The following is an 81,629-nucleotide window of genomic DNA, read 5'->3' on the forward strand; positions in this document are numbered from 1 at the left end:
TCTGTCTACTAAATCCCGTTCGACTTGCATGTGTTAAGCACGCCGCCAGCGTTCGTCCTGAGCCAGGATCAAACTCTCAATTTAATGTTTGTTTGAAGCTAGCTTTTCAGCTGACTTTTGCTTTTTTTATTCTCACCGAATTATTGTTTGGTTTGTACTTCTCTCAAAGTATTTACTTTATTTAATTTATTAAGGTTCTATACTCACGAAATATATTTTAAAACGTGATTTTCAAAGTTTATTTGAAGTTCGCGTTTTGTGAGCTAACTATTACATTATACTCTTGTATTTCTTTATTGTCAAGTGTTTTTTTAATTTTTATTTAATTAAAAAATTCACCGAACAACTGAGTGCTTATATATATTATCAAGTTTGCACTATAATGTCAAGTGAATTTTAAAAATTTTTTACTTTTATTTTACTTTAATAAACTATTACTGCTATGTTTTCTCCTACATCATAATATATGCTTTCTAACAGGTTGGGACTTACTTGTATGTCAGAGTTTTGTTCTGTAGATATTGTGTGTCTGTAAAATCCCAGCGTGTAGTTTTTGGAGTATCCTTTAATTTTGTTATCTATGTTGTAGATTCCTTTTGGGATTGGTTGTGTAATTTTGATGGGGATACTTTTGTTGATTTTGTAGTTATTAATGTAGTAGAGTGTATTGTTTTGTTGATCGATTTCAATGTATTCGTCTTGTATGTCATTTTTTAGTCTTGACTTCGCTTTTTTTGAATACACTGGTTCTATTGTTTTATCTTCTGCATCATCTAGTGTGAGTTTTATGAGTTCTGCTGTTTTGTGTTCGTCGATTTCCCAGCCGTAGTCTGTTGCGTTTAGTGTGAGTGTTTTGTTTTCTGCTGTTTTTATTGTGTGTGGTTTGTTGTATGTGTCGGTTTCTTTTTTCAAATCGTCTACATAGCGTTCGATTTCACCGTCTTTATATACGAATCCATCTCTTTCGTCAAAGTCCATCATGTCGCGAAGTTGTGCGCCTTTTAGTTTATGAATTGTGTCGTTGAAATCAAAGCTTATTTCGATGTCTTTGAGTTTGTTGAGTTTGTTTTTGGCACGTATGATATTCCAGTCGTTTGCGTAGACTTTTGGTTTGATGTATTCGTTTTTGAGGGTGACGATCTCTTTTTGTTCTAGTAGTGATTTTTTGATTGTGTCTTTTATTTTATTTGTGTCTATTTCATTTCCGATTTCTTCTGGTATTATTGTGTATTCATCATCCAAGTAACTGATGTATGCGTTGTACGATTTCTTGGCGTTTTTGTTGAGCTGTGCTTGGTAGATTTTCTTGTTTAGTTTGTCTTCGTCAATTGTGTAATCGAAATTGATGTTGTATTTTTTGGTGTCAAAAAACGACAACGGCCAAGAGAATGGGTTTTGTTCGATTTTGAAATCTTCTGGTATTTTCAGGTTGAAATCCACTTCTTTTGCATCTATTACAAGTTTACGGTTATCAGTAGCATTAATTGTGAGTGTTCTGATGTCTGCATTTCTGTCAACTATTTTGGATTTTTCGACATAGCTCATGTTGTAACCATTGACGTATGTGTTGGGTAGTGCGTAAAATGTGAAGAATGTTGTTGCACTAAAATACACTAGGAATAAGAACAGTATTGTGGTTATGAGTACTCGTTTTTTCATTTGTTTTTCCTTTTCTTTTATGATTAATATTATTGTACTTTTAATTTGAGGATATATCAATGTTTGCAAATAAAAAAAGCGAGTATAATTACTCGCCTTTTGATTATCTTGAGTACAACTCAACTACTAATGAGTCTGTAATTTCGATTGGAATTTCTTGTCTTTCAGGAAGTCTTGTCAATGTTACTTTGAAGTTTTCTTCCTTGTCAATGTAAGGTAATGATTGTGCAAAGTTTGTTTCGTAGTTTTCTTTGAACAATTCATTTGATCTTGATTTTTCTTTCAATTCGATTACAGATCCTTCAGCTACTTGGTAAGAAGGGATATCTACTTTTTTACCGTTTACTCTGATTAAACCGTGAGATACCATTTGTCTTGCTTGTCTGATTGATGATGCAAATGAAGCTCTTAGTACTAGGTTGTCTAATCTAGTTTCTAATTGTCTTACCATTACATCCCCAGTTGTAAGACCTTCTTTGTTGTTAAGGGCTTTTTCGAAGTATTTGTGCATTTGTTTTTCGTTTACTCCGTAATATGCTCTTAATCTTTGTTTTTCAAGAAGTTGCATACCATATTCAGTTAACTTCTTGTCGTTTCTTCCAAGTCCTTTACCCATTCTTTTGTTAGCTTTTGGGTGACCGCATACGTTAAGACCTAATCTTCTAGATTGTTTAAATCTAGGTCCCATCATTCTTGCCATTAATATTCATCTCCATTAAAAAATTATTTGCCGCGATAATTTTTTAAGCCAACGCTATTATATCACCTACTGGTTTGTTTTTCAACAATTTTTGTGTTAATTTTGTTGTAAATTTTCGATGAATTTAATGTATTGTTTTGCAAGTTCGTTGTCTTTGCTAAGTGTCGCTCCTTTTTCAGTGATTGCATCGTCTATTACGACTTCATCTTTTTCAATATTTACAGATACTGCTACTTTTGTTTTTCCATTAGCTCCTACTAATGTAAAGTAGTTATCAAATATGCTCTTTAATCTTTCACCTTTAACATATTTTTCGTGTTCATTCATTAATTTTGCTAATTCGTTAGCTTCTGCATTAGTAAGTTCTCTTGTAACTTTCTTGCCATCTTTTGTGTATGTGAATTTAACAGATGTTGCAACTTCTTGGTTGTTTTTGGCTAATTCTTGTTGAATTTGTTTGGATACTGTCTTTTCTCCACCTATTATAGCTATTAGAAGGAATGTAAATGATAGTACCAGTAAGATTTTTTTATTCATAGGTTCCTCCCAATAATTTTTTTGAATATTTTATTATTTGCTAACAAATTATTCTTAATTTTATTATAATCCTATGATTTTGCTTTTGCAATTGGGCAAAAAAAAAAAATAACTAAGCTAATGCTTAGTTATTTTCTATTTGTCAGCTTTCACTGTTTCTTTTTCTTCTGAGGATTCTTTTTTAGTGTAATCTACTAATTCAAGTATACACATTTCAGAACCGTCTCCTCTACGAGGTCCTAATTTTAAGATTCTAGTGTATCCACCTTGTCTGTCAGCATAAACTGGTGCGATTTCTTCAAACAATGTGTTTACAACGTCTTTTTTGTATATATATTTAAGAGCTTCTCTTCTAGAGCTCAAATCACCTTTTTTACCAAGTGTAATCATCTTTTCAGCTTCTCTTCTAACTTCTTTTGCACGAGTAACTGTTGTTTCGATTTTTCCATTTTCGAACAATGATTGAACTAGGTTTCTTAACATTGCTGTTCTGTGATCAGTTCTTCTACCTAATTTTCTTAAGTTAGCCAATGTCTATCCTCCTTTATTCGTCTTTTATTTCTTCTTTAAATGCAAGGCCCATTTCTTGAAGTTTTTCTTCAACTTCGTCTAAGGATTTTTTACCAAAGTTCTTTATCTTCATCATTTCTGCTTTTGTATGAGATACGATATCTCCTACAGTATTGATATTAGCTCTTTTCAAACAGTTGAATGATCTTAATGAGAAATCTAATTCTTCGATATTGATGCCCATTTGAGTTTCTTTATCTTTTTGATTGTCTTCGTCGTCACTGTTTGTATTACACTCGTAGTTAGGTAATTCACTGAATAATTCCAGGCAATTGATTAGGATGTTGCTTCCTTCGCTTAAGGCATCTTGTGGTCTAATTGTTCCATTAGTCCACACTTCTATTGTAAGCTTATCGTAATCAATTACTTGGCCAACTCTGGCATTATCTACTGTGAAATTAACCTTTTTCACAGGGCTAAACAGTGAGTCAATGGCGATATCTCCTATAATATCTTCTTCTGTTTTGTTAAATTCAGATATTTTGTAGCCTTTTCCGTTGATAACTGTGATTTGCATTTCTAATGAAGCATCTTCATTTAGTGTTGCAATGTAGTGATCTGGGTTTTTAACTTCCAAATCAGTATCAACTAAAATATCCTTAGCTGTTAGAACACATGGACCTTTTATGTCTACATTTAATGATATAGGTTCTTCATTGTATTTCTTTACAGCGATACCTTTTAAATTCAAAATTATTTCAGGTACGTCTTCTTTGACACCTTTAATCGTAGACATTTCATGAGCTACACCTTGGATATTTATTTTTGATATAGCAGCTCCTGGTAATGATGATAATAAAACTCTTCTTAGAGAGTTTCCTAGAGTAGTTCCATATCCTCTTTCCAGTGGCATTATGACAAATTTACCGTAATTATTTTGTTCATCTAATTCAACGATTTTTATTTTAGTATCTAATTGTTCAGTCATAAATACAGCCTCCTTCGACAAGTCCCATCAGGAAATCCTGAATTAAGCCTATGTGTTATACTCTTCTCTTCTTTGGTGGTCTACAACCGTTGTGAGGGATTGGAGTTACATCTTTAATAGAGCTAACTTCAAGTCCAGAAGCTTGCAAACTTCTAATTGCAGATTCTCTTCCTGAACCTGGTCCTTTTACATAAACTTCAACAGTTTTTAATCCGTGTTCCATTGCTTTTTTAGCAGCTTCTTCAGCAGCTTGTTGTGCAGCGTATGGAGTTGATTTTCTAGATCCTCTGAATCCTAATTGTCCAGCAGAAGCCCAGCTTAATACGTTACCGTTAAGGTCAGTTAAACATACCATAGTGTTGTTGAATGTAGAAGAAATGTGTGCTTGACCTTTTTCAATATTCTTTTTTACTCTTTTTTTACCGCGAACGTTACGTTTTGCGCCTTTAGTTTTTAGTGCCAATTAATTTCCCCCTCTCTATGCTTGTTTTCTAGGACCCTTACGAGTTCTTGCGTTGTTCTTTGTATGTTGTCCTCTTACTGGAAGGCCTTTTTTGTGTCTTGATCCTCTGTAGCAGTTGATTTCTTTTAATCTTTTGATGTTCATTGCTACATCACGACGTAAATCCCCTTCAGTAAGATAGTTGTCTAATTCATTTCTGATATCAGATAATTCAGATTCTGTTAAATCTTTTACTCTTGTGTCAGGATTGATTCCTAATTTAGCTAAGATTTTATTTGATGATTGTCTACCTATTCCATAAATTGCAGTTAGTCCAATTTCTACACGTTTGTCATTTGGTAAGTCGACACCTTGAATTCTTGCCATTTATACCTCCTACTAACCTTGTCTTTGTTTGTGTTTAGGGTTATCGCAAATAACCATAACACGACCTTTTCTTTTTATAATCTTGCACTTTTCGCACATTTTTTTAACTGATGGTCTTACTTTCATTGCTTAACCTCCGTTTATTTCTTTCTCCATGTTATTCTTCCACGATCCAAATCGTATGGTGATAGTTCAACCGTTACTTTGTCTCCTGGAAGAATTCTTATATAATTCATTCTTAATTTGCCTGAAATATGAGCTGTTATTACATGGCCATTTTGAAGTTCTACCTTAAATACCGTATTAGGAAGAGCATCTACTACTGTTCCTTCTAATTCAATAACTTCTTTGGACATCCTTGTCTTGATCCTCCTTTTTTAAATTGTTTAACATATATCTTAGTTTCTTATCTGTTAAATTCTCTAATTGCAACTTTTTGTTGTATTTTTGAAGATGTTTTATCTTCTTTTTCTTTGGTTTTTCGATTTTACGTTGTTTTCCATCTACTACCAATACATAAGAATCGTCAAGAATTTCCAAAACCATTTGTAGTTTGCCCACATCACGACCACAAGTACTTAAAACAACTTGTCCTGTTTCAAGTTTGTTGTATTGGCTCATTAATTCTAACCTTTTTTTAATTCTGTTACTAACTTATTAGTGATTTCATCTATTGGAAGAGTTCCGTCAACTGTGAATACTAAATCTTGTTTGTTGTAGAAGTCTACTAAAGGTTTAGTTTGTGAATCGTAAACTTTGATTCTGTCTAGTACAGTTTGTTCTTTGTCATCTTCCCTTTGGATTACTGGAGTTTGGCATACATCACAAATTCCTTCAACTTTTGGAGGGTTGTTATCAATGTGATAGCTTGCACCACAGTTTGGACATACACGTCTTCCTGAAAGTCTTTTTACAAGAGAATCTTTGTCAACGTCTATGTTTAATACGCGGTCTAGTTTCAATCCTCTTTTAGCTAGTCCTTCATCAAGTGCTTCGGCTTGAGGGATTGTTCTTGGGAATCCGTCAAGTAAGAAGCCATTTTTGCAATCTTCTTGATCTAATCTATCCCAAACTATTTCTATTGTTAATTCATCAGGTACAAGTTTTCCTTCTGCAAGTAAGCCTTCAACTTTTTGACCTAGTTCTGTCTTTTCTTTTATATTTTTTCTGAAAATATCTCCTGTTGAAATATGAGGAATATCAAATTCTTCAATTACTCTTTTAGCTTGAGTTCCTTTACCTGCTCCCGGAGGTCCTAATAATATTAATCTCATTATAAACTCCTTATTTCAAAAATCCTTTATAGTGTTTCATTGTTAGCATACTTTCCATTTGTTTTACAGTATCTAATACTACCCCTACTACGATGATGATTGATGTACCACCGAATAGGATTTGTATTCCTATAGCTTTTGATATTAGCATTGGTGCTGATGCTACTAACGCTAATATGATTGCGCCTATAAATGTTACTCTATCAGAAATTTTCTTTAGATACATGCCTGTTGGTTTACCAGGTCTAATTCCCATAATGAATCCGCCATATTGTTGCAAGTTTTTAGCGTATTCAACAGTGTTGAACTGAATTGCTGAGTAGAAGAATGCGAATATTATAATCAATAACATATTTACTATTGAGAAGATAACTAACCCTGATGTTGTTTGTACTGTGAATATGTGGGCTAACCATCCTGGCATGTCTTTGCCGAATAATAATGCTATTGTTTGTGGTAATTGTAATATTGCTGATGCAAAGATTACTGGCATTACACCACCCATATTAACTTTGATTGGAATATGAGTTGATTGACCACCATACATTTTTCTTCCTACTACTCTTTTAGCGTATTGTACAGGAATTCTTCTTTCACCTTGATTAATTAATACCACTACTACTAATATTATAATCGCTATTAGTACGAAAAGTAATATTTTCCACCAAGATAACATTCCTTGTCTAGATTGATAAATCATTGTACCGATTTGTCTTGGCATATTTGAAATGATACCTAAGAAAATCAAGATTGAAATTCCGTTACCGATACCTCTTTCAGTAATCATTTCTCCTAGCCATACTAGAAACATTGATCCTGCTACCAAGCTTATTAGTATAACAAATCCTGTTAAAAAGCTTTTGTCTACGATTGCTCTGTTAAATAAACCATTAACTGTAGCATATCCTTGAATGAATGCCAAAATTATACTACAGATTTTAGTGTATTTACCCATTCTCTTCTTTCCTTCTTCACCTTCACGTGTAAGTTCTCCTAATCTAGGAAATGCTACTGTTAAAAGTTGAAGAATGATTGAAGCGGTAATGTAAGGGTATATCGAAAGAGCGAATATGCTCATTTGTCTCAATGATCCCCCACTTAATAGGTTCAATAAAGAAACTATTCCGCCTTCTTGACCGCTCATTATTTGTTTGATAATGGCCTTATCCATAAAAGGAACCGGTATTGCATTACCTAATCTAAAAACTACAACCATTAGTAGAGTAAAGCCGATTCTTTTACGAATGTCTAAAACCTTCCATGCGTCTTTTAAGGTTTTAAGCATCTTAAATCACCTCTACCTTTCCTCCGGCTTTTGTAATTTTTTCTTCAGCTGATTTAGTAAATTTATTAGCTTTTATAGTTAATTTCTTAGTTAATTCTCCGTCACCTAAAATCTTAACGCCGTCTTTTGCCTTAACTGGCTTAAAGAATCCTGCGTTTGCTAGGATTTCTGGTGTTATTTCGTCTCCATCTTCAAAACAATTTAAGTCTCTGATGTTGATTTCAGCGTATTGTTTTGCGAAGTGGTTTTTGAAGCCTCTCTTAGGAAGTCTTCTGAATAAAGGCATTTGACCCCCTTCAAATCCTGGTCTTACGCCTCCGCCTGATCTTGAGTTTTGTCCGTCTCTACCACGTCCAGCATTGTGTCCTAATCCTGAACCGTAACCTCTACCAACTCTTTTTCTTGCTTTTACTTCTCCACCTTTAGCAGGTCTTAAGTTGTGTAATTTCACTATAACACCTCCTACTTAACTTCTTCTACGTCAACCATGAATGCAATGTGTCTAATCATTCCACGTACTGCATCATTGTCTTCTTTGATTACTGATTGTCCGATTTTATGAAGTCCAAGGGCTTCACAAGTTCTAATGTGTTTTTCAATTCTACCGATTTTGCTCTTTTTAAGAGTGATCTTTAATTTACTCACTTAAAAGCCCTCCTTATTTTAAAATTTCTTCTACAGACTTTCCTCTTAATTTAGCTACTTGTTCAGCTGTCTTAAGTGATTTAAGTCCTTCTACAGTTGCATTAACAATGTTTTGAGGGTTTGATGTTCCCAATGATTTAGAACGAACGTCTTTGATACCTGCTAATTCACATACCGCACGAACAGGTCCTCCGGCGATAACTCCAGTACCTTCTCCAGCTGGTTTTAATAATACTCTACCAGCTCCAAATATTCCTGTTACTTGGTGAGGAATAGTTGTGTTTACGATAGGAACTGTGAAGATGTGTTTTTTAGCATCTTGGCTAGCTTTTCTGATGGCTTCTGGTACTTCTTGTGCTTTACCAATACCAACACCAACATGTCCGTTTTTATCTCCAACTACTACAAGGGCTGCGAATCTAAAGTTTCTACCACCCTTAACAACCTTAGCTACACGGTTAATATTTACAACTCTTTCTTCTAATTCTAAACCTTCTATTTCTTTATTTAAAAGTTCCAATACTAAATACCTCCCTTGCACTAAAATTTAAGTCCGGCGCTTCTAGCACCTTCAGCTAATTCTTTAACTTTTCCGTGATATAAATATCCAGATCTGTCAAATACGCATTGTTCAATGCCTTTGTCGATAGCTTTCTTACCGATTAATTCACCAACAAGTTTTGCAGTTTCCATGTTAGATTTTGATTCACCTTTGTAATCTTTATCTAATGTAGATGCAGCTACTAATGTGTTGTGGTTAACATCATCGATTAATTGTGCATAGATGTTAGTATTAGACTTGAATACGCATAATCTTGGTTTTTCAGAAGTTCCTGTAAGGTTCTTACGAATACGTAGATGTCTTTTAACTCTATTTGCGTTTTTATCAATTTTCTTAAACATACCTTACTCCTTTCTTACTTACCTGTTTTACCGACTTTACGTCTAATATGTTCATTTTCATATCTGATACCTTTACCTTTGTATGGTTCAGGTCCTCTTAGGTCTCTGATTTTTGCAGAGTAGTTACCAACTTGTTGTTTGTCGTTACCACTTACAATGATTGTGTGTTGTTCTGGTACTTCAACTGTGATTCCTTCTGGATCTTCTTTTTCAATTGTGTGTGAATATCCCAAGTTTAACACTAATTTTTTACCTTGTTTTGCTGCTCTGTAACCAGTACCTTCTATAATTAAAGTTTTCTTATATCCTTCAGTAACACCTTCAATCATGTTAAAAACAAGAGTTCTTGTTAAACCATGAAGTGATTTGTGTCTTTTAATGTCTGAAGGTCTTGAAACTGTGATTGTATTATCTTCTACTTTGATAATCATTTCCTTTGGCATTTGTTGAACTAATTCACCTTTTGGTCCCTTTACAGTACACAAATTGTCTTCAGTTATTTTTACTTCAACGCCATTAGGAATTTCAATTGGTTTTAATCCAATTCTTGACATGGTCAAACCTCCTTATAATGTTTGTGTTACCATACGTAACAAATTACTTCTCCACCAATACCTTCTTTTCTAGCAACTTTATCAGTTACAAGGCCTTTTGATGTAGAGACAATAGCAATACCAAGTCCGCCTAAAACCTTAGGAACTTCATTTGCTCTGGCATAGACACGAAGTCCAGGTTTAGATATTCTCTTGATACCTGAAATTACTTTTTCTTCGTTAGGACCATATTTTAAATCTATTGTAATGATTCCTTGTTTACCGTCATCAGTAACATTGAAACCATCGATAAATCCTTCATCTAATAAAATTTGTGCTATTGATTTTTTGATATTAGATGCAGGAACTTCAACAACTTTATGTTTCGCATTAACTGCGTTTCTTATTCTTGTTAGCATATCTGCTATAGGATCAGTCATCATAAAAGCTTCCTCCTTCCTTTCTTACCAGCTTGCTTTTCTTACGCCAGGGATTTCGCCTTTATAAGCCAATTCTCTAAAGCATATACGGCAGATGCCATATTTCTTTAAATATCCGTGAGGTCTACCACAAATTTTGCATCTGTTATATTCTCTTGTGCTAAACTTTGCAGGTCTTTTTTGTTTTGCGATCATTGATTTTTTAGCCACTAAAACTCCTCCTTATTTCTTAAATGGCATTCCCATTTTGTCTAATAATTCCTTAGCTTCTTCGTCAGTGTTTGCAGTAGTAACGACCACAATATCCATACCTCTAATTTGATCTACCATATCGTATTCAATTTCAGGGAATATTAATTGTTCTTTGATACCTACAGCATAGTTTCCTCTACCATCGAATGATTTAGAAGAAATACCTCTAAAGTCTCTTACACGTGGAAGAGAAATGTTCATAAATTTATCTAAGAAATCATACATTTTTTCACCACGTAATGTAACTTTAACACCAACATTCATTCCTTCTCTAAGTTTGAAGTTAGCGATAGATTTTCTTGCTTTTGTTACAATTGGGTGTTGTCCTGTAATTGTTTCTAATTCTTTAACTGCGCTTTCGATAGCTTTAGGATTTTCTTTTGAAGAACCTAAACCCATGTTAAGCACGATTTTTTCCAATCTTGGAACTTGCATGATGTTTTCATATTTGAAACGTTCAACCAAGAAAGGAACAACTTCATTTGTATATTTTTCTTTTAATCTGGAAGTCAAGTTTATACCCTCCTTATGTTACTTAATAGTTTCGTTGTTAGATTTCATAAATCTAACCTTCTTACCGTCTTCAAACTTGTAACCTAATCTTGTGCCTTTCTTGTTTTTAGCATCATAATACATTACGTTTGAAACATCAATAGGAGCTTCTTTTTTGATTAGTCCACTTTCAACACCACGTCCGTTAGCTTTTTGATGTTTAGTAACTATGTTAACTCCTTCTACTACCACTTTATTTTGTTTGGCTAATACTTCAATAACATTTCCAGTCTTTCCTTTGTCCTTACCAGAAATAACTATTACAGTATCTCCATTTTTAATCTTCATATCTCTTTACACCTCCAATTATAATACTTCAGGTGCCAATGAGATTATTTTCATGAAGTTATTGGCTCTCAATTCACGAGTTACTGAACCAAAAATTCTTGTTCCCACTGGATTTTTATCATCTTTTATAATTACAGCTGCGTTATCGTCAAATCTGATGTAACTTCCATCAGCTCTTCCCAATGGTTTAGTTGTTCTTACGATAACAGCTTTTACTACATCACCTTTTTTAACCATACCGCCCGGTTGTGCAGATTTAACTGAGCAAACTACGATGTCTCCGATAGCTGCGTACTTTCTTTTAGTACCACCTAAAACTCTTATTACTAGTAGTTCTTTTGCACCAGAGTTATCTGCAACTCTCAAACGACTTTCTTGTTGAATCATAAAATTCTCCTTTCGTAATAAGAATTACTTAGCTTTTTCTATAACTTCTACAAGTCTCCAGTTCTTTGTCTTAGAAAGAGGTCTTGTTTCCATTATTTTAACTTTATCGCCGATACCAGCAATGTTTTCTTCATCGTGTGCTTTAAATTTAGTTGTTTTTCTTAATTGTTTACCGTATTTAGGATCTTTAACAAGTGTCTTAACTTCTACAACAATTGACTTATCCATTTTATCTGAAACAACTATACCAACTATGGTTTTTCTCATATTTCTTTCCATAATTGTTAAGCCTCCTTACCAATGTTTAGCTCACGTTCTCTAATAATAGTCTTAATGCGAGCTATATCTTTTTTTACAAGTCCTATCATCATAGGGTTTTCTAATTGCCCAGTAGCTAATTGAAAACGTAGATTAAACAATTCACTTTTAGATTGTTCTAATTGTTTTTGTAAATCTTGATCTGATAGATTACGAATTTCTTTAGTTTTCATCAGCTTCACCGTCCTTTTCTCCGAACTCTTCACGAGCTATAAATTTAGTTTTGATAGGTAGTTTGTGTTGAGCAAGTCTCATAGCTTCACGTGCTACGTCTTCAGGAACACCTGCCATTTCAAATAATACTCTACCTGGTTTAATTACTGCTACCCAATATTCTGGAGCTCCTTTACCTGAACCCATACGAATACCGATAGGCTTCTTTGACACTGGCTTATCTGGGAAAACTTTAATCCAGATGTTACCGCCTCTTTTTATATATCTTGTCATAGCACGACGTGCTGCTTCTATTTGATTAGCTGTTAACCAACAAGAACCTAACGCTTGTATACCATAATCACCGTAAGTTAAAGTATTGCCTTTTAATGCTTTACCTTTCATTCTGCCTCTGTGAACTCTACGGTATTTTACTCTTTTAGGCATTAACATAGAATATTTCCTCCTCTCGAATTAGTTTTTAGCTGCTTGGGATTTACCTTTTCTGTTATTGTTTCTTCTTTTTCTGTTTTTGTCGTTCTTTTTGTTTTTGTAAACAGGTAAATCTTCTTCTGTCATACCAGGTAACATTTCACCTTTGTATAACCAAACTTTAACACCAAGCTTACCATAAGTTGTGTCTGCTTCTGCAAATCCATAGTCGATTGCAGCTCTTAGAGTTTGAAGAGGAATAGTTCCTTCGCTGTATCCTTCGCTTCTTGCCATATCAGCTCCACCAAGTCTACCAGAAACCATAGTCTTAATACCCAAAGCTCCTGCTCTCATGCTTCTTTGCATTGTTTGTTTCATTGCACGTCTGAAAGAAATACGTCTTTCTAATTGTGATGCAATGTTTTCTGCAACTAATTGTGCATCTAAGTCTTGGAACTTAACTTCTTCTACATTTATGATTAATTTCTTACCTGTTAATTTTTCTAATTTATTTTTTAATTCTTCAACGCCAGCACCTTGACGGCCAATAACCATACCAGGTTTAGCTGTGTTGATAGTTACTTTAATTTTGTTTGATGCTCTTTCGATGGCTATACTGCTAATACCAGCGCTGAAAGATTCTTTCTTGATTAGTTCACGAATTTTGTGATCTTCTACTAAATAATCACTAAAATCTTTTTTATCTGCAAACCATCTTGAATCCCAGTCTTTGATAACACCAACTCTTAATCCTTTAGGATTAACTTTTTGACCCATCAGACTCCTCCTTATAATTCTCTTTCTTCTACAACTACGCCAACATGACTTGATCTTTTAAGGATTGGATAAGCCATTCCTTTAGCTTTTGGTCTCCATCTTTTCATTACTGGAGCATTATTAGCGTATGCTTGTGATACAAAAAGATCTTCTCTGTTTAATCCAAAATTGTGTTCTGCGTTTGCAATTGCTGAATTTAGCACTTTTTCTAAAATTCTAGCACCTTTTTTAGGAGTGAATTTCAATATAGCAAGGGCTTCATCAACTTGTTTACCTCTAATTTCTTTGCATATAAAGTTAACTTTTAGAGGAGAAATACGTACATATTTCGCTATAGCTTTAGCTTGCATTGTCATACCTCCTTATATTAATTACGAACCTTACTCGTTTTTTCGTTTTTAATGTGACCTTTGTATGTTCTTGTAGGAACAAATTCTCCTAATTTATGACCAACCATATCGTCAGTAATATAAACAGGTACATGCTTTCTTCCATCGTGAACTGCAATTGTGTGACCTACGAAGTTAGGGAATATTGTAGAACGACGAGACCAAGTTTTAATAATCTTCTTTTCATCGTTTTTGTTAAGTTCTTCCACTTTCTTCATTAAGTGTTCATCGCAGAAAGGTCCTTTTTTAAGTGATCTACTCATTCTATCCCTCCGTTATTTCTTTCTTCTTCTTACAATGTACTTATTAGACTTTTTGTTTTTCTTACGAGTCTTAAGTCCAAGTGCTGGTTTACCCCATGGAGTTGAAGGAGCTGGTCTACCGATTGGTGCTCTACCTTCACCACCACCGTGAGGGTGATCTACTGGGTTCATTGCTGAACCTCTTACGTAAGGTCTCTTACCTAAGTGTCTGTTACGTCCAGCCTTACCAATTGTAACCAATTCGTGAGAGATATTTCCAACTTGTCCTACAGTAGCTCTGCAGTCAAGGTGAATTAATCTATATTCTCCTGATGGTAATCTTAATTGTGCAAATTTGCCTTCTTTAGCCATAAGTTGTGCTTCAGCACCAGCTGTTCTAACTAATTGAGCTCCTTTGCCAACTTTCATTTCAATGTTGTGAACTGTAGTACCAACTGGAATGTTTCTCAATGGAAGAGCATTACCAGGAATAATATCTACGTCCGCACCACTTTCAACTACATCTCCAACTTTTAGACCTTGTGGTTGGATGATGTATCTCTTTTCACCATCTTCGTATTGTAACAAAGCGATGTTTGCTGTTCTGTTTGGATCGTATTCGATTGATTTAACAACAGCTTTAATACCATCTTTGTTTCTTTTAAAATCTATAATTCTATATTTTCTCTTAGCTCCGCCGCCTCTGTGACGAGTAGTTACTCTACCATAAGAGTTTCTTCCGCCAGATTTGTTTAAGCTAACAGTTAATGATTTTTCAGGAGTAGTTTTTGTGATTTCATCAAATGATAAAACACTCATACCACGTACGCCGGCAGAAGTCGGTTTATATTTTTTTATTGCCATGTTTTTACCCCCTTAATTACATTCCTTCGAAAAATTCAATTTCTTTTGAATCTTCTGTTAATGCAACTATAGCTTTCTTCCAATCAGATCTCTTACCACTGTGAGCGCCCATTCTTTTAACTTTTCCTTTAACGTTCATAGTGTTAACAGATTTTACTTTAACATCAAAAATCTTTTCGATAGCGTTTCTGATTTCTATTTTATTCGCATTTTTATCTACTTTGAATACATATTTCTTGTCTTCCATTTTTTCCATAGAATCTTCAGAAATAATTGGTTTCAAAATAATATCATATGGTGATTTCATTATTGAAACACCTCCTCAAGAATTTTAACAGCATCAGTTGTAATAACTAATGAGTTGTATTTCAAACAATCATATACATTGATTAATCTAGCTTCACAAATAGCTACATTTTCAATGTTTCTAAATGATCTGTAAAGTGTATCATCATTTTTATCAACAACTACTAAAGCTTTCTTGTCTGCTTTAATATTCTTTAATACTTCAACAGCTTTTTTAGTGCTAATAGCATCTAAGCTTAATTTATCTAAAACGATCATTTCATTGTCATTAACTTTGTCAGTTAATACTGATTTGATTGCAAGTCTTCTAACTTTCTTAGGAACAGCGTAGCTGTAATCTCTAGGTTTTGGAGCGAATACTACCCCACCACCTCTCCATTGTGGAGATCTGATAGATCCTTGTCTTGCTCTACCTGTACCTTTTTGTCTCCAAGGCTTCTTTCCTCCACCTCTTACCTCACTACGAGTTTTAGCAGATTGTGTGCCTTGTCTTTTATTAGCAAGTTGATTTCTAACTACTTCGTAAACAACGTGCTCATTAACATCAACGCCGAAAATGGCTTCATTTAATTCTAATTCTCCAACATTTTCTCCTTGTTGGTTTAAAATTTGAACTTTAGGCATGTTTCATCCTCCTTCCTATTTTGACTTAATAGCTTCTCTAACAGTAACTACTCCACCTTTGTTTCCTGGAACAGCTCCCTTAATAAGAAGTAAGTTTCTTTCATTGTCAACTTTAACAATTTTCAAGTTTTGAACAGTTACACGGTCGTGACCCATCTTTCCAGAACCTTTACGTCCTTTGAAAACTCTTGCTGGATAAGATCCCGCACTTCTTGCACCTGCAACTCTGTGTGATTTAGAACCGTGTCCCATAGGTCCTCTTGAATAGTTGTGTCTAACTATTGAACCTTGAGTTCCCTTACCTTTTGAAATACCGATAACATCCACAACGTCTCCGTCTTGGAATATATCTAATTTGATTTCATCGCCAAGGTTAAATTGTTCATCTTCACCAATTTTAAACTCTTGTAAGTGTTTCTTGAATGAAACGCCTGCTTTGCCAAAATGACCTCTCATTGGTTGGTTTACATGTTTTTCTTTCTTTTCAATGTAACCAACTTGAATTGCGTTATATCCTTCTTTTTCTTTAGTTTTGATTTGTGTAACAACCATTGGACCCGCTTCAATGACAGTTACTGGAACAACACTACCATCTTCGTTGAAGATTTGAGTCATTCCGATTTTTTTACCTAAAATACTCTTCATTGAGTACACCTCCTATAGTGTGATATCCACATTAAAAATTTACTTACAGCGGATTGCTTTACAATCATACTAAGATTAAAGTTTAATTTCGATATCTACGCCGGCAGGAAGGTTAAGCTTTTTAAGCGCTTCCAATGTCTTTGCGTTAGGATTAATGATATCGATTAATCTCTTATGTGTTCTTTGTTCGAACTGTTCTCTTGAGTCTTTGTATTTGTGAACAGCTCTTAAGATTGTAATAACTTCTTTTTCTGTTGGCAACGGAATAGGACCTGAAACTTTAACGTCAGTTCTCTTAGCTGCCTCAACGATTTTTTGAGCTGATTGATCGATTAATTCGTGATCATAAGCTCTTAGTCTGATTCTGATTTTTTGATTTGCCATTTAGGCACCTCCTCTATATTTTTGAAGAAGCGTCTTGCTGGGTTATGTTCATACACCCTCCCGGGTGTACAGTGACCTAAAATTTAAAAAACTTTTTTAAAAAGTTTAACCCATCGCCCTAATCGTGTAGGACTTCTCGGTGAAAATTACCTCGGAAGATTAATCACGTTTCCCGAGCAACCTTCCACTTCTACGCTTACTAACTTTAGGCACAACTGGTATTATACATTGTCTATACAACAATGTCAACACCTTTTTGAAGTTTTTTTGTAAAATTTCAATATTTTTACGAAAAATTTGTTTCCTTCCTTATTATATAATAAAAGGGCGTATGATAAAAGTTGTTTTACTTGCAAAACATATCTCAAAAAACAAAAATAATTTAGCACGAATATCTGTCTCCAAAAATAAACAAATTCAAAGCTTGTGACCCTAAAATCTCAAGTGCGAGCTTCGCTCTGGCACGAGTGAGATTTCTTAACGGTTCACTTCGCTAGAATTTGTAGTTATTTTTTACGAATGATATTCTTAGCTAAAACAATTTTTGTTTTTATTGCTAACAAGAGGCGTGAAGATGTCTTTCGCTACAAGAAAAATTTTCATATAGTCGATTAATATAGACAACCAACCATACCCGATTATCTATCCTCCAAAATTATTAATTTCTAAACTTTAAAGCCCGAACATCTCACACGAAATTTCGCTTATCACGATTGAGATTTTTAAACGGTTCAATTCGCTAGAATTTGTGGTTATTTTTTACGAATGATATTCTTAGCTAAAACAATTTTTGTTTTTATTGCTAACAAGAGGCGTGATAAGTTTTGTGCTAGACATTTTTTCTTTAACTTGCGACAAATGTCGCAATCAAAAAATCGCCCCATGAGGCGACTTTTATCCATTTATATTTTAATGTTGACCCATTTCCCTTGTCTAAATCTGATTGAGTTGAACATGTATCTGGAGAATTGGTCGGAGAAGATTCCTAGCCATATTCCCACGATTCCCATGTTAAACACAGATACAAGGATGTATGTTACTGCTGTTCTTATGATTGTTACACTTATGATTGACGAGATTAATGTGTATTTTACATCTCCTGCTGATCTCAAACATCCTCCGTAGATGATTTGTGAGATTTGTAGAAGGACTATTACAGTGATAAATCTTGCGATGATTTCTCCAGTTTCTATGATGGATAATTTGTCGAAGAACAAATGGAATATCCCTTTTCCAAATAACAACAATATCACAGATAATACCAAAGATATCATAAGCCCGATTCGTTGACAGACCTTGCCGTAAATCTTCGCGTTTTCTTTCTTACCAGCGCCAAGGCTTGATCCTGTTAGAACGACTGCTGCAACTTGCATTCCATCTGCAAACGCAAAACAAATGCTCAAAAGATTCATTCCTACGTTGTGTGCTGCAAATGTGTCCGTTCCAAGTCCTGCTGCCATCAATGCCGTTGTCAAGAAACCAATTCTCATGGCTATATTTTCTACGAACAAATTGGTTCCAAGTTTGACGATGCTTGTGAATACTTCAACTGTTGGCTTGATTTTCTTCTTGAAAATGTATTTGATTTGTACGAAACCATCTTTTCTGAAAAGCGATCTGATACACATAATACTACTTACGACTGTTCCAAGTACTGTCGCAAGCGCTGCTCCTGAAACTTCCATTTTGGGAAAACCAAAATTACCACCTATCAAGCAGTAATTGAAAAATATGTTGACAATACTTGACACCAAGTTAGTTGTAAATGCAATTCTAGTGTTGCCAGATCCCCTTTGCGCTGCATTTATCGTCATACTTACTACGTTGAAAATCATTCCTCCCATGATTATTCTGAAATAATTCAGCGCATCAGTATGCGTGTCCGAGTTACTTCCTGCAAGTCTCAGAATACTATCCGAAAAATACACCATCACAGTGCTTATAACAACCGTTAGCACAAGTCCCATGATAATCGCTGTTACAAGTATTCTGTTTGCTCCTTCCTTGTCCTCTTCTCCAAGACGTCTAGCAACTAAAGCCGACGTAGCAATATTTATGGAGAAGAATATCGCTAGTGCTATGAATTTGGGTTGTGTGGTAAGACCTACAGCCGCTACTGCAGAGCTTCCAATCGAAGACACCATGTATGTGTCAATAATTCCCGCAAGCGCTATGAAAAAGCTCTCCAACACCGACGGCCATGCGACCTCTATCGCTCTTCTATAAAATTTCTTATTCTTCATCTAATCATCCATTCTATTGTTCAATCTAATTCTAATACTCAATCTAAAATAAAATTATATACTACATCATACTACTAGCAAAAAATTAATACAAGTTAGCAAGGATGATTCTTACAGTTGAATACTCTTCATTAGTATATATAACTTCAAATCCACATTTCAAAAACAAATTCAACGAAGGATTACAGGTACCAATATTATCGTATAGCTCATCTATGTCTAATTTTTTTGCCAAATCAATCAAAAACATCAACGCTCTTTTCCCGTAGCCATTGTTTCTGTATTCATCTTTTACAATTAGACTGCAAATCCACCTATCATCTTCCTTATATATACAACATTCTCCGACAGGCTTGTTATGACCCATAATGTAATAGTAAAATCTGTCGTCAGAGTTTATCCATTTGTCATACCAGATTTGCCATTTATCTTCTGGGAAATCAATAGCTCCACCGTATTTTTCATTGAAACTCATCGTCTTTTCATCCGCCAACAATTCTTGTCTGAAATTCATCTCATCATATTCAGGAATCACAAAATCACATTCGTAGTCTTCATCAATCATTGAATACATACAAGAATCTGCAACACCTTGATTGTTTGTGGCTGATTTTCTAAGACATCCTTCGTATTTCATATTTGCATTCACCATAACCTTACCACTGGCAGGATTTTTCCTGTCGTGTGTAGCTTCTACTCTTACAGCGTGTTTTTCTTCAAATAAATATTTTAGCATTAGTTTCAAAGACTCGGTCATTATTCCCTGTGACCAATAATCGTATGTCAAGCAGTAGCCAATAGCGTAAGTCTTAGGATTTTCTTTGATTAAACTAGCAGATATACAGCCGATGTTTTCATTGTTAGTGTTGCAAATCGCAAAGTAAACATTCTTGTCATCATTAATCCATTGTTTTATGATTTTTTCTGATTCTTTTAGTGATGTGTGAGGCTTCCACGTCAAAAACTTCGTAACTCTGCTGTCACTTGCCCAATTTTCATACATTTTGTCTGCATCATTTATTGTAAATTTTCTTAAAATCATTTTGTCAGTTTTCATAATCGCACTCCTTTTTTATATAATACCATATTATTTTCTTTGCACTAATCACTTTTAAGATAGAAAGTTGTCAATTTCGTTGACTAATTATATTTTATAATTTATAATTAAATCACGATAATATTTATCGTTAAATAATTTCTGGAGGTGAACTAATGAGTTCAGAAGATAACAGTTGTTGCTGCGAAGTCGTAACAAAAGAAAGCCTCATACACGGTTGTGTCGGTGAAATAATCGGAACGTTTTTGATGTGTTTTTTGGGTATTGGATCTGTAGCGACAGCTACTTTGTACCAAGCTCATACTGGTCCATTCCAAGTTGGTGTCGTATGGGGAGTCGCAATCGCTATTGCAATTTACGCTACAAGAAATCTATCTTGTGCGCATTTTAATCCAGCGGTTACTTTTGCTATGTGCATTTCAAAAAGATGTTCTTGGAAAAATTTCCCTGTATACATATTGGGTCAATTCATTGGAGCTATTCTAGCTGCAAGTGCACTTTGGATATTTTTCGCTGATTCTGTGAGAAAAAATTTATCTGCAGCTAATTTAACAATGGATGTTGCAACTCCTGCATCCAGTATTTGGTGTGAAGTGTTCCCTAACACAGCAAACGGCGTAATCAGTATGCCTGTCGCAGCTTTTGCGGAAGCGCTTGGAGTTTTCATTTTGGTTATGATTATTTTTTCAATGACTGAAGGTTGTAACGTAGGTAGACCAAGTGATGACTTGTTTCCATTATTTATTGGTCTAACGGTTACAGTATTGATTTGTACGATTGGCCCTATGACTGATGCCGGACTAAATCCAGCAAGAGATTTGGGTCCTAGAGTTATTGGGTGGTTTGTCGGTTGGAAAAACATCGCTTTTTCTACAGATACATTCATCGTCTATACTATTGCTCCATTAATCGGAGCTGGACTTGCAGCGATTTTCTTTACAAGGGTAATTGAGCCAATGCAAAACTCTAGAAATAATTGTTGTTAATGTTATAATAATATTAGAATAACATTAGGAGGTATTTATGGAAGATATTAGAAAACAAGTTTCAGAATATTACAGCAATATTACTACAGAAAAAGAAGGCAAAATGCAAACTCAAATCTGTAGTTGTTCGGATAGTATGCCACTTCATATCAAAAAAATAAGAGGAATGGTTAATCCTGAACTTTTGAAGAGATTTTACGGTTGTGGCTCTCCAATTCCATCAGCTCTTGAAGGATGTACTGTGTTGGATTTGGGATGCGGAACAGGGGTCGATGTGTATGTCGCTTCTAAATTAGTCGGTGAAAATGGAAAAGTAATCGGCGTCGACATGACAGATGACCAATTGGATTTTGCTAGAAAATATCAAGACCAAATGGCTGAAAAATTTGGCTACAAGAAATCAAACGTAGAATTCAAAAAAGGTTACATTGAAGATTTGAAATCTATGGGAATAGAAGATGAATCTGTTGATGTTGTAATCAGTAACTGCGTTATCAACCTTTCTCCGTTCAAAGAAGAAGTGTTCAAAGAAGTGTGGAGAGTTTTGAAAAAAGGTGGAGAATTGTACTTCTCAGATATTTTCGCTGACAGAAGGGTTTCTGATGAAATTTACCAAAACCCTGTATTACGTGGCGAATGTTTAGCGGGAGCAATGTATGTAGAAGATTTCAGAAGATTATTGCATAAAATCGGCTGGGAAGATTTCAGATATACTAAAATCACTAAGGCACCAATCGAAAACAGAAAAATCGAAGAATTGGTTGGCAATGTGAACTTCACATCAAGAACTGTAAGAGCAGTGAAATTACCAGGAATTATCGAAGATAGATGCGAACAATATGGACAATTCGTAACTTATCGCGGAGGTATTTTAGGTAGCGAACACTACTTCGACCTAGATGACCACCACAGATTCTATAAAGATTTGCCAATGGCAGTGTGTGGAAACAGCTGCGCAATGATCGAAGAAACTAGATTTAAAAAATACTTCGATGTCGTTGGAGATAGAACAAATCACTTTGGTCTGTTCGATGGTTGTGACGGCCCAGGAAATGAATGTGATTGTGATGGAAACAGCGGTTCTTGCTGTTGTTAACTATAAAAATATAAGCTGTGAGATAATCTCACAGCTTTTTTTGATTTTCGCTAATATCAAGCTTTAATATATCTAGTTGCTCTTCCACTACCTATTTGTTTAATTAAATGTGTGTCTTTTAATTCTTTCAAGGCTCTTTCAATGGTTCTTTGAGAAATGTCTGGACACATTATAACTATATCTGACTTAGATAATGGTTTTAACGTTTTTTCGAAAACTTTCATAATTCTATCGACAGATGTCAATGATTTCTCTCCTATTAGTCTGAACCTTTCATCACATTCAACATATGCTTTGTAAATAACTGATAACATATATTTTATAAATGGCAACTCATCATTTTCTCCAGAATGCCAATTCTCGCTTGATGCTTGTAATTGTTCATAATAGATATCCTTAGTATCTTCAATTATCATTTCCAAAGAAATATATTTTCCTACAAAGAAACCATTTCTATATAAAAGCAAAAGCGTCAATAGCCTAGACATTCTACCATTTCCGTCATAAAAAGGATGAATACACAAAAAATCATGCACCACAGATGAAATTAATAACAATGGTGGTACTTTTAATTTTACGGCTTCATCATAAGCACTTATCATTTTATCGATATAATTTTCTGTTTCAAATGCAGACACTGGCTGAAACCTTATCTTTTTCTCTCCAAATGCATTTGTTTCCACAATGCTATTATCGATAGTTTTGAATTTCCCTTTATGACTTTCAGAAGAGTAATAATACAACCTACTATGAAGAGTCAAGATATTATTTTTCGTAAAGTCAATATCTGAATAATTTTCGTGGATAATATCCAACACTTCCCTATATCCATATATTTCTTCTTCATTTCTATTTCTAGGTTCACTTTTTTTCTTCATTAACTCTTCTAATCTACTATCATTTGTAGAAATTCCTTCGATTGCATTAGAAGATTTTGTTGACTGAATCTTCGCAACCTCCACCATCTTTTCAAGTACATCAGAAAAATTTGCTACATAAAGTTCCTGTTTGCCTTTATATTCGTAAATTTTTGATATCAAATCGTACATATTTGCAGGAATATTCAGATTTAATAATTTTGAATAATCAAATTCTCTCATACATTCTCACCATCTTTCTCGCCATTATACCATAAATGGCGTAGATAAATCAATATTGGCGAGATTTTTCTCGCCATTTTCGTAAATTTGGCGTAGATAAATAAAAAGTGGCGAGAAAAAAACTACGAGCCTTATCACTCGTAGTTCTCATTTTAAATTATCTGTACAATCCACCAACTGATTTTAAGTTAGCGTTGATGATTTCCATTACTTTTTCGTAAGCTTCTGTTGATGACATTTCTACATTTTCAAGTGTTTTTCTTTCAGAAAATTCTACTATGTCCTCAGATGCTTTCTTTCCTACAGTTATTCTTAGCGGAATTCCTATTAGGTCACGGTCGTTGAATTTTACTCCTACTCTTTCTTTTCTGTCATCAAGTAGAACTTCTACTCCTTGAAGAAGTAACTTTTCGTAAAGTTTTTCTGCAAGTGTATTTTGTTCTTCATTCTTTGTGTTAACAACTGTGATGATTACGTGATATGGCGCTACAACTAATGGCCAAATCATTCCCTTGTCGTCATGGTTTTGTTCTACAATTGCGCTGACACTTCTTGTAACGCCGATTCCGTATGATCCCATCCAGAAGAATTGTTCTTTTCCATTTTCATCTAAGAATGTAGCATTCATGCTCTTGGAGTATTTTTGTCCCAATTGGAATATATTTCCAACTTCGATTCCTCTTTTGAATTTCAATGGAGATTTTGTTTCAGGATCGATATCCCCTTCTTGTACCATCAACAAATCTTCTACGATTTCCCCTTCGAAATCATCCCCGTAGTTTACGTTTTTGATGTGGTAGTTTTCTTCATTCGCTCCAACGACGAAGTTTTTCATTTGTGTAACTCTTGAGTCAATGATGATTCTTGAATCTAGTCCGATTGGTCCAGTAAATCCTGGTGAACTGTTCAAAGCTAGGATGTCTTTTTCTTCCATCATTTCGATTTCGTGTTCTGGACATTTCAAATAACTTACAAGTTTGGACATGTTAAGTTCACGATCTCCTGGTATGAACACTATTACAGGTTTTCCTTCTACCATCAAATCCACAGCCTTCAAGCAATGTGCGGCGTCAACATTCAAGAAATCACTTACTTCTTCAATTGTTTTGCAGTTTGGTGTGAGGACTTTTTCTGATGGAAGTTTTTCTACATTTTCATCGTTTACTTGATAGTATACGTATGCTTTTTCATCTGTTGCTGCGAAATCACTGTCATCGCTGTAGCAAATCACACCTTCACCTACATCACTTAATGCGATGAATTCGTGTGAACTGTTGCCACCCATTGCGCCACTGTCTCCAGCTACGATTTTGTATTCCAAGCCAAGTCTGTTGAATACAACTTCATACGCTCTCCACATATTCATGTAAGCTTCACGCATCGCTTCTTCATCTACATCAAATGTGTAAGAGTCTTCCATCAAGAATTCTCTGGAACGGTTGATTCCAAATCTTGGTCTTTTTTCATCACGGTATTTTGTTTGGATTTGGTAAATATTAAGTGGAAGTTGCTTGTAGCTTTTGATTTCACCTTTTACTAAATCTGTAAAATATTCTTCGGCTGTTGGTCCGAGGCAGAATTCACGATTATTTCTGTCTTTGAGCTTGAACATTTCCGGTCCAAATGTCTTCCATCTTCCAGATTCTTCCCAGATTTCACGAGGTTGAGTTACTGGCATATGGATTTCTTGTGAACCGTAGTTGTCCATTTCTTCACGAACGATGTTTTCTACTTTTCTTACAATTCGATATCCCAATGGCAAATAACTGTACAACCCTGCTGCTGTTTTTCTAATCATGCCAGCTCTTAATAGAAGCTTGTGGCTTGCTATTTCTGCATCTTGTGGATCCTCTCTTAAAGTTGGCATATAAAATTTATTCATTCTCATAATTTACATGTTCCTTTCTTTGGTGTATTTAATATGTATCTAAAAAAAGATCCTCCGTCACGAAGACGAAGGATCGCTATACCACTTCTAGTTTGTTAGTTATAAGGTGACAACCCTATGATTTTGACATAATCTCCGAGTTAGGTTCATTCTATCGTAAATGAAAGTTTCCACCTTACACTTTCTCTCTGAAAAATCGTATAGAACTAATATTCTCTTCATCGATACATTAGATTGTATCAGAATAGAATGTTTTTGTAAAGATTACTATTTTATTTTTTCAACAATTCTTGATTTTGTTTCAAAATTATTGTCTGTTCCTGTGAATGAAGAATCTTTTACTGCCAAATCACTCATAGCATCGATGATGTCTTTGAATTTGTTCAAATCTTTTGTCTTGTTGGATAATTCATCAATTCCTTTTTCTTTGTATTCTTTTAATTTGGAACTGAATTCTTTTTGTCCAGAAGCAAGCTTGTCGCTACCTGATTTTAATTGTCCAGTTGATGAATCTAATTTTCCAAGTCCATCATTTAACATATTGATTGCATTACTCATTGGAATAATGGCTTTTTCATTGATTTGTGACAATGAAGATAAAAGAGCTGATTGTTTGTTGAATTCTTGTAATCCACCAGATAATTTTGATGAGCCTTCAACTAACGCACTTGAATTCTTGTCCAATTCTTCCATTCCATTTAAAAGCATTGCCATTGCTTTTTCATTTTGCAATGTTCCTTCTTTTAATGTTTGTGATCCACCTTTGATTTGACCTGTTGCATCGTCAAGTTTGTCGATGGAATCCTTCAATGTTGATAATCCGTCTGCGCCATTCAATGCGCCTCCCATTTGTCCCAATCCTTGGGATAATTGGTTAGAAGAATCTACAAGTTTTGCTTTCGATTGATTCATAGCAGCTGATGTTCTCATAAGCGCATTGGATAAAACAGCGTTTCCTTGTGATAATGCACTTGAGCTTTGTGCTAGTTGTGCCAATGCTGCTTGTAGTTTTTGTTGCCCAGCATTTTGTGAACCAGCATTTCTGATAGATTCTGCTTGAACGTACATTACATTTTTTTGTGCTTGAAGATATGCAATTGTGTCGTTTAGTTGTCCTTCTTCATTGTTTGCTTGTAATTGTTGGATTGCATTGTTCAATCCTTCTGCTGAACTTTCAAGTCCACGTGCGATTTTTTCTGCACTTGCACTTGTCTCAGCACCACCTGCAAGTTGTGCTACTTGTTGTAATTTTTCGTTGAATTGTGCGCTTGAATCTTTTAATTGTTGAGATTTTCCTGAAATTTGTTCAACTGTATCTGCTAATTGACCATAACTTCCTGCCAAACCATTCAATCCGTTTGATAATTGTGATGATTTTTCAAGCAATTGGTCTTTTTGTGCAGTCATTTCTTTCATATTTTCAGTTCCAGCTCTTAATTGTGAAGTCGCATCTTTTAATTTGCCAACTCCATTGTCCAAATCAGTCGCACCTTTGGCTAATTTTTCGGAGCCTTCTTTGATTTTAGTTGTGTTTTCTTTGATTTTAGCTACTGCAGCTGTGTAGTCAGAAATTCCATTATACAATTTCAAGCTACCGTCATTCATTTGAGCTATATATCCTTGGATTGGACCTACTTTTGATTGTATTCCTGAGAATTTGCCTTGCATTTGTTGTGTTGATGATGCAAGTTTTTGTGAACCCGAGTGAAGTTTTGTAACTCCTGTTTGCATTTGTGAAATTCCTGAGTTTAATTTGTCTTGTCCTTCAGATAATTTAACTGATGCATCTACAAGTTTTTGTGAATTATCTTGTAATTCTTTAACACCGTTTTGAAGTTTATCTAATGAATCGATGTTTTTCTTTTCTTGGAAGAATTCGTTAGTGATTACAGAATAGATTTCTACTGGTTTGTAATCTTTAATATCCATTTCAACTGAAACTTCGTCTTTGAAGTTGTCCAATTCTTTGTCTTCTACAATTCCTGTTAAGTTTTGTTTCATACCTGGTGTCATAACTGTAGTTACTATTTCGTTCTTTCCGTCTTTTACAACTTTGATATCGTCTGATGTGACGTTTTCTACTTTTTCATCGTCAAATGTCATCGCTGCTACAACGACATATGGTGAATATACATTTTTTGATTGTCCGTCAATTGTTTTGGCTTCGTATCTGTTATTTTTAGAATTGATTACAATCTTCAAATGACCAGACTTACCTTCCAATTCAGAAGCTTTCATTTCTTTTCCATCTAAGAAGTATTTTACAGATACATCCACTGGAAGTTTTTTGTCAGTGTCACCTTTGTAGTAGATGTCTTTTTTGTTTTCATCTAATTTCAAATAACCATTTTCAGATTTTAGTTCTTTGTCTGTTTTCAAATCTTTTACATTTTTTAAATTAGATTTGTCGTTTGCTTTTATATTTTTATCTGAATTTAACCATACAGAAACTGATTTGTCTTTGATTTCGTTACCTTCTACTGTTACATAAACTGTTTCTGATTTTTTGATTAAATCTTGTTGTTCTGCAAATGATAGGTTAGCAAATGTCATTGAAGATACTAATGACAAGGCTAAGATTTTTTCAATATTTTTCTTCATAGTCTTCTCCTTTACGCTAAATTTTTAGTTGTTTTCTTGATAAATGGGAATGTAATGCTCAATACTGCTGGAAGTAATATTATGATTACAAGCATACTGATGATTGCTCCCCTAGCCAATAACGTACATATTGTGGATACTATTTCCATTTTTGAATAAATTCCTACACCAACTGTCGCTGCCATGAATGATAAGGCACTTGTAACAATTGATTTGGATGTTTCTCTTACCGATGTTTTCAACGAACCATTTACATCTTTAGTCTTTCGATATTCGAACAAGAATCTGTCCGTCATTAATATAGAATAATCTATCGTAGATCCTAATTGAATTACGCCAATTACGATTGATGTGATAAACGGAATTGTTTGATTGAAGTAGAATGGGATTGCCATGTTGATTTGAATTGCAAGTTCTATGGCTGCTATCAATACAACTGGAATTCCAAATGATTTGAACGATATTGCGATGATTATGAATACTGCAATTAATGATGCTATGTTAACCATCTTGAAATCTTGATCGGAAATATCTGTCAAATCGTCTGTAAGAACAGCTTCACCTGTCAAATATCCGTCCTTGTCGTGTTTTGCTATTACATCACGCATTTGTGTGATTTGTTTGTTCACTTTGTCAGATGCTGTTTGGTATTCTGAATTAACCATCAGCATTTCGTAGCCGTTTTTTACGAAGTTATCTCTGAGTTTGTCTGGCAAGAATGTCGCAGGAATTGTAACACCTGTGATTGAATTCGTTCCGACAACTGAATTGATACCGTCGATGTGTTCTAACTCATCAATCATAGAATCCATAGCAGTGTTAGATAAATTATCTTTTACAACGATAAAATGAGTACTTGCCATGTTGTAGTCTTTCTTCATTTTATTAAGAGATACAATGGAGTCCAAATCTTGTGGCAATGATCTATCCAAGTTGTAGTATAATTTTGTGTTTACAGATCCATAAATTGCTGGAATAAATAACACTACAAATACTAATGCCAACACTTTTCTCTTATCTACGACGAAGTTTGGTAATTTGGTAAATTCTGGAAGTAATACTTTGTGATTGTATTTGTCCACAGCTTTTTCTGTAAGAAGTAGCATTGGTGGAAGAACAACCAAAGTAGATAAAAGTCCTATGAATACACCCTTACTCATTACAAGACCGATATCTTTACCCAACGATAATCTCATCAATATCAAAACCAAGAATCCTGCAAAAGTTGTAAGTGAAGATGAGAATAACGATGAGAATGTCGCCTCAATAGCTTTTGCCATTGCCTTCTTATGTGTGTCTCTCTTTTTCTTTTCCGCTGCATATCTGTGATACAAGAAAATCGAATAGTCCATCGTAACGGCAAGTTGCAACACCGCTGCAATCGCCTTAGTAATGTAGGATATTTGTCCTAAGAATATATTAGTCCCAAAATTATAAATAACAGCATATCCTATATTCAACATGAACACGAATGGAATTACAGTCGATTCATTCGTCAAGCTCAACACCACAAGTCCAAGTGCCACAGCAAGCATTACATAAATCGGCGTTTCCTTGTCAATCAAATCCTTCGTATCTTTTACAAGAGCACTAATACCACTCAAGTATTTTTCTTTGGATTCGATTTGTTTGATTTGATCTATCGCCTTCATAGTTCTCATTGAAGATGACGATTCACTAAACTTAACCATCATCAAAGTGCTATCTTTGGCATAGAACACATCCCTAATATCATCTGGCAAAAATTCGTTAGGAACAGTTGGTCCTAAAATTGAAGTCTTGGAAATAACATCCTCAACCCCGTCGATTTTTTGCACTTCTTCTCTTAATTTCTCGGCATCGTTGTCTGTGCCCTTTAAAATCAACATCCCAGTAGCTGCATTTTTGAAATCTTTGTCCAAAATTGTTTGGCCTTGAGTTGATTTCAAATCAGTTGGCAAATAAGACAAAATATCGTAATTGATATTTGTTGCCTTGTAACCAATTATTGATGGAATCAACAACAAAGTCATAACCAAAAGCACTAACTTAGGATGATTAGCTATAAATTCTGAAAATTTCTTCATGTAAATCACCCTTATCTATTTAAAATTTGTTTAATAACTTCAACCAAAACAGACTTCATTTCATCAATCGATAAAATGGAATCCTTTCTGATTGCAAGCTTACAAGTTGAAATCACAGTCTCAATCGTCAAAGAAAGAATATATAATTTTTGTGAATCAGAATATTCCTTTGAGAACAACTGTGAATACTTGTTCAAAATATATTTCAGCGCAGTGTCTGTTTCAGAAAATCTCTTATCATTTTCTACCTTAGCATACAACGCCCAGTTCAAATTACTCGCAACAAGTTCAAACTCAAAAGGATTAGCAATGTAATAATCAATAATATAATCCAAAAAACTAATAAACCTTTCAACATGATCTTCTTGTGTGCACTTCTTCTCAGTTTCCACCACCAAATCTGTAAGCTTCTTCAGGACAATTTGTTCCTTCAAATCTTCCTTATCCTTAAAATAAGAATAAAAAGTTCCCAATCCCAAATCAGTGTTGCTCATAATATCTCTGATAGTCGTCTTATCAACGCCTTTTTTCTCAAACATCTTAACCGCAGACTGAATTATTTGTAATTTATTATCTTTTTTCTTTTCGTCCAAATACGACACAACTAACCTCCTTTCATCTATTGAACACCGTTCATTTCTTTTGACGTTTTATATTGTAACACTTTTTTGAACTATGTTCAACATTTTTCCTAAAATTTTTTGTTTTTATTTTTTCGATTTAAAACGTTGAAAATTCAACATTTGTTTTGCAAATTACGTTTTTATTTGATATTTTTCAATTTCATAAAACAATTTTTTTGAAATTTTGTAACATTTTTTTATAAATTTTCTGAGGTTGGAGTTTGATGTAAATTTGGGCAAAAAAATACCGTGAACTAGTCCACGGTATAATTTGTAATATTTTATTTTATATTCATGATAAAATCTCTTTTTCCCATAATTTCTTCTGTTTTTGGACCATAAGAAACATAAGAGATTTCTGTGTCTAATTCTTTTTCGATAAATGTCATGTATTTCAAGAAGTTTACTTCAAACACATCATTCCAACCGTCAAATTCTTTGTAGATTGGTTTTGCTTTTTTGAAATCATTTGAAATGAATGGCATTTTTTGTTCAACTCCATCTATTTCATATCCAACGCATACTTTTACTTTATCGTAGCCGTTTAATACGTCTGCTTTTGTCATGACGATTGAGTTGATTTTGCTCTTTTTGATTGCATAACGTAATTGTGCAAGGTCAATCCAGCCTACACGTCTGTTTCTTCCAGTTGTAGCTCCGAATTCATTGCCTAATTTTCTAAGTTTGTCTGCATCTTCATCGAACAATTCTGTTGGGAATTCTCCTTCTCCAACTCTGGATGTATATGCTTTTACAACTCCCATGATTGTGTCATCATCAGTCAATGTAACATCTGCTGCTGATGTGCTGTAAGCAGTTGTTGTGCTTGATGTAACGTATGGGTATGTTCCTGAATCTAAGTCAAGCATGATTCCTTGTGCACCTTCGAAAAGAACTTTTTTGTTTTTGATTTCTTCTTCGATTTCAGATGCTGATGTGAATGTAACGCCCAATTTTAATAATTGGTCGAACTTGTCAAGCAAATAATTTACTGTTTCGTCGACATCGATGTGCATTTTGCCTTCGTAGATGTTGTTTTTTAAATAAACTATTTCTTCAACGCGTTCTCTTAACAATTCATCGTCAAACAAATCAATAATTCTAACGTTTTGTCTAGCAGCTTTGTCTTGATAAGCAGGTCCTATACCTCTTTTTGTAGTTCCGATAGGATTTTTTCTCATAGATTCCAACAATCCGTCTTCTTCTTTGTGGTAAGGTAGAACGATAAATGTTTCTACATCTACCATAAATCTCTTTGAAATTCCTGGGAAATCAGCTTCCAAAACTTTCAACTCTTCAATCATTTGTTCTAATTCGATTACCATTCCTTTTGCCAAGAATCCCTTAGAATCTGTGTCAAAAGTTATTGATGGTAGTAAATGATGTACGTACTTTTTGTCTTTAAAATAAATAGTATGTCCTGCGTTGGCACCACCAGAAGATCTTACAATAATATCATTAAATTTGGAAAAGTAATTTACAACCTTTCCCTTACCTTCGTCTCCCCATTGTGCACCAATTATCGCTAATTTATTCATAACAACTTCCTTTCAAATTATTAGATTCATTTAACTGTTAAGTTAACTACAAATCACAACTACTAATTATACCATATTCCCACATTTAAAAATAGTGTAAAATCCGTAATTTATCCAATTTGTTATTTTGAATTATTCTTTCATTTATATTATACACCAAGTTATATCTAATTCTGATACCAACAAAAAAGTCCTCACAAAATCTCCGCCAAAATCCAATGAGAACTTCGCTATGTTACGACAAGAATATTTCAATTTTCTATTAAATCATATTAAAATTAAGAAAATTACGTAAAAAATTACCAAAGACAAAATTATGCCAATTTTTAACTTTTTTGATATTTCCGATAAAAATATATTTGCGGCAAAGCTAAACATATTTATTCCCACTAAAAGAATCAATGTGATTTTTGGTAATTGAATATTTCTCTTGTTAACTATAAATATTAAAATTACTGTTATTAAATAAATTAATTTGCATATTCCAGATAAGTACTTGCTTTTCATTCTTCTCATTCTTCTCCCTCTTGATAGTGAATATTCTTATCACTTATATGATAAATTTTCATTTACCATTTGTCAATAAAAAAACTAGCTATTTCTAGCTAGATTTTTCTAATATTCTCTTTTAATAATATTCACGATTTCTTTCTTGTAATCGTCTGTGTTTGGATAGCCCACGATGAAATATCCTTTGTCTTTAACTTGGCCGACTATCATTTGGTTTCTGTATAATTTGTTCTCTCCAGTTCCCAAATACCTCATATCTGTGACAAATCCGATGATAATTCTTTTCTTGTCAGTTAATTTGTATTCTTCTTCATAATCTTTCATCACAGAAAAAGCCATGATTTCTCCTGCAACACCATCGTCAATCGACAATCCATCAAGACAAGCTATCAAAACATCTGCTTCTTTTAACTTCTTCATGTCATTTCTTGCGATGTCGATGTCAGTAATTGTAGCATCATTGTCTTTTTTGTTGTTTATTGAATCATTTCGTTGTGGCACATACAAATCAATGTCCACTTCTTTCTCTATAAATCTCGCCAAATCTTCAGTCCAACGAAACATAGCGTCGTTGAAGAAATGTGATGCAAAATATCCTTTCATTTTTCACCTCAATTAATTTTATCATATATTTGATGCGTATAATTATAGTTAAAACATTAACCCTCACTTTAAAGATTGAAACAATGTGATTATATGTGGTATCATAAAAATATATTTTAGGAGGTTCTCAATATGGAAAATTTAGATTTTTTACAAGAAATTTTAATGACTTCTTCCCCATCTGGCGACACTAAAGTCGTTATGGAAAAAGTTAGAAAAAAATTCGAAGAATTAGGAAAAGTTGAAATCAACTTCACTAACAAGGGTGCAATGGTTGTTACTCTTCGTGGTGAAACTGACGAAAAACAATCCACATTTGCAGCCCACGTAGATACATTGGGATTAATGGTTAAAGAAATCAAACCAAACGGAAGATTAAAAACATTCTTAGTAGGTGGATACGCATACAACTCTGTTGAAAATGAATACGTAACTATCTCTACAATGTCTGGCAAAAAATACACTGGAACATGCTTAAACGACAAACAATCAGTTCACGTTTACGGCCCAGAAGCTAAAAGCAACGAAAGAAATGCCAAGACTATGGAAATCAGAATCGACGAAAAGGTAGAATCAGCTGAAGATGTAGAAAAACTAGGAATCAACGTTGGTGATTTCATCTATTTGGATTCAAGAACTCAATTAACAGAAAGCGGATTCGTAAAATCAAGACACTTAGATGACAAAGCTTGTGTATACGTATTGTATGAAACTGTAAGATATTTTGTAGAAAACAACATAACTCCAAAACACACTCTTAACTTCTTCATCTCAAACTACGAAGAAGTTGGACACGGTGCATGCTACGGAATTCCAGAAGAAACTGACGAATTCATCGTTGTTGACATGGCTGCTCCTGGAGACGGACAAACATCTTCTGAATTTAAAACAACTATCTGTGCAGCAGATTCTACAGGTCCTTACGATTTAGAATTAAAAGAAAGATTAGTCAGAATTTGTGGAGAAAATAATATCCCTCACGCAGTTGACATCTATCCATTCTACGGATCAGACGGATCAGCAGCATTAGCCGCAGGATATAATTTGAGAGTTGCTTTGATTGGCCCTGGTGTTGATGCATCACACGCAATGGAAAGAACTCACCAAGAAGGATTACAAGCATCTATCGATTTATGTATAAAATACATCGAAGACAAGAAATAAATTGATTTGAATTAGCCGAATATTTCGGCTAATTTTTTTGTGCAAATAGCTTTATTTTGCTAAATTTCTTTGCAATCACCAATATACATTATCAACTTCACAAAAAATTTTCCCATATTTTTAAAATGCTATCTGTTTTCTTTCGGGAAAATTCCAGGAAAACATTGAGTAACTGGGAAAAATTTATTTTTATTATAAAACTTGAACATATCAACATTTGTTTTCCTGAAAAAATATTTATCGCATAAAAATAAGCCTTCTGTGAAAACGGTACTCACAAAAATCATTCGTTTTCCTAATTTTTCTTTACAAAAATTTTTCAAAAAACTTTGAAAAAGTGCTTGACATAGCTGTTTTATGGTTATATAATACTTATTGCAATGAGGGATATGAGATGAGTTATCATTTGGATATTCCTTGAATATTAAATTCGATAATTTCGTTCGTTGAATATTCATTTATTAACGAATCGAAAATCACATATAAATATTAAATGAGGGGGAACTGAAATGATTAAGAATAACAGAAAATATTTAGATTTTGCAAAGAAAACATCTCTTGGTTTGAACACAAACATGTCATCAATGACATTCGCAAGTGTCGATCATTTTAACGAAAGATTCTCTCCATTGTTTGGATCAAGAAGAATCTTCAAGAACAGAAAAAACGCATAGGGGGTAAAATTTATGAGAAAAAATAATATTAGAAAAAGTTCACAAATTAGTTTTAACACAAGTATGGCGAGCATGAATTTTGCTCAAGCGGATAACTTTTACGAAAGAATGACACCATTATTTGGTTCAAGAAAATTAAAGAAAAACAAAAAACAAGCGTAATAACTAAACAAATTAAACAAATAGTAACATCTTAAAAGAGTAATAAACAATTAATAAGGGGGAAAATAATATGTTCACAAAAACAACACAAAAACAAATTAGAAATTTCGGTAAAAACTGTACAGTAAGCTTAAGCTCAAACATGGCAAGTATGAACTTTGCACAAATGAATGACTTCTACGAAAGAGTTAATCCTCTTTTCAATACTGAAAGAAAATCAAGAAAGAGCAAAAAACAAGCTTAATTAAACAATTCAATTCCAGATTAAGATAATTGAGAAAATCCAATCTGTTAACGTATCAAATTTATTTGACGTTTAAATATGAAATCCAACTTCATGTAGAAGTTGGATTTTTTTGTTTATAGATTTTTGGATAAAATGTCACAGATTCTTTCAGATGCGTGGCCATCTCCGTAAGGGTTTGTGGCTTCACTCATTTTGTCGTATTCATTTTTGTCAGAAAGAAGTGTGGTCATTTCGTTGTAGATGTCTTCTTCACAAAGTCCAGTTAATTTTAATGTCCCTGCCTCTACCCCTTCAGGTCTTTCTGTTGTATCTCTCATTACTAAAACAGGTTTGCCAAGTGCTGGGGCTTCTTCTTGAATTCCACCTGAATCTGTCATTACGAAGAATGATTGTTTCATGAAGTTGTGAAAATCAACTACATTCAACGGCTCAATTAGTTTGATTCTAGGGTGATTGTCAAATACTTCGTTTGCGATTTCTCGTACTTTTGGATTCAAATGTATCGGATAAATGACATATATATCTTCGTTTTCGTTGACAACTCTTTTGATTGCTCTGAAGGAATTCTTCATGGATTCTCCCAAGTTTTCCCTTCTATGCATTGTTAGAAGAATCATCTTTTTACCTTCGATCAAATTTTCGTTAGAATAATTGTCACGTACTGTTGTTTGAAGTGCATCTATTACTGTGTTTCCCGTTACGAAAACTTTGGATTCATCTTTGTTTTCTCGTAGCAGATTATCCCTTGCAGTTGTAGTTGGTGCGAAGTGGAAATCTGCCAACGATCCTATGGCTTGTCTGTTAAATTCTTCTGGATATGGAGAGTATTTGTTGTAAGTTCTAAGTCCAGCTTCCACATGACCTACTGGTATTCTCAAATAAAATGCTGCAAGTCCTGCAACAAAACTTGTAGAAGTGTCTCCATGAACCAAAACAATGTCTGGTTTTTCTTCTTCTAGTATAGATTTTATTTTGTCTAAAATAGTTGTGGTAACATCGAACAAGCTTTGTCCTTTTTTCATGATAGACAAGTTGTAGTCTTCTTTGATTTCGAAAACATCCAATACTTGTCGTAGCATTTCTTTGTGTTGTCCAGTTACAAGCACGCAAACTTCGAATTCGTCTCTTTTTTTGAGTTCTTTTACAAGTGGACACATTTTAATCGCTTCTGGTCTTGTCCCAAAAACCACCATTACTTTTTTCATTTTTTACCTCTTTTTAAAAAAGGCGCTGCAAATTTAGCGCCCTTTGATTTGTTTTATAATTTGTAGAAATTGTATTTGTTATCAACATCGATGTTTCTTGTATCAAGTACAACTTTGTCTTTTAATACATCCATGTTTTCTCTGATTTCGTCGTGACCAATCATCACGATTACAAAATCAACATCGTCTAAGAATTTGTTCAAATCGTGGTATTGATTTTCCACAACTTCTCTTTTCACCATTGGATCGTAAACTTTTAGTCCATCTCCCAAATGTTCTTTTTGGTGTTGTAACAATTGAAGTGTTGGAGATTCTCTGACATCGTCTACGTTTTCTTTGTAAGTCAATCCGTAAATACCAACTCTTGAAAAATCTTTTAAGTTGTTTTCTTGCATAATATTGTAGGCACGTTTAAGAACGTATTCTGGCATTGAATCGTTGATTTGACGAGCTTTGTAGATTATTTCAGTAAGAAGTGGATAATCTCCAACTAAAAACCATGGGTCAACTGAAATACAATGTCCGCCTACACCAGGTCCTGGTGAAAGAATGTTAACTCTTGGGTGTTTGTTGGAAATTCTGATAACTTCGTTGACATCAAGTCCACCTTGGCGGCAAATCTTAGCCAATTCATTCGCAAATGCAATGTTGATGTCTCTGAATGTATTTTCAACAACCTTTGTCATTTCAGCTGTTTTTATATTAGTTAGATTGATTTCACCTTTGCAGAAAGTTGAGTACACTTCCCTAACTTTTTCTCCGTATTTTGGATCGTCAGCGCCAATTGTTCTAGCATTGTGTTCCAATTCGTAAACCATGTTTCCTGGAATAATTCTTTCTGGAGCGTGAACCAAGTTTAATTTCTTGCCTGATTTTTCGATATATTCTTCTACAACAGGTCTAACGTAAGTGTCGATAGCTCCCGGTGAAACTGTTGATTCAACAACTATAATCGCATCTTCTTCTGCAGGTTCCAACACTGATTCTACAGCTTTTACTACATAAGAACAATCCAATTTCTTAGATACAGGATCGTATGGAGTTGGTGCTGTAATAATATAGAAAGAAGTGGACACTGGTTTTAATGAAAAAGTGATGTCTGAATTCAAAGCTTTTTCGAAAAGCTCATCCATTCCTTTTTCTTCGAAAGTTAATTCTTTATGCTTTAATTTGTCAATTACTTCTTCTTTAATATCTGTTCCAACTACCTTGTTGCCTGATGTTGATAGCATCAACGCTGTAGGTAGACCTATGTAACCTAAACCAATTACATTAATCATAATATTCTCTCCTTTAAAATAAATTTTCTATTCTATTTAATAATCTTTCGTTATTTTTTTGTGGATTTAATTCTGATTGCATCTTTCTGCAGTTTTCTTGAAGCGCGTGGTAGAATGATTGGTCATCTCTAAGTTTGAGCAAAACATTTCTCATTTCCTCATCTGATTCGTGATCAACCGCAACTCCCACATTCCATTCGTTCACAACCTCCGACAAATAAGTGTCTCTTGCGACAATTATAGGAAGCTCTGCGTGAATGGATTCGTATAATTTGTTCGGAAGTGCAATCCTAACATTTTTCATCGACGCATCGTAAACTGAGAATATGCAGTCGCATTTTGAATAAAGCTCTGCAATCTCATCGTCATAGTAAAATTTGCCACGATATTCAATGAAATCTTTCGTTTCAGCAAGTTCTTTGAAGTAAGTTCCACTCTCGAAACCCGCCATCATCAAATTCATTCCCAAACCGTCCATAGCTTTCGTAAGCTTTTTCAATTCGTTCAAATATCTTAGCCCACCAATGTATCCTACAGTGAAAGTATCGTGTTGGTTTTTCACCCTTAACTTATCATAATCCTTGAATAATTCCAAATTTGGAATGTTAGGCATGAACACCAAATTATCCTTGCTGTATTTCCCTTCAAAATGTTCCCAGAATTTCATACTAGTAACAATCATCAAATCCACGAATGAAAGCATATTGTTCTCTCTTTTTTTTAAGACAGAAGACACAATATTCATCGGGAAATTCTTCTTGTCATCAGTCAAATATCTGTGAATATCCGGTACTTCGTATATAATCTTAACCTTGTTGTCGTTATTTTTCTTGTATTTTGTAGCTATCTCTAGCATATCATAACTTTGAACGTGAATTAAATCCGGTTTAATTCTCTCCAATATTTTATAAGCTTTTTGTGAGAATTTGTAAGTTGGAATAAGTCTTTTCATAGGGTTACTGTTGTCAGCATCTATGTTGATTATTTCCTTCTTGCAAAAGTCACGCTTGAAATCATATTTTTCATCTCCACCTTTGTCCCAACAAATAGCATACAAATCGAACTTTTCTTTTACAAGATCCATTCTCTTTATTAGTCTAGGTGGTGGAGTTGTATTAATCAAAAAAGTGTATTTTTTTTGATTTGATTTTTCCATTTTTCATCATCCTATTAATATATTTAACAGTTAAAATTATATCACAACTTCATTAAATTTGCTCATGTTTTCTGTAATCTTTAGAATTTCTTAGGGATTGAATAAAAAAATCCTACCTGCAAAAATAGCGAGTAGGATAATTGAATTAAAAGTTTTTCATTTCTTTTGTTAATTGTTCGATGGCTTTGTTGGATTGATCTTTCTGTATATAGGCTGTGAAATATTTTGTGTGTAAAATTATGTTACAATTATCTGAGCTTTCATATTTTAGTAAAAAAAAGTATATTTTTTAAAAATCAAAAGAATATCAGCTCACAACCTATCAGGAGGAGCTGATACACAAAACTTTTCACATACCCAATTTGTATTTTAAAAAATTTTGTATGCCATTTACTTCTAATATTTGAGATCTTAAATTTTTAAACAAAATATTCTATTATTTCTCCACAACAAATTCTAGCTGTTTCAGTTTGCCGTTTTCAATAATATAATTCTTGTGCGCAATTTTTTCAAATTCTTTATCATGACTAACAACAATTATAGTTTTCCCCAGTTTGTTTAGTTTTACAAGTGTATCAATTACAATCTTTTTGTTTTCACTATCTAACGATCCTGTCGGTTCGTCTGCTAACATTATTTCGTATGGCTTAACCATATTTCTCGCAAGAGCTACTCTTTGCTGCTCTCCACCTGATAATTCAAATATTTTTGATTTAAGCTTGTCTTCTATTCCCATATTCATAAGAGCTTTTTTTATAATTGATTTTTTATCTGTACTTCTACTGTATTTTACTGCCAAATTCAAATTTTCTTGAACTGTCATATTATCAACTAAAGCAAAGTTTTGAAAAAGATATGCTATTTTATACCTTCGTAAAAGTTCAGATTCTTTTCCATTTCTAATTGGATTATGTTTAGAAAAGCAAATCAATTCCCCTTCATCATATTCTTCTAGCGTTCCGATTATATTTAATAGCGTTGTCTTGCCACCACCACTTTTCCCAAAAATGCAAATAAAATCTCCTTGATAAATGTCAAGATTAATATTTTCTAATATTTTATGGTTCCCATATTTTTTCGATATGTTTTTCAATGATATTTGAGGTTTATCAATATTCATTTAATTACCTTCCTTTATCTTTGTCACTAAACTTTTTTCGTTCTTTTTTACGTTAATAATTTCATACATGAAACAAATAATAATGCTAATAATTGACATTATTAGACAAATTAATAATTTTCTTAAATTCCATCCATCTCTTGGTTCAAAAAATCCAAAACTTCTAAAATATATCGTAAAAAGTATTATCATAAAACAAATGCTAACACTTACGATAAATCCAACTATAATCTGAATTAATTTAGATTTATGGATAGATTTAAAACCATATCCCAGCAATCTAGAAACGTAGATTTTTTGTCCGTAATTATAAAAATATGATTCTCCATCTATTTTTATCGTTACAAACAATACTAAAACCGATAGTAAAAACCCTAAAAGATAAATAATAGTTTCCGTCTTATACATTTCTATTTTTTCAATGACTTCATCATAAACGCTTGTAACGTAAAGTATATAAGGAGACGATCCTGTTTTTTGAATAACTGGTTTTAAATATTCATAGCATTTAGTAGGATTTGAAATATAAGGATGAAACTTCCCGTTAACCAATGATGGTAGTTTAATCTCTCCAGTAGGCACTAATTCTTTTCCATTAACCATAATCAAAGCATAATTCAATATATCTGGATTATTTATTTTTTGCTGACTATCAAATGTAAAAACATGCTGCTTTTCCTTAATTTTAATATACTTCTCACTGACATTGTCTTGTTTAGTCGTACAATTAAGCACATGTGATTTTCTTATATTTTGCCTATCATTATCAGTTATTGAAATGTTTTCAGGTACAAATATAATCCATTCATTAGAATTAGGCGTATATTTAGCTAATGGTTTGTCTTTTTCATCAACTAAGTTATTTAGTTCAAGGTAATTTTTGTTGATATAAGCATACCTTCCCATAAAAACCTGATTATTTAAGTATTCATCATCATTTACATATTGGATATTTGGTGCGAAAAATAGTATTGCCCCTTTAGAATCTAATTCATCCCATAAATTATTTAATTTAGGTACTACTATTTTTTCAAATTTATCATCATTTTCAACATAAGTCCACGGCCATGCACAAGCTATATTAGCATAATTCTTTGATTTCTCCCATGCATCAAAATATGAAGTAGAAGTAACATAATCGCTTAATCCAAACACAGTTACAACAAATAGATATAGGACAACAGAAAATGAAATAACTTTAAAAATCACAGGACTTATTTTATATCTTTTTTTGTAGCCTTTTAACCACGAAATGGTGCTGACATTCTTAACTCTAAAGTAAAGCATAAAAAAATAAAATAATATCAAAGAAAATCCTATTACTCCAAGTAATAAGAATATTTGTTTGATAGATATTAAAAATCCGATCATTGAGTCTGGATTAGTCAAATAAAATAAAACTCCAAACATTCCTATCCATGAAATTAATATAGGAATTGCTAACAAATCCACAGCCTTTTTATAGCAAAATTTCAGTTCATTATGACCCAATAAAGAAATTATCGATATTTCCTTAGAAAGTGATGAATTATAAATTACAAAACTAAATAATAGAGCAAAAATAATTACTAAAATAAGCATTACGTATAATATGGCTTGTTTTTGAGTAACTTCACTAGCAACCGAAAAAGATTTATCAACAATTGCATCAATTCCCAAATCTTGTCTGCTATTTAATTCATTCATAAATTCCAAAACATCAGAAGGCGATCCTTTAATATGATAATCTCCGTTAAACGTATAATCGTTAATCTTAGAATAATCAATAAAATCAATTTTTTTGCTAGTCAAAAGGCTATTCTTAGTTACATTTTTGAACTTATTAATACCATTATCATCTTCAACGATATCAATATTCTTAAATGATTTCTTAAACCACCTAGCATCATCAAGGTAAATAAATATATTTATTTTTTGTTTTTCTTTTAATGAGTTTTTGGGTATGTAGACTTCTTTTATGAAACTAATTTTATTTTTCTTCGCAATTTTCTGAATTTCAATGATATTATTTCCAATATTTTGTGGCTTGGTAGTTATATTTACGGTAGTATTAAATTCTCTTATAAAAAACTCCATAAAACGTGAATCTTTACTATAGAAAAATCCTAATTCTACAACAAAAATCAATAAAAATGTTAATAAGCCTATTATTTTTTTCATAACCTATTCCCTTCTATGTCTTATCAATAAAAAACTAACCTTATTAATATCATTATAGGTTAGTCTTGAAAATAAGAGATTAAGTTTTCTTGTATTAATTCTTGCTTTTTTCTTTCTTTTTAATATACGGGAATAATTACATTTGCAATTACCCAATTATCTTTATTGCACAAATCAAATTTTCCATTCAAATGTGTCACAATATCATTTACAATTGTAAGTCCAACTCCAGATCCATTGTTTTTTATGCGATTTCGTGACATATCTCCGCGATAAAATTTATTTTTCACCAATTTCCAATCTACGTTTAAATTATTTTCGATTTCATTTTTAACCGTCAAATTTAATGATTTATCCTTTATCTCAACTTCAACAATTATGGTCGTACCCTTTTTTGAGTATTTGGTCGCGTTCGATACCAAATTATCCAAAATCCTCACGAGTAATTCAGGGTCTGTATTAATTTCTTTGCCGGAAGCATTTGCAAATCTAATATCCAAATCGTTATCGTTCACCAGTGTTTTTCTTTCTTCTTCCCATTGTTTTAAAAATAGTCCTGCATCAAACTTTTTGATGTTAATTGGAATTTCATTTAAATTGAATTTCAAATAGGAGAAGAAATCCTCGCTCAAACTATTTAATGATTTTACATTTTCGTAGATAACTTTTATGAACTTTTTTTGTTGCTCATAAGTTAAATTATCTTCATCGTAAAGCAAAGTAGAATAACCCAATAAATTTGATAGTGGAGTTTTGATATCGTGTGCCAAATATGTCAGCAAATCTGTTTTTTCCTTATATGCTAGTTCATAATTATTTTCCATCTCTAAAATGAGTTTTCTAATATTGATGAAATCCAATCTTTCGTTAGATAAAGATTCGTGGAATTCTCCAATAGTAGGGACTTCGCCTTTAATATATTTAATTCCAGATTCAAAATACTCGCGATATTTTTCGAATTCTTTATTCTGAATATAAAAGCATCCGATAATTATGAAGATTACCCCTAGCATAATAAAAAAATAATGACCAAATCCAAAATAAATCTTATATATTGGACTTAACTCGGCTTCTGTATCGATATTATAAATTATCAAACTATCTATCAATTGATGAAAAGCAAATGTAATAAAAATTCCAACAGCTATCCATAAGCATTGATACAGAATAATTCTTTTAATATATGAATTTTCTTTACGCATTAATCTTATACCCCACTCCCCAAATTGTTTTTATTATGGAACTTATTCCATATTTTTCAAATTTACTTCGTATTCTTCTTATATGCACCATGACAGGATTTACCTCAGTTGACAGTACTTCATCTTTCCAAATTTTGTAATGTATTTCGTCCATATTATGTACATCATCCGGTTTTTCCATCAATATCCACAAAATGTCGAATTCTTTAGGCGTTAAAGTTATTTCTATTTCATTGTAAAAGCTTTTATGCGTTTTTTTATTTAATCGCAAATTTCCTACAACAAGTTCGTCAAATTCATGTTCGTCATTATTTAATGATTTTACAGAAGAAAATTCATAACTTCTTCTAAGATTTGACTTAATCCTAGCTACTAATTCTGTTGGCTCAAAAGGTTTTATGATATAGTCATCTGCACCCATATTTAAACCTTGTACTTTATGAATCGAATCTTCCAGAGCAGTTAGCATAATTATTGGAATTGTGGATTTTTCTCGTATTTGTTTGCATATCTCAAACCCATTTATATCCGGAAGCAATAAGTCCAATAATATTAAATCATAGTGATTTCGATTAAAACTTTCAACCGCTTTTTTACCTGTATGAAAAGTTTCTATCTCCCATCCTTCTGGAATCAAATACATCCTAATTAATTCTGATAAATCAATATCATCTTCAACTACCATAATTTTCATATTTTCTCTCTTCCTTAAATCTTATATTGTTATATTTCATTGTGTTCAACCAGTTTTTTATCTTCAATGAACAAAATCCTATCTGAAATTCTTTGTGCTTGATCAGTGTTATGTGTTGAAATTATGATGGTGTAGTTTTGTGACAAGTTTTTCAACAGATTTTCTATTGCCAATGTGTTTTGCAAATCCAATGATGAGCAAGGCTCATCAAATATCAATATTTTAGGATTTGTTGTGAGCATTCTGGCTATGCAAAGTCTTTGTTTTTGTCCTCCAGATAGTTTGTTGGCATTCATTTTCAGATTGTCTTTTAATTCTTCGTACAAGTTTACGCTCTTGAGTATTTGTTCTATTTTTGTATTTTTGTCGTAATTTTTGCCTAAAAAATATTCCAATGTATATGTGAGATTTTTTTCGATAGACATGTCAAACACTGTGGAATCTTGAAATAGCATTGAGATTTGTCTTCTCAAATCGATTAGTTTGTATTGTGAGATGTCTGTGCCATCGAATAATATTTCTCCCGAATATTGTCCGCCATTTTCTGTCAAAAACCTATTTAAACACGATAAAAATGTCGATTTACCAGTTCCAGAATTTCCCATTATGCTGATTATTTCGTTTTCTTCAACGGTCAAATTCACATTTCTCAATATATTTTTTTCTTTGTAGGATATTTCTAGGTTATTTATTTGTAATATGCTCAACTATTTTACCTCCTGAAAATACTAGCACCACATAAGCTAGTATGTGTAGAATTATCAATATCATTATAAGCACCAATGCCGTTGCGTACGCTTTTTCGATTGCGATTGATTGGCTAAGTAGCATGTGCAAATGAAAAGGCAGCGCTGTTACTGGTTTGAACAATCCAACGGAATTATTCATGAACACCGCTCCTGTGAGTAGAAGTGGTGCTGTCGCTCCTATCGCATAACTTCCTGCCAATAGTGAAATCGTGATGATATTTCTAGAAATCATTGGCATTACTAGTTTTCTTATCATATATGTCTTGTCAATTCCAAGTGAAAAGCTGTCTTTGATTGTGTTTTTATTGATTTCCATGATGGATTTTTCGATGTTCACTTCTACAAATGGAAACACAATCAACGAAAGTGCGATTGATGCTGTGAGTAAACTTTTGGATATGTTAAGTGTTACTATGAAAAATCCATACACAAACATACCAATTATTATGGAAGGAATGGATGCGATGCATTGTATTATTAGCGAAATCACTGATTTCAAGATTTCTGATTTGCAATAAAAAACTCTGTAAATCGCGCAAAAAACACCCAATAATGTGGAAATTCCCATTGATATTATCATCAACCAAAAAGATCCAATTATGCTGGATTTTATTCCACCCGTAGTTCCTAATGGAAGTCCTTGAGGATTTTGTGTCAGAAACTCCATATTAACAGACGATATCCCTTTTGATATTAAAAAATAAAAAATCTTGAACACGAAGAAAAACACTACTGCAAATGATAAGTACACCCACAATTTAATCAAAAAATCCTTAAACTTCGTCATAATTATCAGTCCTTTTTCTAGTCACAAAAAGTATTACATCAAGTATAATTACGAAAACCAAAAGCACGAATGAACTTGCATAAAGCGCATGATAGTGCAAACTTCCCGCTTCACTCATTCCCACTTCCAGCGCAATTAATGAAGCGATAGTCTCTGCTTTCGAGAAAAATTTCGGAAATATCGGCGCGTTTCCTATCACCATCATCACTGCCATCGTCTCTCCTATCGCTCTTGAAAATGCAAGTACGAAACCACTGAATGCACTTCTTAGACTTTGTTTGAGTACGATTTTTCTGATGAAATATTCCTTGCTAATTCCAAAACAGTCCGATTGTCTTTTGTATTTTTGTTTAATCTTTTCAAAAGTTTCAGTCAACACTTCCACAAAATACGGCAAAATCATTATGGATAATATGACACTTCCTGCAACGACTGATTCTCCAGCTGCCATTTTAAAACTCTTCTCGAAAAATTTCACGATTACAAACAATCCGAAAAACCCGTAAATAATCGAAGGAATTCCCGCAAGAATTCTGATTATCCAACTCACCAAAGTTTTCACTTTTTCATTCGTGTAAAACACAATCATTAGTGACAATCCGTAGCTAATTGGAAACGAAAATACGCACGCCAACAACGCAATGTAAAAACTTGCAAGAATTATATTGAAAGCTCCGAAACTTCCATCCATCGAATCCCACAAATTCCCGAACAAAAACTTATTCACACTGTATTGTTTAAAAAAAGGAAGTGATTCTTTGAACATAAATCCAATTAAAATCGCCAATATAGCTATGGAAAAGAAGGCAAATGCATACACCAAAGTTTGAAATATTTTGTTTTTTGTTCTCATAACTACCCCTCAACTTTGTTATTATGTACAAAAAGCAAAGTGATATCACTTTGCTTTTGAATTTATTTGTTAGGAATGAATCCCATATCTTTGATAGTTTGCTTTCCTTCTTTTGAATTTAAATAATCGATGAAAAGTTGTTCTGTTTTTGTCAAATCGCCACTCTTCATAATTATTAAAGGTCTTGAAATGTAATATTTTTTGTTCAGAATATTTTCTTCAGTAGGTTCAACTCCATCAACTTTCAAAGGAATTAGTTTGCCTTTATTTTGATTTGCAATACCATAAGATGCGTATCCTATTGCATTTGGATTTTCGATAATCTTAGAAACCAAAGCTCCCATTGTTGGTGCTTGGATTGCATCTTGTCTAACTTTTACATCTTTCATAACTTTCTTTTGGAATACTTCGTGTGCACCACCGCTCAAATCACGAGTTACAACTACGATATCTTCTTGTGGAAGTGATGGATCAACATCGCTCCATTTTTTGTATTCACCAGAGAAAATCTTTACAATTTCTTCCTTAGTTAAGTTACCTTGTTTTGCTGCAATTACGTTATTTTTAGGATTAACAGAAAGTGTCAATGCGTCTAATCCCAAGTTGTATTCCTTGTAATCTTTAACTTTTTCTTTTTCCTTGTCTTTTACTTCACGTGCTAACATTCCGAAGTTTGCAACGTTGTCCAACACAGCCTTGACCCCTGCACCAGATCCACCAGCAGACACATAAATTGTTATATTCTTGTCTGGCAACGAAGAATCAACCTTATCCCAAGTTACGTTTTTTTCAATAAATGTAGTTGAAATCTTACTGATAACAGGTGCTAAAGTGGATGAACCGCTAAAGCTTATTTCGTAATTTTCCTTTGCTTTTGAATCTTCTTTTGATTCTTTCGATTCAGTTTTTTCTTCTGTTTTTTCATTAGAATTAGTCTTATCAGAATTATTGGCACAACCTGTGAATCCTATCGCCATAACCATCATTAAAACTAATAATTTGTAAAGCTTTTTCATATTACCCTCCTAAATTTTATAGTTATATTATATCACATAGACTTTATTTTTATTTATATGAAAACGCTATAAATCCACCCTCATTTATTGTAATATCCTATAATTAAGATTTTGTACGTCGTATTTGATAAGATTATATTAACAAGGCAATGCAAATTGTCTAAAAAATAGGAGGTAATTTATGGATAGTAAAGAAGTATTGGCTCAACAATCAAAATTATTTAGAGAAAATTTGCCAGGAGTAACTGAAAATTTCTCAGATTTATGTGGTACTGTTTTTAAAGACGGAAAATTATCTTTGAAGGAAAAAGAATTGATAGCTCTTGCAATTGCAATTACTGTAAAATGCGAAGGATGTATCGTTCATCACACTACAGGTTGCGTAGAAGCAGGATGTACAATGGAAGAAATTTCAGAAATGATTGGTGTATGTGTTGCTATGGGTGGCGGCCCATCAAAAACTTTCGCTGGAAAGGCATTACAATTAGCTGAAGAATTATTAAAATAATTACGATTGACTAGCTGCAAGCTATTTGCAGCTAGTTTTTTTTTGGTGGAAATTTTTCTGGATTTGGAATATGATTATGTTAAAAGGGGGAGTTTATGAACGCGGATTACACGAAGAAAATGATAATGGAAAATTTAATCAATCTTCTAAACAGGATGCCTCTGAATAAAATTACGGTGGGAAAACTAGCTGAAGAATGTGGAATCAACAGAAACACTATTTATTATCATTTCAAAGATTTGAATCAAATCATAGACACGATTTTTGAGATAAGATTGAAAAGAGTGTTGAATGAATCGGATAATATTTCTTGGGAGGATAGTTTTATCGAAGAAATGCAGTTTGCTATTGATAACAAAACCGCGATTTTCCACATTTACAATTCTATTTCCAGAAAAACTCTGTCTGATTATTTGTACACTAAATCAGGACAAATTATGAGAACTTACGTAGAAAATGTGGACAAGGAGATTCATGCGAAGAAGGATGACAAGGAGATTATTATTAAATTCTTCCAAAGTGCGATTACGGATTTAATTATCAGATGGCTGAATTCGGGAATGGATGAGGATATCGAAGAGAAGATTAAAAGGATAGGATTTTTATTAAAAGATACCGTTAAATCTTCATTAACTAGGAGTAAAATGAGTTAATTTGTTAGATTTTTTGTCATTTTTGTTAGAATTTTAGGCAAATATGTAGTTTTGTCCAAAGACTTTGATTAACGTTTGAGATAGAATGAAGTTAAGATATATATCTAATAGGATAGTTCTAAAAATTTTAATATATGAAAAGGTGGTTATATGAAAATTCTAGAAGCTGGAAAAAGATATGGATTTGATAAGGTATTCGATTACGTTGCAAAGGATCCTCAAAAAAGAGGAGTACAATTAGTCGAATGGGCAGAAAACCTTTCTCACGGAGATTTTTCGCCTCAAATTAAAATTATAAGGGAAGTTTTTGAAGACGAAAATCACCCTTACCATAGTTTTGTGATGAAAATTTTCCAAGAAGTTGACAAAAAACAAATAAAAAAAGTAGCGTATAACTTTTTTATGAATGCGTCTGTTTTGGGATGGCAAACTCAACAAAAATACAGAGAAGAATACAATTGTAATATCCCATGGGCAATTTTGTTGGATCCTACATCTGCATGTAACTTAAAATGTACTGGATGTTGGGCTGCTGAATACGGCTACAAACAAAATTTAAGCTATGATGAGATTGATTCTATAATCACTCAAGGAAAAGAATTGGGAACTTATATGTACATATACACAGGCGGTGAGCCTCTTGTGCGTAAAGATGATTTGATTAAATTGTGTGAAAAACACAACGACTGTGTATTCTTATCATTTACTAATGCAACTTTAATTGACGAAGATTTCGTAGACGAAATGCAAAGAGTTGGCAATTTCATTCCTGCGATTTCACTTGAAGGTTTTGAAGAAGCAACTGACGGTAGACGTGGAGAAGGTGTTTATAAAAAAGTAATCAAAGCAATGAAGATGCTACAAGAACGTCATTTGATTTACGGTATTTCTTGTTGCTATACTTCACAAAACTTTGATTCAATTACAAGCGAAGAATACTACGATTACCTAATAGAGTTAGGGGCGTATTTTGTATGGTACTTCCACTATATGCCAGTTGGAAATGCTGCTGTAACTGATTTACTACCTACTCCTGAACAAAGAAAACAAACTATCGAAAGACTAAGAAAATACAGAGCTGAAAAACCATTATTCGCATTGGATTTCCAAAACGATGCTGAATATGTTGGTGGCTGTATTGCAGGTGGAAGAAGATATCTTCACATTAATGCATCCGGCGATGTAGAACCTTGTGTTTTCATTCACTACAGCGATTCTAATATCAGGGAAAAATCTTTGTTGGATTGTTTGAGAGCTCCCCTATTTACAAAATATCACGACGGTCAACCATTCAACGATAATATGTTGATGCCTTGCCCAATGCTTGAAAATCCAAACGAACTTAGAGAAATGGTTCATAGCACTGATGCAAAATCTACTGATTTGGAATCTAAGCAAACTGTAGATTCACTTTGTGGTAACTGCGATGAATATGCGAAAAACTGGGAATCTGAAGCAGAAGAAATCTGGGACAAGAGTCCTAAGAAGGAAAGATTCAAAGGTTCATATCACACAATGAATCGCCAAGAAACAATGAAATCAAAATAATTTCAATGAGCAGCTTTTAATAAGCTGCTTTTTGTATGCCAAATTTTTTTGAATAAAAAATATTTAACTGGGTATAATTTTGTAAGAGGTGTAATATGAGATTTATTGAAAAAAGTACGATTTATTTGGCTGGTGGATGTTTTTGGGGAGTGGAAGCTTATTTCAAAAAATTACAAGGCGTCATTGACACTGACACAGGCTATGCAAATGGCGAAGGAACAGACACCGACTACAGAAAAGTTAAACAAACTCATCACGCAGAAACAGTGAGAATTGTCTATGATAAAAACAGGTTGGATTTGGCTGAAATTTTACTTCATTATTTCAGAATTATCAATCCAATTTCTGTGAATAAGCAAGGAAACGATGTTGGCGAACAATACAGAACGGGAATTTTCTACGAAGATGAAAAAGATTTGGAAATAATAAATTCCGTTGTGAATTACATTCAATCAAAATACGATGAAAAGCTCACTGTTTTGGTTGAAAAATTAGAAAATTTTGTGTTGGCAGAAGATTATCACCAAGATTATTTGGACAAAAATCCTGGTGGATATTGTCACATCAATCTGAATGCTTTTGATGAGGATTTGGATACGACTGAATACAAGAAAATGTCCGATGAAGAATTGAAACAAAATCTCTCTGATGTGAGCTACAGAGTTACTCAAAACGAAGCGACTGAACGCCCTCACACATCTTCTTATAATGATTTTGATGAAAGAGGAATCTACGTCGACATCGTAAGTGGTGAGCCATTATTTTCTTCTAAGGACAAATACGATGCGGGCTGTGGTTGGCCATCATTTACGAAAACTATTACGTCAAGTTCTGTAAATTATTCCGATGATCACAAATTATCCAGAGTTAGAACTGAAGTTAGAAGCAAACACGCTGACAGTCATTTGGGTCATGTTTTTGACGATGGTCCTAGTGAAAAAGGCGGTCTTAGGTATTGCATCAACGGTGCAAGTTTGAGATTTGTCCCATTAGAAAAAATGGAAGAAGAAGGATATTCACAATATATTCCGTTCGTATAAAAAAGAAAATCACAAGGAGGATTTCGTTCCTCCTTTTTTTTGTGTGCAAATTAATTTATTGGGCTTTTTAGGTGTTTACAAATCATACGAAAACTGGGATAATATATCTGAAATTAAATAAGAGGAGGAAAAAATGGATAAAAAGAAATCAAATTTACTTGCTAAATTAGCGTTATTAATAGTAGCTATCCTTTGGGGAAGTTCTTTGACTGTGGTTAAGCAATCTTCCAAAACATTCAATCCCAACTTTATTTTGGCTATAAGATTTACGTTGGCAGCTATTTTATTATCAATCATTTTCTGGAAGAGGCTTCGCCAAGCAAAATATGACGACATAAAAAACGGACTTTTGATAGGAATATTTTTGTTCATGGCGTATTCATCACAAACTTTGGGGGTAAAATTCGCAGATCCTGGTAGAAGCGGATTCTTATCTGCATCTTATTGCGTAATCGTTCCGTTTTTGGGTTGGATTGTATTCAAACAAAGACCAGACAGATACAATTTGTCGGCGGCGGCTTTGTGTATAACGGGAATATTTTTCATATCGCTTTCGGGATCGAGCGCTCACGTGGATAATCCGTTGGCATGGCTTGGAGATTTACTAGCTTTACTTAGCGGATTGTTGTTCGCATCGCACATCATCGCAGTAAGCGCCCTTGCAAGAGGTCGTGATCCTATCGTTATGACGATATTGCAATTTATAATGGCGGCTGTGTTATCTTGGATAACTACAATTGTAGTAGAAGACAATTCAAATCTTGTCGTAACTTCAAGATCTGTGATGGAATTATTGTACTTAGCTGTAATGTGTACTGCCGTTGCACTTTTACTTCAAAACATCGGACAAAAATACACAAACCCATCCACTGCTGCAATTATTTTGGGATTTGAATCAATATTCGGAATTTTAATTCCTGTACTTATCGGAATCGAATCATTGACAGTTTTCTCAGTAATCGGATTTGTATTCATATTCGCAGCAATTCTTGTCAGCGAGACAAAACTATCGTTCTTGAAAAAGAACACAATAACTGCACAATAAATAGTACTTTTTAAGTACCAATTAAAAAACAGATAGCTAATTACAGCTATCTGTCTTTGTTTTGGCGGAGAAAGTGGGATTCGAACCCACGTGGGAAATAATCCCAAACGCATTTCGAGTGCGCCCCGTTATGACCACTTCGATATTTCTCCAAATATAATAATATTATAGCACTTTTGTTGATTTAATCAAAAAATGTGTTTTTGTTTTATCTTTGATATAATAATATTGAAATATAATTGGAGGAAATATGAAAATAATAGGACTTACACCACTTTACGATGTGGCAGAAAACAGACTTTTTATGCTTAGAAAATACATTGAACTTATCGAAAGAAATGGAGCTTACGCAGTGATTCTTCCTTTCAATTCCGATAGGAAATTCCTGGAAGAAATCGTCGACAGATTGGACGGAATCGTGTTTACAGGAGGACTTGATGTAGCTCCATCATATTACAACGAAGACAAGATTTTGGAATGTGGAATTTCATCATATGTACGTGATGAATTGGAGTTTAATTTGATGGATATTTGCTACAAAAAGGACATTCCAACATTGGGAATTTGTCGCGGACTACAAATAATGAATGTGTATTTGGGCGGAACTTTGTATCAGGATTTGAAAAAACAAAAGGACATCTCCATCATTCACTCTCAAGACAAACCATACAATGATTTGGTTCACGAAGTTACAAATTATGGAATGTTCAAAGAAAAATTTGGCGACAGATTTTATGTGAATAGCCTTCATCATCAAGCAATCAAAGATGTGGCTGATGAATTAGAAGTATTGCAAAAATCTTCTGATGATATAGTGGAAGCGGCTTACGTTAATGACAAGAAGTTCTTCTTGGGAGTGCAATACCATCCCGAAATGGCGCTGGATACTTTGGCTCAAGGACACGAAATTGTCAAAATGTTTTTGGATTCAATAAAATAGATTCAATAAATTATGTAAACCTGTGATTGTCACAGGTTTTTTTGTTTTCCTAAAACTTAGGAACAAATCTTATCAGAATTTACGCTTATCGTTGACATAAGCTTGGTTGAAAATATTTCTGTCTATGTGAAGGAAATCCAATATTTCGTAGCTTTTTGGATATCTTCCTGAAAGCACAACTTTTCCATCTACAACTGTGATTGGAAGTTTCATTCCGTCATCAATTTTCTGTGAAATACCCTGCTGTTCGAACATTTCGGGATTCTTGTTTAATTTGAATCTGTCGACAACTACCTTCTTTGTTCTTAATTTCTCCAAGAAAAATGACAACATAACAGAATTTCTATTATCCATTTCATTTTCGAACAAATTATTCTCGTCTACTTTGTTCTCAAAAATCATCATTTTCATACTATCACCTATTATAATTATATCAGATAATAATGTGCTTTATTTGTGATAAAATAGTTGTAACAAATTCAAGGAGATTATCATGCAACTTTTAACTGAAACCCAAAGGAAAAATTATTTGGATATTTGGCACAGAGATAAGGGAATATCAAGTTCTGGACTTAAAGTAATCGCCTGTATATCCATGCTTATCAGTCACATTGTACAATGCAATATGCTTCAAAAATTCAACATTTATCCTACGATGACACTCACATCATCTGATTGGAGAGTCACAGTAGGAGCGTTATTGCTTTTTATCGGAAGAATTGCGTTTCCGATTTTCGCATTTCTGATTGTAAATGGAATGTTTCTAACTAGAAGCGTAGAAAAATACATAATAAGGTTGTTTTCCTTTGCGATTATTTCGGAAATTCCTTTTGATTTGGCGATTAGTGGTGAAATGTTTGATTTTTATCACCAAAATGTGTTCTTCACGTTGGCACTTTCTGCATGTCTTATATTTGTCGTAGAAAAAATCGATAAATTTGACCAATCAAATTTAGTAAAGGCGATTTTTAAGCTAATTTCCGTAGCCATATTCTGTGTAATTGCCAATTACTACCACACAGATTATTCTATGCTTGGAATTCTAGCGGTGTTCTTATTGTATTTGGGCTCATCTTCCAGAAGAAACACTTACATAGCGATATTGTTTGGCTATTTTTTCGAAGCGTATATGTATTTGTTCGTGTATTTGTCGATTCCTATCATTCACTTTTACAACGGCAAAAAAGGCAACATCAACAAATGGGCATTCTACATTTTCTATCCAGCCCATTTGTTATTGATAAGTTTCGTTCGTGATTTCATTTTATAGTTTGAATTTTAAGCTGAAATACATTAGAATTATATATTATACTTTTAATGGAGAATTTTATGAAAAAAACTAAAAAACAAAGTGAAATTTCGCTGGAATCTTTTGTGACAATCGCTGTCGTTTTCGGACTTTTCGGCTACATTGCAAAAGTTATGGGTCTTGGCAATATGTTCAATACTTTGATGAAAACAGCGCACGATTTGCTGCTTAACACTGTGTTTTTCATAATGGCAATCGCAGTTTTAACAGGTGCGTTGTCCAAGCTTCTAAGCGAATTTGGAGTTATTGCGCTAATCAACAAAATCATCAGTCCTATAATGAAACCACTTTACAATTTGCCTGGAGCGGCGGCGCTTGGAATATTGACGACGTTCTTGTCGGATAATCCGGCAATCATTGGACTTGCAAAGGACAAAGGATTTGCCAAATATTTCAAAAATTATCAGCTTCCTACGTTGTGCAATTTGGGAACATCGTTCGGGATGGGATTTATCGTGTGGACTTTTATGTCTTCACTTGGAAATGGTACGGAATTTTTCAAGGCGGCATCCCTTGGAGTTTTGGGAGCAGTCGTGGGTTCTGTGGTTTCCGTAAGAATTATGATGCATTTCACGAAAAAATTCTACGCCGATACTGATGAACAAGTGGAATTTGAAGAAGAACAAACGATCAAAGAAAAAGAAGATTTGACTTTGATGGAAAGAATTTTGAATTCAATGCTTGAGGGCGGAAAATCCGGTGTACAAGCTGGGATGGATATTATTCCTGGAGTAGTTGTGATTTGCACATTGGTTATGATACTCACATCAACTGGAACTGTTGAAAATGGAACCGTAATCTACACTGGAGCAGCCTACGAAGGAGTCGGTTTGATTCCAAAACTTGGAGCAGTTCTAAATCCCATTTTGAAACCATTGTTTGGGTTCACCTCATCAGAATGCATTGCATTTCCTCTTACAGCTTTGGGAAGTGTCGGAGCAGCGCTTGGACTCGTTCCAAAATTATTGGAGAAAAATTTAATCACTGGAAATGATATCGCAGTTTTCACAGCGCTTGGAATGTGCTGGTCAGGATATTTGTCCACACATGTTGGAATGATGGACACATTAAACGCCAGAAAACTCGCACCAAAAGCAATTCTGTCTCACACAATTGGAGGAATCGCAGCTGGAATCAGCGCACATTTCTTGTATTTATTGTTAGGATAAAAAAATCCAACTTTGCCTTGAAAAGTAAAGTTGGATTTGTTTTTTTATTTGATTAGTTTGGACAAAGTTTTAAACTCAGGACTTCCCGCCCTCTTCAAAATATCGAAAATCAACGTTTCAGAATTGATTACCAAACAGTCCATCTCTCTAAAATTTTGGATAGCATTCATTTTATTTTCAACACGTCTGCTTGTAACGCAATCTTCAAGCACAATCATTTTATATTCGTCAATCAAATCACGTATCGTTTGGTAGACACAAATGTGAGTTTCCGCTCCGACAACCACGATTTGTTTTCTTCCAGTTTTTTCGATTTCATTCATAACATCATCAAGCTTTGCAGTAAAATCTACCTTGTCGAACACCTTCGTTTCGTATTCTTTCAAACATTCTACAGTATCTCCAAGTCCTTTCGGATATTGACGTGTCGTAATCACAGGAATGTCGTAAATTCTTGCCATCTCCAACACAGCCTTCGTGTGATTAAGCACGTATTCATTGTCGTGAAGAACAGGCACCAATTTTTCTTGCAAATCAATCAACAAAATTATCATATCGTCTTTGTTCACATTAAACTTTTCCATATCTCACCTCAAAACTATCATACCATAAAAAAAGCACGCCACACAGCGCGCTTTGATTTAAATTGTCCAGCTTAGAATTCTTTTTTTGATTAGTTCAAATATTTGCATTACAACAACTAAAACTATAACCAAAAATATAAATCCTACCCAAGCATGATTAAACAATCCAAAATCAGTGTATTTTTTTACGAAAAATCCCATTCCGTATTTGGAGCCGTACATTTCTGCGTAAACTAACATTACAAATGTACTTCTCAACGAACTTACAAACCCTGCCAAGATTGAAGGACTTGCTGCTGGAAGAATAACTTTTACAAGTTTATCAAATCCTTTGATTTCTAACGTCTTCGCCTTGTCCAAATATCTTTTGTCAATTGTCATTATTCCAGTGATTGTCGCGAAAATCGTAGTCCACACCGTTCCATAAATTATCAAAAACAATGAAGCGGACCACAAATTTGGCGCTAACATCAACACAAATGGTGACAATAAAATCGATGGAATAACACTAAAAGCATATATTACAGGATGTAAAATTTCTCTTAACCTTTCGCTCATTCCCAGCAATGTTCCCAATCCTATCGCAATTATCAACGATAAAACGATGGACGGAATCATTAAACCGAATGATGAAAACATATTAATCAATAAAACTGATTTGTCTTCGTGAAATGCTTGAGCTATCGATTCTTTACTCGGAAAAAGGTATGGATTGACCATGTGATTATCTGTCAAAAATATATACACAACTATTAATGACACGAAAATCAACACAGTAATCCAATATTTTCGAATAAACTCCTTTACCTTATCCAAAACAAACCTCTATTTGTCGTTTTCTTCAAAGAATTTTTCTAAGCTTTCGTAGAATTTAGGATCTTCTTTTCCGTATTTTTCTTTAGTTTCTTCTAAAGCTTGTTTGTACAAATCTGTATTGATTTTGTCTTCAATGTTAATTGTTTTAGCTTTAGCATCTAAGAAATTAGTCTTGTCCAAAATATCCCAAGCTCTAATAACACCTTTTTTCAATGGGTCAATGTGAACATCATAGTGTTCGTCAAGCATGTAAGCTGCTACAAATGCATCGTCAGCTTTAATTTGTTTTGCTAACATATGAACAGCTTCTTGTTTGTTGCTTTCATAATATTGTTGTGCTCTGATTAAAGCTCTTAAAATAGCCTTAACAGTGTCTGGATTTTCGTTGATATATTTTGTCTTAGCTACCAATCTACAACAAGAATAGTTAGGCATTACATCACTTTGGTAAGTAACCACTTCAATGTCTTTCATGTTTTTAACTGCTTGGTTTTGTTGAGTTCCTAAAAGTGCGTAATCAACATCTCCTCTAACAACAGCTGCCATTGCATCATTGTATTTTGTGATTTGTACCCAATCAACTTCCTTCAATGGATCTTTTACTCCTGCATCCATCAATGCACCAGTAAATGCGTAGTATTGTGGATTGATTGCAGCTTTCTTACCAACTAAATCAGTTATTCCATTCCATTTAGTTCCTTTTTTAGCGATAACTGGCATTGCACCATTTAACATATGACCACCGAAAATTGTCAAATCTACACCAGCTGAAATTTGTTGAAGTGGATTTGAAGTACCGGCATTTGATACAACATCAACCTTGTCTGATGCTAAAAGAGATAACGCATCAGCATTTTCTGTAGCAAATACAGGTTCAATTTTGATTCCTTCGTCCTTGAAGAAACCTTTTTGTTCAGCTATAGTTACCAATACATTACCACTTGTTCCGTAATTCCATTTAACTACAGTTTCTTCCTTCTTATCATTAGAAGAAGAATCCTTTGAAGTTTCTTCCTTCTTTTCTTCTGTCTTATTTTGTGTTTCATTGTCTTTTTTATCGTTGTTATTAGAACATGAAGCAAATACTAAGCAACAAATAAGACTCATTACAATCAATAATTTCTTTTTCATAAGTACCCCCATAAAATTTTATTTAAATAAACTAAATCAATAGTCTACTATAATTTATTTGAAATATCCTCATTAATCTTTTTAATCAAAAGATTCCTAAGCTCAATAGTTTTCTTATCGTTGAATTGATTTTCCCTAGTCATAACAGTAGACTTATCCAACTTCAAATCAAAAATAATCTTGCTGGGAGATTGTCCCAAAACTACAATTCTGTTTGCCAACAAAATAGCCTCGTCAACATCATGCGTTACAAAAAACACGGTTTTCTTCTGATCTTCATTATTATATAGATTAATAATTAAATCCTGAAGATTCGCCCTAGTAACAGCATCAATAGCTCCAAATGGTTCATCCATCAAAAGCACTGGAGAATCAAGTGAAAAAGCTTGTGCAATCGCACACCTTTGTTGCATACCACCTGAAAGTTCCTTAGGAAGTTTGTAGTAAATATCTTCTTCCAAGCCAACACTTTTCAAAGCTTCCATTGCCATGTTTTTGATTTCAGACTTTGATTTGTCTGGATATTTTTGTTTCAATGCCAACGAGATATTATCACCAGCACTAAACCATGGAAATAATCCATAATCTTGAAATACTACAGCCCTATCAAGTCCTGCCTCTTTGATTTCTGTGTCATTTAATTTTATAGATCCATATGTAGGCATCTCCAAACCAGATAAAAGTCTAAGAAGAGTACTCTTGCCACATCCTGATTTTCCCAAAATGCACACAAATTCTCCAGAATCAACCTCTAAATTTAATCCTTCCAAAATCTTCCTAGAATTATTCTCGTAAGAAAATCCCAAATTTTCTACAGTAATATAACTCATTTAGCACCTGCTTGATAAATATTTTTCTATCTTATAAATTTACTTATCTAGTCTATCACGTTTCAATGATTTGTCATCTTTTCATAAAATCATTTATAAATCTAGCCTATAAATTATTTATCATTTCTATTTTATTAAAATACCTAAAATTGAAATTATTGCCACTAAATTCAGAATTTTACTTATATTTATAAATTAACTTCCTATTTTTCTAGGATTTTTCGCTATATTTTTCATCATTTATTTAAAATCACAATAAATATTCCTTAATATTTTTACATAAATTTATCGTTTTTCTTGCTTATACACATGAAAAAAAGCCACAGATAATGAATATCTGCAGCTTAAAATAACTTATGAATCTATTTTTGTTTCAAATTATGCTTTATTTATTTAAAATTTCAATAACTATTTCACCACATTTTTGTAAATCAAAAAGCTTATCAATAGTAGTATCCCTACTCCTGCGACAATTCCAACTATTTTTAGTTTGGAGTTTAGTTGCTCTGCTTTTTCTTCACTGGTGTCGATTATGTCTTCAGGGATGAATTTCTTTGCGACCATCATTAATGATGGAGCGAGGATTAAATCATCCAATATTCCCAATCCAGCGACGAAATCTGGCACGAAATCCACAGGGCTTACTACATAAAGCACTGACAATGCCAATACTATTTTCGACAATAATGGTGTTTGTTTATTAAAAAATGCATACCACAATGTTGGTATTTCGTTCTTCAATCCTAATAATTTTTTAATCATTAACTCACCTCAAATATATTATACCATACATTGCACAATATATCGTATTACATAATAGTTACAATTTGTTTTATTTTTTGATTTTTCCTATTAATCCACCGATGACTGCTGGAATTATCCAAATAAAACTTTTGACTTGCATTGGAAATACTGATTCGATTATTTTCAACAAACCAAAATCCAATTTGAATCCGTTAAGTAGTACTATAATTGCATAAATCGACACTCCGATTATGGATCCTAATTTTACGTTTCGTGAAAATGTATTTTGTTTGAACAAATTCAAAAAAATCAAAACTATTGCCACAGGATATATCGCTGTCAAAAATGGTGCAGAAATTTTTAGTATTTTTTCGACGCCAACTACTGCGAAGAACGCACTAAAAACTGTAGAAATTATTATGATTACATCGTATGAGATAACTCCGTATGCTTTGTCTTTGAGCATATCACTGAAGAATTGTCCGACTGTTGTTGTAAGTCCAATCGCTGTTGTGAGGCATGCCAATGCCATTGCAACGCAGATTAATACTTTTCCCAAAATCCCCAAATGTTGGTAGCAAATGTATAACAACAAATCAACTCTTTCGACATTTCCTAGGTTGAACTTTGATGTGGCAGCTCCGAGGTAAATCAATCCTCCGTATACGAAGCAAAGTCCTATAGCTGCTATGATTGACGCTTTTATTGTGTATTGTTTGATTGTTTTGTCATCTGTAATTCCGTTTCCCATAAATCCTTTGGTAACTACAATTGCAAATACTAATGATGCCAACGCATCCATTGTTTGATATCCTTCTTCAAAGCTTGATTGGAAGACTTGAATTTGATATGTATTCACGGGCGTTGCAACGGGAGATATTATTCCTTTGAAAATAATCACGACAAGAGTTGCAATCAACAACGGCGTCAAAATTTTTCCCAAATTATCTATTATGCTGCTTGGTTTTCTGACGAATAAATACACACAAGTAAAAAATACTACCGTGAGCAAAACAGAATTTGCTCCTTTGAAAAATCCTTTTTGAATTATTTCTACTGTTGTTGCTGCAGTCCTTGGAATTGCAAGCCCTGGTCCTATCGCAAGCATAATTATAGTTGAGAATATTAGTGAGAATCGCGGACTTATAGTGTTGCCGATTTTTTCAATTGTTCCGCCGCTTTTTGTCGCTGCGAGTAATCCCATGAAAACCAGTCCTACTGCGCTTAGCAAAAATCCTAATGTCGCAATCAAATACTGATCTCCTACTTTATTACCCAAAAACGGTGGAAATATCAAATTCCCCGCTCCAAAAAACATCGAAAATAGTGCGAATCCACTAACAAATATTAATTTCTTATTTTTCATAATTACCTCTGTATAAATATTTTAAATTTTTATTAGTTCTTACAATTCTACCACAATTTCTTCCAGATAACAACTTTTTTGTAAAAAACAAACTTGTGCGAATGTTTGTTTTATTATAAAATACGAATAGGTGATATTATGGAATTAAAACGCAAATTATCAATATTATCAGACGCTGCCAAGTACGATGTTAGTTGTTCTTCTAGTGGTTCAAAAAGGAAAAATACCTCTGACGGAATCGGTGCGGCACACAATTCTGGAATATGTCACAGCTGGTCTGAAGACGGAAGGTGCATTTCACTACTCAAAATTTTACTCACAAACAAATGCATTTACAGTTGTGAATACTGCGTCAACAGAAAAGAAAACAACATCGAAAGAGCAGAATTCACTCCAGAAGAAGTAGCTGATTTGACTATAAATTTTTACAAAAGAAATTACATAGAAGGATTATTCCTGTCAAGTGGAGTTGTAAAAAGTCCCGACCATACGATGATAAAGCTTATAAGAGTTGCGGAAATTCTTCGCAATGAAAAAAAATTCAACGGATACATTCACATGAAGGCAATCCCAGGTGCAAGTGAAGAATTAATCGAAAGACTTGGAAGACTTATCGATCGTATGAGTATCAACATTGAACTTCCAACAAAATCAAGTTTGAAGATGCTCGCTCCTCAGAAAACGTATGAGTCCATTGAAAAACCGATGGATTTTATTAACGAATCCATAACTCAGTACAAAATTGACAGGAAAACAATCAAAAAAACTCCTTTGTTTTTACCAGCTGGTCAATCCACTCAAATGATTGTCGGAGCAGGTCGTGAATCGGATCTTACAATTATCAACAAAGCAAGTAGCTTGTATGAGGATTACAAGCTCAAAAGAGTTTTCTATTCGGGATTTGTCCCTGTAATCAAATCTAAATACACAGATGGAATCAAAAAAGTTCCCATGCTACGCGAACATAGGTTGTATCAAGCAGATTGGCTGATGCGATTTTACAAATTCAAATCAAACGAAATTTTGAACGAACAAAACCCGTTTTTTGATTTGACATTAGATCCCAAAGCATTCTGGGCAGTGCAAAATGTAGCGAACTTTCCAATAGAAATAAATCGCGCATCTTATGAAGAACTTCTGCGTGTTCCAGGATTCGGTCCAACATATGCGATTAGAATAATAAATGCGAGAAAATTTGCCAACCTCAACTACGACGATTTGACATCTCTCAAAATATCACTGAAAAAAGCGAAGAACTTCATACTTGTAAACGGAGTATACCGCGGACAAAAATACAGCACAAAAGACGATTTGCTGGATATTTTGAGAATACAAGAAGGAAAAAATGTAACACAACTTAGTTTTTTGGAGTAGATATGAGATACAGTTATGACAACAGCTTAGATGGCTTGTTCACGGTGATTTTTGAACAGTACAGACACATTGAAGATTCAATTATCGTTGTAAAATCAGATCAATTAGATTTTTTGAATGATGACATATTCATTGAAACAAATACTGACAAATCATCACGTGTGAAAAAATCGATAATAGACAAATTCGGATTCAATTTTTATCGTAGCATAAACTACGCATTCGTCTCAGAAAATCCCGACAAATCAACCATTATCGCTAAGACAATCAAAAATATGTACAAATACAACTACAACTTCATCAACTCTTCTGACAAAATTGCAGTCCAATTCAATAGTCTGTGCAAATATTCAACAAGAGAACTTCACGCATATAAAGGACTTCTTAGATTCAAAGAAATCCAAGATGGTTTCTTGTTCGCTGAGTTTGAGCCAAACAACGATATATTGCAATTGTTGACGTATCATTTCAAAAATAGGTTGAAGAATGAAAAGTTTGTAATTTACGACAAAAAAAGAAATAAGTGTGCAATATATGTGGACAATGATTTGGCATTTTACGATGTAGAAGAAATTTTCAAAGAAGAATCTGATGAAGAGAAAATATTTGAAGATTGCTGGATAGAATTCTACAATTCAGTCGGGATAAAAGAACGCCAAAACCTCAAACTTATGCAGAATAATATGCCCAAAAGATACTGGAAATATTTGCCAGAAAAAAACAAAATATACGATAACGAAAAATAATTGTTGCATTTACACTTAGTGTTTTTGAAATAATAAGTGTATTTACAACAATGTGAATTCGAAAAAATTCAGTAGTGATGCTTTTTGCATTTGTTGTCAGTTTGTTGTCAGTTTGTTGTCAGTTGTCAAGAATCTTAAAGAATTGTGAGTACTATCTGTAAAATTTAATAAAATAAAAATAAGCCTAGAACGTGTAAATTCTAGGCTTTTTGCTTGGTACTCCCACCCGGATTCGAACCGAGGAATCTCCCTTAGGAGGGGAGGATTATATCCAGCTTAATTATGGGAGCGCATAAAACCGACTCAAATCGGCTTATGATGCAAGAAGTGCTTCTAATAATTCGTAAGTGTATTTGGCACTTCTTTTTATTCTAGTTAATGTGTCTGCTTTTTCGTAAGGTTTTTTGACAACTAGGCTTACTTCTCTTTTATCACCTTTTCCAGTGTCGATTACAACTTTTCCTACGATTTGTCCTTTTTTCAAAGGAGCTTTCAAATCTTTTTTGATGTCGACTTTTTGTTGCAGACCAGTTTTTGTATTATACAAAATGGATACGTCTTCTGTCGGATAAATCTCAACGTTTTTGTCCACAACGCTGTTGACTGATTTCGTTTCGATTGGTTTTTCGCTGTTCAATATATTCATTGGTTCAAATGAATTTCTGACGTATTCCAGTATTATTTTTTGGTAAGTATTTCTATCGTATTTTGTAGGAGCTCCCATCAAAACAGATACTACTTTGTTTTTAGGATCGTTTGGTTTCAAACTCATCGTAGTTATCAAACAGTATCCTGCTTTTTCAGTTGTTCCTGTTTTAAATCCGTCGACACCTTCTATTTTTCCTAAAAATGGAACTGTAGTCACGCCTTCGTATTTTCTAGTCGGCATTACAAGTTTTTGTGTTTTTGTGTAATTCAAAACTTGTGGGTAATTGTTGATTGTATATGTGGTTAATTTCGCCAAATCTTTTGCGCTCATCATATTTTCCTTGTCGTTTTCAGGATAACCTGATGCAGAATAAAACTTCGCAGATTCCAATTCCAATTCGGCTGCTTTTTTGTTCATTCTTTGGACAAATTTCTCCACAGATCCTTCTGATTTCACTGCTAATTCGTCTGCGGCATCATTCCCACTGACTATCATCATTCCTCTTATCAAATCATTTACAGTTAATTCTTCGCCTTTTTTAAGTTGCATAGTGCTAGCTTCAGGCTTATTGTATTGTGTTTGGATTTTGATTTTATCGTCGAGCTTGTATTTGTTTGCGTTGATATCTTCCATAACCAAAACATAAGTCATGATTTTAGTTAAGGATGCTATAGCAAAAGGCTTGTTTTCGTTGTAATTCAACAACTCTTGGGAATAATCCTGTTCAATTGTGTAATACGAGTTTACTTTGTCTTCAAATCCCAACTTCGAGTCCGCTTTTGATAATGCAGGTTGAAATACAATAGCAAGTATTAACATTAAGGGTATTATTTTTTTAATACTCTTCATTTCTCACCTCATCTTTTCGATATAACTTCTTCGTACACTTTTATTACATCATCTGTAATATTTTCTTCGGAATATACTTTTTTGATATCGTGTGATATTTTCTCTCTGTCGTATTTTTCAATATTGTCGTGCATATATCTTAACGCTTCGGCTAACTTCTCAACGTTAAATCTATCAACCAATATTCCATTTTCTTCATTTATTAAATGTTCTGGCCCACCGCATTTACTTGCGACCACAGGAAGTCCTGCAGATAACGCCTCCAAATACGCCAACCCAAAAGTTTCTGAATACGAATACAAGCAAAACATATCCGCATTATTGTAGCCCTCAACGATTTTTTCTCTTTTAGTAAGCCCAGGAAGAAATACTTGGTCGGTCAAATTCAACTCTTCTACCATTTTAAGTAGCGGTTTTCTCAAAAATCCGTCCCCGTAAATCGTAAGCTTCACATGTTTATCTTCTGAAAAAGCTATGTTGAACGCCTCAATCAATTCCTTCGGACCTTTTGTCGTTATTACATTTCCAGTGGATACTATGTTGAAGATATCTCCCCTTTTGAAATTCTCGTTGTTTTTGAAAATCGTAAGGTTTGGAATAATTGCAATTTCTGTAGAATCCTTGCCAAATTCTTCTTTGATTTTCTCTTTGAATTTGGGGCTTACAGTTATAAGTCCGTCAGTTCTGTCGTAAGTTTCTTCGGCTATTCTTCTATAAGAAGGTTTGATAGTGTCTTGGTTTACAACGGAATTGCATTCTGTAAGTACGAATGGAATGTTCAACTCTTTTGCAAGTTTGGATGTATAATATCCCTGGTCTGTAAAATAAGTGTGAATTACATCCGGTCTTCCTTCGATTTGCTCCACTTTTTTGTAGAAATGTCTAAGTACCAAATAAGAAAAGTCATAAAGGCTTTTGAAGATATATCTTCCAATCGGAAAATGAAAGGAATACACTTTGACATTATCTTTTATAAAATATTCACTTTTATATTTGCGAAAACGTCTAAGTGATCTGAAATCAAGTGCAATCAACACAACTTCGACGCCTTTTTTGGCTAGTGCAATTGCCTGATCCAGTTCAAATATTCCGTTCATTTTGTATTTATCCGTCGGATATCCTCTAGCGATTATATAAGCCTTCATTTCTTTTCCTATCTTAATTTTAGTTTACTAGTCTATTATATCAAATCCTGTGTATTTTTGTAGCACTTCAGGAATTTTTATACTTCCGTCAGCTTGTTGATAGTTTTCGATTACAGCTGCAAAGCAACGTCCAATAGCAAGTCCTGAACCATTTAGTGTGTGAACGTATTGTGGCTTATTATTTTCGTCACGATATCTAATATTTGCACGTCTTGCTTGGAAATCTTCAAAGTTAGAACAGCTTGAGATTTCAACGTATCTATTATAACTTGGCATCCACACTTCAATGTCGTAAGTCATTGCTGATGAGAATCCCAAATCCCCAGAGCAAAGTCTAACAACTCTGTATGGAATTTCCAACAATTGCAAGATTTCTTCTGCGTTATTTGTAAGTTTTTCTAATTCGTCATAACTTGTAGCTGGTTCAACGAATTTTACCATTTCAACTTTTTCAAATTGGTGATTTCTAATCAAACCTCTTGTATCACGTCCAGCACTTCCGGCTTCTCTTCTGAAACATTGAGTAAATGCTGTGTAGTAAATTGGCAAGCTTCCTTGTTCCAAAATTTCTCCACCCAATAAATTAGTTACAGGAACTTCTGCTGTAGGAGCAAGATACATATCGTCTTTTTCGCAATAAAACATATCTTCTTTGAATTTTGGAATTTGACCTGTACCCATCATCGCACTTGGACTCATAAGCACTGGAGTATTCATTTCAGTGTAACCTTGCTTGTCAGTGTGAAGATCAACCATGAAATTCATCAAAGCTCTTTCAAGTCGTGCGCCTTTTCCTTTGAACACACTAAATCTTGATTTAGAAATCTTAGTTGCTCTTTCGAAATCCAAAATATCCAAATCAACGCCCAAATCCCAGTGAGCCTTAATATCAAAATCAAATTTACGAGGTTCTCCCCATTTTCTCATTTCCAAATTTTCAGTATCATCCAAACCAACTGGAACATCTTTGTTAGGAGTGTTTGGGATTTCCATCAAATATTCTCTGATTTCTTCGTCGATGTTTTTCAAATCATCATCCAAAGATTTGATATCATCAGACAACTTCTTCAAGTTTTTGAAAAGTTCTGTAGTATCTTCTCCGTTTTTCTTCATTTGTGGAACTTGTTTAGAAAGCTTGTTTTGTTCCGCCTTCATTGATTCTACTTTTTGAATAACTTCACGTCTTTTTTCATCAGTCTCCAAAAGTTTTTGAATAGGATATTCTCCTCTTCTTTTTTTAAGCGCCTCAACAATTTCTTCTGGATTGTTTCTAATTCTTTTAATATCTAACATAACTTTCTCCTTATAAAACAATAAAAAAACTCATACCAAGGGACGAAAATTACGTTTCCGCGACTGCCACCCTAATTAGCATAAGCTCTCTCAACTAATAACGCATAGAAGTTAGATTCATTATCTTCGTATACTTATTCTCACCACACATAAGCTCTCTGAATTACTCCAATAATTACTATTTCTTCATCAACTGCAATATTCAACTATATTAATGTATATTTTACCACAAACAATCTAGTTGTGTCAATGTATAGCGTAATTACAACGTTTTTTATATTCATATTAGCATTTTGCATTTAGAAATTTGTTTATAGATTCATAATCTGATTAGCGTTTTTGTTAAGAACATCATACGGAAAAAACAATCAGAAATACAAGCGAAGTGAACCGTCAAAAAATCTCACTCGCGCCAAAGCGAAGCTTGCGCTTGAGATTTTAGGTTCACAAGTGATGAATTTCTTTGTTTTTATAGTCAGATGTTCGTGCAAAATGCTAATCTGTTTTTTATGTCTATTCCAAACCCAAGCAACACTATTACTAACCTTCCAAGAAAACAAAAAACACCAAGCTCATCTCACAAGATTTGCTCAGTGTTATTTTCTACATATCTTTGTCTGCATTTTGGAAAAACTTTGCAACATATCCTATTACAACTAAAACCAAGAATACTTTCATCAAGAATTTCAAAATACTAATAGTAATTCCCATAATTCCCATCAAAATATTCAAAGCCAAAATAGCCAAGAATATGTACAAAATGTATTTTAAATATTTGTTATCCATACTCCACTTCCTTTATATTTCTTCTTTTGCGAAAAATCTTCTGTAAATAAATCTAATTACCAACACTGCTAACGCTATTTTAATGAAAACTTTCAAAAATGAGTAGGCAACAGCTCCTATCGCTATCAAAATTCCTACAATTGCGCCGCCTAATCCCAATATTAAACCAAATGTTCCCAAAATAGCTGCGAAAACTATTGATAGAATAACTATCAACGTTACGAATGCTAAAGTAATCATAACTGCCTCCCTTTGTTTTGTATAGTACCTTTTATTACATTATAGCACAATAATCCCTTATTCACAACAAGCATTAGGAGATAATTCAAAAGATTTTATAAAAAATTTACCACCTTTTTGTATCAGTTTAAGTTCTGATTTGATATCATCTTCCAAGATAATTTCCTTAGAATTGACTTTGCACACCACTGGCTCAAACGCCCATTCTTCATCATTTTCCATTACATAATACGAATTGTCATCCTTAGAATACACGACATTTTCTTTGTTTGTAACATCATCTGATGAAATATTTGCGTATTTCAATAAAACCGCATCCACCAAATTCTTGTCAACTTTCAAAATCTTAGCGTTTTCTCTTGTTTGTTTGAGTGCATCTGGATTTTGTTTTTTAAGTTCATCTATTTGGGATTTATCCTTTTCTGGATCCAGCGTTTTGCTTGGAAAATTCGCCACGAAGTTTTTAAGCGTAATATCTTGTGGTGATGCGAAGCTCTCCCCGTAGAAAAATGTATCCAACGAATTTACAACCTCTTCGCCATTATAATCGTACGGCTTGTTGAAGTTCGCCGCGATTTTGTCGACATCTGATTTTTCCAACCTACCGTCTTTTGAAATGTCCACACCCTTGAACCCATCGTTCAAATAATCTGCCACATACGCCTTTTTTTCTTCGGGCAATTCTGGCATTTTCTTCGAACAAGATGCAACAAATACGACACTCAAAATCACAAGTACGATTTTAAATAATTTGTCCTTCATAACCCCTCCAATCTTATTAAACTTATTATATATTAAAACCCAACAAAAAAACACTGACGGAAGTTTAACCAACTCCCAAATCAGTGTTTTCAACTAACATCTCAACTTTCGGATGGTCTTTCAAATCGTAGTGATTTTCCAAAAACCACTTCACAAGCTCATCATCTCTTTTAATCGGCGTAGAATTATTGATGAAAATATTAATAGTAATCCATTTGAAATTAGAAAGGCCAATCTCAATGTCTTTTTCAATCATTTCCTTCGTTTGACCCTTGATTCCAACCATTAAACACGCCGAATCAAAATAATCGGACACATCTTTTACATCAGTGAATTTTGCATTTTTGTTTAAGACATTTTCTCTAAAATCGTAATCGAACGTTTCAATTCCAGTCTTAAACAAAACCTCGCATCCGAAAAATTCCCTGATTTCGTGAAGTCTATTCTTGAAAATATAATGTGATTCGAAAACCAAAGTATGAATGTTTTTTTCGTGAATTAAATTTCTGATGTCGATTTTCGTCTGTTCTGGAAGTTCGAACACATTTCCAGAATTAATACATTCCAAAACACCGAATTCACCAGTCACATTTTGAAGAATCTCACGGTTCTCACGAACAGCATCATCCATATCCACCGTATTGTCTTCAATGTAATCGCAAAATGTGCATTTGCCCCAAAAACATGGTCTGCCTTTTAAAAGCACAATCTCGCGTTTTAATTTTTCCTCAATCTTAGCGTATCGATTCAAGCTTAATCCTCTTAACAGCAGTCATCACAACCGTAAATGAAATAAGTCTGTCCACAAATTCCATAAAATATTGGTTGATAAAAGATGCCGCAGCTGGATTGACTCCCTTGTTAATCATAAATCTTACGATAACATCACTTCCTGAGCTTGTAACCCCACCAAAAATATAACCTTGAATAATAGCACCCAAAATAGCGCCTGGAAGTACAGCCAATAAAAGTGCAGGAATAGTGTGCAACTTCTTGAAATATCCTTTTTCGTATAAAATACCAACCATAAACACCATAAGCATACCTGTAGGTGCAAATGGAAGTGCAAATGGATCGAAAAGAATTTGGTTCATAACAGACGATAAAAGTGCAGTCACAACACCGTATTTCCATCCAAATAACATACACACCAATAGAGATCCTATGTGATCCAACAACAAAGGAACCTTCGTACTAACAGCGATAAAAGCACCAAGGCAGTTGATTGCAATGCAAATCGCTATAGTAGTCAACAATTTCGTATTCGTTTTTCTCAATAAAAAAACCTCCTAATAAAATATAGGAGAACTCAAAAATAACGCCTTGTTTTTTTATACTTGGAGCTCTCAAACAAGTCCTGAAATAAATTTCAGCTTTAACTAGGCAACACTAATTTTATCAAATAATAAAATTCATTGCAAATTAGATTGTTTCAAAAAAGTAATTGCAAAAAAGTAGAAATCCGATTTGATTGCTCACCAAAACATAAAACACAAAAACACGTAATTCGCTCATCAGAGTAGAAAATAATCAATTAAACATGTATTGCGCAAAGCTTCGTGAGGCGTTGTTGGTATTCTAGGCAAACATCTTTGCCTGAGAATATCATTCGGAAAAAACAATTAGAAATTCTAACGAAGGGAACCGTTAAAAAATCTCACTCGCGCCAAAGCGGAGCTTGCGCTTGAGATTTTAGGTTCACAAGTTTTGAATTTCTTTGTTTTTGTAGACAGATATTCGACGGCAAGAGTTTGACTATCATCATAAAAAAACGCCTCTTACGAAGCGTTATTTAATACATGTTTAATTGATTTTTCTGGTATGCCTATTGTCTCCACGACATATTCTCCCTCATAGTCTTGTAACGACTTTTTCGGTAATTGCAATGTCACTAAAAGATCAGCCTTGACAGCTACGTTGTGGATTTTGTTTTCATCAGAATCCAGTCCCGATGGCATATCCACGCTCACAACAAATGCTTGTGTGTCGTTAATCATATCGATTACATCTTTGTAAATCCCTTCGATATCTCTTTTGAGTCCAGTTCCAAAAATGCTGTCGACTATCAAATCATTTTCTGTGATGTCGAATTTCGTGTTTTCGTCTACAAATTCTATCTCCACGTCTAATTTTTTCAAAATATCGTAATTGATTTTAAAATCCGTCGACGCTTTTTCTAGTTTCCCAATCACATACACTTTCATATACTTTTCTTTGTTGTAAATGTCTCTTGCAACTGCCAAGCCATCTCCACCGTTGTTTCCAACAGATGCGAACACATACGCTTTGGTAAACTTTTTGTCCAAAATGTGTTTGGAGATTTGCGCTTTGGCGTTTTCCATCAACACAATCGATGGAATTCCGATTTCGTGAATCGTGTAGTGGTCGATTTGTCTCATTTGTTCAGCTGTTACATAAATCATAGTCCGTTTTTGAACCTCTCTTCTCTTATATCCCTGCCGAAAAATTGTATCGGTATAAATTCGCCCTTGATTCTGGATGAAATCCTCTGATCGTATTGTGTTGTCAAATCATCAAGGTCAATATTTGTCGAAATTATCGTAGTTTTTTGGTTTTGAATTCTGTAATTTAACAGATCAAACAATAAACTAATGTTGGTTTCTGTGGAATTTTCCGTTCCCAAATCGTCAATCATAAGCACATCGCAGTTGTATATAATATCCTCAACTTCTGGTTGTGGTTTTTCGTTGAAATTCTGATATCTTATCGAAAAAAGTTGCTTCAACAATTGCATCGCGGACAAATAAATCACAGAATATCCGTTTTCAATGATTTCTTTCGCCATGCACGATAACAAATATGTTTTACCAGTTCCAACTTGTCCGTACAACAACAGCGACTTCGCATTTTTAGTGTAATTTTTGGAGTAATATTTCAAATTCTCGCTGATTGCTTCCATGTTTTCACGTTGGGACATTCCTTGTGAGCTGTCTTTTTTCGTGTCAAACACGTTGATATCAAATCTATCGAAGTTTTGTTGTTTCATTTGCTCATTAAGGGAGCTTTTCTCACGTGCAATGTTGACCATAATGGTCTTCTTGCAAGAACACATTTTGCCGTTGTAAACTCCAGTATCCTCGCACTTGTCGCAGTGATGCTTCTCCTCCAAATAATCACTCGGATATCCACTTAGTATGAGCATTTTGTGCATTTTTTCTTCAGTGGATTTGATTTCATCTTCCAAGTTTTTTAATTCTTCCTTGTCACCACCGATGCTTTTTTTCAAATACTCGTATCCAAGCTCATTTCTATGTTGGAGCAAATTCTCGTATTCTGGAACATTTCGAAAAACTTCCTCAAATCTCATGTCCAATTCTTTTTTGGATTGATTTCTATAATCTTCCAATATTCTGTTGGCTTCTTTTGCGTAGCTCATTATTATTTATCCTTTTGCTCTTTTGATTTCTTGATAAAATCGTTCAAAAATTTTGAGTTAATATTTGTAGCCTTGTTTTCAATATCGTTAGTCTTCGGTCTGTAGTAAGTTCTCTTCTTCGTTTTTCTTTGTTGCTTTTTGTTGTTTTCTTCTTGCCATTGTTCCAACGTCATAATACCGTCAAGCTTCCAATTTCTGAGAACTTGTAAAACGTAATTGGTGTTGTTTTTCGTATTCGGATTAGTTGTGCAATAATGAAAAGCCGTCACCACCAACTCTGGTGTTTGGTGATAAGTGGAAATGTGTTCCAAAATTCTTTCCATTTCTGATTTGGATAACTCCATATCCCTGATGTCTTCGATGTCTCTGAACATTTCTTTGATTTCTTGGCTGTTTTGTGGAATGTAAGTCTTCTGAGATTCATCTGGCTCAGGATTTGTAATTCCAAGATACAATTGTCTCAAACTCAAAAAAACCGTGTGATTAGTTTGCGTTTGTGCGTCAGTGTATCGTTTGATAATTCCCTCATCCAACCAATAGTTCCAACACTCAGATACTTCGCTTTCAGTCAAATCCAACGCCTTTGCGATTTCCTCATCTGAAATATCCACGTTTGCAGAGGTATCCTTGGCAAGCTTGTAGGCATACAAATACACTTTTAGTTGATTTCCTGTGGCCACTTGAAGATATTGATTCAAAAATATATTTTCAATAGGTGTTTCGCCCAAATCTATTTTAAATTTTTCTACACTATATTTCATAAAATCACCTCTTATTATCAATCGCCATCGTAGTGTTCTTCGAAAAAATTGTCCCGTCTTTGACTATGAAAAACTCATCAAATTCTTCATCATGTGTGTCCAATCTTTGATTTTCGAACACTTCTTCGTAACTACAAAACTTCCTGAATCCACATTTTTCGTAACATTTTATCGCTCTTTTGTTGAAATTATTCACATTTAAGAAAATCCTGTCCAGCCCGTAAACTGTAAATCCCATGTTAATCAAAGCCTTTATGGATTCTTCGCCGTATGATTTGTCCATTTCATTTGGATCCAAAACAATACCCAAAAACGCCGTTTTCGTGAACTTGTCGTATTGTTTCAGCCCCACATATCCCACCAATTTTCGGGATTTATTCCTAATCGCAAAATATTTTTGCGTTTTCATTTCTCTTTTTTGGCGATACCACATTTTTATTTCAAAATCGTCCAAATCGGACAAGTTGTAATCGATTAGTCGTTCGTCTGTGTGTTTTCCCCATTGTTCGATCTCAAATGCATCGTCCAATGTAAAATCTTCTAACGTTAACCTCTCAGTAGTTATCATTTGTCAAACGCTCCTACATCGGGCATTTGTTTGTCCAAATCCATAAACTTCGTGTGTTCCTTGTCGAATAAAGTATCCACAGTTCCCGTTGGACCGTTTCTGTGTTTTGCGACGATAATTTCTGCGATGTTTGGCTTATCCGTTTCTGGATCGTAATAATCATCACGATACAACATCAACACAACATCCGCGTCTTGTTCGATCGCCCCAGATTCACGAAGGTCACTCATGACCGGTCTGTGGTTTGGTCTTTGGTCAGGCGCACGTGACAACTGACTCAACGCTAGAATTGGACAATTTAATTCCTTCGCCAATCCTTTGAGTCCTCTTGAAATCGTGGAAATTTCTTGTTGTCTGTTCTCACTTCTGGAGTTTGTCGTCATAAGTTGCAAATAATCTATAATCACCAAATCCAAATCACTACGCGCTTTTAATTTTCTGCATTTGGAACGAAGCTCATTCAATGAAATCGATGAAGTATCATCGACATGCATATTTGTTTCTGCTAATAATTGTGCTGCTTGTCCGAGATTTGTCCACTCAGTAACTCTACCAGACACAAGTTCTGACAGATTAATGTTACTAAGCGCGGACAATAATCTTTGAGTCAATTGCATCTTACTCATTTCAAGAGAAAAAATCGCAACTTGATGCTTGATACTAGCCTTGTATGCAATGTTAAGTGCAAGTGATGTTTTACCCATTGCAGGACGCGCTGCAAGTAAAATCAAATCTGAGTTTTGAAGACCTGAAAGTTGTCTATCCAAGTCAATCAACCCAGTCGTAACGCCTGTCAATTGTCCTTGGCTCATACTCATTTCGCCGATCTTTGCAAGAGTTGGCTCCAACATTTCTTGAATTTTAACCAAATCTTGGTGGTTTCTATTCTGACTGATTTTGAAAATATTGCTTTCAGCGTATTCTAAAACTTCGCCAACGGAATTGTTGGCAATGGACATATCAATCACATCTTGTGACACGCGCATCAAATTTCTGATAATAGCCTTGCTTTTGATAATATCTGCATAGTATTTTACATTCACAGCACTTCCTACAGCTTCCGAAATGCTTATAAGCTCATCAATCCCGCCGATAATTTCGTACATATTATTGGATTTTAATTTGTCTTCCAATGTAATATAATCCACAGGCTTTTTCTCGTCAATTACTTGCAAAATCGCCTTATAGATTTCTTGGTATTTCGTAGAATAAAAATCCACCGGCTCCACGATTTCTGCCGCATCATCCACAGCTGTCTCGTCGATTATCATCGCACCGATTACACTTCTCTCAGCTTCCAAATCGCACGGCATAATATTTTGTTGATTTTCCATTACCTCACCGCCTTTCTGTCGTGTATTTTAAAATTATTCTTTGTCTACAATTACTTCCAAGTTAGCGTTAATATCTGGGTATACCTTAACTATAACGTTAAATGTTCCCAAAGATTTGATGTTGTCTTTCATTTCAATTTTTTTCTTATCAACATCCAAACCGTGTTGCTCCTTCAATGCTTTTTCTATATCCATTGAAGTGATTGAACCGAAAAGTCTGTCACCTTCACCTGTTTTGGCGATAATCTTAACTTTTGTGTTTTCGATTTTTTCTTTCAATTCATTAGCGTTTTTGATGTTTTCTCTTTCAATCGCTCTTAATTCTGCTTGTTTTTCTTCCCAAATTTTGATGTTTTCTTTTGTAGCTTGTACTGCTAATTTATTTGGTAGTAGAAAATTTCTCGCAAAACCAGTCTTTGCATTAACCATTTCTCCAGCTTTTCCAAGCTTTTCTACATCACTAGTCAATATAACTTTCATCTATATCCTCCTTGATATATTCATCAATTGCTTGTTTTATCTTTTCTTCTGCCTCATCCATGCTACATTCTAATTGCGCACCCGCACTTGTAAGGTGACCTCCACCTCCAACTTTTTCCAAAACCAATTGTACGGAGATTTTGCCCAAACTTCTCGCACTAACATGAATTTTATCCTTTATTTTCGCCAACACAAACGAAGCTTCCACTCCCAAAATGTTGAGCAAATCATCTGCTGATTGTGCCGCAACCAAAATGGATTCGTCCACTTCTTCTTCCAATCTTCCGATGGCGATATTATCTTTATACATTTTCGATGAAGCGATTACGTCAGATTTTAGTTTGATAGTTCTCTCATCGTCCTTGAAAAGTTTCTTAACCTTGACACTATCCGCACCTTGTCTTTTCAATATAGACGCCGCTTCAAAAGTTCTAACACCTGTTTGATAGAAGAAATTCTTCGTATCCACAGTTATTCCTGCAAGTAATGCTTCTGCAACAATTTTTGGAATCTCTAGTTTTTCTGTCATATAAAACAACACTTCTGTCACCATTTCAGATGCACTAGATGCGTAAGGTTCCAAATAAGTCAACGACGTTTCTTTAATATAATCGGAACTTCTTCTGTGGTGATCGATGACCACGATATTTTTCGCAATATCCATAATTTCTTGGCATTCAACAGAGTTTCTTCTGTGATTATCGCAAATAATCACCAAACTATTGCTGTTGCAATTTTCCTTAGCAAATGCATTCTTCACAAAATATTTCTTGTAATCCGGTTTTTCTTCAAGAACTGCATTATAAATATTTTCGATTTGAGGGCCAACCTCATTTAAAATAATGTAGCATTCCTTGTTGTTAATCCTGCACGCTTCCAACATTCCCAAACTAGAGCCAATAGAGTCCATGTCTGGATTTCTGTGTCCCATAATAAACACATTGGAGCTTTGTACAATAAGTTGCTTCAATGCATGTGACACAACTCTTGCCTTAACCTTGTTACGTTTTTCAACGGCCTTGTTCTTGCCACCGAAATATTTTAATTCCCCTGTGTCAACCACTGCTTGGTCACCACCACGGCCTAATGCAACATCCAAACAAGATCTGGATTTTTCATGAATTTCATAAGGATTATCTCCAATAATTGATGCTCCAATACTCAAAGTAACAGGAACATTATTAGTGTTTTGGATTTCCTTAATCATATCTAACACAGAGAATTTTTGTTGCATAATATTTTCAAGCTCGTGTTTTTCGACAATCATTGAGAACTTATCCGATTCGTATTTTCTGATATACGCATTGTGTTCTCTCGCAAAATCTTGCAAAATATTTTCAACATCTGAGAACACTCTCGTTCTTTCTTCTTCCTTAATGCTGTTACGTGCTTCGTCGTAATTATCTATGAAAATATCGACAAGTCCCAGTCTTTTTTCATCCAAAAGCGTCACAACATCCATGAAAGCAGTGTTGTCGATTCCATAAAGCAAAGTCAAATCCTTGTCTTCACTATCTTTTATAGTAACAGGATAAAATCTGTAGTATTTGCCATCAACTTGAGTTTCATAATAATCCAAGTTATCTTCATCGTCTTTTACAGTCTTCAAATCCAGAATTTTTTCGACTTCATTATTGAAAATCTCAATCTCATCATCAGCCAAATCCTTAAAATAAGTGTTAAACCAGCTAATTTTATTCTTATCGTTGAGAATCAAAAGTGGAAAAGGAACCTTGAATACAGCATTTTTTGTAATATCTGTAAACTCATTATTAAGATTAATAATCTTCTCCTCAACCTTTTTATTCTTATTATTGATGTATGTGTATTGATCCACAATCATAAAAGCCGAAGCAATAAAAGCCAAAGTTCCTATGATATTTTGAAAATAAAACAAAATCGCAGAAAGTATCACCAACAAAACTGCTTGTACAATCAAATGTTTCAGCGAATATTTAAGCTCTTTCATTGTTTTCCTTCTTTCTCAAATCTTTAAAGCTATTCAAAGCCCCTAAGAATGCCAAAATATAAATAAACGGTTGAATTGCAACAGAAACCAACACAGTCAACACCTTAAAAGGAGTCGATAATGATTTCAAATATGAAAACATCAAAGCAATTCCTCCCAATAAGTACGAACTAATTCCGAAAACCGACAAATTATACAACAAATAATTTCCTAAATCCTTATTCACAAAATAAACAATTCCCGAAATCAACACCAAAGCTACCATAGCTATTGTGAATTTCGTGTCTATTCTGAAATCGTGAAACTGATGTTCCTTAGATTTTTGTGGAATATACACATTCAACACACTTGTATAAAAAGCGATAAGTCCCAAAATTGCATACACAGCCCTTACAATAAGCTTAGATGATTGTTCAAACATAATTTTAAAAGACTTCATCATTTCCTCGTCCATCTTCACAGAACTCAAAACCTTCATGAAATCATTCAACTTTACGTTAATCACATCTGCAATCGACATATCTGCATTTAGTTTCAAAAGGAAATTCGTCAACAAAACGAAAACACAAATTCCAACGAAACTAATCGTTATAGCCTGTGTGTCAGAAAATCCTGAACTTAGCAAATTCAAAATCGAATAGAACACCAAAATTATGTACAATCCGACAGGAATAGCAATCAAAGGAGTCGACACAACCAAACTCAACACAAAAAATATCCCGAAAGATATCAGAGCCAATCTGTTATCTTTTTCCAATCCTAACTTAATAAAATAAGAAGGCAACACAATAAATCCAAATGGAAATAAAAATAAGCTCACAACATAAACCATCAGAGCTTTTAATGAAATTTTCATTAAAGATTTATAATCAATCGTATTAATAATCCCACCTCCGTTATCTTATTATTATATCATAAAATAGCACAGAAATTTATATCCCACGATGGCGATAAATCACGAAACTATCCTAATCTTAGCAGAAATAGAACATTTCTCGCCGCTTTTCAAACCAAACTTTGGACCAACTGAATCCCTGTTCAAATTAGACACATAATAAGAACAATTCCCGTCCACAAAATCACTTGTAGATTCTAATTTGTATCCAGAAATCTCACTTACAATATTTTGACTTTCCAATTTATTTTTCCAATCAATTACAACTGCTGGATTCATTTTAATTGTGTGGTCGGAATTGTTAATCACATTCACATTAACACTCACGCTGTCATTTGTGAATTGATACACAACAAAACTTTCAATCCCCTCACACACACATCTTAGAACGCACATATCCTCAGACTTGCTCACAACATCGTATTCTTCATCTACGAAAAGCCCATCAGTCGGATAACGAAAAGTCTTGTCCACACCGTAATTTGGAATACAGATTTTCAAATCATCAATCATATTTACATCGTCTATTTTAAACTGTTCGATCCTCGCACCAACACTGTTGATACAAATTTCCATATTTTTAATCGCATACAAAATTCTCATTTAATCACTTCCTTACATATATATACCCAAATGAGATTTGTTATTGCAATTAAAAAATGCTTCGTTAATAACGAAGCATTCTCTATTATCTCAAAGCTCTTCTGAAACCTGCAGCACGAGCTTCTTTTTCTGTTCTAAAATATCTTATATGACTTGGTTTAATCTTGTTGTAGTCTCTTTGTCCGGGAAGATGATAAATCATCGAATTCATATTTCCTTTTATTCTTCCTTCACCAACAGGACCGTATCCATCTTGGTAGATGTAGTTAGGTTTGGTTGGTTTGGAAGCTTCTTTTTTGGCTTGTTCTTGCTTTTTAAGTTCCAATTCCCTTTGCTTTCTAGCTTGTTCTTCCCTGGCTTTTCTTTCATTTTCAAGTCTTTTCATCTCATTTACTTCTTCAGCAGTAGGATTCGAAAATATATTGCTCGATATAGACTTTTCCCCACCAATAATAGTTACAGAATTCATATTTTCTAGATAACTCTTAGTTGATTGTGTCAAATTTTCATTGTCAGTCAAAATAATAGGCGCCTTGTAATTTTTCGCAACGCTTACCGCAGACAAACTATCTGCAAAAACTTTTGAATTTGCCAATATAGCATTTTCATTATTTTCAAATGAACGTCTTGCTATAGCCAACGCTGTTTGATATCTGTCATTTCCTGCAATTCTTTCTCCGGTAAAACCGTTCAACGGAAGTTGGTTAACTCCACCAATTGCGATTTCTTGTAAATCGGATTTCGGATAAGAATTACCATCACTAAGAACCATCAACGCCTTGTGATCTGCCATGAAACTAGTAGCACTAAGAGCATCAGGGAAGTTTTTTCCACTTGCTATCAATAAGTATTCTGCGTCGACAAACTCTTTGGTTTTTTCCATAACCTTCACTGAAGTTTCGTATCTGTCGTTGCCTTTAAGTCTTTCAATGTTAATATCATTTACAACGGATTTTACGGATTCTTCAATATTTGAACTCAACGCCGTTTCTCCGCCAACAATGTAGATATTTTTTGGTTTTAGCTTAGCAATTTCATCGCTAGTTTTACTGTCCAATTGATCTTTTGACAAAATAAGTGGTGCATTTAACGCCGCAGCAAGTTGCCCCGCTGATAAAGCATCAGCAAAGTTAAATCCACTAGCAAGTACAACATTGTCCGATTCATTGAACATCGCTTTTGAAATTTCAATGGAAGTAGCAATCCTATCTTTTCCTGCAATCCTCGTAACATTTTCAACATTTGCGCTAGACACACCCTCTGGAATCATAAAAGAAATAACCAATGCGGCTAGTGTAAGTTTTTTCAAATTTTTAATCAACATTTTCTCCTCCATTAATTTAATATACTACTATGATACCATAATAACTAATAAATTTATAAAAAATTTTATTATCAAATACTACCTAATTAGCATATTTCCCACAAACATAACTATTGGAAACGCTAACACTAACAAAAAATTCAAAATAGCTTTTGGAACACTTTTTTCAATCAAAGAAAAAACAATTCCAATTATTCCTAAAATCGGGCAAATATATACCGTCACTAATCCAATAGGTCTCAGATTTCCCAAGAAATCGAACTGAAAATCCTTCAATATAAAAGCAATTATAAGACACACCACACCAATGATAAATGTCCACAAACTTTTGTTCTTCGTTTTATTCATAAACTCCTCCTTTGATATTTAATATTATTATACACTATTTGAGATTTTTTTAATATATAATTTTATTAAAAAAGAGTGCAGGACAATCTGCACTCTCATATTTCACATTAATTGTCTTGGTAAGCTTCTAATACTTTTTTGTAGCCTTCTTCTTTTAATGCTTCTTCAACATATCCTCTGATTTCTTTTGTTGGATATACATTTCTCTTGATAGATTTCATTTTCTTCAACACATCTTCAACAATAATGTTCACATCAGAAGTATTCATCTTTGCTTCTGCAGAATCGGATGTTTGGGCTATTGAATGGAAGATTTTTTCCTTATCAAAGCTTTCAACGCTGCCAAGTTTTTTAAGCACCCATTCTCCTTTTTCTCCGAACATTTCATCAAGCACATTAATCTTTGCATCTTCAATTAAATTTGCAACTTTGTTTGGGTCTATATCGTTATCCTTAAAATAGTCAAATAATATTTTTGTTAAATCGTTCATAAAATCCTCCTTTAAAAAATCAGAGCATCCATTAAAAACGGATGCTCAGCTTGTCTAATTTATCTACCTTAATTAAGGTTATTATTCTATAATTTTAGAAACAACGCCTGCTCCTACTGTTCTTCCGCCTTCTCTGATGGCAAATCTTAATCCTTCTTCGATTGCGATTGGAGTGATTAATTCGATTATGAATTTTGCGTTATCTCCTGGCATTACCATTTCTACGCCTTCTTCTA

At 33.8% G+C, this 81,629-nt stretch carries 98 protein-coding genes, 2 tRNA genes and 1 rRNA gene; 16 read left to right on the plus strand and 85 right to left on the minus strand.

The features are described 5' to 3' along the window. The 36 genes from ABDJ34_RS08630 to ABDJ34_RS08805 form a co-directional block, all read right to left on the minus strand. Positions 1-84: ribosomal RNA gene (locus ABDJ34_RS08630) — 16S ribosomal RNA — on the minus strand; the annotation flags it as partial. A 339-nt stretch (positions 85-423) separates the two neighbouring features. After that, entirely contained in the window at positions 424-1,659 is a 1,236-nt protein-coding gene (locus ABDJ34_RS08635) for a peptidoglycan binding domain-containing protein (RefSeq protein ID WP_412702100.1), read from the minus strand. A gap of 103 nt (positions 1,660-1,762) precedes the next feature. Further along, positions 1,763-2,359, minus strand: coding sequence for a 30S ribosomal protein S4 (rpsD, locus tag ABDJ34_RS08640; RefSeq protein WP_094205171.1), 597 nt, complete (start codon positions 2,357-2,359; stop codon positions 1,763-1,765). Between the two features lie 96 nt (positions 2,360-2,455). After that, a complete protein-coding gene (locus ABDJ34_RS08645; protein WP_412702101.1) occupies positions 2,456-2,896 on the minus strand; it encodes a hypothetical protein in 441 nt (146 codons plus the stop codon). A gap of 135 nt (positions 2,897-3,031) precedes the next feature. Continuing rightward, a complete protein-coding gene (gene rplQ, locus ABDJ34_RS08650) occupies positions 3,032-3,427 on the minus strand; it encodes a 50S ribosomal protein L17 (protein WP_094206707.1) in 396 nt (131 codons plus the stop codon). A gap of 13 nt (positions 3,428-3,440) precedes the next feature. Then, complete coding sequence (locus ABDJ34_RS08655; protein ID WP_110058301.1) at positions 3,441-4,394, minus strand: DNA-directed RNA polymerase subunit alpha; 954 nt, start codon at positions 4,392-4,394, stop codon at positions 3,441-3,443. Between the two features lie 55 nt (positions 4,395-4,449). Next, positions 4,450-4,857, minus strand: a complete 408-nt coding sequence (gene rpsK, locus ABDJ34_RS08660) for a 30S ribosomal protein S11 (protein WP_002836140.1) — start codon at positions 4,855-4,857, stop codon at positions 4,450-4,452. A gap of 15 nt (positions 4,858-4,872) precedes the next feature. Further along, the gene (gene rpsM / locus ABDJ34_RS08665) at positions 4,873-5,223 is read right to left on the minus strand and encodes a 30S ribosomal protein S13 (protein WP_002841105.1); all 351 of its coding nucleotides are present in this window, start codon (positions 5,221-5,223) and stop codon (positions 4,873-4,875) included. A gap of 12 nt (positions 5,224-5,235) precedes the next feature. Beyond that, on the minus strand, positions 5,236-5,349 hold the full coding sequence (gene rpmJ, locus ABDJ34_RS08670; RefSeq protein ID WP_002836138.1) for a 50S ribosomal protein L36: 114 nt from the start codon (positions 5,347-5,349) through the stop codon (positions 5,236-5,238). A gap of 14 nt (positions 5,350-5,363) precedes the next feature. Further along, entirely contained in the window at positions 5,364-5,579 is a 216-nt protein-coding gene (gene infA / locus ABDJ34_RS08675) for a translation initiation factor IF-1 (RefSeq protein WP_002836137.1), read from the minus strand. Further along, positions 5,560-5,844: a KOW domain-containing RNA-binding protein gene (locus ABDJ34_RS08680; RefSeq protein WP_002841110.1), complete on the minus strand. Its 285-nt coding sequence runs from the start codon at positions 5,842-5,844 to the stop codon at positions 5,560-5,562. Before ABDJ34_RS08680 ends, infA begins: the two co-directional genes overlap by 20 nt. 5 nt (positions 5,845-5,849) lie before the next feature. Beyond that, positions 5,850-6,497, minus strand: coding sequence for an adenylate kinase (locus ABDJ34_RS08685; RefSeq protein ID WP_002841116.1), 648 nt, complete (start codon positions 6,495-6,497; stop codon positions 5,850-5,852). Positions 6,498-6,507: 10 nt separating this feature from the next. Further along, entirely contained in the window at positions 6,508-7,782 is a 1,275-nt protein-coding gene (gene secY, locus ABDJ34_RS08690) for a preprotein translocase subunit SecY (RefSeq protein WP_002836134.1), read from the minus strand. 1 nt (position 7,783) lies between these two features. Beyond that, complete coding sequence (rplO, locus tag ABDJ34_RS08695; protein WP_002836133.1) at positions 7,784-8,233, minus strand: 50S ribosomal protein L15; 450 nt, start codon at positions 8,231-8,233, stop codon at positions 7,784-7,786. A gap of 11 nt (positions 8,234-8,244) precedes the next feature. Next, positions 8,245-8,427 (minus strand): 50S ribosomal protein L30, encoded by a 183-nt coding sequence (rpmD, locus tag ABDJ34_RS08700; RefSeq protein ID WP_094203274.1) that lies wholly within the window; start codon positions 8,425-8,427, stop codon positions 8,245-8,247. 13 nt (positions 8,428-8,440) lie between these two features. Then, a complete protein-coding gene (gene rpsE, locus ABDJ34_RS08705; protein ID WP_002837356.1) occupies positions 8,441-8,947 on the minus strand; it encodes a 30S ribosomal protein S5 in 507 nt (168 codons plus the stop codon). A gap of 20 nt (positions 8,948-8,967) precedes the next feature. Continuing rightward, the gene (rplR, locus tag ABDJ34_RS08710; protein WP_412702102.1) at positions 8,968-9,330 is read right to left on the minus strand and encodes a 50S ribosomal protein L18; all 363 of its coding nucleotides are present in this window, start codon (positions 9,328-9,330) and stop codon (positions 8,968-8,970) included. 14 nt (positions 9,331-9,344) lie between these two features. Continuing rightward, positions 9,345-9,884, minus strand: a complete 540-nt coding sequence (gene rplF / locus ABDJ34_RS08715; RefSeq protein ID WP_227905980.1) for a 50S ribosomal protein L6 — start codon at positions 9,882-9,884, stop codon at positions 9,345-9,347. A 26-nt stretch (positions 9,885-9,910) separates the two neighbouring features. Then, complete coding sequence (rpsH, locus tag ABDJ34_RS08720; protein WP_002836125.1) at positions 9,911-10,306, minus strand: 30S ribosomal protein S8; 396 nt, start codon at positions 10,304-10,306, stop codon at positions 9,911-9,913. Between the two features lie 21 nt (positions 10,307-10,327). After that, on the minus strand, positions 10,328-10,513 hold the full coding sequence (locus ABDJ34_RS08725; protein ID WP_002836123.1) for a type Z 30S ribosomal protein S14: 186 nt from the start codon (positions 10,511-10,513) through the stop codon (positions 10,328-10,330). Positions 10,514-10,525: 12 nt separating this feature from the next. Continuing rightward, positions 10,526-11,068: a 50S ribosomal protein L5 gene (gene rplE / locus ABDJ34_RS08730; protein ID WP_002836122.1), complete on the minus strand. Its 543-nt coding sequence runs from the start codon at positions 11,066-11,068 to the stop codon at positions 10,526-10,528. 18 nt (positions 11,069-11,086) lie between these two features. Continuing rightward, positions 11,087-11,395, minus strand: coding sequence for a 50S ribosomal protein L24 (rplX, locus tag ABDJ34_RS08735; protein ID WP_002841124.1), 309 nt, complete (start codon positions 11,393-11,395; stop codon positions 11,087-11,089). An 18-nt stretch (positions 11,396-11,413) separates the two neighbouring features. Then, a complete protein-coding gene (rplN, locus tag ABDJ34_RS08740; RefSeq protein ID WP_002836120.1) occupies positions 11,414-11,782 on the minus strand; it encodes a 50S ribosomal protein L14 in 369 nt (122 codons plus the stop codon). 24 nt (positions 11,783-11,806) lie between these two features. Then, positions 11,807-12,061 (minus strand): 30S ribosomal protein S17, encoded by a 255-nt coding sequence (rpsQ, locus tag ABDJ34_RS08745; RefSeq protein ID WP_002836119.1) that lies wholly within the window; start codon positions 12,059-12,061, stop codon positions 11,807-11,809. A gap of 5 nt (positions 12,062-12,066) precedes the next feature. Next, positions 12,067-12,273: a 50S ribosomal protein L29 gene (gene rpmC / locus ABDJ34_RS08750; RefSeq protein ID WP_002836118.1), complete on the minus strand. Its 207-nt coding sequence runs from the start codon at positions 12,271-12,273 to the stop codon at positions 12,067-12,069. Continuing rightward, positions 12,263-12,706 carry a 50S ribosomal protein L16 gene (gene rplP / locus ABDJ34_RS08755; protein ID WP_002836117.1) on the minus strand — a complete coding sequence of 148 codons (444 nt, stop codon included), beginning with the start codon at positions 12,704-12,706 and terminating at the stop codon, positions 12,263-12,265. Before rplP ends, rpmC begins: the two co-directional genes overlap by 11 nt. 21 nt (positions 12,707-12,727) lie before the next feature. Further along, positions 12,728-13,462: a 30S ribosomal protein S3 gene (gene rpsC / locus ABDJ34_RS08760; protein ID WP_110058299.1), complete on the minus strand. Its 735-nt coding sequence runs from the start codon at positions 13,460-13,462 to the stop codon at positions 12,728-12,730. Positions 13,463-13,473: 11 nt separating this feature from the next. Next, positions 13,474-13,812 carry a 50S ribosomal protein L22 gene (gene rplV, locus ABDJ34_RS08765; protein ID WP_002836114.1) on the minus strand — a complete coding sequence of 113 codons (339 nt, stop codon included), beginning with the start codon at positions 13,810-13,812 and terminating at the stop codon, positions 13,474-13,476. Between the two features lie 17 nt (positions 13,813-13,829). Continuing rightward, positions 13,830-14,114 (minus strand): 30S ribosomal protein S19, encoded by a 285-nt coding sequence (gene rpsS, locus ABDJ34_RS08770; RefSeq protein WP_002836113.1) that lies wholly within the window; start codon positions 14,112-14,114, stop codon positions 13,830-13,832. A 12-nt stretch (positions 14,115-14,126) separates the two neighbouring features. Continuing rightward, positions 14,127-14,957 carry a 50S ribosomal protein L2 gene (gene rplB / locus ABDJ34_RS08775; protein ID WP_094205163.1) on the minus strand — a complete coding sequence of 277 codons (831 nt, stop codon included), beginning with the start codon at positions 14,955-14,957 and terminating at the stop codon, positions 14,127-14,129. Between the two features lie 16 nt (positions 14,958-14,973). After that, on the minus strand, positions 14,974-15,264 hold the full coding sequence (rplW, locus tag ABDJ34_RS08780) for a 50S ribosomal protein L23 (RefSeq protein ID WP_002836110.1): 291 nt from the start codon (positions 15,262-15,264) through the stop codon (positions 14,974-14,976). Beyond that, a complete protein-coding gene (gene rplD / locus ABDJ34_RS08785) occupies positions 15,264-15,887 on the minus strand; it encodes a 50S ribosomal protein L4 (RefSeq protein WP_002836109.1) in 624 nt (207 codons plus the stop codon). The genes rplW and rplD overlap by 1 nt, the downstream gene beginning before the upstream one ends. Positions 15,888-15,902: 15 nt before the next feature. Further along, positions 15,903-16,532, minus strand: a complete 630-nt coding sequence (gene rplC / locus ABDJ34_RS08790) for a 50S ribosomal protein L3 (RefSeq protein WP_412702103.1) — start codon at positions 16,530-16,532, stop codon at positions 15,903-15,905. Between the two features lie 75 nt (positions 16,533-16,607). Continuing rightward, on the minus strand, positions 16,608-16,916 hold the full coding sequence (gene rpsJ / locus ABDJ34_RS08795) for a 30S ribosomal protein S10 (RefSeq protein ID WP_002836107.1): 309 nt from the start codon (positions 16,914-16,916) through the stop codon (positions 16,608-16,610). Positions 16,917-17,818: 902 nt separating this feature from the next. Then, positions 17,819-19,159: an MATE family efflux transporter gene (locus tag ABDJ34_RS08800; protein WP_412702104.1), complete on the minus strand. Its 1,341-nt coding sequence runs from the start codon at positions 19,157-19,159 to the stop codon at positions 17,819-17,821. Positions 19,160-19,244: 85 nt separating this feature from the next. Further along, positions 19,245-20,216 (minus strand): GNAT family N-acetyltransferase, encoded by a 972-nt coding sequence (locus ABDJ34_RS08805; protein WP_412702105.1) that lies wholly within the window; start codon positions 20,214-20,216, stop codon positions 19,245-19,247. 155 nt (positions 20,217-20,371) lie between these two features. Here ABDJ34_RS08805 and ABDJ34_RS08810 point away from each other — a divergent pair, with 155 nt between their 5' ends. Both ABDJ34_RS08810 and ABDJ34_RS08815 read left to right on the plus strand, forming a co-directional pair. Beyond that, complete coding sequence (locus ABDJ34_RS08810) at positions 20,372-21,202, plus strand: MIP/aquaporin family protein (protein WP_412702106.1); 831 nt, start codon at positions 20,372-20,374, stop codon at positions 21,200-21,202. 37 nt (positions 21,203-21,239) lie between these two features. Further along, entirely contained in the window at positions 21,240-22,298 is a 1,059-nt protein-coding gene (locus tag ABDJ34_RS08815; protein ID WP_094224172.1) for a methyltransferase domain-containing protein, read from the plus strand. Between the two features lie 56 nt (positions 22,299-22,354). Here ABDJ34_RS08815 and ABDJ34_RS08820 read toward each other — a convergent pair whose 3' ends face one another. The 8 genes from ABDJ34_RS08820 to ABDJ34_RS08855 form a co-directional block, all read right to left on the minus strand. Next, positions 22,355-23,398 (minus strand): Fic family protein, encoded by a 1,044-nt coding sequence (locus tag ABDJ34_RS08820; RefSeq protein ID WP_412702107.1) that lies wholly within the window; start codon positions 23,396-23,398, stop codon positions 22,355-22,357. Positions 23,399-23,555: 157 nt separating this feature from the next. Further along, positions 23,556-25,286 (minus strand): proline--tRNA ligase, encoded by a 1,731-nt coding sequence (locus ABDJ34_RS08825; protein WP_412702108.1) that lies wholly within the window; start codon positions 25,284-25,286, stop codon positions 23,556-23,558. A gap of 267 nt (positions 25,287-25,553) precedes the next feature. Beyond that, entirely contained in the window at positions 25,554-27,887 is a 2,334-nt protein-coding gene (locus ABDJ34_RS08830) for a hypothetical protein (protein WP_412702109.1), read from the minus strand. 11 nt (positions 27,888-27,898) lie between these two features. Then, positions 27,899-29,953 (minus strand): efflux RND transporter permease subunit, encoded by a 2,055-nt coding sequence (locus tag ABDJ34_RS08835; protein WP_094209367.1) that lies wholly within the window; start codon positions 29,951-29,953, stop codon positions 27,899-27,901. An 11-nt stretch (positions 29,954-29,964) separates the two neighbouring features. Further along, a complete protein-coding gene (locus tag ABDJ34_RS08840) occupies positions 29,965-30,555 on the minus strand; it encodes a TetR/AcrR family transcriptional regulator (RefSeq protein WP_094206692.1) in 591 nt (196 codons plus the stop codon). Between the two features lie 302 nt (positions 30,556-30,857). Continuing rightward, entirely contained in the window at positions 30,858-32,114 is a 1,257-nt protein-coding gene (locus tag ABDJ34_RS08845; protein WP_412702110.1) for an adenylosuccinate synthase, read from the minus strand. Between the two features lie 267 nt (positions 32,115-32,381). Beyond that, positions 32,382-32,630, minus strand: a complete 249-nt coding sequence (locus ABDJ34_RS08850; protein WP_094205151.1) for a hypothetical protein — start codon at positions 32,628-32,630, stop codon at positions 32,382-32,384. Positions 32,631-32,729: 99 nt separating this feature from the next. After that, on the minus strand, positions 32,730-33,227 hold the full coding sequence (locus tag ABDJ34_RS08855) for a nucleoside 2-deoxyribosyltransferase (RefSeq protein ID WP_412702111.1): 498 nt from the start codon (positions 33,225-33,227) through the stop codon (positions 32,730-32,732). A 132-nt stretch (positions 33,228-33,359) separates the two neighbouring features. Here ABDJ34_RS08855 and ABDJ34_RS08860 point away from each other — a divergent pair, with 132 nt between their 5' ends. The 4 genes from ABDJ34_RS08860 to ABDJ34_RS08875 all read left to right on the plus strand — a co-directional run bounded on the left by ABDJ34_RS08860 (position 33,360) and on the right by ABDJ34_RS08875 (position 35,471). Next, entirely contained in the window at positions 33,360-34,391 is a 1,032-nt protein-coding gene (locus ABDJ34_RS08860) for a M42 family metallopeptidase (protein WP_412702112.1), read from the plus strand. Positions 34,392-34,900: 509 nt separating this feature from the next. After that, positions 34,901-35,065 (plus strand): hypothetical protein, encoded by a 165-nt coding sequence (locus tag ABDJ34_RS08865; RefSeq protein WP_002835797.1) that lies wholly within the window; start codon positions 34,901-34,903, stop codon positions 35,063-35,065. A 12-nt stretch (positions 35,066-35,077) separates the two neighbouring features. After that, on the plus strand, positions 35,078-35,227 hold the full coding sequence (locus tag ABDJ34_RS08870) for a hypothetical protein (protein WP_002835798.1): 150 nt from the start codon (positions 35,078-35,080) through the stop codon (positions 35,225-35,227). 70 nt (positions 35,228-35,297) lie between these two features. Next, positions 35,298-35,471, plus strand: coding sequence for a hypothetical protein (locus tag ABDJ34_RS08875; protein ID WP_002835799.1), 174 nt, complete (start codon positions 35,298-35,300; stop codon positions 35,469-35,471). Between the two features lie 116 nt (positions 35,472-35,587). Here the strand turns inward: ABDJ34_RS08875 and wecB are convergent, their stop codons facing one another. The 11 genes from wecB to ABDJ34_RS08930 form a co-directional block, all read right to left on the minus strand. Beyond that, positions 35,588-36,679, minus strand: a complete 1,092-nt coding sequence (gene wecB, locus ABDJ34_RS08880) for a non-hydrolyzing UDP-N-acetylglucosamine 2-epimerase (protein WP_412702113.1) — start codon at positions 36,677-36,679, stop codon at positions 35,588-35,590. Positions 36,680-36,732: 53 nt separating this feature from the next. Continuing rightward, positions 36,733-37,959, minus strand: coding sequence for a nucleotide sugar dehydrogenase (locus ABDJ34_RS08885; RefSeq protein WP_110058281.1), 1,227 nt, complete (start codon positions 37,957-37,959; stop codon positions 36,733-36,735). A 13-nt stretch (positions 37,960-37,972) separates the two neighbouring features. After that, on the minus strand, positions 37,973-39,115 hold the full coding sequence (locus ABDJ34_RS08890; RefSeq protein WP_412702114.1) for a glycosyltransferase: 1,143 nt from the start codon (positions 39,113-39,115) through the stop codon (positions 37,973-37,975). 436 nt (positions 39,116-39,551) lie between these two features. Then, positions 39,552-40,235 carry an ATP-binding cassette domain-containing protein gene (locus ABDJ34_RS08895; RefSeq protein WP_412702115.1) on the minus strand — a complete coding sequence of 228 codons (684 nt, stop codon included), beginning with the start codon at positions 40,233-40,235 and terminating at the stop codon, positions 39,552-39,554. Continuing rightward, positions 40,236-42,395 (minus strand): hypothetical protein, encoded by a 2,160-nt coding sequence (locus ABDJ34_RS08900; protein WP_412702116.1) that lies wholly within the window; start codon positions 42,393-42,395, stop codon positions 40,236-40,238. A 119-nt stretch (positions 42,396-42,514) separates the two neighbouring features. Beyond that, the gene (locus ABDJ34_RS08905) at positions 42,515-43,597 is read right to left on the minus strand and encodes a sensor histidine kinase (RefSeq protein ID WP_412702117.1); all 1,083 of its coding nucleotides are present in this window, start codon (positions 43,595-43,597) and stop codon (positions 42,515-42,517) included. Beyond that, positions 43,590-44,291 carry a response regulator transcription factor gene (locus tag ABDJ34_RS08910; protein WP_412702118.1) on the minus strand — a complete coding sequence of 234 codons (702 nt, stop codon included), beginning with the start codon at positions 44,289-44,291 and terminating at the stop codon, positions 43,590-43,592. The genes ABDJ34_RS08905 and ABDJ34_RS08910 overlap by 8 nt, the downstream gene beginning before the upstream one ends. Before the next feature lie 29 nt (positions 44,292-44,320). Then, entirely contained in the window at positions 44,321-44,998 is a 678-nt protein-coding gene (locus ABDJ34_RS08915) for a phosphate ABC transporter ATP-binding protein (RefSeq protein WP_412702119.1), read from the minus strand. Further along, positions 44,976-45,827 (minus strand): PstA family ABC transporter permease, encoded by an 852-nt coding sequence (locus ABDJ34_RS08920; RefSeq protein ID WP_412702120.1) that lies wholly within the window; start codon positions 45,825-45,827, stop codon positions 44,976-44,978. Before ABDJ34_RS08920 ends, ABDJ34_RS08915 begins: the two co-directional genes overlap by 23 nt. After that, positions 45,814-46,680, minus strand: a complete 867-nt coding sequence (gene pstC / locus ABDJ34_RS08925) for a phosphate ABC transporter permease subunit PstC (RefSeq protein ID WP_412702121.1) — start codon at positions 46,678-46,680, stop codon at positions 45,814-45,816. The genes ABDJ34_RS08920 and pstC overlap by 14 nt, the downstream gene beginning before the upstream one ends. 62 nt (positions 46,681-46,742) lie before the next feature. Beyond that, positions 46,743-47,696, minus strand: coding sequence for a phosphate ABC transporter substrate-binding protein (locus tag ABDJ34_RS08930; RefSeq protein WP_412702122.1), 954 nt, complete (start codon positions 47,694-47,696; stop codon positions 46,743-46,745). Positions 47,697-47,877: 181 nt separating this feature from the next. On the opposite strand from ABDJ34_RS08930, the gene ABDJ34_RS08935 reads away from it, so the two are divergent. The 5 genes from ABDJ34_RS08935 (at position 47,878) to ABDJ34_RS08955 (ending at position 52,490) form a co-directional block, all read left to right on the plus strand. Then, positions 47,878-48,204 carry a carboxymuconolactone decarboxylase family protein gene (locus ABDJ34_RS08935; RefSeq protein ID WP_094207977.1) on the plus strand — a complete coding sequence of 109 codons (327 nt, stop codon included), beginning with the start codon at positions 47,878-47,880 and terminating at the stop codon, positions 48,202-48,204. Positions 48,205-48,299: 95 nt separating this feature from the next. Further along, on the plus strand, positions 48,300-48,857 hold the full coding sequence (locus ABDJ34_RS08940; protein WP_412702123.1) for a TetR/AcrR family transcriptional regulator: 558 nt from the start codon (positions 48,300-48,302) through the stop codon (positions 48,855-48,857). Between the two features lie 150 nt (positions 48,858-49,007). Further along, on the plus strand, positions 49,008-50,405 hold the full coding sequence (locus ABDJ34_RS08945; RefSeq protein ID WP_412702124.1) for a radical SAM protein: 1,398 nt from the start codon (positions 49,008-49,010) through the stop codon (positions 50,403-50,405). A 95-nt stretch (positions 50,406-50,500) separates the two neighbouring features. Further along, on the plus strand, positions 50,501-51,445 hold the full coding sequence (msrB, locus tag ABDJ34_RS08950; RefSeq protein WP_412702125.1) for a peptide-methionine (R)-S-oxide reductase MsrB: 945 nt from the start codon (positions 50,501-50,503) through the stop codon (positions 51,443-51,445). A 133-nt stretch (positions 51,446-51,578) separates the two neighbouring features. Then, positions 51,579-52,490, plus strand: a complete 912-nt coding sequence (locus ABDJ34_RS08955) for a DMT family transporter (protein ID WP_412702126.1) — start codon at positions 51,579-51,581, stop codon at positions 52,488-52,490. 62 nt (positions 52,491-52,552) lie between these two features. Here the strand turns inward: ABDJ34_RS08955 and ABDJ34_RS08960 are convergent. After that, positions 52,553-52,642: transfer RNA gene (locus tag ABDJ34_RS08960), tRNA-Ser, on the minus strand. A 98-nt stretch (positions 52,643-52,740) separates the two neighbouring features. Here ABDJ34_RS08960 and ABDJ34_RS08965 point away from each other — a divergent pair. Then, a complete protein-coding gene (locus tag ABDJ34_RS08965; RefSeq protein ID WP_412702127.1) occupies positions 52,741-53,430 on the plus strand; it encodes a gamma-glutamyl-gamma-aminobutyrate hydrolase family protein in 690 nt (229 codons plus the stop codon). A 72-nt stretch (positions 53,431-53,502) separates the two neighbouring features. Here the strand turns inward: ABDJ34_RS08965 and ABDJ34_RS08970 are convergent, their stop codons facing one another. Then, positions 53,503-53,841: an arsenic metallochaperone ArsD family protein gene (locus tag ABDJ34_RS08970; RefSeq protein ID WP_412702128.1), complete on the minus strand. Its 339-nt coding sequence runs from the start codon at positions 53,839-53,841 to the stop codon at positions 53,503-53,505. An 82-nt stretch (positions 53,842-53,923) separates the two neighbouring features. Here ABDJ34_RS08970 and ABDJ34_RS08975 point away from each other — a divergent pair, with 82 nt between their 5' ends. Next, a complete protein-coding gene (locus ABDJ34_RS08975) occupies positions 53,924-54,700 on the plus strand; it encodes a TraX family protein (RefSeq protein ID WP_412702129.1) in 777 nt (258 codons plus the stop codon). A 59-nt stretch (positions 54,701-54,759) separates the two neighbouring features. After that, positions 54,760-55,908: a CD0519/CD1768 family membrane protein gene (locus ABDJ34_RS08980; protein ID WP_412702130.1), complete on the plus strand. Its 1,149-nt coding sequence runs from the start codon at positions 54,760-54,762 to the stop codon at positions 55,906-55,908. A 44-nt stretch (positions 55,909-55,952) separates the two neighbouring features. Here ABDJ34_RS08980 and ABDJ34_RS08985 read toward each other — a convergent pair whose 3' ends face one another. The 6 genes from ABDJ34_RS08985 to brnQ all read right to left on the minus strand — a co-directional run bounded on the left by ABDJ34_RS08985 (position 55,953) and on the right by brnQ (position 61,379). Beyond that, entirely contained in the window at positions 55,953-56,492 is a 540-nt protein-coding gene (locus ABDJ34_RS08985; RefSeq protein ID WP_110058264.1) for an isochorismatase family protein, read from the minus strand. Positions 56,493-56,549: 57 nt separating this feature from the next. Beyond that, positions 56,550-57,308 (minus strand): ABC transporter permease, encoded by a 759-nt coding sequence (locus ABDJ34_RS08990; RefSeq protein ID WP_094205122.1) that lies wholly within the window; start codon positions 57,306-57,308, stop codon positions 56,550-56,552. Between the two features lie 9 nt (positions 57,309-57,317). Continuing rightward, positions 57,318-58,439 carry an ABC transporter substrate-binding protein gene (locus ABDJ34_RS08995; RefSeq protein ID WP_154272905.1) on the minus strand — a complete coding sequence of 374 codons (1,122 nt, stop codon included), beginning with the start codon at positions 58,437-58,439 and terminating at the stop codon, positions 57,318-57,320. A 47-nt stretch (positions 58,440-58,486) separates the two neighbouring features. Then, entirely contained in the window at positions 58,487-59,269 is a 783-nt protein-coding gene (locus tag ABDJ34_RS09000) for an ABC transporter ATP-binding protein (protein ID WP_094203206.1), read from the minus strand. A gap of 408 nt (positions 59,270-59,677) precedes the next feature. Continuing rightward, positions 59,678-60,031 carry a YkvA family protein gene (locus ABDJ34_RS09005; RefSeq protein ID WP_412702131.1) on the minus strand — a complete coding sequence of 118 codons (354 nt, stop codon included), beginning with the start codon at positions 60,029-60,031 and terminating at the stop codon, positions 59,678-59,680. A 70-nt stretch (positions 60,032-60,101) separates the two neighbouring features. Further along, positions 60,102-61,379: a branched-chain amino acid transport system II carrier protein gene (gene brnQ / locus ABDJ34_RS09010; RefSeq protein WP_412702132.1), complete on the minus strand. Its 1,278-nt coding sequence runs from the start codon at positions 61,377-61,379 to the stop codon at positions 60,102-60,104. Between the two features lie 138 nt (positions 61,380-61,517). Here brnQ and ABDJ34_RS09015 point away from each other — a divergent pair, with 138 nt between their 5' ends. Continuing rightward, a complete protein-coding gene (locus ABDJ34_RS09015) occupies positions 61,518-62,753 on the plus strand; it encodes a putative DNA modification/repair radical SAM protein (protein ID WP_412702133.1) in 1,236 nt (411 codons plus the stop codon). Between the two features lie 2 nt (positions 62,754-62,755). Then, on the plus strand, positions 62,756-63,499 hold the full coding sequence (locus tag ABDJ34_RS09020; RefSeq protein ID WP_412702134.1) for a TIGR03915 family putative DNA repair protein: 744 nt from the start codon (positions 62,756-62,758) through the stop codon (positions 63,497-63,499). A 214-nt stretch (positions 63,500-63,713) separates the two neighbouring features. On the opposite strand, the gene ABDJ34_RS09025 is transcribed toward ABDJ34_RS09020, so the two are convergent. The 22 genes from ABDJ34_RS09025 to ABDJ34_RS09130 all read right to left on the minus strand — a co-directional run. Continuing rightward, a tRNA-Arg gene (locus tag ABDJ34_RS09025) sits at positions 63,714-63,789 on the minus strand. Positions 63,790-63,812: 23 nt separating this feature from the next. Beyond that, positions 63,813-64,997 (minus strand): D-alanyl-D-alanine carboxypeptidase family protein, encoded by a 1,185-nt coding sequence (locus ABDJ34_RS09030; RefSeq protein WP_412702135.1) that lies wholly within the window; start codon positions 64,995-64,997, stop codon positions 63,813-63,815. A gap of 8 nt (positions 64,998-65,005) precedes the next feature. Then, entirely contained in the window at positions 65,006-66,142 is a 1,137-nt protein-coding gene (locus ABDJ34_RS09035) for a glycosyltransferase (protein WP_278731488.1), read from the minus strand. Between the two features lie 27 nt (positions 66,143-66,169). Then, positions 66,170-67,435: a serine--tRNA ligase gene (gene serS, locus ABDJ34_RS09040; RefSeq protein ID WP_094205059.1), complete on the minus strand. Its 1,266-nt coding sequence runs from the start codon at positions 67,433-67,435 to the stop codon at positions 66,170-66,172. A gap of 603 nt (positions 67,436-68,038) precedes the next feature. Beyond that, positions 68,039-68,221, minus strand: coding sequence for a hypothetical protein (locus tag ABDJ34_RS09045; RefSeq protein WP_412702136.1), 183 nt, complete (start codon positions 68,219-68,221; stop codon positions 68,039-68,041). Between the two features lie 12 nt (positions 68,222-68,233). After that, on the minus strand, positions 68,234-68,461 hold the full coding sequence (locus ABDJ34_RS09050) for a hypothetical protein (RefSeq protein ID WP_412702137.1): 228 nt from the start codon (positions 68,459-68,461) through the stop codon (positions 68,234-68,236). A 57-nt stretch (positions 68,462-68,518) separates the two neighbouring features. Next, positions 68,519-69,223: a hypothetical protein gene (locus ABDJ34_RS09055; RefSeq protein ID WP_412702138.1), complete on the minus strand. Its 705-nt coding sequence runs from the start codon at positions 69,221-69,223 to the stop codon at positions 68,519-68,521. Between the two features lie 64 nt (positions 69,224-69,287). Then, positions 69,288-69,974: a radical SAM protein gene (locus tag ABDJ34_RS09060; RefSeq protein WP_412702139.1), complete on the minus strand. Its 687-nt coding sequence runs from the start codon at positions 69,972-69,974 to the stop codon at positions 69,288-69,290. Beyond that, positions 69,958-70,500, minus strand: a complete 543-nt coding sequence (locus ABDJ34_RS09065; RefSeq protein ID WP_094203193.1) for an ECF transporter S component — start codon at positions 70,498-70,500, stop codon at positions 69,958-69,960. Before ABDJ34_RS09065 ends, ABDJ34_RS09060 begins: the two co-directional genes overlap by 17 nt. A gap of 501 nt (positions 70,501-71,001) precedes the next feature. Further along, the gene (locus ABDJ34_RS09070) at positions 71,002-71,646 is read right to left on the minus strand and encodes an NAD(P)H-hydrate epimerase (protein ID WP_412702140.1); all 645 of its coding nucleotides are present in this window, start codon (positions 71,644-71,646) and stop codon (positions 71,002-71,004) included. Next, positions 71,643-72,620: an ATP-binding protein gene (locus tag ABDJ34_RS09075; RefSeq protein WP_412702141.1), complete on the minus strand. Its 978-nt coding sequence runs from the start codon at positions 72,618-72,620 to the stop codon at positions 71,643-71,645. Before ABDJ34_RS09075 ends, ABDJ34_RS09070 begins: the two co-directional genes overlap by 4 nt. Before the next feature lie 2 nt (positions 72,621-72,622). Further along, positions 72,623-73,381: a DnaD domain-containing protein gene (locus tag ABDJ34_RS09080; RefSeq protein WP_412702142.1), complete on the minus strand. Its 759-nt coding sequence runs from the start codon at positions 73,379-73,381 to the stop codon at positions 72,623-72,625. A gap of 4 nt (positions 73,382-73,385) precedes the next feature. Next, complete coding sequence (locus tag ABDJ34_RS09085; RefSeq protein WP_094205052.1) at positions 73,386-73,949, minus strand: GNAT family N-acetyltransferase; 564 nt, start codon at positions 73,947-73,949, stop codon at positions 73,386-73,388. Beyond that, the gene (dnaB, locus tag ABDJ34_RS09090; RefSeq protein ID WP_316511216.1) at positions 73,946-75,283 is read right to left on the minus strand and encodes a replicative DNA helicase; all 1,338 of its coding nucleotides are present in this window, start codon (positions 75,281-75,283) and stop codon (positions 73,946-73,948) included. Before dnaB ends, ABDJ34_RS09085 begins: the two co-directional genes overlap by 4 nt. A gap of 33 nt (positions 75,284-75,316) precedes the next feature. Further along, positions 75,317-75,763, minus strand: a complete 447-nt coding sequence (rplI, locus tag ABDJ34_RS09095) for a 50S ribosomal protein L9 (RefSeq protein ID WP_094205050.1) — start codon at positions 75,761-75,763, stop codon at positions 75,317-75,319. Beyond that, a complete protein-coding gene (locus ABDJ34_RS09100; RefSeq protein WP_308611240.1) occupies positions 75,744-77,732 on the minus strand; it encodes a DHH family phosphoesterase in 1,989 nt (662 codons plus the stop codon). The genes rplI and ABDJ34_RS09100 overlap by 20 nt, the downstream gene beginning before the upstream one ends. Beyond that, positions 77,719-78,588 (minus strand): DUF2232 domain-containing protein, encoded by an 870-nt coding sequence (locus tag ABDJ34_RS09105; protein WP_412702143.1) that lies wholly within the window; start codon positions 78,586-78,588, stop codon positions 77,719-77,721. Before ABDJ34_RS09105 ends, ABDJ34_RS09100 begins: the two co-directional genes overlap by 14 nt. A 99-nt stretch (positions 78,589-78,687) precedes the next feature. Continuing rightward, complete coding sequence (locus ABDJ34_RS09110; RefSeq protein WP_412702144.1) at positions 78,688-79,230, minus strand: hypothetical protein; 543 nt, start codon at positions 79,228-79,230, stop codon at positions 78,688-78,690. 85 nt (positions 79,231-79,315) lie between these two features. Continuing rightward, positions 79,316-80,554, minus strand: coding sequence for a cell wall-binding repeat-containing protein (locus ABDJ34_RS09115; protein WP_412702145.1), 1,239 nt, complete (start codon positions 80,552-80,554; stop codon positions 79,316-79,318). Positions 80,555-80,632: 78 nt separating this feature from the next. Continuing rightward, positions 80,633-80,902, minus strand: a complete 270-nt coding sequence (locus ABDJ34_RS09120) for a hypothetical protein (RefSeq protein ID WP_412702146.1) — start codon at positions 80,900-80,902, stop codon at positions 80,633-80,635. Positions 80,903-81,009: 107 nt separating this feature from the next. Further along, complete coding sequence (locus ABDJ34_RS09125; RefSeq protein WP_412702147.1) at positions 81,010-81,393, minus strand: ATP cone domain-containing protein; 384 nt, start codon at positions 81,391-81,393, stop codon at positions 81,010-81,012. An 81-nt stretch (positions 81,394-81,474) separates the two neighbouring features. Further along, positions 81,475-81,629, minus strand: a 155-nt coding sequence (locus tag ABDJ34_RS09130; RefSeq protein ID WP_457922056.1) for an EF-Tu C-terminal domain-related protein, incomplete at its 5' end; no start/stop codon positions are given.

The sequence above is a fragment of the Finegoldia dalianensis genome, assembly GCF_046255015.1.
GTDB classification, from domain to species: Bacteria; Bacillota; Clostridia; order Tissierellales; family Peptoniphilaceae; genus Finegoldia; species Finegoldia magna.

What these genes read in the sequence shown, in the direction of transcription:
- ABDJ34_RS08635 (WP_412702100.1), bottom strand. Translation starts at nt 1,659, where the DNA reads ATGAAAAAACGAGTACTCATAACCACAATACTGTTCTTATTCCTAGTG.
- rpsD (WP_094205171.1), bottom strand. Translation starts at nt 2,359, where the DNA reads ATGGCAAGAATGATGGGACCTAGATTTAAACAATCTAGAAGATTAGGT.
- ABDJ34_RS08645 (WP_412702101.1), bottom strand. Translation starts at nt 2,896, where the DNA reads ATGAATAAAAAAATCTTACTGGTACTATCATTTACATTCCTTCTAATA.
- ABDJ34_RS08655 (WP_110058301.1), bottom strand. Translation starts at nt 4,394, where the DNA reads ATGACTGAACAATTAGATACTAAAATAAAAATCGTTGAATTAGATGAA.
- rpsM (WP_002841105.1), bottom strand. Translation starts at nt 5,223, where the DNA reads ATGGCAAGAATTCAAGGTGTCGACTTACCAAATGACAAACGTGTAGAA.
- rpmJ (WP_002836138.1), bottom strand. Translation starts at nt 5,349, where the DNA reads ATGAAAGTAAGACCATCAGTTAAAAAAATGTGCGAAAAGTGCAAGATT.
- infA (WP_002836137.1), bottom strand. Translation starts at nt 5,579, where the DNA reads ATGTCCAAAGAAGTTATTGAATTAGAAGGAACAGTAGTAGATGCTCTT.
- ABDJ34_RS08680 (WP_002841110.1), bottom strand. Translation starts at nt 5,844, where the DNA reads ATGAGCCAATACAACAAACTTGAAACAGGACAAGTTGTTTTAAGTACT.
- ABDJ34_RS08685 (WP_002841116.1), bottom strand. Translation starts at nt 6,497, where the DNA reads ATGAGATTAATATTATTAGGACCTCCGGGAGCAGGTAAAGGAACTCAA.
- secY (WP_002836134.1), bottom strand. Translation starts at nt 7,782, where the DNA reads ATGCTTAAAACCTTAAAAGACGCATGGAAGGTTTTAGACATTCGTAAA.
- rplR (WP_412702102.1), bottom strand. Translation starts at nt 9,330, where the DNA reads ATGTTTAAGAAAATTGATAAAAACGCAAATAGAGTTAAAAGACATCTA.
- rplF (WP_227905980.1), bottom strand. Translation starts at nt 9,884, where the DNA reads ATGTCAAGAATTGGATTAAAACCAATTGAAATTCCTAATGGCGTTGAA.
- rpsH (WP_002836125.1), bottom strand. Translation starts at nt 10,306, where the DNA reads ATGATGACTGATCCTATAGCAGATATGCTAACAAGAATAAGAAACGCA.
- rplX (WP_002841124.1), bottom strand. Translation starts at nt 11,395, where the DNA reads ATGAAGATTAAAAATGGAGATACTGTAATAGTTATTTCTGGTAAGGAC.
- rplN (WP_002836120.1), bottom strand. Translation starts at nt 11,782, where the DNA reads ATGATTCAACAAGAAAGTCGTTTGAGAGTTGCAGATAACTCTGGTGCA.
- rpsQ (WP_002836119.1), bottom strand. Translation starts at nt 12,061, where the DNA reads ATGGAAAGAAATATGAGAAAAACCATAGTTGGTATAGTTGTTTCAGAT.
- rpmC (WP_002836118.1), bottom strand. Translation starts at nt 12,273, where the DNA reads ATGAAAACTAAAGAAATTCGTAATCTATCAGATCAAGATTTACAAAAA.
- rplP (WP_002836117.1), bottom strand. Translation starts at nt 12,706, where the DNA reads ATGTTAATGCCTAAAAGAGTAAAATACCGTAGAGTTCACAGAGGCAGA.
- rpsC (WP_110058299.1), bottom strand. Translation starts at nt 13,462, where the DNA reads ATGGGTCAAAAAGTTAATCCTAAAGGATTAAGAGTTGGTGTTATCAAA.
- rplV (WP_002836114.1), bottom strand. Translation starts at nt 13,812, where the DNA reads ATGCAAGCTAAAGCTATAGCGAAATATGTACGTATTTCTCCTCTAAAA.
- rpsS (WP_002836113.1), bottom strand. Translation starts at nt 14,114, where the DNA reads ATGAGTAGATCACTTAAAAAAGGACCTTTCTGCGATGAACACTTAATG.
- rplB (WP_094205163.1), bottom strand. Translation starts at nt 14,957, where the DNA reads ATGGCAATAAAAAAATATAAACCGACTTCTGCCGGCGTACGTGGTATG.
- rplW (WP_002836110.1), bottom strand. Translation starts at nt 15,264, where the DNA reads ATGAAATCACCATATGATATTATTTTGAAACCAATTATTTCTGAAGAT.
- rplD (WP_002836109.1), bottom strand. Translation starts at nt 15,887, where the DNA reads ATGCCTAAAGTTCAAATTTTAAACCAACAAGGAGAAAATGTTGGAGAA.
- rplC (WP_412702103.1), bottom strand. Translation starts at nt 16,532, where the DNA reads ATGAAGAGTATTTTAGGTAAAAAAATCGGAATGACTCAAATCTTCAAC.
- rpsJ (WP_002836107.1), bottom strand. Translation starts at nt 16,916, where the DNA reads ATGGCAAATCAAAAAATCAGAATCAGACTAAGAGCTTATGATCACGAA.
- ABDJ34_RS08800 (WP_412702104.1), bottom strand. Translation starts at nt 19,159, where the DNA reads ATGAAGAATAAGAAATTTTATAGAAGAGCGATAGAGGTCGCATGGCCG.
- ABDJ34_RS08805 (WP_412702105.1), bottom strand. Translation starts at nt 20,216, where the DNA reads ATGAAAACTGACAAAATGATTTTAAGAAAATTTACAATAAATGATGCA.
- ABDJ34_RS08810 (WP_412702106.1), top strand. Translation starts at nt 20,372, where the DNA reads ATGAGTTCAGAAGATAACAGTTGTTGCTGCGAAGTCGTAACAAAAGAA.
- ABDJ34_RS08815 (WP_094224172.1), top strand. Translation starts at nt 21,240, where the DNA reads ATGGAAGATATTAGAAAACAAGTTTCAGAATATTACAGCAATATTACT.
- ABDJ34_RS08820 (WP_412702107.1), bottom strand. Translation starts at nt 23,398, where the DNA reads ATGAGAGAATTTGATTATTCAAAATTATTAAATCTGAATATTCCTGCA.
- ABDJ34_RS08825 (WP_412702108.1), bottom strand. Translation starts at nt 25,286, where the DNA reads ATGAGAATGAATAAATTTTATATGCCAACTTTAAGAGAGGATCCACAA.
- ABDJ34_RS08830 (WP_412702109.1), bottom strand. Translation starts at nt 27,887, where the DNA reads ATGAAGAAAAATATTGAAAAAATCTTAGCCTTGTCATTAGTATCTTCA.
- ABDJ34_RS08835 (WP_094209367.1), bottom strand. Translation starts at nt 29,953, where the DNA reads ATGAAGAAATTTTCAGAATTTATAGCTAATCATCCTAAGTTAGTGCTT.
- ABDJ34_RS08845 (WP_412702110.1), bottom strand. Translation starts at nt 32,114, where the DNA reads ATGAATAAATTAGCGATAATTGGTGCACAATGGGGAGACGAAGGTAAG.
- ABDJ34_RS08850 (WP_094205151.1), bottom strand. Translation starts at nt 32,630, where the DNA reads ATGAGAAGAATGAAAAGCAAGTACTTATCTGGAATATGCAAATTAATT.
- ABDJ34_RS08855 (WP_412702111.1), bottom strand. Translation starts at nt 33,227, where the DNA reads ATGAAAGGATATTTTGCATCACATTTCTTCAACGACGCTATGTTTCGT.
- ABDJ34_RS08860 (WP_412702112.1), top strand. Translation starts at nt 33,360, where the DNA reads ATGGAAAATTTAGATTTTTTACAAGAAATTTTAATGACTTCTTCCCCA.
- ABDJ34_RS08865 (WP_002835797.1), top strand. Translation starts at nt 34,901, where the DNA reads ATGATTAAGAATAACAGAAAATATTTAGATTTTGCAAAGAAAACATCT.
- ABDJ34_RS08870 (WP_002835798.1), top strand. Translation starts at nt 35,078, where the DNA reads ATGAGAAAAAATAATATTAGAAAAAGTTCACAAATTAGTTTTAACACA.
- ABDJ34_RS08875 (WP_002835799.1), top strand. Translation starts at nt 35,298, where the DNA reads ATGTTCACAAAAACAACACAAAAACAAATTAGAAATTTCGGTAAAAAC.
- wecB (WP_412702113.1), bottom strand. Translation starts at nt 36,679, where the DNA reads ATGAAAAAAGTAATGGTGGTTTTTGGGACAAGACCAGAAGCGATTAAA.
- ABDJ34_RS08885 (WP_110058281.1), bottom strand. Translation starts at nt 37,959, where the DNA reads ATGATTAATGTAATTGGTTTAGGTTACATAGGTCTACCTACAGCGTTG.
- ABDJ34_RS08890 (WP_412702114.1), bottom strand. Translation starts at nt 39,115, where the DNA reads ATGGAAAAATCAAATCAAAAAAAATACACTTTTTTGATTAATACAACT.
- ABDJ34_RS08895 (WP_412702115.1), bottom strand. Translation starts at nt 40,235, where the DNA reads ATGAATATTGATAAACCTCAAATATCATTGAAAAACATATCGAAAAAA.
- ABDJ34_RS08900 (WP_412702116.1), bottom strand. Translation starts at nt 42,395, where the DNA reads ATGAAAAAAATAATAGGCTTATTAACATTTTTATTGATTTTTGTTGTA.
- ABDJ34_RS08905 (WP_412702117.1), bottom strand. Translation starts at nt 43,597, where the DNA reads ATGCGTAAAGAAAATTCATATATTAAAAGAATTATTCTGTATCAATGC.
- ABDJ34_RS08910 (WP_412702118.1), bottom strand. Translation starts at nt 44,291, where the DNA reads ATGAAAATTATGGTAGTTGAAGATGATATTGATTTATCAGAATTAATT.
- ABDJ34_RS08920 (WP_412702120.1), bottom strand. Translation starts at nt 45,827, where the DNA reads ATGACGAAGTTTAAGGATTTTTTGATTAAATTGTGGGTGTACTTATCA.
- pstC (WP_412702121.1), bottom strand. Translation starts at nt 46,680, where the DNA reads ATGAGAACAAAAAACAAAATATTTCAAACTTTGGTGTATGCATTTGCC.
- ABDJ34_RS08930 (WP_412702122.1), bottom strand. Translation starts at nt 47,696, where the DNA reads ATGAAAAAGCTTTACAAATTATTAGTTTTAATGATGGTTATGGCGATA.
- ABDJ34_RS08935 (WP_094207977.1), top strand. Translation starts at nt 47,878, where the DNA reads ATGGATAGTAAAGAAGTATTGGCTCAACAATCAAAATTATTTAGAGAA.
- ABDJ34_RS08940 (WP_412702123.1), top strand. Translation starts at nt 48,300, where the DNA reads ATGAACGCGGATTACACGAAGAAAATGATAATGGAAAATTTAATCAAT.
- ABDJ34_RS08945 (WP_412702124.1), top strand. Translation starts at nt 49,008, where the DNA reads ATGAAAATTCTAGAAGCTGGAAAAAGATATGGATTTGATAAGGTATTC.
- msrB (WP_412702125.1), top strand. Translation starts at nt 50,501, where the DNA reads ATGAGATTTATTGAAAAAAGTACGATTTATTTGGCTGGTGGATGTTTT.
- ABDJ34_RS08955 (WP_412702126.1), top strand. Translation starts at nt 51,579, where the DNA reads ATGGATAAAAAGAAATCAAATTTACTTGCTAAATTAGCGTTATTAATA.
- ABDJ34_RS08965 (WP_412702127.1), top strand. Translation starts at nt 52,741, where the DNA reads ATGAAAATAATAGGACTTACACCACTTTACGATGTGGCAGAAAACAGA.
- ABDJ34_RS08970 (WP_412702128.1), bottom strand. Translation starts at nt 53,841, where the DNA reads ATGAAAATGATGATTTTTGAGAACAAAGTAGACGAGAATAATTTGTTC.
- ABDJ34_RS08975 (WP_412702129.1), top strand. Translation starts at nt 53,924, where the DNA reads ATGCAACTTTTAACTGAAACCCAAAGGAAAAATTATTTGGATATTTGG.
- ABDJ34_RS08980 (WP_412702130.1), top strand. Translation starts at nt 54,760, where the DNA reads ATGAAAAAAACTAAAAAACAAAGTGAAATTTCGCTGGAATCTTTTGTG.
- ABDJ34_RS08985 (WP_110058264.1), bottom strand. Translation starts at nt 56,492, where the DNA reads ATGGAAAAGTTTAATGTGAACAAAGACGATATGATAATTTTGTTGATT.
- ABDJ34_RS08995 (WP_154272905.1), bottom strand. Translation starts at nt 58,439, where the DNA reads ATGAAAAAGAAATTATTGATTGTAATGAGTCTTATTTGTTGCTTAGTA.
- ABDJ34_RS09000 (WP_094203206.1), bottom strand. Translation starts at nt 59,269, where the DNA reads ATGAGTTATATTACTGTAGAAAATTTGGGATTTTCTTACGAGAATAAT.
- ABDJ34_RS09005 (WP_412702131.1), bottom strand. Translation starts at nt 60,031, where the DNA reads ATGATTAAAAAATTATTAGGATTGAAGAACGAAATACCAACATTGTGG.
- brnQ (WP_412702132.1), bottom strand. Translation starts at nt 61,379, where the DNA reads ATGAAAAATAAGAAATTAATATTTGTTAGTGGATTCGCACTATTTTCG.
- ABDJ34_RS09015 (WP_412702133.1), top strand. Translation starts at nt 61,518, where the DNA reads ATGGAATTAAAACGCAAATTATCAATATTATCAGACGCTGCCAAGTAC.
- ABDJ34_RS09020 (WP_412702134.1), top strand. Translation starts at nt 62,756, where the DNA reads ATGAGATACAGTTATGACAACAGCTTAGATGGCTTGTTCACGGTGATT.
- ABDJ34_RS09030 (WP_412702135.1), bottom strand. Translation starts at nt 64,997, where the DNA reads ATGAAGAGTATTAAAAAAATAATACCCTTAATGTTAATACTTGCTATT.
- ABDJ34_RS09035 (WP_278731488.1), bottom strand. Translation starts at nt 66,142, where the DNA reads ATGAAGGCTTATATAATCGCTAGAGGATATCCGACGGATAAATACAAA.
- serS (WP_094205059.1), bottom strand. Translation starts at nt 67,435, where the DNA reads ATGTTAGATATTAAAAGAATTAGAAACAATCCAGAAGAAATTGTTGAG.
- ABDJ34_RS09045 (WP_412702136.1), bottom strand. Translation starts at nt 68,221, where the DNA reads ATGGATAACAAATATTTAAAATACATTTTGTACATATTCTTGGCTATT.
- ABDJ34_RS09050 (WP_412702137.1), bottom strand. Translation starts at nt 68,461, where the DNA reads ATGATTACTTTAGCATTCGTAACGTTGATAGTTATTCTATCAATAGTT.
- ABDJ34_RS09055 (WP_412702138.1), bottom strand. Translation starts at nt 69,223, where the DNA reads ATGAAGGACAAATTATTTAAAATCGTACTTGTGATTTTGAGTGTCGTA.
- ABDJ34_RS09070 (WP_412702140.1), bottom strand. Translation starts at nt 71,646, where the DNA reads ATGATTTATGTAACAGCTGAACAAATGAGACAAATCGACCACTACACG.
- ABDJ34_RS09075 (WP_412702141.1), bottom strand. Translation starts at nt 72,620, where the DNA reads ATGAGCTACGCAAAAGAAGCCAACAGAATATTGGAAGATTATAGAAAT.
- ABDJ34_RS09080 (WP_412702142.1), bottom strand. Translation starts at nt 73,381, where the DNA reads ATGAAATATAGTGTAGAAAAATTTAAAATAGATTTGGGCGAAACACCT.
- ABDJ34_RS09085 (WP_094205052.1), bottom strand. Translation starts at nt 73,949, where the DNA reads ATGATAACTACTGAGAGGTTAACGTTAGAAGATTTTACATTGGACGAT.
- dnaB (WP_316511216.1), bottom strand. Translation starts at nt 75,283, where the DNA reads ATGGAAAATCAACAAAATATTATGCCGTGCGATTTGGAAGCTGAGAGA.
- rplI (WP_094205050.1), bottom strand. Translation starts at nt 75,763, where the DNA reads ATGAAAGTTATATTGACTAGTGATGTAGAAAAGCTTGGAAAAGCTGGA.
- ABDJ34_RS09100 (WP_308611240.1), bottom strand. Translation starts at nt 77,732, where the DNA reads ATGAAAGAGCTTAAATATTCGCTGAAACATTTGATTGTACAAGCAGTT.
- ABDJ34_RS09105 (WP_412702143.1), bottom strand. Translation starts at nt 78,588, where the DNA reads ATGAAAATTTCATTAAAAGCTCTGATGGTTTATGTTGTGAGCTTATTT.
- ABDJ34_RS09110 (WP_412702144.1), bottom strand. Translation starts at nt 79,230, where the DNA reads ATGAGAATTTTGTATGCGATTAAAAATATGGAAATTTGTATCAACAGT.
- ABDJ34_RS09115 (WP_412702145.1), bottom strand. Translation starts at nt 80,554, where the DNA reads ATGTTGATTAAAAATTTGAAAAAACTTACACTAGCCGCATTGGTTATT.
- ABDJ34_RS09120 (WP_412702146.1), bottom strand. Translation starts at nt 80,902, where the DNA reads ATGAATAAAACGAAGAACAAAAGTTTGTGGACATTTATCATTGGTGTG.
- ABDJ34_RS09125 (WP_412702147.1), bottom strand. Translation starts at nt 81,393, where the DNA reads ATGAACGATTTAACAAAAATATTATTTGACTATTTTAAGGATAACGAT.